The organism is Pseudomonas sp. RA_15y_Pfl2_54 (assembly GCF_963971015.1).
Taxonomy (GTDB): Bacteria; Pseudomonadota; Gammaproteobacteria; order Pseudomonadales; family Pseudomonadaceae; genus Aquipseudomonas; species Aquipseudomonas baetica_A.
In genome coordinates this window covers 1-115,343 of the sequence record NZ_CAXAPN010000006.1, presented here as the reverse complement: position 1 = coordinate 115,343, position 115,343 = coordinate 1, and the positions used below count along the sequence as shown (strand labels likewise).

General features: G+C 59.8%; 91 protein-coding genes, 5 pseudogenes and 1 riboswitch (1 of these 97 running past the window's edge). Of the genes and pseudogenes, 51 read left to right on the top strand and 45 right to left on the bottom strand.

Going from position 1 to position 115,343, the window contains the following annotated elements; genetic code table 11:
• The 15 genes in view from AACY50_RS06390 to AACY50_RS06320 are tightly spaced (at most 9 nt apart) and all read right to left on the bottom strand, a layout consistent with a single transcriptional unit that may run on beyond the window.
• A protein-coding gene (locus AACY50_RS06390) for a hypothetical protein (protein ID WP_339538306.1) crosses the window boundary here: on the bottom strand, window positions 1-216 show its 5' portion. Its footprint begins 375 nt before the window's first position; 216 of the gene's 591 nt are visible here — the first part of the coding sequence; its start codon is at window positions 214-216; its stop codon lies beyond the left edge, outside the window.
• On the bottom strand, window positions 216-941 hold the full coding sequence (locus AACY50_RS06385; protein WP_339432230.1) for a class I SAM-dependent methyltransferase: 726 nt from the start codon (window positions 939-941) through the stop codon (window positions 216-218). The genes AACY50_RS06390 and AACY50_RS06385 overlap by 1 nt, the downstream gene beginning before the upstream one ends.
• A complete protein-coding gene (locus AACY50_RS06380) occupies window positions 938-2,185 on the bottom strand; it encodes an NAD(P)/FAD-dependent oxidoreductase (RefSeq protein ID WP_339495057.1) in 1,248 nt (415 codons plus the stop codon). Before AACY50_RS06380 ends, AACY50_RS06385 begins: the two co-directional genes overlap by 4 nt.
• On the bottom strand, window positions 2,172-4,535 hold the full coding sequence (locus AACY50_RS06375) for an MMPL family transporter (protein ID WP_339432232.1): 2,364 nt from the start codon (window positions 4,533-4,535) through the stop codon (window positions 2,172-2,174). Before AACY50_RS06375 ends, AACY50_RS06380 begins: the two co-directional genes overlap by 14 nt.
• Window positions 4,519-5,121, bottom strand: coding sequence for an outer membrane lipoprotein carrier protein LolA (locus AACY50_RS06370; protein ID WP_221731285.1), 603 nt, complete (start codon window positions 5,119-5,121; stop codon window positions 4,519-4,521). The genes AACY50_RS06375 and AACY50_RS06370 overlap by 17 nt, the downstream gene beginning before the upstream one ends.
• Window positions 5,118-5,543, bottom strand: coding sequence for an acyl-CoA thioesterase (locus AACY50_RS06365; protein WP_339432234.1), 426 nt, complete (start codon window positions 5,541-5,543; stop codon window positions 5,118-5,120). The genes AACY50_RS06370 and AACY50_RS06365 overlap by 4 nt, the downstream gene beginning before the upstream one ends.
• Window positions 5,536-7,080 (bottom strand): HAL/PAL/TAL family ammonia-lyase, encoded by a 1,545-nt coding sequence (locus AACY50_RS06360; protein WP_339432235.1) that lies wholly within the window; start codon window positions 7,078-7,080, stop codon window positions 5,536-5,538. The genes AACY50_RS06365 and AACY50_RS06360 overlap by 8 nt, the downstream gene beginning before the upstream one ends.
• Window positions 7,061-8,008, bottom strand: a complete 948-nt coding sequence (locus AACY50_RS06355; protein WP_339432236.1) for an LpxL/LpxP family acyltransferase — start codon at window positions 8,006-8,008, stop codon at window positions 7,061-7,063. Before AACY50_RS06355 ends, AACY50_RS06360 begins: the two co-directional genes overlap by 20 nt.
• Entirely contained in the window at window positions 8,005-8,739 is a 735-nt protein-coding gene (locus tag AACY50_RS06350; protein ID WP_339432237.1) for a glycosyltransferase family 2 protein, read from the bottom strand. Before AACY50_RS06350 ends, AACY50_RS06355 begins: the two co-directional genes overlap by 4 nt.
• The gene (locus AACY50_RS06345; protein WP_339432238.1) at window positions 8,732-10,411 is read right to left on the bottom strand and encodes an AMP-binding protein; all 1,680 of its coding nucleotides are present in this window, start codon (window positions 10,409-10,411) and stop codon (window positions 8,732-8,734) included. Before AACY50_RS06345 ends, AACY50_RS06350 begins: the two co-directional genes overlap by 8 nt.
• The gene (locus tag AACY50_RS06340; RefSeq protein ID WP_339432239.1) at window positions 10,408-10,953 is read right to left on the bottom strand and encodes a hypothetical protein; all 546 of its coding nucleotides are present in this window, start codon (window positions 10,951-10,953) and stop codon (window positions 10,408-10,410) included. The genes AACY50_RS06345 and AACY50_RS06340 overlap by 4 nt, the downstream gene beginning before the upstream one ends.
• Window positions 10,950-11,204, bottom strand: coding sequence for an acyl carrier protein (locus AACY50_RS06335; protein ID WP_064388843.1), 255 nt, complete (start codon window positions 11,202-11,204; stop codon window positions 10,950-10,952). The genes AACY50_RS06340 and AACY50_RS06335 overlap by 4 nt, the downstream gene beginning before the upstream one ends.
• A 9-nt stretch (window positions 11,205-11,213) precedes the next feature.
• Window positions 11,214-11,474 carry a phosphopantetheine-binding protein gene (locus tag AACY50_RS06330; RefSeq protein WP_339432240.1) on the bottom strand — a complete coding sequence of 87 codons (261 nt, stop codon included), beginning with the start codon at window positions 11,472-11,474 and terminating at the stop codon, window positions 11,214-11,216.
• A complete protein-coding gene (locus tag AACY50_RS06325) occupies window positions 11,449-12,264 on the bottom strand; it encodes a lysophospholipid acyltransferase family protein (protein WP_339432241.1) in 816 nt (271 codons plus the stop codon). Before AACY50_RS06325 ends, AACY50_RS06330 begins: the two co-directional genes overlap by 26 nt.
• Window positions 12,240-12,959, bottom strand: a complete 720-nt coding sequence (locus tag AACY50_RS06320; RefSeq protein WP_339465379.1) for a beta-ketoacyl synthase chain length factor — start codon at window positions 12,957-12,959, stop codon at window positions 12,240-12,242. Before AACY50_RS06320 ends, AACY50_RS06325 begins: the two co-directional genes overlap by 25 nt.
• A gap of 384 nt (window positions 12,960-13,343) precedes the next feature.
• Here AACY50_RS06320 and AACY50_RS06315 point away from each other — a divergent pair, with 384 nt between their 5' ends.
• Window positions 13,344-14,114, top strand: a complete 771-nt coding sequence (locus tag AACY50_RS06315) for a ParA family protein (RefSeq protein ID WP_339432243.1) — start codon at window positions 13,344-13,346, stop codon at window positions 14,112-14,114.
• A gap of 131 nt (window positions 14,115-14,245) precedes the next feature.
• On the opposite strand, the gene trxC is transcribed toward AACY50_RS06315, so the two are convergent.
• The 6 genes and pseudogenes from trxC to AACY50_RS28680 all read right to left on the bottom strand — a co-directional run.
• A complete protein-coding gene (trxC, locus tag AACY50_RS06310) occupies window positions 14,246-14,680 on the bottom strand; it encodes a thioredoxin TrxC (RefSeq protein WP_339538305.1) in 435 nt (144 codons plus the stop codon).
• 80 nt (window positions 14,681-14,760) lie between these two features.
• On the bottom strand, window positions 14,761-16,224 hold the full coding sequence (gene selO, locus AACY50_RS06305; RefSeq protein WP_339465376.1) for a protein adenylyltransferase SelO: 1,464 nt from the start codon (window positions 16,222-16,224) through the stop codon (window positions 14,761-14,763).
• Window positions 16,225-16,272: 48 nt separating this feature from the next.
• Window positions 16,273-19,626, bottom strand: a complete 3,354-nt coding sequence (gene mscK / locus AACY50_RS06300; protein WP_339432246.1) for a mechanosensitive channel MscK — start codon at window positions 19,624-19,626, stop codon at window positions 16,273-16,275.
• Between the two features lie 34 nt (window positions 19,627-19,660).
• Window positions 19,661-21,403 (bottom strand): potassium/proton antiporter, encoded by a 1,743-nt coding sequence (locus AACY50_RS06295; RefSeq protein WP_339432247.1) that lies wholly within the window; start codon window positions 21,401-21,403, stop codon window positions 19,661-19,663.
• Window positions 21,404-21,660: 257 nt separating this feature from the next.
• Window positions 21,661-22,260, bottom strand: a pseudogene (locus tag AACY50_RS28685) (methyl-accepting chemotaxis protein); the annotation flags it as partial.
• A 303-nt stretch (window positions 22,261-22,563) separates the two neighbouring features.
• A pseudogene (locus AACY50_RS28680) lies at window positions 22,564-23,220 on the bottom strand (MCP four helix bundle domain-containing protein); the annotation flags it as partial.
• A 343-nt stretch (window positions 23,221-23,563) separates the two neighbouring features.
• Between AACY50_RS28680 and AACY50_RS06285 the strand changes: the two are divergent.
• The 4 genes and pseudogenes from AACY50_RS06285 (at window position 23,564) to AACY50_RS28670 (ending at window position 26,130) form a co-directional block, all read left to right on the top strand.
• Window positions 23,564-23,794: a hypothetical protein gene (locus tag AACY50_RS06285; protein ID WP_339432249.1), complete on the top strand. Its 231-nt coding sequence runs from the start codon at window positions 23,564-23,566 to the stop codon at window positions 23,792-23,794.
• The gene (locus AACY50_RS06280; protein WP_339432250.1) at window positions 23,791-24,093 is read left to right on the top strand and encodes a cell division protein ZapA; all 303 of its coding nucleotides are present in this window, start codon (window positions 23,791-23,793) and stop codon (window positions 24,091-24,093) included. The genes AACY50_RS06285 and AACY50_RS06280 overlap by 4 nt, the downstream gene beginning before the upstream one ends.
• 54 nt (window positions 24,094-24,147) lie before the next feature.
• Window positions 24,148-25,263: pseudogene (locus AACY50_RS28675) on the top strand (cache domain-containing protein); the annotation flags it as partial.
• Between the two features lie 21 nt (window positions 25,264-25,284).
• Window positions 25,285-26,130: a methyl-accepting chemotaxis protein gene (locus AACY50_RS28670; RefSeq protein ID WP_445261473.1), complete on the top strand. Its 846-nt coding sequence runs from the start codon at window positions 25,285-25,287 to the stop codon at window positions 26,128-26,130.
• A 69-nt stretch (window positions 26,131-26,199) separates the two neighbouring features.
• Here the strand turns inward: AACY50_RS28670 and AACY50_RS06270 are convergent, their stop codons facing one another.
• The 3 genes from AACY50_RS06270 to putA all read right to left on the bottom strand — a co-directional run bounded on the left by AACY50_RS06270 (window position 26,200) and on the right by putA (window position 33,092).
• Window positions 26,200-26,913, bottom strand: a complete 714-nt coding sequence (locus AACY50_RS06270; RefSeq protein ID WP_339432252.1) for a hypothetical protein — start codon at window positions 26,911-26,913, stop codon at window positions 26,200-26,202.
• A gap of 176 nt (window positions 26,914-27,089) precedes the next feature.
• Entirely contained in the window at window positions 27,090-28,892 is a 1,803-nt protein-coding gene (locus AACY50_RS06265; protein WP_339538303.1) for an acyl-CoA dehydrogenase, read from the bottom strand.
• 246 nt (window positions 28,893-29,138) lie between these two features.
• The gene (gene putA, locus AACY50_RS06260; protein ID WP_339432254.1) at window positions 29,139-33,092 is read right to left on the bottom strand and encodes a trifunctional transcriptional regulator/proline dehydrogenase/L-glutamate gamma-semialdehyde dehydrogenase; all 3,954 of its coding nucleotides are present in this window, start codon (window positions 33,090-33,092) and stop codon (window positions 29,139-29,141) included.
• Window positions 33,093-33,547: 455 nt separating this feature from the next.
• Here putA and putP point away from each other — a divergent pair, with 455 nt between their 5' ends.
• The 5 genes and pseudogenes from putP (at window position 33,548) to AACY50_RS06235 (ending at window position 40,194) form a co-directional block, all read left to right on the top strand.
• The gene (gene putP, locus AACY50_RS06255; protein ID WP_339432255.1) at window positions 33,548-35,032 is read left to right on the top strand and encodes a sodium/proline symporter PutP; all 1,485 of its coding nucleotides are present in this window, start codon (window positions 33,548-33,550) and stop codon (window positions 35,030-35,032) included.
• 250 nt (window positions 35,033-35,282) lie between these two features.
• Window positions 35,283-37,286 (top strand): annotated as a pseudogene (locus AACY50_RS06250) (type VI secretion system Vgr family protein); the annotation flags it as partial.
• A gap of 1,082 nt (window positions 37,287-38,368) precedes the next feature.
• Window positions 38,369-38,713, top strand: a complete 345-nt coding sequence (locus AACY50_RS06245) for a hypothetical protein (protein WP_339538302.1) — start codon at window positions 38,369-38,371, stop codon at window positions 38,711-38,713.
• A 126-nt stretch (window positions 38,714-38,839) separates the two neighbouring features.
• The gene (locus AACY50_RS06240; protein ID WP_339432257.1) at window positions 38,840-39,562 is read left to right on the top strand and encodes a DUF4123 domain-containing protein; all 723 of its coding nucleotides are present in this window, start codon (window positions 38,840-38,842) and stop codon (window positions 39,560-39,562) included.
• A gap of 332 nt (window positions 39,563-39,894) precedes the next feature.
• Window positions 39,895-40,194, top strand: coding sequence for a hypothetical protein (locus AACY50_RS06235; RefSeq protein ID WP_339465370.1), 300 nt, complete (start codon window positions 39,895-39,897; stop codon window positions 40,192-40,194).
• Window positions 40,195-40,202: 8 nt separating this feature from the next.
• On the opposite strand, the gene AACY50_RS06230 is transcribed toward AACY50_RS06235, so the two are convergent.
• The 3 genes from AACY50_RS06230 to AACY50_RS06220 are packed head-to-tail and all read right to left on the bottom strand — an operon-like array spanning window position 40,203 to window position 41,772.
• On the bottom strand, window positions 40,203-40,619 hold the full coding sequence (locus tag AACY50_RS06230; RefSeq protein WP_267798225.1) for a hypothetical protein: 417 nt from the start codon (window positions 40,617-40,619) through the stop codon (window positions 40,203-40,205).
• A complete protein-coding gene (locus tag AACY50_RS06225; protein WP_339432259.1) occupies window positions 40,616-41,188 on the bottom strand; it encodes a type VI secretion system amidase effector protein Tae4 in 573 nt (190 codons plus the stop codon). Before AACY50_RS06225 ends, AACY50_RS06230 begins: the two co-directional genes overlap by 4 nt.
• On the bottom strand, window positions 41,188-41,772 hold the full coding sequence (locus tag AACY50_RS06220; protein WP_339432260.1) for a PAAR domain-containing protein: 585 nt from the start codon (window positions 41,770-41,772) through the stop codon (window positions 41,188-41,190). Before AACY50_RS06220 ends, AACY50_RS06225 begins: the two co-directional genes overlap by 1 nt.
• A 128-nt stretch (window positions 41,773-41,900) precedes the next feature.
• On the opposite strand from AACY50_RS06220, the pseudogene AACY50_RS06215 reads away from it, so the two are divergent.
• A pseudogene (locus AACY50_RS06215) lies at window positions 41,901-42,080 on the top strand (hypothetical protein); the annotation flags it as partial.
• A 60-nt stretch (window positions 42,081-42,140) separates the two neighbouring features.
• On the opposite strand, the gene AACY50_RS06210 reads toward AACY50_RS06215, so the two are convergent.
• Window positions 42,141-42,374: a hypothetical protein gene (locus AACY50_RS06210; RefSeq protein ID WP_339432261.1), complete on the bottom strand. Its 234-nt coding sequence runs from the start codon at window positions 42,372-42,374 to the stop codon at window positions 42,141-42,143.
• Window positions 42,375-42,673: 299 nt separating this feature from the next.
• Here AACY50_RS06210 and AACY50_RS06205 point away from each other — a divergent pair, with 299 nt between their 5' ends.
• Window positions 42,674-43,513, top strand: coding sequence for a 23S rRNA (adenine(2030)-N(6))-methyltransferase RlmJ (locus AACY50_RS06205; protein ID WP_339432262.1), 840 nt, complete (start codon window positions 42,674-42,676; stop codon window positions 43,511-43,513).
• Window positions 43,514-43,643: 130 nt separating this feature from the next.
• Here the strand turns inward: AACY50_RS06205 and msrA are convergent, their stop codons facing one another.
• From msrA to aceE, 5 genes are all read right to left on the bottom strand, one after another.
• Entirely contained in the window at window positions 43,644-44,309 is a 666-nt protein-coding gene (gene msrA / locus AACY50_RS06200) for a peptide-methionine (S)-S-oxide reductase MsrA (protein WP_339432263.1), read from the bottom strand.
• 145 nt (window positions 44,310-44,454) lie between these two features.
• Window positions 44,455-47,151 (bottom strand): putative bifunctional diguanylate cyclase/phosphodiesterase, encoded by a 2,697-nt coding sequence (locus AACY50_RS06195; protein WP_339538301.1) that lies wholly within the window; start codon window positions 47,149-47,151, stop codon window positions 44,455-44,457.
• 253 nt (window positions 47,152-47,404) lie between these two features.
• The gene (locus AACY50_RS06190) at window positions 47,405-48,802 is read right to left on the bottom strand and encodes an alkaline phosphatase D family protein (protein WP_339432265.1); all 1,398 of its coding nucleotides are present in this window, start codon (window positions 48,800-48,802) and stop codon (window positions 47,405-47,407) included.
• Between the two features lie 281 nt (window positions 48,803-49,083).
• Window positions 49,084-51,042: a dihydrolipoyllysine-residue acetyltransferase gene (gene aceF, locus AACY50_RS06185; RefSeq protein ID WP_339538300.1), complete on the bottom strand. Its 1,959-nt coding sequence runs from the start codon at window positions 51,040-51,042 to the stop codon at window positions 49,084-49,086.
• Window positions 51,043-51,053: 11 nt separating this feature from the next.
• Complete coding sequence (gene aceE / locus AACY50_RS06180; protein ID WP_339432267.1) at window positions 51,054-53,699, bottom strand: pyruvate dehydrogenase (acetyl-transferring), homodimeric type; 2,646 nt, start codon at window positions 53,697-53,699, stop codon at window positions 51,054-51,056.
• Window positions 53,700-54,083: 384 nt separating this feature from the next.
• Here aceE and glnE point away from each other — a divergent pair, with 384 nt between their 5' ends.
• From glnE to AACY50_RS06100, 16 genes are all read left to right on the top strand, one after another.
• The gene (gene glnE, locus AACY50_RS06175; RefSeq protein WP_339538299.1) at window positions 54,084-57,023 is read left to right on the top strand and encodes a bifunctional [glutamate--ammonia ligase]-adenylyl-L-tyrosine phosphorylase/[glutamate--ammonia-ligase] adenylyltransferase; all 2,940 of its coding nucleotides are present in this window, start codon (window positions 54,084-54,086) and stop codon (window positions 57,021-57,023) included.
• Between the two features lie 243 nt (window positions 57,024-57,266).
• Entirely contained in the window at window positions 57,267-58,301 is a 1,035-nt protein-coding gene (gene waaF, locus AACY50_RS06170) for a lipopolysaccharide heptosyltransferase II (RefSeq protein ID WP_339432269.1), read from the top strand.
• A 1-nt stretch (window position 58,302) separates the two neighbouring features.
• Window positions 58,303-59,364: a lipopolysaccharide heptosyltransferase I gene (gene waaC / locus AACY50_RS06165; RefSeq protein WP_221731249.1), complete on the top strand. Its 1,062-nt coding sequence runs from the start codon at window positions 58,303-58,305 to the stop codon at window positions 59,362-59,364.
• On the top strand, window positions 59,364-60,485 hold the full coding sequence (locus tag AACY50_RS06160) for a glycosyltransferase family 4 protein (RefSeq protein ID WP_339538298.1): 1,122 nt from the start codon (window positions 59,364-59,366) through the stop codon (window positions 60,483-60,485). The genes waaC and AACY50_RS06160 overlap by 1 nt, the downstream gene beginning before the upstream one ends.
• Window positions 60,486-61,292 (top strand): lipopolysaccharide core heptose(I) kinase RfaP, encoded by an 807-nt coding sequence (gene rfaP, locus AACY50_RS06155; RefSeq protein ID WP_339432271.1) that lies wholly within the window; start codon window positions 60,486-60,488, stop codon window positions 61,290-61,292.
• Window positions 61,292-62,026: a lipopolysaccharide kinase InaA family protein gene (locus tag AACY50_RS06150; RefSeq protein ID WP_339432272.1), complete on the top strand. Its 735-nt coding sequence runs from the start codon at window positions 61,292-61,294 to the stop codon at window positions 62,024-62,026. Before rfaP ends, AACY50_RS06150 begins: the two co-directional genes overlap by 1 nt.
• Window positions 62,023-62,775 carry a lipopolysaccharide kinase InaA family protein gene (locus AACY50_RS06145; RefSeq protein ID WP_339465363.1) on the top strand — a complete coding sequence of 251 codons (753 nt, stop codon included), beginning with the start codon at window positions 62,023-62,025 and terminating at the stop codon, window positions 62,773-62,775. Before AACY50_RS06150 ends, AACY50_RS06145 begins: the two co-directional genes overlap by 4 nt.
• The gene (locus tag AACY50_RS06140; RefSeq protein WP_339538297.1) at window positions 62,775-64,226 is read left to right on the top strand and encodes a lipopolysaccharide kinase InaA family protein; all 1,452 of its coding nucleotides are present in this window, start codon (window positions 62,775-62,777) and stop codon (window positions 64,224-64,226) included. Before AACY50_RS06145 ends, AACY50_RS06140 begins: the two co-directional genes overlap by 1 nt.
• A 119-nt stretch (window positions 64,227-64,345) precedes the next feature.
• Window positions 64,346-64,681, top strand: a complete 336-nt coding sequence (locus tag AACY50_RS06135) for a YceK/YidQ family lipoprotein (RefSeq protein ID WP_339538296.1) — start codon at window positions 64,346-64,348, stop codon at window positions 64,679-64,681.
• Window positions 64,682-64,853: 172 nt separating this feature from the next.
• Window positions 64,854-66,611, top strand: coding sequence for a carbamoyltransferase family protein (locus AACY50_RS06130; RefSeq protein WP_339432276.1), 1,758 nt, complete (start codon window positions 64,854-64,856; stop codon window positions 66,609-66,611).
• Entirely contained in the window at window positions 66,595-67,725 is a 1,131-nt protein-coding gene (locus AACY50_RS06125) for a glycosyltransferase (RefSeq protein ID WP_339465360.1), read from the top strand. The genes AACY50_RS06130 and AACY50_RS06125 overlap by 17 nt, the downstream gene beginning before the upstream one ends.
• On the top strand, window positions 67,725-68,621 hold the full coding sequence (locus tag AACY50_RS06120) for an antimicrobial resistance protein Mig-14 (protein ID WP_339432278.1): 897 nt from the start codon (window positions 67,725-67,727) through the stop codon (window positions 68,619-68,621). The genes AACY50_RS06125 and AACY50_RS06120 overlap by 1 nt, the downstream gene beginning before the upstream one ends.
• Window positions 68,622-68,629: 8 nt before the next feature.
• Complete coding sequence (locus AACY50_RS06115; RefSeq protein WP_339432279.1) at window positions 68,630-70,060, top strand: PIG-L deacetylase family protein; 1,431 nt, start codon at window positions 68,630-68,632, stop codon at window positions 70,058-70,060.
• Between the two features lie 50 nt (window positions 70,061-70,110).
• The gene (locus AACY50_RS06110) at window positions 70,111-71,007 is read left to right on the top strand and encodes a DUF6625 family protein (protein ID WP_339538295.1); all 897 of its coding nucleotides are present in this window, start codon (window positions 70,111-70,113) and stop codon (window positions 71,005-71,007) included.
• On the top strand, window positions 70,991-72,148 hold the full coding sequence (locus tag AACY50_RS06105) for a glycosyltransferase family 4 protein (RefSeq protein ID WP_339538294.1): 1,158 nt from the start codon (window positions 70,991-70,993) through the stop codon (window positions 72,146-72,148). Before AACY50_RS06110 ends, AACY50_RS06105 begins: the two co-directional genes overlap by 17 nt.
• 14 nt (window positions 72,149-72,162) lie before the next feature.
• Window positions 72,163-73,065 (top strand): glycosyltransferase, encoded by a 903-nt coding sequence (locus tag AACY50_RS06100; RefSeq protein WP_221731335.1) that lies wholly within the window; start codon window positions 72,163-72,165, stop codon window positions 73,063-73,065.
• A 79-nt stretch (window positions 73,066-73,144) separates the two neighbouring features.
• Here AACY50_RS06100 and AACY50_RS06095 read toward each other — a convergent pair whose 3' ends face one another.
• Window positions 73,145-75,007: an O-antigen ligase family protein gene (locus AACY50_RS06095; RefSeq protein ID WP_339432282.1), complete on the bottom strand. Its 1,863-nt coding sequence runs from the start codon at window positions 75,005-75,007 to the stop codon at window positions 73,145-73,147.
• Window positions 75,008-75,161: 154 nt separating this feature from the next.
• Between AACY50_RS06095 and msbA the strand changes: the two genes are divergently transcribed.
• From msbA to AACY50_RS06065, 5 genes are all read left to right on the top strand, one after another.
• Complete coding sequence (msbA, locus tag AACY50_RS06090; RefSeq protein WP_339432283.1) at window positions 75,162-76,964, top strand: lipid A export permease/ATP-binding protein MsbA; 1,803 nt, start codon at window positions 75,162-75,164, stop codon at window positions 76,962-76,964.
• 432 nt (window positions 76,965-77,396) lie between these two features.
• Window positions 77,397-78,818, top strand: a complete 1,422-nt coding sequence (hldE, locus tag AACY50_RS06080) for a bifunctional D-glycero-beta-D-manno-heptose-7-phosphate kinase/D-glycero-beta-D-manno-heptose 1-phosphate adenylyltransferase HldE (RefSeq protein ID WP_339432284.1) — start codon at window positions 77,397-77,399, stop codon at window positions 78,816-78,818.
• A 130-nt stretch (window positions 78,819-78,948) separates the two neighbouring features.
• Window positions 78,949-79,923, top strand: coding sequence for a glycosyltransferase (locus AACY50_RS06075; RefSeq protein WP_339465357.1), 975 nt, complete (start codon window positions 78,949-78,951; stop codon window positions 79,921-79,923).
• The gene (locus AACY50_RS06070; protein WP_339465356.1) at window positions 79,924-80,610 is read left to right on the top strand and encodes a hypothetical protein; all 687 of its coding nucleotides are present in this window, start codon (window positions 79,924-79,926) and stop codon (window positions 80,608-80,610) included. It abuts the gene before it with no gap.
• 13 nt (window positions 80,611-80,623) lie between these two features.
• Window positions 80,624-81,424 (top strand): hypothetical protein, encoded by an 801-nt coding sequence (locus AACY50_RS06065; protein ID WP_339495028.1) that lies wholly within the window; start codon window positions 80,624-80,626, stop codon window positions 81,422-81,424.
• Window positions 81,425-81,428: 4 nt separating this feature from the next.
• Here AACY50_RS06065 and AACY50_RS06060 read toward each other — a convergent pair whose 3' ends face one another.
• From AACY50_RS06060 to AACY50_RS06045, 4 genes are all read right to left on the bottom strand, one after another.
• Entirely contained in the window at window positions 81,429-82,394 is a 966-nt protein-coding gene (locus tag AACY50_RS06060; protein WP_339538293.1) for a metal ABC transporter ATPase, read from the bottom strand.
• A gap of 31 nt (window positions 82,395-82,425) precedes the next feature.
• The gene (locus tag AACY50_RS06055; RefSeq protein ID WP_339432289.1) at window positions 82,426-83,238 is read right to left on the bottom strand and encodes an aldo/keto reductase; all 813 of its coding nucleotides are present in this window, start codon (window positions 83,236-83,238) and stop codon (window positions 82,426-82,428) included.
• Window positions 83,235-84,410, bottom strand: a complete 1,176-nt coding sequence (locus tag AACY50_RS06050; protein WP_339538292.1) for an NAD(P)/FAD-dependent oxidoreductase — start codon at window positions 84,408-84,410, stop codon at window positions 83,235-83,237. The genes AACY50_RS06055 and AACY50_RS06050 overlap by 4 nt, the downstream gene beginning before the upstream one ends.
• Before the next feature lie 133 nt (window positions 84,411-84,543).
• Window positions 84,544-84,876 (bottom strand): DMT family transporter, encoded by a 333-nt coding sequence (locus AACY50_RS06045; RefSeq protein WP_221731228.1) that lies wholly within the window; start codon window positions 84,874-84,876, stop codon window positions 84,544-84,546.
• A 109-nt stretch (window positions 84,877-84,985) separates the two neighbouring features.
• Here AACY50_RS06045 and AACY50_RS06040 point away from each other — a divergent pair, with 109 nt between their 5' ends.
• A complete protein-coding gene (locus tag AACY50_RS06040; protein ID WP_339495022.1) occupies window positions 84,986-85,882 on the top strand; it encodes a LysR family transcriptional regulator in 897 nt (298 codons plus the stop codon).
• An 11-nt stretch (window positions 85,883-85,893) separates the two neighbouring features.
• Complete coding sequence (waaA, locus tag AACY50_RS06035) at window positions 85,894-87,168, top strand: lipid IV(A) 3-deoxy-D-manno-octulosonic acid transferase (RefSeq protein ID WP_339538291.1); 1,275 nt, start codon at window positions 85,894-85,896, stop codon at window positions 87,166-87,168.
• Window positions 87,169-87,226: 58 nt separating this feature from the next.
• On the opposite strand, the gene AACY50_RS06030 is transcribed toward waaA, so the two are convergent.
• The gene (locus tag AACY50_RS06030; protein ID WP_339538290.1) at window positions 87,227-88,660 is read right to left on the bottom strand and encodes a TolC family outer membrane protein; all 1,434 of its coding nucleotides are present in this window, start codon (window positions 88,658-88,660) and stop codon (window positions 87,227-87,229) included.
• Between the two features lie 204 nt (window positions 88,661-88,864).
• Window positions 88,865-88,970: riboswitch (TPP riboswitch) on the top strand.
• A 146-nt stretch (window positions 88,971-89,116) separates the two neighbouring features.
• Between AACY50_RS06030 and thiC the strand changes: the two genes are divergently transcribed.
• Both thiC and cytX read left to right on the top strand, forming a co-directional pair.
• A complete protein-coding gene (gene thiC / locus AACY50_RS06025; RefSeq protein WP_339432294.1) occupies window positions 89,117-91,006 on the top strand; it encodes a phosphomethylpyrimidine synthase ThiC in 1,890 nt (629 codons plus the stop codon).
• A gap of 187 nt (window positions 91,007-91,193) precedes the next feature.
• Window positions 91,194-92,486, top strand: coding sequence for a putative hydroxymethylpyrimidine transporter CytX (gene cytX, locus AACY50_RS06020; RefSeq protein WP_339432295.1), 1,293 nt, complete (start codon window positions 91,194-91,196; stop codon window positions 92,484-92,486).
• Here the strand turns inward: cytX and AACY50_RS06015 are convergent.
• Window positions 92,455-93,201 carry an RsiV family protein gene (locus AACY50_RS06015; protein ID WP_339538288.1) on the bottom strand — a complete coding sequence of 249 codons (747 nt, stop codon included), beginning with the start codon at window positions 93,199-93,201 and terminating at the stop codon, window positions 92,455-92,457. The genes cytX and AACY50_RS06015 overlap by 32 nt on opposite strands.
• 228 nt (window positions 93,202-93,429) lie before the next feature.
• Here AACY50_RS06015 and AACY50_RS06010 point away from each other — a divergent pair, with 228 nt between their 5' ends.
• From AACY50_RS06010 to AACY50_RS05970, 9 genes are all read left to right on the top strand, one after another.
• A complete protein-coding gene (locus AACY50_RS06010) occupies window positions 93,430-94,047 on the top strand; it encodes an NUDIX domain-containing protein (protein ID WP_339432297.1) in 618 nt (205 codons plus the stop codon).
• Window positions 94,038-94,490, top strand: coding sequence for a DUF1249 domain-containing protein (locus AACY50_RS06005; RefSeq protein ID WP_221731220.1), 453 nt, complete (start codon window positions 94,038-94,040; stop codon window positions 94,488-94,490). The genes AACY50_RS06010 and AACY50_RS06005 overlap by 10 nt, the downstream gene beginning before the upstream one ends.
• A gap of 99 nt (window positions 94,491-94,589) precedes the next feature.
• The gene (cpdA, locus tag AACY50_RS06000; RefSeq protein ID WP_339538287.1) at window positions 94,590-95,405 is read left to right on the top strand and encodes a 3',5'-cyclic-AMP phosphodiesterase; all 816 of its coding nucleotides are present in this window, start codon (window positions 94,590-94,592) and stop codon (window positions 95,403-95,405) included.
• A gap of 90 nt (window positions 95,406-95,495) precedes the next feature.
• On the top strand, window positions 95,496-96,104 hold the full coding sequence (locus AACY50_RS05995; protein WP_339465345.1) for a YqiA/YcfP family alpha/beta fold hydrolase: 609 nt from the start codon (window positions 95,496-95,498) through the stop codon (window positions 96,102-96,104).
• A 41-nt stretch (window positions 96,105-96,145) separates the two neighbouring features.
• Window positions 96,146-98,053, top strand: coding sequence for a DNA topoisomerase IV subunit B (gene parE / locus AACY50_RS05990; protein ID WP_339432300.1), 1,908 nt, complete (start codon window positions 96,146-96,148; stop codon window positions 98,051-98,053).
• A complete protein-coding gene (locus AACY50_RS05985; RefSeq protein ID WP_339538285.1) occupies window positions 98,053-99,042 on the top strand; it encodes an esterase-like activity of phytase family protein in 990 nt (329 codons plus the stop codon). The genes parE and AACY50_RS05985 overlap by 1 nt, the downstream gene beginning before the upstream one ends.
• Window positions 99,039-99,563: a retropepsin-like aspartic protease family protein gene (locus AACY50_RS05980; RefSeq protein WP_339465343.1), complete on the top strand. Its 525-nt coding sequence runs from the start codon at window positions 99,039-99,041 to the stop codon at window positions 99,561-99,563. The genes AACY50_RS05985 and AACY50_RS05980 overlap by 4 nt, the downstream gene beginning before the upstream one ends.
• Window positions 99,564-99,570: 7 nt before the next feature.
• On the top strand, window positions 99,571-101,835 hold the full coding sequence (parC, locus tag AACY50_RS05975; protein ID WP_339432303.1) for a DNA topoisomerase IV subunit A: 2,265 nt from the start codon (window positions 99,571-99,573) through the stop codon (window positions 101,833-101,835).
• Between the two features lie 176 nt (window positions 101,836-102,011).
• The gene (locus AACY50_RS05970) at window positions 102,012-102,719 is read left to right on the top strand and encodes a PqiC family protein (RefSeq protein ID WP_339432304.1); all 708 of its coding nucleotides are present in this window, start codon (window positions 102,012-102,014) and stop codon (window positions 102,717-102,719) included.
• 233 nt (window positions 102,720-102,952) lie between these two features.
• On the opposite strand, the gene AACY50_RS05965 is transcribed toward AACY50_RS05970, so the two are convergent.
• A complete protein-coding gene (locus tag AACY50_RS05965; protein ID WP_339432305.1) occupies window positions 102,953-104,461 on the bottom strand; it encodes an AhpA/YtjB family protein in 1,509 nt (502 codons plus the stop codon).
• A gap of 134 nt (window positions 104,462-104,595) precedes the next feature.
• Here AACY50_RS05965 and serB point away from each other — a divergent pair, with 134 nt between their 5' ends.
• Window positions 104,596-105,810, top strand: a complete 1,215-nt coding sequence (gene serB / locus AACY50_RS05960) for a phosphoserine phosphatase SerB (RefSeq protein WP_339432306.1) — start codon at window positions 104,596-104,598, stop codon at window positions 105,808-105,810.
• Window positions 105,811-105,913: 103 nt separating this feature from the next.
• Here serB and AACY50_RS05955 read toward each other — a convergent pair whose 3' ends face one another.
• Window positions 105,914-107,668 carry a molecular chaperone gene (locus tag AACY50_RS05955; RefSeq protein WP_339507844.1) on the bottom strand — a complete coding sequence of 585 codons (1,755 nt, stop codon included), beginning with the start codon at window positions 107,666-107,668 and terminating at the stop codon, window positions 105,914-105,916.
• A 220-nt stretch (window positions 107,669-107,888) separates the two neighbouring features.
• On the opposite strand from AACY50_RS05955, the gene AACY50_RS05950 reads away from it, so the two are divergent.
• Complete coding sequence (locus tag AACY50_RS05950) at window positions 107,889-108,290, top strand: lectin OAA family protein (protein WP_221731209.1); 402 nt, start codon at window positions 107,889-107,891, stop codon at window positions 108,288-108,290.
• A gap of 68 nt (window positions 108,291-108,358) precedes the next feature.
• Here the strand turns inward: AACY50_RS05950 and asd are convergent, their stop codons facing one another.
• The 3 genes from asd to AACY50_RS05935 are packed head-to-tail and all read right to left on the bottom strand — an operon-like array spanning window position 108,359 to window position 111,634.
• The gene (gene asd, locus AACY50_RS05945) at window positions 108,359-109,219 is read right to left on the bottom strand and encodes an archaetidylserine decarboxylase (protein WP_339432308.1); all 861 of its coding nucleotides are present in this window, start codon (window positions 109,217-109,219) and stop codon (window positions 108,359-108,361) included.
• Between the two features lie 18 nt (window positions 109,220-109,237).
• Window positions 109,238-110,053 carry a thiosulfate sulfurtransferase gene (gene rhdA, locus AACY50_RS05940; protein WP_339432309.1) on the bottom strand — a complete coding sequence of 272 codons (816 nt, stop codon included), beginning with the start codon at window positions 110,051-110,053 and terminating at the stop codon, window positions 109,238-109,240.
• A gap of 42 nt (window positions 110,054-110,095) precedes the next feature.
• Window positions 110,096-111,634, bottom strand: coding sequence for an HDOD domain-containing protein (locus tag AACY50_RS05935; protein ID WP_339495011.1), 1,539 nt, complete (start codon window positions 111,632-111,634; stop codon window positions 110,096-110,098).
• Between the two features lie 166 nt (window positions 111,635-111,800).
• Here AACY50_RS05935 and motA point away from each other — a divergent pair, with 166 nt between their 5' ends.
• The 3 genes from motA to AACY50_RS05920 all read left to right on the top strand — a co-directional run bounded on the left by motA (window position 111,801) and on the right by AACY50_RS05920 (window position 114,956).
• Complete coding sequence (motA, locus tag AACY50_RS05930; RefSeq protein WP_339432311.1) at window positions 111,801-112,652, top strand: flagellar motor stator protein MotA; 852 nt, start codon at window positions 111,801-111,803, stop codon at window positions 112,650-112,652.
• A gap of 3 nt (window positions 112,653-112,655) precedes the next feature.
• On the top strand, window positions 112,656-113,732 hold the full coding sequence (gene motB, locus AACY50_RS05925; protein WP_339432313.1) for a flagellar motor protein MotB: 1,077 nt from the start codon (window positions 112,656-112,658) through the stop codon (window positions 113,730-113,732).
• Window positions 113,733-113,822: 90 nt separating this feature from the next.
• Entirely contained in the window at window positions 113,823-114,956 is a 1,134-nt protein-coding gene (locus tag AACY50_RS05920) for a sterol desaturase family protein (protein WP_339432314.1), read from the top strand.
• The last annotated feature ends 387 nt before the right edge of the window (window positions 114,957-115,343 follow it).

Here is a 115,343-nt window from a genome sequence, read left to right as displayed (position 1 = left end):
GTGCAATTGCAGGGGCAGTGGCAAAGCAGGGTTGCCCGCCGGCAGTGGCGCCTGGCTGGCGCAACCACTCAACAGGGCCGTTACCAACAATACCAGCCACACCACAACCCCTGTGGGAGCGGGCTTGCTCGCGAAGGCGTCGGCACATCCGGCATCAATGCAAGCTGATCCACCGCTTTCGCGAGCAAGCCCGCTCCCACAGGTCAGGTGTTGCATCAGCAAGCCCCTGCTAATGGTTTTCGGGCGACAACGTTCACCAACGTTTCCTCCCGCTGGCCAAACGGCTTGGGCTTGCGCAATCCAAACCGTTCCAGCAAGCCAAAATCTTTCGAGCGGCTCCACCACAAATACGGGTACGAAACATTGCGCTCGCCAAACTCGAAACCTTGTTCACGAATCATCTGCAGATACTGCGCTGCACTCTTCTGCACATGCATCGGATGGCGGAACAGCCAACGAATCACCCACGTATCAATGTAGGCCTCGGTTGACTCGGCGAACAGCAGATAGCCACCCGGTTTGAGCACGCGATAGAACTCGGCCAGGGCTTTTTCCTGTTCGACCAGGTGATGGAACGTCTGGTGACAGAACAGCAGATCAACGCTGGCATCCGGCACGTTGAGGGTTGCGCAATCACTGCCGATCAACTCGACGTCCAAACCCTGCCGCGCCGCTTCTTCACCGCTCAATTGAAGGCTGTGCGGATCGGCATCGATACCGATCAAACGTTGCGGGGCGAAGGTCTGGCTCAGGTGGCGGAACGACTTGCCCTGGCCGCAGCCGGCGTCCAGCAGCACCGGGTTCGCGGGCAGCGTTTCGCTGAACAGGCTGCGTAGATCGTTGATCGCTACACGTAACACATGGTGCTGCCAGGTGTGGCTGCGCAGGAACCAGAAACCGAAGCGGGTTTCTTCGACATAGTTGTCGCTCAGGTAACTCATGGGGCGTCCTTTGCACAAAGTTCGGAAATCATCTTCAACCGGCGGCGCGCTTCGCTGACGAACGGGTTGCGCTCATCCCAGGCGTAGCCGGCGAGGATCGAGCAGATCATCCGGCGAATCTCCGCCTGACTGTCTTCATAGAAAATCACGTCCTGAAAGGTGCCGGCGTACCAGCCCTCGACGTAGCAGCGGAAGGTGTCGACGCCACGTTTGAGCGGCTCGGCGAACTCGCGCTGCCAATCGACGGTTTCGCCTTGCAACTGACGGTGCAGCACGGCGGCGGCCATGCTCGCCGAACGCATGGCGATGGTCACGCCCGAGGAGAACACCGGGTCGAGAAATTCCGCGGCGTTGCCGAGCAACGCGAAGCCCGGCCCGTGCAGGGTTTTGACGTTGGCCGCGTAACCGCCGAGGGTTCGCGCCGGGGTGTCCCACACCGCGTTGTTCAGCACACGGGCGAGGCTTGGGGTTTCGGCGATGAAACCGCGCAGGCAGGCATCGAGATCAGCATCGCGACCCGCGAAATGTTCTGCGGCGGCGACCACGCCCACCGAGCAGCGGCCGTGGCTGAACGGGATCGTCCAGAACCAGATATCGCGATGTTGCGGGTGGGTGGTGACGAGAATTTTTTCGCGGTCGAAGGCCGGGTGGTCGATGTGATCTTCGACGTGGGTGAACACCGCTTGGCGCACCGGAAAATTCGACGGCGCTTCGAGATCGAGCAAACGTGACAGCACGCGCCCGTAACCACTGGCATCGAGCACGAAATCCGCCTCGAGGCGGTACTCACTGCCGTCTTCGCGGCGCACATCGAGCTGCGGTTTCGCCCGGTCGAAATCGACGCCGACGATGGCATCGCCATAGCGGATTTCAGCACCTTGCAGCGCCGCTTGGTCGGCCAGCAGTTTGTCGAAATCGGCGCGTTGCACCTGGAATGTCGTCGGTTTGCCGTCGGTGAAGGTGTCGCTGAAATCGAACGCGCTGTAGCGCTCGCCCCAGGCAAACGCCGCGCCGGTCTTGCGCTGGAAGCCAGCGGCGTTGACGGCGTCGAGCATGCCAGCCTCTTCGACGAAATCCAGGCAATGACTGAGCAGGCTTTCACCGATGGAAAAGCGTGGGAAGTGCTGGCGCTCGATCACCAGCACATCGTGGCCCTTGCGCTTGAGCAGCGCGGCGGCGATGGCGCCGGAGGGGCCAGCGCCGATGATGACGACCTGGCGACGCTGCGTTTCAATGATGGGCATGTGAACTCTCGGGCGCGATGGCGGTGGTATTCAGGGGCGTGTGGACATGACGCCCGGCCCAAGGGGCAAGAATGAAGCTGAAGGCCAGTCCGAGGCTCACTGACAGACCGAAGTTGCTCACCGCCGGTGTACTCGACACCGCCAGCAGACCGAACGACAGCCACGTCGTCACGGCGGCCAGCAACGTGCCGAGCAGGCTGACCGCCGCGCCGCCAACCTGCTCACGCATGAGGATCGCGTAATCGACGCTGATGGCCGTGACCAGCAACAAGCCGAACAGACTGAACAGGGTCAGCGGCTGGCCGAGCCAGCCAAGGCTGGCCAGGCTGCACAGCGCCGCGAGCAATGGCAGGGCCACGATGCGCAATGCGCCGCCTAAACCGAACGGCACGATCAGCACCAGCACGATCAACACGCAGGAGGCGAGTTTCAGTTCGGCGGCGCTGATCTGGGTCGCGGCGAAAACATCATTGAGCTTGCCGAGACGATCCACCAGGACAACGCCCGGCAGGTCTTGCGTCTGCACCCGCAACAGCGCCGGGTTGTTCAGGCCTTGCAGGCTGGTCATTGCCGCAACGCCGTGCTCGGTTGGGCCCAGCCACAGCGTGCGATAGGGTTCGCCAAGCGGGCCGGCCAGCGCGGCGTCGATGTCCTTGGCGGGTAGATTTTGTAGCTGTTGCAGCTCGTTTTGCAGCGCGGCGAGGGGCACGCCGAGGTCGAGCAGTGGTTGCCAGTGCTGCGCCAGTTGGCTCAACGCATCACGCACTGTCTGCTGCTGACCTGGCGGGCTGACCAGTTGATCGAGCGCCAGATAACCTTGCAGCTTGTCGAGGTTGACCAGTTGTTGCAGGCGCCCGCTCAGTGCGGCCTGACGTTCGAGCAATTGCTGCTGATTGGCGGCGCGAATCAGGAAGAACTGGCTGGTCGGTTGATAGCCGGTGATGCGTGCAATGGTCTGCGCTTCATCGGTCAGGCGTTGTGGCGTGCCGACCCATTGGCGGATGTCGTTTTTGCTTTGCAGTTGCACCAGGCCGCCGATGCAGAAGGCGATCAGCAGTGCCAACAGCACCGGTGTGCAGATGTGTTCAAGCAGTCGTTCTCGCAGATTCACCAGACGCTCGGCCAGATGCAGTGGCCATTGTGCCGGGCGCAGTTCGACATTGCGCAACAGCGCCGGCAGCAGGCACACCGCCGAGAGGTAGGCACCGAGCAATCCGGCGGCGGAGAACACGGCAATTTGCGTCAGCGCCGGGAAGGGCGTCCACGCCAGTGCCAGATAACCGATGACGCTGGTGATCAGGCTCAATGTCAGCCCGGGCAGGGTCAGACGCAAGGCCGGCCAACTGCGCCAGGGCTTGAAACTCCAGCTCTTGGACAGGTAGTGCAGCGGGTAATCCACCGCCACGCCAATCAGGCTGGAGCCCAATACCAGGGTCATCACATGCATGTGGCCGAACAGCGCCACACACGTCACCGCACCAAACAACATGCCGACCAGCACCGGCATAAATGCCAGCAACACCTGCCATCGGCGGAAGGCGAGCAATAGCAGCAACAGAATACCGAGGGTGGCACCGCCGCCGACCCAGGTCATCTCGCGAGTGGCTTGCTGTTGACCATTGGCCGCGTACAGCAGACCGCTGGCGGCCAGCAGTTGCACACCTGATTCAGCCGCTTGCTCGCGGCTGTTTTGCAGCAGGGCGGCGACTTGCAGCGGCAGGTTCATGTCGAAGGCGTTGCCGGTGGTGCGCGCGCGCAGCATGACCCAGTTCTTGCCGTCGGCATCAGCGACCAATGCACCGCTGCCGATGTCCAGTTGCACTGCGCCGTGCTTGGGCTGGCTGTTCTGGATGCGCCCGGTCAGGCCCAGCCAGTCATCCTGACTGGGGACCAGACTGAAGCCGGTAAAGGGGTCGTACAGCGCCTGCACCCGTTGCTGGATGAAGGCGTCGGGATGTTCACTCAGCAATTGCCGATCATCCGCCGAGAGCATCGCCAGCCGACCGTCCAGCAGTTGTTTGCGCAGGGCCGGCAGGTCTGCTTGCAGGTTCCACTGCACGGTTTCAAACAGTCCGCTGGCTTGCCACTGCTCGCCCAGGGTCTGGGCCATGGCCAACGCCTTCTGACGATCAGTGTGGCCGACCAGCACCAGCATTTCGCGGTTGAGCGGTTCCTGCATGCGTTGTTCGGCGCGCAATTGGAGGGCGTCCGGGTTTGTGCCCGGCACCAGTTCCATCAGGTTGGCCGACAACGGCGCACCGTCGCGCCACTGCCAACCGGCCAGTGCAATCACCGCCAGCAGCAGGATCAGAAACAGCCACGGCAGCTTGCGTTCACTCGGCAAAGTCATGTTGCTCCGCGTCGCTCAGCGGTTGGTCGGCGGTGCTGTCCTGCATGCGCAGTACGGTGCTGTCGCCCTGGGTTTCCAGCAGTTCGATGGTTTGCACCAGTGCGCCGCCGTTGATGTTGATCTGGTTGAACACTTGCTTGAGCAATAACGAGCGCGGGGTCAGGGTCAGTGTCCACTTCTGCGCATCGCCGCTCAGGGCCAGTTCGAAATCCCGTTGCAGACCACTGCTATCACCTTGCAATACAGCGAGGAACAAACGGTTCTGTTCGGCCCCGGCGCTCTTGTTCGGCAGCCATTGCCAGCCACTGGCGTCACGCCGGGCAATGCCTTTGGCGCTGATGCGGTAGTCCTGCTGCAGCGGGGTCTTCAGTCGCCAGAGCAGGCCAAGGTTTTTGGCGAGGACGAAACGGCCCTTGCTGACCAGCGGCTGAGGCAGGGCGCGCAGATGTTTTTCCTGAATGAACTGGCCGTGGATTACGTCCGGTTTGGCCAGTTGTTCGCTGAGCTGTTGCAGGTCGAAGGCGTTGGCCAACGTCGACACGGCCAGCAGCGCCAGCGCGCCGAGACTTCTAAGAAACAGGTTCATCGCAGCATCCTTTCCACGGCATCGGTGAAGACTTTCGGCGAGGCCAGTTGCATCTCGCGACTGCAGACCTCGACCGCGACCTGCACCGAGCTGGCGCGAGTCAGGCGTTCGCCGGTTTGCAGATCGGTGATCAGGTAGTTGATCTTCAGACGGTTTTCCCACTCGACCAGACTGGCGCGCACGTTCAGCTTCTGGCCGAACACCGCGCCACGCACATAGCGCAGTTGCAGGTCGATGATCGGCCAGGCGTAACCGGACTCGACCATGTGTGTGTAGTTGTGGCCGATCTTGTCCAGCAGCGCGCAACGCGCCACTTCGAGGTATTTGACGTAATGGCCGTGCCAGACCACGTGCAGGGTATCGACGTCAAAGAACGGTACGAGGATTTCCGTATCGGCGTGAAGCACTCCGGCACTACGCATGCAACCTCCAGTGTTGCGCGGCGATGCGTTGCAGGCACAGGCGCAGTTCGCCTTCCAGTGCACGGTCTTCGATGACCGGCGGGAAGTCATGGGCAAGTTCCTCGTGCATCGCGGCCAGTGCGGGTGGCAGTGGCCGAGCGTCTGCGGCCTGACCTCGCAGCCACACGCCTTGGTTCGCGGCCAGCAGCGTGGCGGCGGCAACCTGTTCGGTCAGTTCCAGCACGCGGATCGCGTCGCGGGCAGCGATGGTGCCCATGCTCACCTTGTCCTGGTTGTGGCACTCGGTGGAGCGCGAGAAGACGCTGGCCGGCATGGTGTTTTTCAACGCTTCGGCGGTCCAGGCGCTGGTGCCGATCTGCACAGCCTTGAAGCCATGGTTGAGCATCGCCCGATCAGCCGGAGCGCCGGACAGGTTGCTCGGCAAACCGTGGTTGTAACGCTCGTCCACCAGCAACGCCAGTTGACGGTCGAGCAGGTCGGCCACGTTGGCCACGAGGTTTTTCAGGCTGTCCATGGCGAACGCAATGTGCCCGCCGTAGAAGTGCCCACCGTGCAAGACACGTTCGGCTTCGGCGTCGATGATCGGGTTGTCGTTGGCGCTGTTGAGTTCGGTCTCGATGAACGAACGCAGCCAGTTCAGGCTGTCGGCCAGTACGCCGAGCACGTGCGGGGCGCAGCGCAGCGAATAGCGATCCTGCAAGCGATGCAGCGGCGCAGTCGGCGCGTCGATGGCCAGATCCTTGCGCAGCCACGCGGCGACCTGCATTTGCCCCGGATGCGGCTTGGCGGCGAACAGGCGTTCGTCGAAGTGTTCCGGATTGCCTTGCAGCGCCACCACGTTGAGCGCGGTGATGCGCGTGGCCAGTTGCAGCAGGTAATCGGCGCGGGCGTAGGCCAGGCAGGCGAGGCCTGTCATCACAGCGGTGCCGTTCATCAATGCCAGCGCTTCTTTGGGGCGCAACACCAGCGGCGTCCAGCCGAGTTCGCGATGCACATCGGCAGCCTGACGGCGCTCGCCACGAAACATCACTTCGCGCTCGCCGGACAGCGTTGCCGCGACGTAGGACAGCGGCGTCAGGTCGCCGCTGGCGCCGACGGAACCCTCTTCGGGGATCAGCGGCAGGATGTCGTATTCGAGGAAGGCGTGCAGACGCTCCAGCAGTTCAATCCGCACCCCGGAAACACCGTGGCACAGCGACTGCAAACGCGCCGCCAGCACTGCGCGGGTGGCCTGGGCGTCGAGCAGTTTGCCGAGGCCGCAACCGTGGAAGGTGTAGAGATGACGCGGCAACGCTTCGACGTGATGCAGCGGCACCGCGACCACGCAGGAATCGCCGTAACCGGTGGTTACGCCGTAGATCACGCCTTCCTTGTCCAGCAGCGAATCGAGGAACCGTGCGCCTTTGGCGATGCGTTCACGGTAAACCGCGTCGCTCTGCAACTGCACGGGCGCCTGACGGTTGGCCAGGGCCAGCACGTCTTCGATGCGCAAAGGGCGTTCGCCGAAGGTTACCGGCTCATGGGTTGGCGTCGTCATCGGTCTTCCAGAAAGGGTAAAAGTTGAACCATTGTTGCGGCGCTTCGAGGCAATAGTGACTCAGGCGCTGCGCATAGCGGGTCGCCCATTGATGAATGACCTGCTCGCGCTCGCTGCGCTTCCACACTACGGCGTCGGCGAACGGTTCGAGGGTCAGGCGGTAGTGGCCGTCGGGTTGCTTGAGGCACATCAGCAGGTTGACCGGGCATTTGAGCAGACCGGCCAGCAGCCATGGCCCCTGCGGGAACGGCGCCGGGTGGCCAAGGAAATCGACGGTCACGCTGCGCCCACCGTGCAAAGGCACGCGGTCGCCGGCAATCGCCAGCCACTCGCCACGCTCCAGGCGTTCGTGCAGTTGCAGCATGATCACCGGGTCGAGTTCGCTGACCTGAATCAGGCGCAGATTGGTCGCCCCGGCCTCGCCGAGCAAACGGTTGAACTGCTCGGCGTGCTTGGTGTGTACCAGCACATTCATGGTGACTTTTTCGCCGATCTCCGCCAGTGCGCGGCACACTTCGAGATTGCCCAGGTGCGCGCCGACCAGCAGTTGCCCGCGACTGCCGCGCAACTGATTGCGCAGCAGCGCCGGGTCGATGATTTCGATCTGCTCGATTTTGAGTTTGCCGTTCCACACGTCGAGCTTGTCGAGCATCGAATCGGCGAAGGCCATGAACTGGCCGAACACCCGCCAATGGTTCGGCTGCAAGTCTTCGCGCTGGCTCCAGTCGGCCAGGCGTTGCTGGTATTGCCAGGCACTGCGCCGCGCGACTCGCCCAAACAGGAAAAAGTACAGGACGATGCCGTACAGCAATGGGCTCAGCAGCCGACGTCCAAGGACTTTGGCGGCGAGCGCGGTGAATTTCATCAACAGGAAACTGCCGCGTTCCTCGCGGTCGGCCCAGTGTTTTTTGTCGGTCTCGGTATTCATGCGCGCCACCGCCGCCAGAGGATCAGCGGAAAGCGCAGCAACATGCCGAAGAACAACCGGGTGTGCATGCTGGAAATCAGTGCGTTGTCGTGGAACAGACGGAAGTGCGAGACGCCATCCAACGGGTAATGCACGCTGGTTTGCAGCCAGCGCATCGGCTGATTGCGCCACGACAGGCGCACCAGAATGTCCGAGTCGAAATCCATGCGTTTGCCGACTTTCGCCGAGTTGATCAACGCCAGCGTCGAGGCCAGCGGGTACACCCGAAAACCGCACATCGAATCGCGGATCTGCAGCGACAGCGTGTTGATCCACACCATCACGTGGGTCAGGTAACGGGCATACAAACGGCCCTTGGGCACGCTCTCATCGAACAGCGGATAGCCGCAGATCATCGCGTGTGGATGCGCTCGGGATTCTTCGACGAAACGAGCGACGTCGTGCAAGTCATGCTGACCGTCGGCATCGACCTGCAGTGCATGGCTGAAACCCAGTCTTGCGGCTTCGCGCAGGCCGGTCATCACCGCGCCGCCCTTGCCCTGATTGGCGGTCAGGCGCACCAGAAAAACGTTGTCGCGTTCGGCCAGCCCCTCAAGTACGCGCGCGCAGGATTGCGTGCTGGCGTCGTCCACCAGAATGCACGGCAGGCCTTGGGCGAGCAGGGCGTCGACCACGGTGGTGATCGCGGTTTCGTGGTTGTAGACCGGGATCACAGCGCAAGGGTTATGCATGAGCGGTCTCCAGCAAGATCCGGCCGCTGGAGCAGGTGGCGGTGTCGTTGCGATAGGCGAAATACAGCTTGTTGCGTTCGGGATCGAAGCGCAGGTGCAGTTGAATTTCATCGCCAGGGCGCACCAGTTGCTGAAACTTCAACACTTCCATGCCGGCAAACGTACCGCGCAGGTTCAGCCGTTGGCGGCCGAGGTTCAGCGCCCATTCCACTTGCACCACGCCCGGCAACACCGGGGCTTTGGGGAAGTGGCCGCTGAAATAGGCCAGGTCCGGTGGAACACTGAGTTGCAGGCTCCATTCACCGTCGGTTTCAAGCTGATCCAGCACATCGGGGGCTTTCGGCCGGGGCGCCAGCAGTAGCGCTTCGACATCGGCCTGCGGCAGCTTGCCTTGGCTGTTCAGCGGTAATTGACGCAGCAGACGCCAGCGACGCGGCAGCGCGAGGGCTTCGCAATGCTCGCTGAGGTGCTTGCGCAGGGCTTCGGTGAGGCTGCGGCGGCCATGTTCACGCAGGGCAAACAGGCCCGACTCGCTGAGCACCAGCAAGGCGCCCAACGACGCACGGTTTTCCTGCACCACACCCAGACGCGCTTCCGCGACCCAATCATGGGCGATCAGGGCGTGCTCGAGCATTGGCAGCGAGATGCGTTTTTCTTCCAGTTTGACGATCCGGTCCAGTCGCCCGAGCAGTTCGAAACGACCATCGGCGCCGATGCGCGCAGCGTCGGCGGTGTGTTCGACATGCCCGGCGGGCAGATAGGGTGAGGCAATCAGCAGTGCGCCGTCGTTGTCCTGAGTCAGTTCGACGTCGGCGAAGGGTTGCCACAGCGTTGCGCCCTGACGCCAGGCGATGCCACCGGTTTCGGAGCTGCCGAGGATTTCCGTCGGCCACTGTTGCAGGCGTTGATGCAGGCTCTGTGCAGCTTCTGCCGGCAGCGCGCCACCGGAGGAAAATACCCGGCGCACTGCGCTCAGGGCCGGCCAGTCGAGGTTGTCACCCATGCGCTTGAGCAGCGCCGGGCTGGCGACCCAGGCAAAGGTCGAGTGCTCGCGGCTGGCGCGTTGCAAATCTTCGGAGAAGGCCAGTTGCTTGCGCACGAACGTTCGACCGGCGCACAGCGGCCAGAGCACACGGAACAGCAAACCGTAGATGTGCTGAGTCGCGACACTGCCGATGATGCAGGCTTCACCGAGATCCGCCCCCCAGAGCTGCTCCAGCGCGTGGACTTCATTGGCCAGTTGGCGCAGGGATTTGTCGATGCGCTTGGGCTCGCCGCTGGAACCGGAAGTACACAGGCTCAAGCGGCACTCATCCAGATCCAGTTCCGCGCCGGGCAATGGCGGCTGATCGAAGTCCCCTAAATGGCTGTCACCGCTTTGATCGGTCAGCCACAGGTCGACTTCATCTGACCAGCGCTGACGGGTCTGCGCTTGCAGATCCGAGGGCAGCAACACTTGGACACCTGCGCGCCAGGCGCCTAACAGGGCGATGGCCAGATCGGCGGCGTCTTCCAGATGCACGGCCAAGCGCCGTACACCCTGAGCTTGCAGGCCGGCGGCAACGCGTAGCGCTTGCTCGCGCAGTTGCGCGTGATCGAGTGCAGGTGCGTGGCTGATCGCCCGCGTCGGCAGCGCCTTGAGCAATAACTGCTCAAGTTTTATCCAGTTCATGTACGGCCTCTTACCCGTTGTCGTATCAGCCATTCAATGGCAAACATCAGGCCGATCAATCCGTAGGAAATCAGGCCGGTGTACAACATCCACCAATTCAGCGGCGCCCACAGGGTGAGGAGGGCGGCGCACAAACCGTTGCAGAAGAAAAAGATGCTCCACGCTACGGTGACCTTGCGGGTGTAGCGAATCGCGTTGGCGGGCAACTGCGGTTCACGCAGCCGCGCCAGCCGTTCGACCATCGGTGGGCCGAATTTCAGGCTCAGGCTGAACAGCACCAGCATGAAACCGCTGATCAGCACGGGGTACCAGCGCAGCAGCATTGGGCTGTCGAACACCGCCAGCAGCAGGCAGAACACGATGGCCACGCTGGCCATCCACAGGCTGCCTGGCTTGCGCTCGCCGGTCAGAGCCCGCGCCAGCCACAGGCTGCCCAGCAGCAGTCCGAACTGCCACGGGGCGAAGTGCTCCATGCCGAAATACACCGCAAAGGGGTACAGCAGGCCGGCCAGTAACAGGCCGAGGCCGATCAATCGGCTCATGCGGCCGGTTGAACCAGACGGTAGACCGCCTCGACCACGTCACCCACGGTACGCACCGATTTGAACTCTTCAGCGGCGATTTTCTTGCCGGTCTGGCGTTTGATGTGATCGATCAGATCGACCGCATCGATGCTGTCGATTTCCAGATCCTGATACAGGTTGGAGTCCAGGCTCACACGGGCCGGGTCCAGTTCGAACAGCTCGACCAGGGCATCGCGCAGGGTGTTGAAAATGTCATCACGAGTTTGCATGGTCCGGTCTCAAGCTGCCTGTTTTGCCGTGACGAATGCCGCAAGGCTCGCCACGTTGGAGAAATGGTTACGGGTGTCTTTGGCATCAGCATCGATCTTGATGCCGTATTTTTTCTGGATCGCCAGGCCCAGTTCCAGTGCGTCGACGGAGTCCAGGCCCAGGCCTTCGCCGAACAGTGTCTGATCGTCGTCAATGTCTTCAACGCTGATGTCTTCGAGGCCGAGGGCGTCGATGATCAGCTCTTTAATGTCCCGATGCAGATCGCTCATCTTGGGCGAGCTCCTTAATAAAGTAAGAGTGCAAATAATCGTTGAGCTTGCGTGAGGCCTGCGGTGCAGGCCCTTGCGCTGCGAATGTCTGTGGGTCTATATCGGCGCCGACACGAAAACTGAAGTGCACACGGCGACTGGGGATCCGATACCAGGGTTCGGCTTTGGTCAAAGTGGTCGGGCTGACGGTGATGATCACCGGCGTTAGGATCTTCGCACCCCGCAGGGCAATGGCTGCGGCGCCCCGATGAAAGGCGGGTGCCTGTCCCGGTTGAGTGCGCGTGCCTTCGGGGAAAATGATCAGGGTCTGGCCGTTTTGCAGAGACTCGGCGGCGGCATCGAGCATGTCCATGCTGCCGTCGTTGCTGATGTATTCGGTGCTGCGCAGCGGACCCCGGGTGAAGGGGTTTTCCCACAGGCTTTTCTTCACCACGCAATTGGCTTGACGCACGAGGCCGATGAGAAACACCACATCGATCAGCGACGGGTGGTTGGCGATGATCATTTGCCCCGGTCGGCCCAAACGTTCGGCACCTTGAATGTCGTAGGTCAGCACGCCGGAGCGGGTCATGAACCGTACGAAAAACCAGAACAGCCGACTGACGGTCTGCCTCGCACGCTGGCGGTGGGCCAAGGCATCGCCGGGCAGGCAGGCGAGCAGCGGAAACACCAGTACGCGCAGGCACAGTCCACCGAGACCGAACAGCGCGAAACTGGCGGCGGTGGCGAGCAGGCGCCAGTAATAGGCGTCACGTTTTTTCTCGGTCATGGGTTGCGTTGCCAGGTCCATAGACGATTTTTCCAGGCATGCTGGCAAAGGGGTTGCTGGCCGAGCAGGGTGCGCAACAGACTCAGTGCGTGGGGCCATTGTGCTTTGGACAGTGCTTGCGAGGTGCTGTTCAGGCTCAGCCGCCAGTCGGTACCGGGGGTCAGCAACAGACCGAGTGCGTACGGAAACGGCACATCGTCGATCCACTGCCAATAGGCTTCGGGCGGCTGTTCTTCGGTGATCACCAGCAACACCGCCGGGGCGCCTTCGTTCAGCAGAGCGGCGGCTTCAAGCATGCCGTGTTCGAGGCCGTCGCCCGCAGCGGCGAGGGCCGTCATTTCGCTGGTTTCGCCACGCATGATCGACCACAGGCCGATGATCGCGTTGTGCACCGACAGGCTGAACTGGGTCGGTGACAGCGGTTCGTCTTTGGCAAGATCACTGAGAATTTCGTAGGTGCGCGGGGTTTCGCCGTGGCGGGAGACGAACACCAGTGGCAGGTGTTCCCGTCCGTCGGCCAGCGGCCAGCCAACACTGAAGGCCATTCGGGCGAGGCGACTGAGTCGGCGCCGCTGCATGGCCGGCAAGAACGATACATCGGGCGCGGCATCACTGCTCTGGAGCTCGACCGGTTGTCGGCTCCAGGCCTGCCAGGCGTCCACGCTGTCGAGCCCCGGGGCCCACGCGCGCCATTGGGCGATGTTGAAGTTGATCACGGACGCTCATCCCGCCCCTGCGGGCTTCTGTTGACGCATTTTGAGTCGCCAAAGCCGCGGCGCAGATGAACCGACTGCGCTGGAGGTGGCGTGGCGCTTGGCGCCGGGTGGCGCGCATTATCCCGGTGCAAGGAGTGTGTAGCAAATGTTGGTTACATTTTGTGCAATGAAATGTACCGAGTGGTTCGCGACAAAACTGTCACTTGGCCATTATTCACATTGAATGCAGTCTGTCTGTCGGACATGTTGGTGTTTGATGGCGGTTTTTACGCTGCCTGTCGCCGGATATTGATGTATGACCTTGTAGTCCGTGTCGGTGAAGGTAGCGAAGCACGGTCGCCCGCATCTACACTCGGTCATTCTTTGATACACGGAGGTTTTGTCATGCGGCGCGTGGTGTTCAATCAGAAAGGTGGTGTAGGCAAATCCAGCATTGCCTGCAATCTGGCGGCGGTCAGCGCCAGCGAGGGTTATCGCACGCTGTTGGTGGATCTCGATGCCCAGGCCAACTCCACTCAGTATCTGACGGGGCTCACTGGCAACGACATCCCGATGGGTATTGCCGATTTCTTCAAGCAGACCCTGTCCTCGGGGCCCTTCTCGAAAAAGAATCAGGCGGATATCTACGAAACGCCGTTCGACAACCTGCACATCATCACCGCGACCGCCGAACTCGCGGACTTGCAGCCCAAGCTCGAAGCCAAACACAAGATCAACAAACTGCGTAAGTTGCTCGATGAGCTGTCGGAAGATTACGACCGGATCTACCTCGATACGCCGCCGGCGCTGAATTTTTATGCGGTATCGGCGCTGATTGCCGCAGATCGCGTACTGATTCCCTTCGATTGCGACAGCTTCTCGCGTCAGGCCCTGTACGGCTTGCTCGCGGAAATCCAGGAGTTGAAGGAAGACCACAACGAAGGGCTGGAAGTCGAGGGCATCGTGGTCAATCAGTTCCAGGCCCGGGCGAGTCTGCCGCAGCAGATGCTTGATGAACTGATCGCAGAAGGATTGCCGGTGCTGCCGGTGTATCTGAGCAGTTCGGTGCGCATGCGCGAGTCGCATCAGGCCAGCACACCGCTGATCCACCTCGATCCGCGACACAAGCTGACCCAGCAATTTGTTGAACTGCACAACCTGCTCGAAGACGCCTGAGGTTCTGAGACACACTTAGTCCCTGGTGCGGGCGAGCTTGCTCGCGAAAGGGCCGTCACATTCAATACTTTAGTTGACGGATCCGACGCCTTCGCGAGCAAACCCGCTCCCACATGGGGTGTTGGGGTGTGTCAGATCCCTTGGCTGCGCAGCCAGCTCATCAACTGCGGCAGCGCAAACGCGCCACTCTGACGCGCCACTTCCCGGCCGTTCCTGAACAGAATCAGACTCGGAATCGAGCGAATCCCCAACTGCGCCGACAACTGCTGATTCGCCTCGCTATCAAGCTTGGCCAACCGGCACTTGCCCGCCAACTGCGCCGCCGCCTGCTCGAACACCGGCGCAAACGACTTGCACGGCCCGCACCAGTCGGCCCACACATCCACCAACAACGGCAGATCGCCCTTGATCTGGCTGGCGTAGTCGCCTTGCTTGAGTTCGAACGGTTTGCTCAACAGCACTGCGGATTTGCAGCGGCCGCACTTCGGCTGGTCGGTGAGGCGCTCGGCGGGGATGCGGTTAAGGCCGTTGCAGGAGGGGCAGGGGATCAGGAGTGGGTTGGTCATGTTCGGCTCGGAGAAGGTTTACGATGCGTACGCCTTATCTGGAGACGCACGAATCGCTTATCAAGATGGAGTCCAGCCCTTTAAGAAGAACAACTGATCTCCAAATGCTTGCCCCACTCCGGCGGCCGCTCTGCATAACTCTCCATCCCCGGCTGCTCCTCGAACGGCTTGCTCAGCACCGCATGCAAACGGCGCACCTCTGAGTAATCCCCTTGCTCAGCCGCATCGATGGCTTTCTGCGCCAGATAATTGCGCAGGATGTACAGCGGATTCACCGCGTGCATCCGCGCCCGGCGCTGTTCCTGATCACGCGTGCCTTCGCGGGCAACCCGCGCCACGTAACGCTCGCCCCAGGCATCGAAACCCTTGATATCGACGAAGTCGTCACGCAAGCGGGCGAGGGCCTGTTCCGGTGAGGTTTCACCCAAATGGCGGAAGAACAGCGTGTAATCGACGCCGCTGTTCTGCATCAGTTGCAGCAGGTTTTCCAGCAGCAATTGATCGTCATCTTCAGCGGTGGTGAAACCGAGTCGACGGCGCATCAGGTCCAGGTAATGCGCTTGAAACAGCGGCAGGTACAGGCCCAGGGTTTCGCGCAGGGCTTCGACGCTGATGAACGGCGTCAGCGCCTGAGCCAGTGCGCTGAGGTTCCACTGGCCGACGGGCACTTGATTGCTGAACGAGTAGCGGCCCTGATCGTCGGAGTGGTTGCAGATGAAGTTGGCGTCGAAATCATCAAGGAAGGCGAACGGGCCGAAGTCGAAGGTGATGCCAAGGATCGACATGTTGTCGGTGTTCATCACGCCGTGGCAGAAGCCGTAGGCCTGCCATTGGGCGATCAGTTCGGCGTTGCGCTCGACGATTTCGCGGAACATCGCCAGATACGGTTCCGGTTGTTCCAGGCATTCGGGGAAATGCATCGCCAGTACGTGCTCGCCGAGTTGCTTCTGCTGCTCGGGGCGCTTGGTGTAGTAGAAATATTCGAAGTGGCCAAAGCGGATGTGGCTCGGCGCCAGACGCAGCACCATCGCCGCGCGCTCCTGCTTTTCGCGCCAGACCGGTGTGTCGGAACCGATCACGCAGGCTGCCCGCGACGAAGGAATGTTCAATGCGTACAGCGCTTCGGAAGCGAGGAACTCACGGATCGACGAACGCAGTACCGCACGGCCATCGCCCATGCGCGAAAACGGCGTCTGCCCGGCGCCCTTGAGGTGCAGGTCCCAGTGTTCGCCCGCCGCGTTGCAGACCTCGCCCAACAGCAAACCGCGCCCATCGCCCAGTTGCGGCGTATAGCCGCCGAACTGATGCCCGGAATAGATCATCGCCCGAGGTTCAGCGTCGGCCCACAGTTTGTGGCCGCCAAACAATTGGGCGAATTCCTCGGTTTCAGCCGTTGCCGGGTCGAGGTCCAGCAATGCCATGGCCGCGGCACTGGCGACGACCAGACGCGGATTGTCGATCGGCTCAGGCAGCACGTGGGCTGAGAACGCATCGCCCAGGCGGGCGAAGCGATTGTCGAAGGTCAGTTCGTCGAGGGCTTTCAAGGGCCGGCTCCAGCAGAATGTCCGAGCATTCTGCTGGGATTAGACCGGTTAGTCGAGTTTGGCCGGCGGCGGCTCTTGCAGTGGTTTTTCCCCGCCGACACCCGGCAAGGCGGTTTTGGTTTCCGGCTCGGCCGGCACCAGCTTGTATTCCTGGCCCTGGAGATTCTTCAGGTAAATCTCCATCTGGCGGAACGAGATGTTGATGTGATGCGTCTTGAACTCGCGGTTGATGAAGCGGTTGACCTCATCGATCACCGGGTTGCGGTCACCGAGATCGCGCACATGCATGCGCAGTTCATGGTCGAGGGTGCTTTCACCGAAGTTGAGGAAGTACACGTGCGGTTCGGGTTCTTTGAGCACTCGCGGGTTTTCCCGGGCGGCCTTGAGGAGCAGTTCCTTGACCAGGTCCAGGTCCGAACCGTAATCCACCCCCAGCTTGAGTGTGACCCGGGTAATGGTGTCGGTCAGCGACCAGTTGATCAGTTGCCCGGTGATGAACGTCTTGTTCGGGACAATGATGTCCTTGCGGTCGAAGTCGGTGATGGTCGTGGCGCGGATGCGGATTTTGCTCACCGTGCCCGACAGGTTGCCGATGGTGATGGTGTCGCCGATCCGGACCGGTCGTTCGAACAGGATCATGATGCCGGAGATGAAGTTGGCGAAGATCTCCTGCATGCCGAAACCGAGGCCGACCGACAGCGCCGCCACCAGCCACTGCAACTTGTCCCAGCTCACGCCGAGGGTCGACAGGGTCGAGACGAAGCCGACACCCGCGATCACATACGACAGCAGCGTCGTCGTCGCGTAGGCGCTGCCCTGGGCCAGATTGAGTTTCGACAGCACGAACACTTCAAGCAGGCCCGGCAGGTTGCGCGCCAGCGCGAAAGTGATGCCGATGATGATCAGTGCGCCGAGCATGTCGCCGATGCTGATCGGCACCATGCTCATGTTCGAGCCGGTGCCGCTGGTGTATTCGTAGAGGGTGATGTTGTCCAGGTACGAGAACACCGAGATCAGGTCCGACCAGACCCAGTACAGCGCGGCGATGAAACCGCCCAGCAGCGCCAGACGGATCAGGCGCAGCGACTGTTCGTTGACCTTTTCGATGTCCAGGGTCGGTTCTTCGATCACCGCTTCGCCTTCGCCGGCTTCTTTTGCGGCCTGGCGTTTGGCCAAGGCGCGCTGGTAAGCCAGACGCCTTGCTGCAACCGCCAGGCCACGGACGAAGGTGGCTTCGATCACCAGCCAGAACATCAGCAGATAGAGGGTGTTGATCAAGCGATCGCTGAGTTTCAGGGCGGTGTAGTAGTAGCCGAAGCACACGGCGGTGAACAGGGCGATCGGCAGCAGGGTGAACATCACGCCGAGGGCTTTGCGAAACAGCGAGGTGTTTTCGTGGGCCGGGCTGCTGATCAGCAGACGACTGAGTAGCCATGCCATCAGGGCGTAGCAAATCAACACCACCGGCATGCCGAGTACGTCGTCGGCCAATGCTGCCGGTTGCAATTCGGCCACGGCGACCACCGCCACCAGCGCCAGGACCACCAGCCCCAGTCGCCGTACCCAGCCTTGAAGGAATTCGACCTGCGGTTTTTCCCAGCGAAAGTGCAGCTCCGCCACGCCGCCCGGCGCAAGAATCCGGTAAGCGGTGTAGAACACCAGCCACGCCTGCCCCATTTGTATCAACGCCGCGCCCATGTTGGTGTTCTGTCCGCGTGCATCGATCTGCAAGGCCAGACCGCACAGTGCCAGACCGAGCGCCACCGGCATCGCCAGCAGAATATTGATCAGAATCGCCTGCGGGGTATGCCATTGGCTGTCGCGTTTGAAGTGACCGATGTCCTGGTGAACCTTGTTCAGGCGCGCATACAGGTTTTTGCGGCGCAACAGCAGCGCGCCGATCAGCAGCGCCAGCGGCAGGAACAGCAACGGTCGCTGGGTCAGGCCGTCGGCCAGTTCGCTCAGGCTGGAAGCCCACGGCAGGGTGTCGACCTGACGCTTGAGGCGCTCCGGCACGCCGCGCATCCATTCCAGATCCAGCGGTTTGTTGCTCGGGATCCAGAACATCTGCTCGTCGAGGGTCGCGCGCAGGCTTTGCGCGGTGCTCAGCAGTTGCTTCTGATTGAGTTGCAGGGTGATCGATTCGTTGAGCACCGCGCTCAGTTCACGGTTCAGGCGCTCCAGCAAGTCGGCGCGGGTGTTGGCCAGATCCAGCAGGCTTTTGCGCAGTTGCGGGGTGACTTGTTCCGGCGGCTGGGTGGACAGCAGATTATCGACGTAGGTCGACGGATTGCTCAGCAGCTCACGCTGTTGGCTGACTTCGAACTGATACAGGCGAATGTCGGCAATCTGGTCCGCCAGATCGCGGTCGACCTTCAAACGCGGCAGCGCCTGTTTCTGCTTGTAGAGAATCTTCGACAGCAACAGGCTGCCCTTGAGCACGTTGATCTGCTCGTCCAGAGCCGAATCGCTTTGGGTAAGGGTGTCGAGTTGCTGTTTGGTTTGCAGGTTCTGCTGGGTGACTTCGTTGAGGCGGTCGGTGCTTTTGAGCAAGTAGTCCGAGAGCTTCAGGTTGGCCGTGCTTTCGCTGGCGAGCAGGCTGCTGCCACCGGCCTTCTGCGCTTCGATCGACTGCTGGGTGACGGTTTCCTGAGACTGCGCCAGACGTTTCTGGTTGATCAGGGTTTGCAGTTCCTGAATCTCGTGGTCGAGGCGGTCGGATTTCTCCGAGAGCAGGTCGTGCCGGGAATTGCCCAGATCCTGCAACTGGCTGTTGCCGGCCAGTTCCTGACGGCGCAGCGGGATCAGCGCGTTCAGCGCCGCCAACTCAGCGTTCAATTGGTCGCGTTGCTCGCCGCTGATGGTTTTACCGCTGTCCTTGCCGGACTTGAGGATGTTGTTGATCTGCTGAATGCGCGTCTGGCTGGCGGAGATTTCCGCCTGGGCGCGCTCGGGACGAGTCTGCGCAGTGATGATCAGGCTGTTGGCGTCGGCCAGGGCTTTTTGCAGATCGCTCTGCTGGGTGGAGCGATCGGTGAGGATCTGTTCCAGTTGCTGAATCGACTCCTTGGGGAAACGCTGCGCCACCGGCACCACGCTACTGGCCTTGAGGCGCGTCAGTTCACGGGCGTTTTCGATGGTCTGTTTTGGCGCGGTCGCGAGTTGTTGCTTGAGGTCGATCAGTTTCTGTTCGTAATCACTTTTGTTGTTGAGCTGGTTGAGCGTGTTCTGCAGAACGGTTTGCAGGGTCTTTTTATCGGCATCCGGCAGTTTGCTGTCGGCGAGTTTATCCAGGCTGGCCTGCACGGCGTCGCTGGACGGCGGTTCGGCGGCGTAAAGCGGGCCGACAGTAAGACTCAGGCCCAGCAGGGCCGCGATAAACAAGGAGCGCAGGGTAGGCATAGAGACCGGTCAAGCAAGTGATAGTGGACGCAGTTTAGAGGAAGAGTCCGGGGCCCGGGCGACTTCCTTCGGGGAATCTGACGCCCACTTTGCCAATCTTGTTCCCGTCCATGACCGCGACGGTCCAGTGAGTGTTGTTCCACTCCACCTGGTCGCCCACGATGGGCGCGCCGCCGACCTTGTGGGCAATGAAGGCACCCAGGGTCATGTCGGGATCGATGCCCTCGGCCGGCAAGCCGTAGAGGGCTGCAACCGCTTTAAGCTGGGCGTCTCCTTCGAGCACGAAGTCGCCGAAGAAACGCAGGTCGAGGCCGCGTTGCGGTGCCTGACTGAAGAGTTTTCCGAGGGCCGGCAAGTTGTGTTCATGGCCGATAACACAGAGCAAATCATCGACCTCCAGCACCGTACTACCCGACGGATGGAGCAGTTGCTGACCACGGAAAAGGGCGGCAATACGCGTGCCTTCGGGCATTTTCAGTTCACGCAGGGGCGAACCGATGCACCATTTCTCCGCACCGAGCTTATAAACGAACAGCTCCCACTCACTGGTGATATGCACTTCCAGCGCGGACCGAGAGATCGGCGCGGGCTCGGGCGGCACCGTGACCTTGAGCCATTTGGCGACCCACGGCAGGCTCGTGCCCTGCACCAGCAGCGACACCAGCACGATGAAAAACGCGAGGTTGAAGTACAACTGCGCATGGGGCAGCCCGGCCATCAGCGGGAACACCGCCAGAATGATCGGCACCGCACCGCGCAGACCAACCCAGGAAATGAACGCTTTTTCGCGGCCATGGAACGCCTTGAACGGCAGCAGACCCACGATCACTGACAGCGGCCGCGCGAACAGAATCATCCACAGCGCCAGGCCCAGCGCGGGCAGGGCAATCGGCAGCAAATCGTGCGGCGTCACCAGCAAACCCAGTACCAGGAACATACCGATCTGTGCCAGCCACGCCATGCCGTCGAGCATGTGCAGGATGCCGTGGCGACTGCGCACCGGACGGTTACCGAGCACCAGGCCGCACAGGTAAACCGCGAGGAAGCCACTGCCGTGCAGCGCGTTGGTCAGGGCGAACACCGCCAGACCACCGGCGATCACCAGAATCGGATACAAGCCGGCGGCGAGGTTGATCCGGTTGACCAGTTGCAGCATCAGCCAGCCACCGCCCAGACCGATCACGCCACCGATGCCGAATTCGCGGATCAGGTGGGTCAGCAGGCTCCAGTGCAAGCCCGTCTGGCCGCTGGCGAGCATGTCGATCAGGGTCACGGTGAGAAACACCGCCATCGGGTCGTTGCTGCCGGATTCGATTTCCAGGCTGGCCGACACCCGTTCGTTCAGGCCTTTGCCGCCGAGCAGCGAGAACACGGCGGCGGCGTCGGTTGAGCCGACGATGGCGCCGATCAGCAAGCCCTGGATCAGGTTCAGATCGAACAGCCATGCGGCCGCCATGCCGGTCAGCCCGGTGGTGATCAGCACCCCGACCGTGGCCAGTGACAGCGCCGGCCATAACGCCACGCGGAAACTTGAAACCCGCGTGCGCAAGCCACCGTCGAGCAGGATCACCGCCAGTGCGAGGTTGCCGACCAGATAGGCCGTCGGGTAGTTATCGAAAATGATCCCGGCGCCATCCACCCCGGCGGTCATGCCGACCGCGAGAATAATGACCAGAATCGGGATGCCGAGACGGGATGAAAGTGAGCTGACGAGAATGCTCGCACCTACCAGCAACGCGCCGATCAAGAACAGGCTGTTGATGGTCGTCGCATTCAAAGGCAGTACTCCAGAAGCGTGAAGACGGGCACAAACTGACCATGCAGTCTGCGTGCCAGCGATTCTAACCTGTTGAAATGTGATGCTGTCAAAAAGGTTTTTACACCGAGGATGCCAGATCGTTCCCACGCTCCGCGTGGGGATGCCTCAATGGCCGCTCTGCGTGCGCGTTGGGGCGCGGAGCGTCCCGGGCTGCGTTCCCGCGCAGAGCGTGGGAACGATCAGTGCAGTGACGGCCATTGGCGCCGATCTTGCCGTTAGAGGCTGAAGCGCCCAACCATGTTGTTCAGATCCAGCGCCAATCGCGACAGCTCGTTGCTCGCCGCACTGGTCTGATTCGCCCCGGTGGCCGATTGCACCGACAGATCGCGGATGTTCACCAGGTTGCGATCCACTTCCCGTGCCACTTGCGCCTGTTCTTCGGCGGCGCTGGCGATCACCAGGTTGCGCTCGTTGATCTCGACGATGGCGGTGTTGATGGTGTCCAGCGACATTCCGGCACCACGGGCAATGTTCAGGGTCGATTCGGCGCGTTCAGTGCTGTTACGCATCGAGTCCACGGCGTGTTCGGTACCGCTTTGAATGCTGGCGATCATGCGTTCGATTTCGCTGGTCGACTGCTGAGTGCGATGGGCCAGGGCGCGAACTTCATCAGCCACTACCGCAAAACCACGCCCCGCCTCACCGGCACGCGCCGCTTCAATCGCCGCGTTCAGGGCCAGCAGGTTGGTCTGGTCAGCCAGACCACGGATCACGTCCAGCACTTTGCCGATGTCGCGGGATTCGTTGGCCAGGTCGCCGATCAACGTCGCGGTGCTCTGCACGTCGGCGCTCATGCGTTCGATGGCGCTGACGGTTTCCTGCACCAGGTCACGACCGTCGCCGGCCGAGGTAGTGGCGTTCTTCGAGGCTTCCGAGGTGCTGACCGCGTTGCGGGCAACTTCTTCAACCGCGCTGGTCATCTCGTTGACCGCGGTGGCGGCCTGTTCGATTTCATTGTTCTGCTGAGTCAGGCCACGGGCGCTTTCGTCGGTGACACTGTTGAGCTCTTCAGCGGCGGAGGCCAACTGCGTGGCCGAACCGGAAATCCGCTGCAGGGTGTCGCGCAGCTTGGACTGCATCTTGGCCATGGCCGCCAGCAGGCGCCCGGCTTCGTCGGAGCCGTCAACGTGGATCGGCTGGGTCAGGTTGCCTTCGGCGATGGTTTGCGCCGCTTCCAGAACCTTGGCAATGGGCTTGGTGATGCTGGTGGTCAGCAACCAGGCGAACAGCAAGGTCAGACCGGTAGCGATTACCAGCAGGGCGACCACCAGGTCGAACGCTGTAGCGTACTGCTCGGCCGCTTGCTCGTTGGTGTCGCGCACCTGTTTGTCGTTGATCTGCATCAACGTGTTAAGGGCGGTGTTCATCGCTTCGGAGTTGTTCAGCAACTCGGTGTTGAGCAAGTTGCGCAACTCATCCACCTGATTGTTGCGCGACAGGTTTTTCATCCGCTCTTCGATCTGGCGGTATTGCCCCTGCAACTGCACGTATTGATCATAGGTCGCACGCTCCTGAGCGCTGCCGATCAACGGCTCGTAAGCTGCCTGGGCCTTGCGGATCTGCGCGTTGCGCGTTTCCAGCAACTCCATGGTCTTCTGCTGAACGTCCGGTTCGCGGTTCACCAGCAAACGGTACGAGAGCACGCGCAGACGCAGCGTCAGTTGCGTGAACTCATCGAGGTTCTTGATGCTTGGCACGCTGTTGGAGGTGATGTCCTCGGCGGCGCCGCGGATTTTGCTCATCTGGTTCAGGGCGAACACGCCCAGGATCAGCATCAGGCCGCCGATCAAGGCAAAACCGGTGAAGGCCCGAGGGGCGATATTCATATTGCGAAGGGACATGTGCGGATACCGAAAAGGGCCGCATCCATGCGGGCTGAAACTGCTGTATGGATGACTTATCGGTCATGCGACTAAAGTCTTGAACCGGTGTGCGTATTTGTCGCACAGCCCCTCTGGCGACGAAGTGCAGGAACCAGATCGGCAGATCACAGTCTTTTAAACTCGCAGGAACGGTCGCCCACCAGGAAAATCAAGGCTTTGCGCCGGTTTAACCCTGGCATCTGTGGTGACTTTTCTTTATCGTACGCGCCCTTTGAAAAACGCTTGGAAGATCAAAATGTTGGAAGCATCCCTCAGCCAATTGGAACAGCTCGTCAGCGAACTGGTGCAACAGAACCAGACCCTTGCGCAAACCAACCAGACCCTGGCTACGGAACTGGCCCAGGCCAAGGATGAAAACGAGAGCCTGCAACTGAACCTGATGGAGCAGGAAGAGAAGCACGGCGCCACCGCAGCGCGCATCCAGGCACTGGTTGATCGCGTCAACGCAGGTCCCGTCAGCGCATGAACCACCAGACAGCAGGGGTAAAAGTCATCTCCATTCTTGGGGAGGACTATTCGATCAAGGCACCGGCCGGGGAAGAACAGACCCTGCTGGACGCGGCCATGATGCTCAAGGCTGCGCTGGAAGACACCAAACGCAAATACCCGACCCTGATCGGTGATCGTTTGCTGGTGCTGGCGGCAATGAATCTGTGCTCGCAGCAGATTGAAATGAAGAAGCAGCACCAGGAAGAACTCGACCGTTACCAAGAGCAAGTCAGCGCCACGGTCGACACCATCGCCAAGACCATCAATCAGGGCTGATGGCGTTGCGCACAACCAAAGAATAGATTGTCGGTTTAGTTGTATACAATCGGCATGGCTGTTGCATTGTTTCGGCCACTTATTCTTTGGGGGTGCTCCATGCAGTTGTGGCGACGCAGTATTCAATGGCAGCTGATTCTCAGCATGGGCACCGCCCTGCTGGTCAGTATCCTGATCGTGGTTGGCATTTATACCCTGGTGGTCAACCGCCTCGCCCAGAGCTATCTGGTCGAACAAGCGTTGCCGTCGAGCATCGAAGCGACGCGCAACGACATCGAACGTATCCTCGTTCAGCCCCTCACCGCCGCTAAAGACATCGCCAGCAATTCCATGGTCCGCGACTGGCTGGCCAATGGCGAAGACAGCAGCAAAACAGCGGCCTTCGCGCAGTATCTGGAGGGCATCCGCGCCGAACACAAGGCATTTACCGCTTTGATCATCGGCACCGACTCCAATCATTACATCACCGAAAAAGGCCTGGATCGCACCCTCAGTCGCGCCAAACCGGCCGATGCCTGGTTCTATTCCTTCCTCGACAGCACTCAGCCGCGCACCCTGAATATCGACAACGATGGCGCCACCGGAGAGCTGGCACTGTTCATCGATTTGAAGGTCGAGCAGGCTGGCAAAGTGGTCGGCGTCGCCGGACTTGGACTGAGCATGAAAGAGCTGTCGGAGCTGATCCACAACTTCAGCTTTGGCGAGCACGGCAAGGTCTATCTCGTGCGTTCCGACGGTTTGATCCAGGTCCATCCCGAGGCGCAGTTCAGTGGCAAACGCACCCTCGCGGAGCAGATCGGTGCGGCGGCGGCGCAATCAGTCCTCGGTCAAAAAAATGCGGTCAGCAGCAGCTTCCAGCGTGATGGCGAGGACTTCCTTGCGTTCAGCCTGCCTTTGCGCGATCTGGGCTGGACGTTGGTGGCCGAAGTGCCGCAGTCGCAGATCTACGCTGAAGCCCGGCGGGCGATGTGGCTCAGTGGCGGCATCGGGCTGGCGGTAGCGCTGGTGTGCCTGGCGCTGGTGGTGTGGTTGGCCCAAGGCTTGGTGCGACCGATTCGTCAGGTAACAGCCGCGCTGGTAGCCATCGGTAGCGGTGGTGGAGATTTGACCCACCGGTTAGATTCCAGTCGCGCCGATGAGCTGGGCGATCTCGCTCGCGGCTTCAACCGCTTCCTCGACAGCCAGCGCGGGATGATTGGCGAAGTGCTGACCACCAGTGAGCGTTTGCGCACCGCCGTCGGCCAAGTGGCCAAGGTTGTGGATAACACCGCCGAGCGCTCTGGTCGTCAGCAGGAGATGACCGACATGGTCGCCACTGCCGTCCATGAAATGGGCCTGACCGTACAGGAAATCGCGCAAAACGCTGGCAACGCAGCGCTCGCCTCGCAAACGGCGCGCGATGAAGCCATGCAAGCGCGAGAAGTGGTCGGCGGCTCCATCCGGCATATAGAAAGCATGTCTGACGAAATCGGCGTGGCAGCGGGCGCGGTGGGAGAACTGGCGCATCAAGTGGCGTCGATCGACTCGGTGCTGGCGGTGATTCGCGGGGTCTCCGAACAGACCAACCTGCTGGCGCTCAACGCCGCCATTGAAGCGGCGCGCGCCGGGGACATGGGGCGTGGTTTTGCGGTGGTGGCGGACGAAGTGCGTACCTTGGCACGCCGCACGCAGGCATCCACCGACGAGATCCAGCAGATGATCGGCAACCTCAAGCAAGGCGCGGAAAACGCCGTGTCCTCGATGCGCACCGGGCAGGCAGCGACCGGCACCGGGGTTGAGTCGAGCCAGCGTACCGGGGCCTCGCTGACCGCGATTACCGGGCAGGTCGAGCGCATCAGCGACATGAACCATCAGGTGGCGACAGCGACGGAAGAGCAATCGGCGGTGACCGAAGAGATCAACCGAAACGTACAGGGCATTTCCGATCTGGCCCGGGCCACGGCGGGGGAGGTTCGGGCGTGTCGTGAGGATTGTCAGATGCTGCAGAAGCTGGCGGATGATCTGGCGCGGCAGATGGGTGGGTTCAAGTTGAGCTGAGTTCAGCCTTTTTTCAAAAGGACCGGCGCGCCTGGTATGGCGCGTCGGCGTGACCTTGGATCAGTTGTTTCACGCCAGAAGAATTTCCCGTCCGTAAAAGTCGATGCCACCAATAGTCTCCATGTAGAAAACGCGTTTCTCTTTGACTGTCCGCATGGCTTGATTGACGACATAGCTATCACCCACCGCCAGGGTCCTGAACATGTCGTCCTTGCTGAAGTCCGTCACGCTGACATAGCTGTTGTTCGGAGCGATGACGGTAACTTGATACCGCTCGCCTCTGAGGGTGTAACGTTTTCCGGTGATTCGCACTGCCTGGGGATCTTTCACAACATCATTGATTCTGGCGGAAAGTAGAAACTGGTCTTCAGTGAGATTCACATAAGGATCGATTTCGGTGACGGCCGTTTCATCGTTCAGCCCCGCACCGCCATAGACCACCGACCGCCATTGGTTGGCACTGAGCCGGGTGTAGTCTTTGTAAGAAACCCGGTTGGTGGTTTCGTACCGGTCTTCAGCACAAATGATCTCAAACATTCCTGCCGCCGTCGTTTCAACGCTCGGCGCGCCATTGTCGGGCGAGGTCGTGAGACTGATCTGCGACTTTTCATCCGAGAGGCGGTGATGGTTTTTGCTGATGACAATGGACTCGCTAGAATCCTTGTTCGTCCACACCGTACCGCTGCGCGCAGGCGCTTGGGAGATAGCGGCAAGGACGCAATAGTCCAGTGTCACAAGACCTGAGAGTTTGACGGTTTGGTCTACGAGAACATGTTCGCTCATGGTGTTTACTCGGATGAGGTAAGGGAAGCGGACGTTGGTGTCCGTACCTGCCGGGCAACTGCAAACTACATGTCGGGCGAAAACAGCCTATCTCCAGTTCCCGGTCTTCACACCTGTAAAACCTGACAGGTGTGAAGACCGTTGAAGTGTGTTTGGGACATCGCATGGGCGATGATTCAGAACCAGGCGTCCTGCATGCCCAGACACGTTTCATCCCGCGCCTCGAGCAGCGTCAACTCATGGTGGCAGCCGGGCACTTCCCACGTCAGGAAATACCGCGCCGCCTGTAACTTGCCCTTATAAAAATCAGCATCCGCCGCCTTACCTTTGGCCAGGCCTTCCTCGGCGCGAATCGCCTGCTCCAGCCAGCGCCAGCCAATCACCGTGTGCCCGAACACTTTCAGGTACAGCGCCGAATTCGCCAAGCTGCTGTTGACCTTGCCTTGCGCCAGATCGGTCAGCAAGCCAATGGTCACCACTTGCAGGCGCGCGACCAGTTTCTCCAGCGGCTCACGCAATGCGGTTAACGATTCGTACGCGGTGGCGCGTTCGGCGGTGTCGGCGATCAACCGGATCAATTGCTTGAGCCCTGCGCCACCGTTCTGCGCCAGTTTGCGCCCGAGCAAGTCCAGCGACTGAATGCCGTGGGTGCCTTCGTGGATCGGGTTCAAACGGTTGTCGCGGTAGTACTGCTCCACCGGATATTCGCGGGTGTAACCGTGACCGCCGAGGATCTGGATCGCCAGTTCATTGGCCTTCAGGCAGAACTCCGACGGCCAGGATTTGACGATCGGCGTCAGCAAATCCAGTAGCTCATGGGCCTGTTTGCGCTCGGTTTCGGTTTCCAGTGTTGTGGTGTCATCGAACAACCGCGCGGCGTACAGGCCGAGGTCAAAAGCCCCCTCAACGTAGGATTTTTGCGTCAACAGCATGCGTCTGACATCGGCGTGCTGAATGATCGCCACCGGCGCCGTGGTCGGGTCTTTGCTGTCCGGGACGCGACCTTGCGGGCGTTCGCGCGCGTACTCCAGCGAGTAGAGATAGCCGGCGTATCCGAGCATCACTGCGCCCATGCCGACGCCGATCCGCGCTTCGTTCATCATCTGGAACATGTAACTCAAACCGTGATGCGGTTTGCCCACCAGATAGCCGACACACTCCCCGTTATCGCCGAAGTTCAGCGCGGTGGACGTCGTGCCGCGCCAGCCCATCTTGTGAAACAGCCCGGCCAGCAATACGTCGTTGCGTTTACCCAGGCTGCCATCATCGTTGACCAGAAACTTGGGCACGATAAACAGCGAGATGCCTTTCACGCCCGCCGGTGCGTCCGGCAGTTTGGCCAGCACCATGTGCACGATGTTTTCCGACAGCGGGTGGTCGCCGCCAGAAATGAAGATCTTGTTGCCCTTGAGGCGATAAGTGCCGTCGGACGAAGGTTCGGCACGGGTACGAATATCCGACAGCGATGAGCCCGCATGCGGCTCGGTGAGGGCCATGGTGCCGAAGAAACGGCCGTCGATCATTGGCTGCAGGAAGCGCTGTTTCTGTTCTTCGGTGCCGAAGCTCTCGATCAGATTCGCCGCGCCCATGGTCAGGAACGGGTACGAAGTCGAAGCCGCGTTGGCCGACTGGAAGTGCGCAAAGCAGGCTTGGGAAAGCAGGGTCGGCAGTTGCATGCCACCGGCATCGAAACTGCGCGCGGCGTTGAGGAAACCCGCTTCAAGGAAGGCATCCACCGCCGGTTTCACCTCGGGAATCAGAATCGCCTGGCCGTTCTCGTAGCGCGGTTCGTTCTCGTCGCCCTTGCGGTTGTGCGGCGCGAAGTATTTCTCGGCGATGTTGCGCGCCGTACCGATGGCGGCATCGAAGGTCTCGCGGTTGTGCTCGGCAAAACGCTCGCGCCGGGTCAGGCCCTCGGCATCGAGGACTTCGTACAGCTCGAAAGCCAGATTGCGGGAACTGAGCAGCGACTCGGACATGGCGGCCTACCTGAAATTGGGGTTGGGCCGAGTCTAGGCTGGGGAATAAAGGCTGAACAGGATGATTGATGGCAGTGATGCAGGAATGAGGGCAACACTAATCAAATGTGGGAGCGGGCTTGCTCACGAATGCGGTGGGTCAGGCAACATTGATGTCGACTGATCCTCCGCATCCGCGAGCAAGCCCGCTCCCACAGGGGAATGACATTCCAGGCAAGCATTGCGGTTGCCTGGAGTGACAGCGTGTTAACCGATCGTCATCAGGCTGGCGTTACCACCCGCCGCCGCCGTGTTGACGCTCAACGCCCGTTCAATCACCAGACGCTCCAGCGCAATGTTGGTCTCGCCCTGGGACAAGCCCTGAACCCCGACAATCGCGCCGGCGCGCTTGGCGATTTGCTGGCAAACGCCGCGCAACTGATCGGAATGGCCGTGATGCAGAACCGCATCAAACACCACCTCGTCCTTGTTCCAGTCAGCAACCCGGTTGATTCGCGCCTGAATCTCCTTGGGCAGACGTGCGTACAACGCCTTGCTGATGTCGGATTCCGGCCAAACCGCCGAACCGCCCACCGCCAATACCGCCGCCAGTTGCGTCAGCAGATCGCCTTCGACGTCCGCCAGGCACAGCACGTGCTCGCGTGGCAGGATCGCGTAGCTGTTCTTCTCGCCGGTCGGGCCCGCGAGAACGCGGGTGATGCCGCTCTGCGATTGCGCGGCGTACTGCGCGCACAGCGTGCTCAGTTGCGCGTACTTGTTGCTTTCAGCCCAGGTTTTAAGGGCGGCCAGCGGCTTGCTCATGGCGTCGCGCAAACGAACGTCCGGCGCGACGACCGCATCACCGCGAGCGAAGGATTGCTCGATGGCGTCGGTAGGACGCGTCGACAGCAAGCGGTACAGATACAGCGGGCCACCAGCCTTTGGACCTGTACCCGACAAGCCTTCGCCGCCGAACGGCTGCACGCCGACCACGGCACCGACAATGTTGCGGTTGACGTAGACGTTACCGGCGTTGACGTTGTCGATCACCTTGGCGATGGTCTCGTCGATGCGGGTGTGCACGCCGAGGGTCAGGCCGTAGCCGGAAGCGTTGATCTGACCGATCAACTGGTCGATCTCTTTACGCTTGTAGCGAACCACGTGCAGCACCGGACCGAAGATCTCGCGCTGCAGTTCGTCGAAGCTTTCCAGTTCGATCAAGGTCGGCATGACGAAGGTGCCGCGTTTGACTTCTTCGGTGTCGGCGATCGCCACCTGGTAAACGTTACGACCTTTGTCGCGCATGCCCTGGATGTGCTTGTCGATGCCAGCCTTGGCTTCGGCGTCGATCACCGGGCCGATGTCCACGGACAGGCGCTCAGGGTTGCCGAGTCGAGCCTCGGCCATCGCGCCTTTGAGCATTTCGATGACGCGATCGGCGGAATCTTCCTGCAAGCACAGCACGCGCAGTGCCGAGCAACGCTGACCGGCGCTGTCGAAGGCCGAGGACACCACATCAATGACGACTTGTTCGGTCAGTGCCGAGGAGTCGACGATCATCGCGTTCTGGCCGCCGGTTTCAGCGATCAGCGGAATCGGGCGGCCCTGGCTGTCGAGACGGCCAGCGATGTTGCGTTGCAGCAGGCGCGCCACTTCGGTGGAGCCGGTGAACATCACGCCTTTGACGCGCTCGTCACCGACCAGACCGGCACCGACGGTTTCACCGCGGCCCGGCAGCAGTTGCAGCACGCCTTCCGGAATACCGGCTTCGAGCAGCAAACGCACGGCTTGCGCGGCGACCAGCGGGGTTTGCTCCGCAGGTTTGGCCAAGACCGGGTTACCCGCAGCCAGTGCCGCAGCGACCTGACCGCTGAAGATCGCCAGCGGGAAGTTCCAAGGGCTGATGCACACCACCGGGCCCAGTGGACGGTGGGCGTCGTTGCTGAAATCGTTGCGCGCCTGCACCGCGTAATAACGCAGGAAGTCGACCGCTTCACGGACTTCGGCGATGGCGTTGGCGAAGGTCTTGCCGGCTTCACGGGCCAGCAGGCCCATCAGCGGCTGAATCTCGCCTTCCATCAGGTCAGCGGCACGTTCCAGAATCGCGGCGCGTTCGGCGGGCGGGGTAGCCTGCCAGATCGGCGCAGCGTTCAGGGCGCATTGAATCGCGTTGTCGACGTCTTCGACGGTGGCTTCCTGCACATGACCGACCACATCGCGGTGATCCGACGGGTTCAGCACCGCTGCCGGCGTTTCGTTGCTGGAAGCGCAGCCGAGCATCGGCGCCGCTTTCCAGTCGTTGTGCGCGGTCGCGAGCAGGGCGCAGGACAGCGACGCCAGACGATGTTCGTTGGCCATGTCGATGCCGCTGGAGTTGGCGCGCTCGGCGCCATACAAGTCACGCGGCAGTGGAATGCGCGGATGCGGCAGGCCGAAACCACCTTCCACGGTTGCCATTTGCTCGATCTGAGCCACTGGATCGGCCACCAGCTCCTGAATCGAGATCGACTGGTCGGCGATGCGGTTGACGAACGAAGTGTTCGCGCCGTTTTCCAGCAGACGACGGACCAGATAAGCGAGCAGCGTTTCGTGGGTACCGACCGGCGCGTACACGCGGCACGGACGGTTCAGCTTGCCGTCGGAAACTTTGCCGACAACCTGCTCGTAGAGCGGTTCGCCCATGCCGTGCAGGCACTGGAACTCGTACTGCCCCGGGTAATAGTTCTGACCGGCAATGTGGTAAATGGCCGACAGGGTGTGGGCGTTGTGCGTGGCGAACTGCGGGTAGATGACTTCCGGCACCGACAGCAGTTTGCGTGCGCAGGCGATGTAGGAAACGTCGGTGTACACCTTGCGGGTGTAGACCGGATAGCCTTCCAGACCTTCGACCTGGGCACGCTTGATTTCGCTGTCCCAGTACGCGCCTTTCACCAGGCGGATCATCAGGCGGTGACGGCTGCGGCGCGCCAGATCGATCACGTAATCAATCACGTACGGGCAACGCTTCTGATACGCCTGGATGACGAAACCGATACCGTTCCAGCCCGTCAGTTGCGGTTCGAAGCACAGGCGCTCGAGCAGATCCAGCGACAGTTCCAGACGGTCGGCTTCTTCGGCGTCGATGTTCAGGCCGATGTCGTATTGCTTGGCCAGCAGGGTCAGCGACAGCAGGCGTGGGTACAACTCTTCCATCACGCGCTCGTACTGCGCACGGCTGTAACGCGGGTGCAGTGCCGACAGCTTGATGGAAATGCCCGGGCCTTCATAAATCCCACGACCGTGGGAGGCTTTGCCGATCGAGTGAATGGCTTGTTCGTACGACGCAAGGTACTTCTGCGCGTCGTGTTCGGTGAGTGCGGCTTCACCGAGCATGTCGTAGGAATAACGGAAGCCCTTGGCTTCGAACTTGCTCGCGTTGGCCAAGGCTTCGGCGATGGTTTCGCCGGTCACGAACTGCTCGCCCATCAGGCGCATGGCCATGTCGACGCCCTTGCGGATCATCGGCTCGCCGCTCTTGCCGATGATGCGGCTCAGGGACGACGTCAGGCCGGCTTCGTTGTGCGTGGACACCAGCTTGCCGGTCAGCAGCAGGCCCCAAGTGGCCGCGTTGACGAACAGCGAAGGGCTGTTGCCCAGATGCGGATGCCAGTTGCCGGTGCTGATCTTGTCGCGGATCAACGCGTCGCGAGTGCCTTTGTCCGGGATGCGCAGCAGCGCTTCGGCCAGGCACATCAGCGCCACGCCTTCCTGGGAGGACAGGGAGAATTCCTGCAGCAGGCCCTGAACAATGCCTGCACGACCGCCGGCACTCTTCTGGTTACGCAGTTTTTCCGCGATGGTCGCGGCGAGCTTATTGGTGGCCTCGGCCATCGTTGCCGGCAGGCGTGCCTGCTCGATCAGCATCGGCACCACTTCCGGCTCAGGGCGACGGTAAGCGGCGGTGATCGAAGCACGCAGTACCGATTGCGGCAGGATGCTTTCAGCGAATTCGAGGAAGCACTGGTGGGCGTGATCGGTGTGGACTTCGCCCGCGTCATCGGCGTCCTTGGCGCTCAGGCCGTTCAGCTCGGTCAGGGTTGCACCACCCTCGAGTTTTTCCAGGTAATTGAAAATTGCCTGCTTGATCAGCCAGTGCGGCGTGCGATCAATCGAGGTTGCGGCCGCCTTCAGGCGCTCGCGGGTTGGGTCATCGAGTTTGACCCCAAGGGTGGTGGTAGCCATATTTTTATCCTCATGGTTGCCACAGTTGCGTGGCATCAGCTGGCGGCAAGATTAGCCGCGCGTTGAAAGAGGTGCAACCGGGTGCAACCCTTTTTTGTCGGAAAAACAGGCAGTTCGTCAGGAATTGCTTTCTGGCACGAAAGGGCTGCCCCTGCTTGGTGCTTTTGCTTCTAGCCAAGCGCCATGACTGCCACAAAAGGGAGCAAAAACGGGGCGATTGTCGATAAATCCGACTAGGTGCAACTTATTCGGTCGAAACTGGTTGCACCTTATTTGATTTGTTGCATAGCATTCGCGCCCAAGGTGCAACCGGGATACCCGGTGTACCGGCTGGTGGCTTTCCTGGGGAAACATCAGTCCTAAATGCGCGGGATACGGAATCGTCTGCCAAACTTAGTCGTTTGCGCACGATTCACCACCGCTGCTACATAAAAACAAAGCCAGGGCGTAACTCAATGAGCGTAAGCAATCCAACCCTGATCACGTTCGTGATCTACATCGCAGCAATGGTGCTGATCGGCTTGATGGCCTATCGTTCCACCAACAACCTTTCTGACTATATTCTTGGCGGCCGCAGCCTGGGCAGTGTCGTAACGGCTCTGTCTGCCGGTGCTTCCGACATGAGTGGCTGGTTGCTGATGGGCCTGCCGGGCGCCATCTACATGTCCGGTCTGTCTGAAGGCTGGATCGCCATCGGTCTGGTGATCGGTGCCTACCTGAACTGGCTGTTCGTCGCCGGCCGTCTGCGTGTGCAGACCGAGCACAACGGCGATGCCTTGACCCTGCCGGACTACTTCGCCAGCCGTTTCGAAGACAAAAGCGGCCTGCTGCGGATCATCTCGGCGATCGTGATTCTGGTGTTCTTCACCATCTACTGCGCTTCCGGCATCGTGGCCGGCGCCCGTCTGTTTGAAAGCACCTTCGGCATGTCCTACGAGACGGCGCTGTGGGCCGGTGCTGCGGCGACGATTGCCTACACCTTTATTGGCGGTTTCCTCGCGGTGAGCTGGACTGACACCGTGCAAGCCACGCTGATGATCTTCGCTCTGATCCTCACGCCGATCATCGTGCTGCTGGCGACCGGTGGCGTCGACACCACGTTCCTGGCCATCGAAGCCAAGGACCCAAGCAACTTCGACATGCTCAAGGGCACCACTTTCATCGGCATCATCTCGTTGATGGGCTGGGGTCTGGGCTACTTCGGTCAGCCTCACATCCTCGCGCGTTTCATGGCCGCTGATTCGGTGAAATCGATTGCCAAGGCTCGCCGCATCTCCATGACCTGGATGATCCTGTGCCTGGCCGGCACCGTGGCGGTTGGCTTCTTCGGTATCGCTTACTTCTCGGCGCACCCGGAAGTGGCGGGCGCCGTCACCGAGAACCCTGAGCGTGTGTTCATCGAACTGACCAAAATCCTGTTCAACCCATGGGTTGCCGGTGTCCTGTTGTCGGCGATCCTGGCGGCAGTGATGAGTACCCTGAGCTGCCAGTTGCTGGTGTGCTCCAGTTCTTTGACTGAAGACTTCTACAAAACCTTCTTGCGCAAATCCGCTTCGCAGAAGGAACTGGTCTGGGTCGGTCGCACCATGGTGCTGCTGGTCGCACTGATCGCTATCGGTCTGGCGTCCAATCCGGATAACCGTGTACTGGGTCTGGTGTCCTACGCCTGGGCCGGTTTCGGTGCCGCGTTTGGTCCGGTTGTACTGATCTCGGTGATCTGGAAAGGCATGACCCGTGACGGCGCACTGGCCGGTATCCTGGTCGGCGCGATCACCGTGGTGGTCTGGAAGCATTTCGAGCTGATGGGTCTGTACGAAATCATCCCGGGCTTCATCTTCGCCAGCCTGGCGATCTACATCGTCAGCAAACTGGGCGAGCCAACCAAAGGCATGGTGCAGCGCTTCGAAGCGGCGGAAAAAGATTTCCACCTGAACAAGTGATTGCACTGAGCTGAGGCTCACAGAAAACGGCCCGACTCCTACAAGAGGCGGGCCGTTTTTTTGTGCCTGCAATTTCTCAAGACCATTGGATAACCCAGTGTTTGAGGGATGAGTCTGTAGTCGGATGCGCCGATATTCGAAGGCTTTTTCGACAAAAAAGGTAGGGTAAATCTGATTTTTCCGTCACCCAGTCCACACCCCTAGCCCCTCATGCAGAATCGCCCGCCCTCATTCTGCAGAGAGACATTGGATGTTCGCGCCTGCCAATCAACCGCGTTTCACGTTGACCCTCGAAGGCGCCCAGCATGACCTCAAGGTTCTTGAGTTCACGGGCAAGGAGGCCATCAGCCAACCCTTTCGTTTTGAGCTGGAACTGGTCAGCGAGCGGCCGGATCTGGACCTGGAAAGCCTGCTGCACTGTCAGGCGTTTCTGAGCTTTGATGCAGACGGTTCCGGCGTCCATGGTCAGATTTATCAGGTCGGGCAGGGCGACTCCGGGAAACGTCTGACGCGCTATCACGTAAGCCTTGTCCCGCGTCTGACATACCTTGGGCAGCGGATCAATCAGCGGATATTCCAGCATCAGAGCGTGCCGCAGATCGTGGCGCAGATCCTCAAGGATCACGCGATCCTGCGCGATGCCTTTGAGTTTCACCTCGGCAGCGACTACCCGCAGCGTGAATATTGCGTGCAATACGCCGAGAGCGATCTGGCGTTCATCCAGCGTCTGTGTGCTGAAGTCGGTATTCATTACCACTTTCAGCACAGTCCCGAAGGCCACTTGCTGGTGTTCGGCGATGATCAAACCGTGTTCCCGCGATTGGCCCGACCGAATCTGTATTTGCCGGGCAGTGGCATGGCGGGCGGAGCGCCAGCGATCAAGCGTTTCAACGTTCGCGTGCAAACCCGCACCAGCGTAGTCACTCGGCGCGACTACAACTTTGAAAAGCCGCGCCTGCAACTGGAAAGCCGCATCGACGGTGAGCAGCGCCCGGTGCTGGAGGACTATCACTTTCCCGGACAATTCGATAATCGTGAAACCGGTAAACACCTGGTTCAGCGGACACTTGAGCGCCATGCCGCCGATTACCGTCAGGCCGAAGGCATCAGCGATGAGTCGGCACTGGTTAGCGGACATTTCCTGCAACTCACCGAGCATCCGCGTCAGGACTGGAACGATCTCTGGTTGCTGACAGCCATTGAACACCGTGGCCGACAGCCGCAAGTGCTGGAGGAATCGGTGACCGGTGATGGGGAAGAGTTCCAGGGGTACCGTAATACCTTTCTCGCCACACCGTGGGACGCGTTCTTTCGCCCAGCCTTGGGGGCGAAGCCGCAGGTGCGCGGGTATCAACCCGCCGTCGTCACCGGGCCTCAGGACAGCGAAATACATTGCGACGAATACGGTCGGGTCAAGGTGCAACTGGCCTGGGACCGTGACGGCGAGTTCAACGAACATTCCAGTTGCTGGCTGCGGGTCGCCACGGGGTGGGCGCATGACGGCTACGGCAGCGTGCTGATCCCAAGAGTCGGCATGGAAGTGCTGGTCGGTTTCATCGACGCCGATGCCGATAAACCGTTGGTCATGGGCTGCCTGCCCAACGCTGCAACCCCAGTGCCGCTGGAACTGCCGGCCGAGAAAACCCGCAGCCTCTTCCGCAGCCAGAGCAGCCCCGGTGGCGGGGGCTACAACGAACTGCGCATCGAGGATAAAAAAGGCGCCGAGGAGATCTACCTGCGCGCCCAGCGCAACTGGACGCAGCATGTGCTGCACGATCAACAAGTGCAGGTCGACAACCAGCGCAGCATCGTCGTCACCGGCACCGCCAAACATGAATTGAAGGCCGACGAACAACGCATCACCCACGGCCAGCGCAAGGCCGAAGTGAAGCAGGACGATCATCTGACGGTTGTCGGCGATCGGCATATCCGCGTGAGCAATCAGGCGACCAGCGCCAGCGCGCAATTCCACGTCAGCGCCGGCCAGCAAGTGGTGATCGACGGCGGCGCGAGCGCGACGATTCAGGCGGGCGGGCAGTGGATCAACATCGGCCCCGGCGGGATCTTCAGCAGCGTGCCGATTGTTGTGGGTGGGGCGCCAATGGCGGCGATGAGCGCGGCGCCGAGTGTGCCGGGGTTGCCGGATACATTGGCGGCGGCGCCGGCGGCAATGCTGACTCCGGCGCAAATCATGAGTCTGAAGGGTGATGCGCCATTCTGCGAGGAATGTGAGCGTTGCAAGGACGGTGTCTGCCCGACGCCAAATGCATTGACCCAATCCCCAAAGTCCTCAGCCCGGCCGGCGCCTTCGGGCGCTGAGCCGGGCTTTCATATTGTTGAACAGGGAATGTCTCGGTCTGCACTGGAATCTACACTGTTCCCGCAGCCGGACCCGGCCGTGCTGGAGAAATTTCGTAGCCTCAATCCGCAACTCACCCAATACGCCAAACCCGGCCAACTGATCGTGCTGAGCGATCCGCGTAATACGCAATGCACTCGGGAAGAGGCGTTGCTGATGGAGGCGGCGCAGAAAGTTGATACGGCGTTGGCGCCAATGAGTGACTCGGAGGCCGAGTTTATGGCTCGACATCATGGGGAGATTGAGTCGTTTTTATCGCAGGGCTCTACGAGTGTCGGGATTGGAGCCGCGATGTTCAGTAATCACCTTAAAAATCTCGCCGGCACGTTGGATGAATTGGAGTCACTGCATAAGAAAACCTTCGATAAGCACGGCAAGCTTAAAGGTGCTGATTTCTTTGAAAAGCGAAAACAGTTGATGACGCAACTGGATAACAGCCTCAGCACCTTAATGCGAAAAATGGTCGGTTTGCCCGATCACCCCAACCTTAGGAAAGCGCTGGGCATTTCCAGTCGCAGCCTTGTCCATCACTGGAGCAAGGTGGGTTCTTCAGCCGGAATTCCGGGGTATGCGACGCATATTGAGGGGGTAAGTAAGGCGAGCAAGGTAATAAAGGTGGGGGGCTGGATCGGAGTTGGGCTACAGGCCACAGCATCGGGAATCAAGGTCAAGGAGACTTGTCGAGAGGGTACTGAAGAGGCTTGCAGGAGAGTGCGGTTCACCGAAAGTGGGAAATTTGGTGGAATTGTCATGGGCGGAGCCGCAGGAGCTGCAATAGCTGGCCCGGTGTGCGCCGCCATCGGACTCAGCACTTTGGGGGCAGGTGGAATCGCCTGCGGTCTTGTGTTGACTGGTTTGGGTACCGCTGTGCTGGGCAATACTTTCGGGGAGTGGGGCGAGCAAGGGGCAGATGTTGTCTATGAAGTACAGAATTGAGATCTGATATTGAAATACTCTTCCTGTTAAGTGGACTGGTATTGATTGCACTTATTTTTCTGTCGTCCTTGATTTTGCTGTTTGTCGCTTATTTTTTTGCGCGGGATATCTTTGAGTGTTTGAGCAATTCACCGGCTGTTATTTCTAGAAAACGCACCTTGGGGTGGGAGCCGATTGGCCGATTTCTATTTATTAGTAGTGTGGGCACGCTCATGATCTTTTCGCGTAAATCCATACGTAATGGAGAGCTGGACGCCAAAGATTACGAAGCCTTGCCAGTAGGCTTGCGGCGGATAATTTTGTTTTCCAATTGGATGATGTTGGTGTTAACCGCCATTGCAATAATCGGTGTGGTGTTGGGGAAGGTTAATGGTTGGTTGAGTTAACCACTTTTCGATAATCAATCTGTTTTTGTTATTCAGGTTGTCTCTTTACGCTGGTTTTTAACTCAGCCATTTGTTTTTGTAGATAACAGCATTCTCGATATTGTCGAGAGCTGCATAGGCCCTTGAATGAATAAACTAATTCCCCACCATTGGTTACAGCGTCAGCCGCTAATGGCCGATGAACAATTGTTTGCAGTTCTCAGCAGCGCCAGCGATGGCGAGCCATTCAAGATCTGGAGCGATTCAACTACCGCACAAGCGCCAAGTCCGATTTGGGCGGACACTATTTACGCTGAGTGGGATGCGGTGATGCCCTTCGTGGGAATTGTCGCTGTGGACAGTGAGTTTCTCGATTGGGTGGCGACTACTGAGTCTCTTGATTGGGGCTGGTTGGCGGTGTCTTCGGCGAGCCTGGAAGTGGTGGTCGAGCATTTTCGCAGCCTGACTCAGGTGCTGATGCCGAGTGGTAAAACGGTGTTTTTTCGGTTTTGGGATGGGCGGTTTTTGTTGCCGATCTTGAAGTCCGATGCAGTGGATGCGGCGCAGCTTTTGCCGATGATTTCACGCGGACTGATCAATGGTCAGGCCTTGGAAATCGGGGGGCGGGCGCAGGTTTCGGGGCGTGTGTTTCCTTGGTGGACGGTGCCTGACTCGGTGTTGGCTTCGGCGGGGGATGAAGTCCGCGTAGGCAACGCGGTGCAATGGCTGAGCGAGGAGCATCCCGCATTGTTCGAGGCGTTTCCCGAGGCGGTTTTGCGTTGCAAGGTCAGGCGGTTTTTTCAGGTTTCAATGTCGGAAGAATCGTCGCAATCGGCGTTGTTGGCGTATTTGCTGGCAGAGCTGGAGTGACATTTCCGGGCGAAGGCTTCGGACGTTTCCTTCGAGTTGCGGCGTTTTTCATGAACTGGTGGGCGGCGGGTTGCAGGGATAGTCTTTTCGTTGTCACTGCGAGAGTGGTGACAGGGTGTAGGAACCCTCGCTTTCATGACGTTACAGCTCGTTGGATTTTTGCGGCACTTGATTCAAGTCCATAAGATCGTTCACGGCGGCTGTGCGTGGGACACGCTTCGGCGTGACCGAGGTCCATGATTGCTCGGTTCCTACTCTTGCGCACAGCTGCCACCCAAACCTGTAGGAAGGTGCGTTGGCGGCTAACGTTTATCAATCATGGAGATAACAAAATGACGAACATGCACCCCGATCCACCCTACGAAAAAATCATCCCCCATCCCGACAACCGCTTCATGGCCCTCACCGGCAACTGCAGCGACATGCCCACCCTGTTCATCGACACCCACGTCCCCTCCGACATCCTGATGGACGCTGCCAACCACCGCATCCGAACCGTCGTCCAGGTGCTGGAAAACCTGTGCATGCGCGGCTCGATCGAGTGCGACTCGATGATCCTCAGCGACTTCGCCCAGCTCTGCGTGATCCCGTTGCGCGAAGGCTGCGATCTTTTGACGTTGAGGCAACGCTGAGCGCGTAATCAGTCTGAGATATACGCATCCTGCGACTTGATAAATGCTTCGAAGGCAGGTGAGTTGTAAATTTCGAGGCAAGAATAAAACACAACATTTTTGCCCGATTGCTTGCTGGTAGAAGAAGCCTTCGCATATGCGTCAGTCATGAATTTTTCGGTTTCCGCATAAGGGTCATGGATGACTTCAAGCGTATCTTCATTCTGCGATATTGCGTGTTGCCCTTTACCCATTGCGGAGTAGGCGCCAATAGCTAGTCCGATATCCGACTTGATGTCGGACTGATTTTTGAACTGATTCGATATGCAGTTGGCGAGACCGTAATTTTTCAGTGATGTCCTCGCACTGTTCACGTCTACTTCGCTTGCCAGGGCATTGCCAGATGCACCCAAAATGCTGAATGCGATGATTAGCTGGAACTTCATCCCTTTAACTCCCAAAAGTTGATCTTTTCCAGCGTTACGCCTGCCCGGTCGTAAGTGTGGCTATCTGGACGATGGTAGTCACTGTTGTCTCCGGTTGTGCTGCCATTCCACAAAGTCGCATGACCTGTAGCATCGAGCCATCCGGTGATCTCCATGATAATCACGCCTTTCTTGCCATTGATGAAATCCGCCTCACTCATTTTTAGCTCGCGATCCGGAGCGCCCCAGTTGTGTTTCAGGAACGTCAAAAAATCTGCGACTTTCATGATGTAGGGGAGTTGGTCTGCGCCGGCCAGACGATAAATGGACTTGCTCGGAATGATCGTTCCTTTCGGAATTTTGTATCCACCATAATTAAATCCCCTGCTTATCCTCAGTGCGCAAGCGTTCGCGTAAGCGTCAGGCTTTTCTGCTCGGGCTGCCTCAACGTTACCCCCAACAAGCGCATAAACATCAATCGAGCTTTTCAGGCCAACTTCTGCGTAAGCAGTCCACAGAGTGCTGAATTTTGGACGCTTTACGACGATGTTAGTGTTTACGCCACCTGAGCTGATATTGAGCTGAGCCATTAGACCTCACCTTCCATGTCGAAGACTTCACCTTGAAAAGCGTTTGGAATAATCGCTATACCTTTCGCCCCCACGGTGCCGGACAGAGTTTTTTCTGCTGCACCCGTGATCGTCACACTAACGATCTCGCCGGGTGAGTAACCCGAAGTTTTTACATGAATATTCAGGTCGGTGTAGAAGCGAGAAACCGAGTCGACCGGAATCTGGCTCTCCCCATATGAAAGCGTAATGCGTTGAATACTCTTTGGTTTGGGTATCAAAGGGATGATGGCTGAGAAGCTCGCAGCGCTGTGTTCGCCGCCGCCAAAGACGGATGATTGACCAGAGAGAACAGTGTTGGATTTCGGTGGACAACCACACGCTACATAATCGCCCTCTAGCGCAACCGGCCCTGCAGGTAGAGTGACTGTTCTTGGTCCGACAGCGACGATGGGGCCTTTGCCAGGAGGGCATACAGGGCAACTGGCTATGTGGCCGATGGACGAAGTGCTCACGGCGTAATCAATGTTAATTCCGACGTTTCCTTCCAGTACCGAGCCTCCTGTTGAAGTTGGAGCACCGATTCCGATCACCTTTCTACCCATGTAAATTTCCCTCTTTACAGGTTTTAAGTGAGACGGATCTTCGCATTCCCTCTGCGATTGGAACGACGTGAATTCAGTAGGAAGATGTTTCTTTATGTTGCTTTTGTCGCGATGTGGCGTGGACGGTCGCCGCCAACTACCGCATACGCACGGTCGTCCAGGTGCTGGAAAACCTGTGCATGCGCGGCTCGATCGAATGCGATTCCCTCATCCTTAGCGACTTCGCCAAACTCTGCGCCATTCCCTTGCGCGACGGCTGTGATTTGCTCGGCGTCATCGGTCGACGCTTGGGCGCCACGCCTTCCTGATACCGCGAGATCAAAAGATCGCATTTGCAAGCATGTTTGTTGGCATGGTTATTTTTGCTGTTAGATCTTTTCCACATTCCCCAGGAGTCTTCCCGCCGGGCCGTCAGATACGGTAAAGCTGACCTTATCGCCCTTTTTCAGATTCGGGTTGGCTGGAGTTGTTACGCTAAGCTCTCCGCTGTTGTCATCGGGCTGAACAGACACAGAATACGTTGGATAAACTCCGTTCGGATCTACGGTATAGGTTCCGCTGACGGTGCCCTTGCCCGGTGTAACTACAATATCCTTTGCCATTTCCAGCCTCCTTCCATCAATAAAAAATACTCGGCAATCGATTCATTCGTGCCTTGGGAACTATCAGTCAGCATTGCTGGCGGCGCTACTGTCAGACCTGACAGGTAGTTGACGGAATAATGACCGTTTGTCTGAGTCGGTCGTACTCTCCACGAAAAATCGCAGCCTTGATACAGACTGCTCGGGATCATCTGTAGTGTCGAAGGCTGCGATCTTTTGACGTTGAGGCCCTCTCGGCTGCCAACCCCTGACTTGCCGCCCGGTAAAAGGTAAACTTTGCGCCCTTCGCAGGAGCAGCCATGAATTATCGTCACGCCTTCCATGCCGGCAATCACGCCGATGTGTTCAAACACCTGACCTTGACCCGTCTCATCGCCTTGATGTCGCGCAAGGAGCAGCCGTTTGCCTATCTCGACACGCACGCCGGCATCGGTCTGTATGACTTGCAGGGCGATCAGGCCAACCGTACCGGTGAGTACCTGGAAGGCATCGCGCGCTTATGGGATCAGCCGGATCTGCCGGCGCTGACCGCCGACTATATGAAGGTGCTGCACGAGATGAACCCGGATGGCCAACTGCGCTACTACCCGGGTTCGCCGGAGCTGGCGCGGCGCCTGACCCGGCCGCAGGACCGGGTGATGCTCAACGAGAAACACCCGGAAGACGGCGTGCTGCTCAAGGACAACATGGCCGGTGATCGCCGGGTAAAAGTGCATCTGGGCGAGGGCTGGCATGTGGCGCGGGCGATGTTGCCGGTGCAGGAAAAGCGCGCGGTGATGTTGATTGACCCGCCGTTCGAACAGCTCGACGAGATGCAGCGTTGCGCAGCGTCGTTGAAAGAGGCGATTGGCCGGATGCGCCAAACCGTGGCGGCGATCTGGTATCCGGTGAAGGATCAGCGTGCATTGCGCCGTTTCTATCAGGACTTGGCTGGCACCGGTGCGCCGAAGTTGTTGCGCGTAGAACTGCTGGTGCATCCGCTGGACACGCCGAACAGCCTGAACGGTTCGGGCATGGCGATCGCCAATCCGCCGTGGGGGCTGGAGGAAGAATTACGTGAGCTGCTGCCGTGGTTGTCGAAGAAGCTGGGGCAGACCCGGGGCGGGTGGCAGATGGACTGGTTGATTGCCGAGAGTTGATCAACGGCAAGATTAAAAGATCGCAGCCTTCGGCAACTCCTACCCAGTTCGGCGTCGTCCACGCAATGTGCGTACGACCTTTGATCTCCTGTAGGGGCTGCCGAAGGCTGCGATCTTTTGCTTTAAAGGGTCAGTTACCCGCCAGGCTCGGTGGCATGCACACGCCGGTGCCGCCAATCCCGCAATAACCCTCAGGGTTCTTCGCCAGATACTGCTGGTGATACGCCTCGGCGAAGTACACGGTTGGTGCCTGCTCGATCTCGGTGCTGATCTCACCCAGGCCCGCCTTCGACAACTCGGCCTGGTAGGTCGCTTTGCTCTTCAGCGCCGCGTCCAGTTGTTCAGGTGTGGTCGCGTAGATCACCGAGCGGTACTGGGTGCCGATATCGTTACCCTGGCGCATGCCTTGTGTCGGGTTATGCAGTTCCCAGAACATCGCGAGCAGTGCTTCGTAGCTGACTTGCGCTTTGTCATACACCACCAGCACCACTTCAGCATGGCCGGTCAGGCCTGAGCAGACTTCTTCGTAAGTCGGGTTCGGTGTGAAACCGCCGGCGTAACCGACCACGGTGCTGACCACGCCTTCACGCTGCCAGAAGCGGCGTTCGGCGCCCCAAAAACAGCCCAGACCGAAAATCGCAAAATCGACGTCCTGGAAAAACGGGCCAAGCAGCGGGGTTTCTTCGAAGACGAAGTGTTTTTCCGGCAGGGTCATCGCAGTTTCGCGGCCGGGCAGAGCTTGATCTTTAGTGGGGAGCACGTTTTTGTTCACCAGAATTTCCGAGCGCAGAACCATGATCGTTCCTCTCAGTCAGGATGGGATGTAAAAAATCAGACCGCCAGTGTGCCCAATGATGCCCGATTTCGCACTATTCAAATGTGGGAGCGACGGTGCGACGATTCCACAGGGGAAATTCATCGACAGGGGAGATCTGTGGTGCTCAGAGGCAGAGCGGGCCGCGTGGGTAGCGTTTGAGGGCCTGGATCAGCTCGGCGCCCGGGATTGGCCGATCGAACAGGTAGCCTTGGCCGACATCGCAGCGATGACGACGCAGGAACGCCAGTTGCTCGGCAGTCTCGATACCTTCGGCCACGACTTTGAGTTTCAGGTTGTGGGCCATGGCGATCACCGCGGAGGTGATTTCCATGTCGTCCTGGTTGTCGGGGATTTCGTGGATGAAACTGCGATCGATCTTGATGACGTCGATCGGGAATTTTTTCAGGTAGCTGAGCGATGAATAACCGGTGCCGAAGTCGTCCATGGCCAGGGTCAGGCCCAGGCGCTTGAGCTGATCGAGCTGCAGGTGCGTGTCTTCGGTGGCTTCGAGCAGCAGGCCTTCGGTCAGTTCCAGTTCGAGCAGATTGGCCGGCAACGCTTCTTCCTTGAGGATGTTGGCGATGGAGGAGACCAGGTCCGGATCGGAGAATTGCTTGGGCGACAGGTTGATCGCCACTTGCAGATTGTCCATCCCGGCGGCGGTCAGGGCTTTGCTCATGCGGCAGGCCTGACGGGCGATCCACTTACCGATCGGAATGATCAGACCGGTTTCTTCGGCGACGCTGATGAACTGGTCCGGGCGAATCATCCCGCGTTCCGGATGATTCCAGCGCAACAGTGCTTCCATGCCCAGCAGGCGACCGCTGCGCAGGCATAGTTTTGGCTGGTAGAACACGTCCAGTTCATTCTGGGTCAGGGCGCGGCGCAGGTTGTTCTCAACGAACAGTTTGTAACTGGCCTCGGCATTCAGCGCTTCGGTAAAGACTTGCACCTGATGTTTGCCGTTGGCCTTGGCCTTGTGCAGGGCCAAACCGGCGTTACGCATCAGGGTTTGTGGATCACGGCCGTGCAGCGGCGCGCAGGCCAGGCCTACGGAGCCGGTGACGCTGATCAGTTGGTTGTCGACGAACATCGGTTTGTCGAGGGTCATCAGCAACTGGCTGGCGATCTGTTGGCCGGCCTCAAGGTCGGTGTTGTCGAGCAACACAGCGAATTCGTTACTGGCGAAACGGGCGAGGCTGCCGCTCGGGCTCAGGCTGTTGCGCAGACGGCGGGCGAGGCTGATCAACAGTTTGTCGCCGGTCTGATGGCCGAGGCTGTCGTTGATCCGTTTGAAATTGTCGATGTCCACCAGCAGCAGGCTGATCGGGGTATCGCTATCCCGGGCGAAGCGTTCGTCCAGATTACGGATAAATGCAGGCCGGTTGCCGAGGTTGGTCAGGTTGTCGGTGTACGCCAAACGCTCGATGCGTTGTTGCGCCAGTTTGGTCTGGGTGATGTCTTCGTAGATGCCGATGTAATGCGTCAGCTCACGGTTGTCGCCGTACACCTTGGAGATCGACAACTGGCCCCAGTACGGTTCGAGGTTTTTGCGGCGGCTCTTGAATTCGCCCTGCCAACTGTTGCTCTTGGCCAGCGCCGAGGGCGCGTCGAACAGCAGTTCGCTGAGGTTTTCCAGGGCCGGCAGTTCCGACAGGCGCTGGCCGTGGACTTCCTCGGTGGTGTACTGGGTGATGGCGGTGAAGCTGGGGTTGACGTACTCGACCACGCCGTCGCAGTTGACCAGCAAAAACGCGTTGGCACTTTGCTCGACCGCACGCTGGAACAGATGCAGGGCGCTGGTGGCGGTGCGGCGATTGTGGTTGTTGATCACTTGTGCGAACTGGTCGGCCAGTTCGCCGGCAAAGGCGATTTCATCGGACTGCCAGGCGCGGGTGACGCCGGTCTGTTCCAGGCACAACACGCCGACTACGTGGCCGTCGACGCGGATGCTGGCGTCGAGCATGGCATTGACGTCACGCGGGCGCAGGGCCTCGGCCATTTCGCGGGTACGCGGGTCACGCATCGCGTTGTGGGCGTCAATGGCGCGGCTACTGTGCAGCGCCTCCATATAGTCGGGGAAGCTGCTCACGTCGATCACGTCGGGCAGGATGTACTCCTGCGTTGCGCGGTGGTAAGCCGAGATCGGCACCAGTTGCTGGCCGTCGAGGTTCCACAGGCTGGCGCAGTCGATTTCGTAGATGTCGCAGGCACTGCGAGTGATCAGTTCGGCGGCTTCTTGCAGCGAGTTGTGCGTGCTGTAGCGCTGACGGGCGAGCAGCAGAATCAAATCTTGCTGGGCACGCACGCGTTCGAGGTGTTGCAGTTGTTCCTGCTGGGCGCGCTGGTTCAGTTCAAGGGCGATTTGCAGTCGGGAATTCTGGGTTTCGAGGTCAACGGAGGGCAGTGCTTGCGCATCGTCAAAGACCTTGTCAACCGCCAGCAGATAGCCGCGCAGCAGATGGCGGTTGTGCTGTTTATACGCCTCGCCGAGTTCGAGGATACTCAACATGCCTGCCATGGTGTGCAACGTATAGCGCACCAGATAGTACGGGCCCACGCTGAGCTGCTGCTGGATCGCGTCGTGCAGTTGATAACGCGCTTCGGGTTCCATCAGGCTGGCGTAAGGCGAGCCGACCAGCGCGCAGAGCTCGACGGCCGGTTGACCGAACTGGCGTTCGCAGTTGGGATCAAGAAACAGCATCGCCCAGCTGGCTTCATTCAAGCGCTCGAAACGCAGCATGCCGAGCCGCGAGGGCACAGGCAACTGCGTCACTACCTCGGCCGCCGTACGGCTGGCGGCATCGGGTTGGCTCTTCATGAAGGAAACTCGCTTGGAAATATGCTGAACGCGCCGGGCTCTCGCCCTCTTTACTGTTGCCTGCGGCAAGGTTGCATCATTGCGGCACTGACTGACAAGAGTGATGAAGGCCAAGTGCTATAAGAATGTGTCGGCTGCTCGGAGCATTTCTGCAGTGGGGGCGATAAAAGAGCCAAAGATCGCAGCTTGCGGCAGTGCCTGCGGGGGGTTGCAACCTATGCAGGCGCCGCCGAAGACTGCGATTTTTTGCGTTTCAGCGCAATTTCAGGCTGATGGTTTGCAGCTTTTTCCCGTTCTGATCGTGGTAATTGACCAAGATTTGATCAGTCTCGACCACCAGGTGGGCGAAGTTGTCCTCGCCGACCACCTCGCTGGTCAATTCATGCACATAGTCGCCCGCCGCCGTGCGCACCAACGGCTGATCAAGGATGAAGGTGGACGCCTTGGCGTACGGCAAGAGTTTGCTGTTGCACAGCGGCGAGGAAACGATGGTGTGGACTTCAAAGTCCGGATCCTGGCTGTGTGTCAGGCGCGACGTCAGCGAGCCGTGTACGTCGCCAGAAACGAACACGACATTTTTGATCTGTCGGGTGCGGATGGTTTCGAGCAGGCGCAGACGCTGTTCCGGAAAGGCTTTCCAGGCGTCATCGCCGTGAAACTTGCGATCCGGGTAAAACATGACACTGGTGACCACGAACTTGACCCGTGCCGGGCTGTTGATCAGCCATTTAAGCAATGCTTGCTCTTGCGCCTCATCGAGAATGCGTCGGTCACTGGCTGACAAGTTGCGGCGAGTGCGACTGTCGGTCACAAACCACTCGATATCGCCGTCACTGAATTGGTACCAATAGTGCTTAAGCGTTGAACGATCAACTTGACCACTCGTTGTCAGTGCGTGTGCCGGGCTGTGACTGACTTGATACAACTCATACGCGGCCATGGCATTGCGATACAACTCATGATCGGATTTACCGGCGTTTGCCGGCCAGTTGTCTTCGATTTCATGATCATCAAGAATCATGTAGGTCGACGTCGTTGACATCAGTCGTTGTATGTTGGGTTGTGAAAACGCTGCGCGGTACTTTGCAAGAATATCTTTATATTCCCGATCCGGTGCAATCAGGTTCAGGTCATCGACATAGATTTGATCTCCGGTCATGAGTGTTGCACTGATCGGCGGCTGTGCGCCTTCGATCAACTGGTTGATAGATGCAAAGATCCGGTCGCCTAAATGGGGCAGCGACGCGATACCTGCCGTCATGCGCAGGTAGCGGCATGAGCCGACGATGTATGCACGAGGTTGCAAGGCTTTGCTGGAGCGGGTGCGAAACCGGTAAATCTCCCTCGGCCACTGCAGCGGCAACTCCGCCACACTGTGAACGGTATGCACGGGATTCATCGGGCTGAACCATACTGCCTGGTACTCATACTCGGTATCAGTGCTCAAGTTGTTGAGTGTCAGTACTTCCGTCATGTCGCGTAGCGCGCTTAACTTGGCGAACGTACCTTTTGACCAGTGTTGTGATCCGGAACTGCGGTAACGGATTGCAGCAAATACTGCTGCATTGCTTTGATAATCGCCGCGAATAAGAATTCGCGCATGGTTAGTTGTGATGTGACCTATGAGTGGGCCAATAGTCGGTTTGAACATGTTCGAATCCATTCGAATTAACGTTTGATTGGGAATAACTAAGGCAAGAATTTTTAGTTAACTTTGCTGTGTCAAGACTAGTTATGTAGGGAATAAAAATATCGTCGCGAAGTGGACGGTGGTCGTAGCTGATGTCAGTACAACCTGTGGGAAAAAACCGCAGCTTGGTTTTCGCGAGACAAAAAAAAGCCCCGTCAAACTGACGGGGTTGAGGTACGAGCGTGTGGCGCTCGAAAACGTGAAACGCAAGCGGCCCTCCATTGCCGGAGGGCCGCTTGGGATTACAGCAGGATGGTGCGGATGTCCGCCAGCAGGCTGCCCAGACGCTGGGTGAAGCGTGCAGCGGCGGCGCCGTTGATCACTCGGTGATCGTAGGACAGCGACAGTGGCAGCATCAGTTTCGGCTGGAAGGCTTTGCCGTCCCAGACTGGCTGGATGGTTGCCTTGGAAACACCGAGAATCGCCACTTCCGGCGCGTTGACGATCGGCGTGAAGCCGGTGCCGCCAATGTGGCCGAGGCTGGAAATGGTGAAGCAGGCGCCTTGCATGTCGTCAGCGGTGAGCTTCTTGTCGCGGGCTTTGGCGGCCAGCGCAGCGGCTTCGGCTGCCAGTTGCAACAGGCTCTTCTGGTCGACGTTCTTGATGACCGGTACCAGCAGGCCATCCGGGGTGTCGACGGCGAAGCCGATGTTCACGTATTTCTTGCGGATGATCGCTTTGCCGCTTGGCGCCAGCGAACTGTTGAAGTCCGGCAGTTCCTTGAGCATGTGCGCGCACGACTTGAGCAGCAGCGGCAGGATGGTCAGCTTGACGCCAGCCTTCTCTGCAACGGCTTTCTGGGCAACGCGGAACGCTTCCAGCTCGGTGATATCAGCCGAATCGAACTGGGTCACGTGCGGGATGTTCAGCCAGCTGCGGTGCAGGCTCGACGCGCCGATCTGCATCAGGCGAGTCATCGGCACTTCTTCGATTTCGCCGAAACGGCTGAAGTCGACGACCGGAATCGGCGGGATGCCCGCGCCACCGGTTGCGCCAGCAGCAGCGGCCGGTGCTTCCTTGGCCTTCTGCATCATCGCTTTGACGTAAACCTGAACGTCTTCCTTGAGGATGCGACCGTGTGGGCCGCTGGCGCCGACCGCATTAAGTTCAACACCGAACTCACGGGCCAGTTGACGCACGGCAGGGCCGGCGTGCACTTTGGCGCCCGGTTTGGCCGGCGCCGCAACCGGCGCGGCGGCAGCAGGTGCAGCGACTGCCGGAGCAGCAGCGGCAGGCGCTGGAGCACTTGGCGCAGCAGCGGCTGGAGCCGGGGCAGCCGCAGGGGCCGCGCCTTTGACTTTCAGCTTGAGGATCAGGTCGCCGGTGCCGACTTCGTCGTCCAGCTTGATGGAAACGCTTTCCACCACGCCAGCGGCAGGCGATGGAATTTCCATGCTCGCCTTGTCGGATTCCAGGGTGATCAGCGATTGGTCAGCCTCGACGGTGTCACCAGCCTTGACCAACACTTCGATGATCTTGGCCTTGCCGGCCGAACCGATGTCCGGGACATGGATGTCCTGAACGCTGTCGGCCACTGGGGCTGCCGGGGCTGCCGCAGGAGCAGGTGCAGCAGCGGCTGGCGCAGCAGCCTGAGCCGGAGCGGCTGCAGCCGGCGCCGCAGCACCTGCCACTTCCAGGTCCAGAATCAGGTCGCCCGTGCCGACTTCGTCGTTGAGCTTGACGCTGATGGCCTTGACCACGCCCGCAGCAGGCGACGGGATTTCCATGCTCGCCTTGTCGGACTCCAGAGTGATCAGCGATTGATCAGCCTCGACGGTGTCGCCGACCTTGACCTGAATCTCAATGATCTGGGCCTTGCCCGACGAGCCGATGTCCGGCACGTGCACTTGCTGAACCGAAGCGGCAGCCGGGGCCGCGGCTGGTGCGGCAGCAGCAGGTGCGGCGGCCGGTTTTTCTTCGGCTTTGGCGGCAGGCGCGGCGGCAGGCGCAGGGGCCGCTTGCGCAGCGCCCTCGACTTCCAGCTCAAGCAGTTCGTCGCCTTCTTTCAGGCGGTCGCCCAGCTTCACTTTCAGGCTTTTGATGACGCCGGCCTTCGGGGCCGGCACTTCCATGCTGGCCTTGTCCGATTCCAGAGTCAGGATGCTCTGGTCGGCTTCGATGCGGTCGCCGACCTTCACAAACAGTTCAATTACTTCACCTTCACCGCTGCCGATGTCAGGTACGCGAATGAGTTCGCTCACAGGGTTTCTCCTCAGCAGTCCAGTGGGTTGCGTTTTTCCGGGTCGATGCCGAACTTGGTGATGGCTTCAGCCACGACCTTAGGTTCGATATCGCCACGGTCAGCCAGTGCTTCCAGGGCTGCCAGCACCACGAAATGACGGTCGACTTCGAAGAAATGACGCAGTTTCTTGCGGCTGTCGCTGCGGCCGAAACCGTCGGTGCCCAGGACTTTGAATTCCTTGGACGGTACCCACTGACGGATCTGCTCGGCGAACAGCTTCATGTAGTCGGTGGATGCAATGACCGGACCTTTACGGCCGCTCAGGCATTCTTCGACGTAGCTCTGCTTAGGCTTCTGGCCAGGTTTCAGACGGTTGCTGCGCTCTACGGCCAGGCCGTCGCGACGCAGTTCGTTGAAGCTGGTGACGCTCCATACGTCAGCGCCGATGTTGAACTCTTCACGCAGGATCTTCGCCGCTTCACGCACTTCACGCAGGATGGTGCCGGAGCCCATCAGCTGTACGTGGTGGGCTGCTTCGCGGGTGTCTTCTTCAAGCAGGTACATGCCTTTCTTGATGCCTTCTTCGGCACCGGCCGGCATGGCTGGCTGCTGGTACGACTCGTTCATCACGGTGATGTAGTAGAAGATGTCCTGTTGCTCTTCGGTCATCTTCTTCATGCCGTCCTGAATGATCACCGCCAGCTCGTAGCCGTAGGTCGGATCGTAGGTGCGGCAGTTCGGGATGGTGGCAGCCAGCAGGTGGCTGTGACCGTCTTCGTGCTGCAGACCTTCACCGTTCAGGGTGGTACGGCCGGCGGTGCCGCCGATCAGGAAGCCACGGGTACGGCTGTCGCCAGCGGCCCAGGCCAGATCGCCAATACGCTGGAAGCCGAACATCGAGTAGAAGATGTAGAACGGCAGCATCGGCTGGTTGTGGCTGGAGTACGAAGTACCGGCGGCGATGAAGGAACTCATGGCGCCCGCTTCGTTGATGCCTTCCTCAAGGATCTGACCTTTCTGGTCTTCCTTGTAGAACATCACCTGGTCTTTATCGACTGGCTCGTAGAGCTGGCCAACGGACGAGTAGATGCCCAGTTGACGGAACATGCCTTCCATACCGAAGGTACGGGCTTCGTCCGGGATGATCGGTACGATGCGCGGGCCGATTTCCTTGTCCTTGACCAGTTGCGCGAGGATCCGCACGAACGCCATGGTGGTGGAAATTTCGCGGTCGCCGGAACCGTCGAGGATGGCCTTGAGGGTGTCCAGGTCCGGCGTCGGTACGCTGAAGCTCTTTGCGCGGCGCTGAGGCACGAAACCGCCCAGTGCAGTGCGACGCTCGCTCAGGTAACGGGCTTCGGCGCTGTTTGGCTCTGGCTTGAAGAACGGCAGGTTCTCCAGCTCTTCGTCCTTGACCGGAATGTCGAAGCGGTCGCGGAACAGCTTCAGGCTTTCAACATCGACTTTCTTGGTGTTGTGCGCGGTGTTTTTCGCTTCGCCGGCACCGGTGCCATAACCCTTGATGGTCTTGGCCAGGATGACGGTCGGTTGTTCTTTGTGGTTGACCGCTTCGTGGTACGCCGCGTAGACCTTGTACGGGTCGTGGCCGCCACGGTTGAGTTTCCAGATCTCGTCGTCGGACAGGTCTGCAACCATCGCCTTGAGTTCTGGCGTGTTGAAGAAGTGTTCACGGACGAACGCGCCGTCTTTGGCTTTGTAGTTCTGGTACTCGCCGTCAATGACTTCGTCCATGCGACGTTGCAGGATGCCGTCGACGTCTTTGGCCAGCAGTGGGTCCCAGAAACGGCCCCAGATGACTTTGGTCACGTTCCACTGAGCACCGCGGAACACGCCTTCGAGTTCCTGGATGATCTTGCCGTTGCCGCGAACCGGGCCGTCCAGGCGCTGCAGGTTGCAGTTGATGACGAAGATCAGGTTGTCCAGTTTCTCGCGGCCGGCCAGGGAGATCGCGCCCAGGGATTCGGGCTCGTCGCACTCGCCGTCGCCCAGGAAGCACCAGACTTTCTGTTTGCCCGGCTGGATGAAACCGCGATGTTCCAGGTACTTCATGAAGCGTGCCTGGTAAATCGCCTGGATCGGGCCCAGACCCATCGATACGGTCGGGAACTGCCAGAAGTCAGGCATCAGCCAAGGGTGCGGGTAGGACGACAGGCCCTGACCGTCGACTTCCTGGCGGAAGTTGTTCATCTGGTCTTCGGTGATGCGGCCTTCCATGAACGCACGGGCATATACGCCTGGCGAGGTGTGGCCCTGGAAGTAGATCAGGTCGCCGCCGTGTTCGTCGGTCGGGGCCTGGAAGAAATAGTTGAAGCCGATGTCATACAGGGTCGCGCTGGAAGCGAAGCTGGAGATGTGACCACCCAGGTCAGAATCTTTCAGGTTCGTACGCATTACCATGGCCATCGCGTTCCAGCGTACCAACGAGCGAATGCGGCGTTCCATGAACAGGTCGCCAGGCATGCGTGCTTCGTGGGTTACCGGGATGGTGTTGCGGTAAGGCGTGGTGATGGCGTAAGGGAGCTGCGAGCCGCTGCGGGTCGCGAGTTCACCCATACGGGTCATCAGATAGTGAGCACGGTCTTCGCCTTCTTTGTCGAGAACCGATTCCAGGGCGTCCAGCCATTCCTGGGTTTCGACGGGATCGAGGTCTTGCATGGCTTGCTCCAGGGCGGAAAGGCTTCCAGAATCGGTTGCCTGAGTTTGCGACTGGCCTTGTGGGCAGACGATTTAAAATTCTTGGATTGCCGACAGGTTGTTCCGGCGGCGTGTAGTTTTACTACAAATCTTCCGGCATTTCAGCCTTTCGGATGTATAGACGAGTAGTAAAACTACAGATGAAAGGCTTGTGGCCTCTGACTGCGTTGTGAGAATAATCGTTAAGGTTGGTCGATTACCATCCAGAAAAGGTGAAAGTTTGATGTTGGCTGCCAAAGAAAAAGAAATATCAGCTATTTCTAACTTTTGTTCGACAGTCCTTCGCGTAGCGGGTTTTCATCATTCACTACAAGCGGCCATTTCCACGCCGATCAAGGATAGACCATGACCCTGCCCGTGCTTGCCGAACTGCCCGCCATTCTCCTGCCGTTGGTCAGCCGATCCGAGCAGTCGTTCCGTACGGCCGTCGCTTCGCTGGAAGACGATCACGGCTTCTCGACCTGGACGCCGGAGCGCTGGGCGCAATTCGCCCGCGTCACCGCGGCCAGCGAGTTCGTCATTGAACAGAGCGTTCGTGACCCTTTGATGTTGCTGTCGCTGGTGCAATCCGGCGAACTCGAGCGCTCCTATGCCCCCGGTGAACTGTGTGCGCAGATTGCCACTGCCGTAAATGCTGCGCAGACCGAAGATGAACTCGGGCGCGTATTGCGCCGTCAGCGTGCGCGCCATCAGGTGCGGATCATCTGGCGTGACCTGACCCGGCAGGCCAGCCTGGTGCAGACCTGTCGCGACCTCTCGGACATGGCCGACGCCAGCATCGACCAAGCTTATCAATGGCTGTACAGCCGCCATTGCCAGCAATTTGGCACGCCGACCGGGCGTCGCAGCGGCGAGCCGCAGCAAATGGTCATCCTCGGCATGGGCAAGCTCGGCGCGGTCGAGCTTAACCTGTCCTCGGACATCGACCTGATCTTCGCCTACCCCGAGGGCGGCGAAACCGTCGGCGTGAAGCGCGCGCTGGATAACCAGGAATTTTTCATCCGCCTCGGTCAGCGTCTGATCAAGGCCCTCGATCCGATGACCGTCGATGGCTTCGTGTTCCGTGTCGACATGCGCCTGCGCCCTTACGGTTCGTCCGGCGCGCTGGTGCTGAGCTTCAATGCACTGGAGCAGTATTACCAGGATCAGGGCCGCGACTGGGAACGCTACGCGATGATCAAGGCGCGGGTGGTGGCCGGTGATCAAGTGGCCGGTGAGCAGTTGCTCGACATGCTGCGGCCGTTCGTTTACCGGCGTTATCTGGACTTCTCGGCGATCGAAGCACTGCGCACCATGAAGCAGTTGATTCAGCAGGAAGTGCGGCGCAAAGGCATGGCCGACAACATCAAACTGGGCTCGGGTGGCATCCGCGAGGTCGAGTTCATCGCCCAGGCCTTTCAACTGATTCACGGTGGCCGCGATCTGAGTCTGCAACAGCGTCCTCTATTAAAGGTGCTGAGCACGCTGGAAGGGCAGGGGTACTTGCCGCCAGCGGTGATCAGCGAGTTGCGCGAAGGTTACGAATTCTTGCGTTACACCGAACACGCGATTCAGGCGATTGCCGACCGCCAGACCCAGATGCTGCCGGACGGCGCTCAGGATCAGGCGCGAATTGCTTTCATGCTCGGGTTTGCTGACTGGGCGTCTTTCCACGAAAAACTGATGTTCTGGCGCGGCCGCGTGGCCTGGCACTTTGCGCAGGTGATCGCCGATCCCGATGAGGAAGAGGGCGCCGAAAGCGAAGTGGTGGTGGGCGGTGAATGGCTGCCGCTGTGGGAAGAGGCGCAGGACGAAGAGGCGGCGTGCCGTCAGTTGCAAGAGGGTGGGTTTGGCGATGCGAGCAAAGCGCTGAAGGCACTGGCGAGTCTGCGCGGCAGTCCGCAATTGCGTGCGATGCAGCGATTGGGGCGTGAGCGTCTCGATGCGTTTATCCCGCGTTTGCTCGCCCAAGCGGTCGAGCATGACAACCCGGATCTGGTACTTGAACGTGTGCTGCCACTGGTGGAGGCCGTTGCCCGGCGCTCGGCTTATTTAGTGTTGCTGACCGAAAACCCCGGTGCGCTGCGCCGTTTGCTGACGCTGTGTGCGGCGAGCCCGTGGATTGCCGAGCAGATCACCCGCTTCCCGCTGCTGCTCGACGAGTTGCTCAACGAAGGTCGACTGTTCAAGCCGCCGCTGGCACCGGAATTGGCCGCTGAGTTGCGCGAGCGTCTGACGCGCATTCCCGAAGACGACCTAGAGCAACAAATGGAAGCCCTGCGCCACTTCAAACTGGCGCACCGCTTGCGCGTCGCGGCTTCGGAAATCGCCGGCAGTTTGCCGCTGATGAAAGTCAGCGATTACCTGACCTGGTTGGCCGAGGCCATTCTCGAACAAGTGCTGGCCCTGGCCTGGCGTCAAACGATCGCCAAATACGGCACGCCGCTGCGCACCGACGGCACCTTGTGTGATCCCGGCTTCATCATTGTCGGTTATGGCAAAGTCGGCGGTCTGGAGTTGGGGCATGGTTCCGATCTGGATCTGGTGTTCATCCATGACGGCGATCCGCAGGCGGAAACCGATGGCCCGAAACCGATCGATGGGGCGCAGTTCTTCACCCGGCTCGGCCAGCGGATCATTCACTTGCTGACGGCGCAGACCAACTCCGGCCAGCTCTATGAAGTGGATATGCGTCTGCGTCCGTCCGGTGCGTCCGGGCTGTTGGTCAGTTCGCTCGGCGCGTTTGCCCGCTATCAGGAAAATGAAGCATGGACGTGGGAGCATCAGGCTTTGGTGCGCGCTCGGGTGTTGGTCGGCAGCCAGGATGTCGGTCAGGCCTTCGAGAAAGTCCGCGCTCAAGTGTTGGGCAAAGCGCGGGATCTGGCGAAGCTGCAACAGGAAGTCAGCGAAATGCGTGCGAAGATGCGCGACAACCTCGGCAGCAAGAGCACTGCGGCCGGTACAGCGGCAAATGCCTTCGAGGCCACGGCGCCGTTCGACCTCAAGCAGGACGCCGGAGGTATCGTCGATATTGAATTTATGGTGCAATACGCGGCCCTGGCGTGGTCGCAAAGCCATCCGCCATTGCTGCGCTGGACCGATAACATCCGCATTCTGGAAGAGCTGGAGCACGAAGGGCTGATGCCTGCCGAAGAGGCCAGCCTGTTGCGTGAGGCGTATAAAGCCTACCGCTCCGCCGCCCACCGGCAGGCGTTGCAGAAGGATGCCGGGGTGATCCCGGGTGACCAGTTTGCCGATGAGCGTCGGCAGGTAGTGCGGATCTGGCGCGAGTTGGGGCTAAGCTGAAGTGCGCCAATGAAGGTAATGAGATTCAGAAGTGGGAGCGAGCCCGCTCCCACAGTGATCTGCGGTGAGTCGCAGATATGTGAACAGATGCAAAACCCTGTAGGAGCGAGCCTGCTCGCGATCGTGGAGTGACACTCGACAGTCATGTTGAAGGTAATGACCCATCGCAAGCAGCCTGTGTTCCCACCGTGATTATCGAGGCGGGGAGGCGTAATGCCTCCCCGGTTCGTTTTTGGAAACCACATGAATATTCTGATCGTTGGGCCCAGTTGGGTCGGTGACATGGTGATGGCGCAGACCCTGTTTCAGTGTCTCAAGCAACGCCACCCGCAATGCGAAATCGACGTACTGGCCCCAGAGTGGAGCCGGCCGATCCTTGAGCGCATGCCGCAAGTGCGCAAGGCCTTGAGCTTTCCGCTCGGCCACGGCGCGCTGGAGTTGGCGACGCGTCGGCGCATCGGCAAATCCCTGGCCGGTCAGTACGATCAGGCGATCCTGTTGCCCAACTCGCTGAAGTCGGCGCTGGTGCCGTTTTTTGCCGGCATCAAGACACGCACCGGTTGGCGCGGCGAGTTCCGCTACGGCCTGCTCAACGACGTGCGCACTCTCGACAAAGAGCGTTATCCGCTGATGATCGAGCGCTTCATGGCTCTGGCCTATGACGCGAACGCCGAGCTGCCAAAACCTTATCCGCGTCCGAGCCTGCAAATCGATCCGGTGAGCCGCGAAGCGGCACTGGCCAAATTTGGCCTGACCCTCGATCGCCCGGTGTTGGCCTTGTGCCCCGGTGCCGAGTTCGGCGAGTCCAAACGCTGGCCGTCGGAGCATTACGCCAAGGTCGCCGAAGCGCGTATTCGTGAGGGCTGGCAGGTGTGGCTGTTCGGTTCGAAGAACGATCATGCGGTGGGCGAAGACATTCGCGCGCGGCTGATTCCCGGTTTGCGTGAAGAGTCGGTGAACCTCAGTGGCGACACGTCCTTGGCCGAGGCTATCGATTTGATGTCCTGCGCCGATTCGGTGGTGTCCAACGACTCCGGCCTGATGCACGTCGCCGCCGCGCTGAACCGGCCATTGGTGGCGGTCTACGGTTCGACTTCGCCAGGCTTTACCCCGCCGCTGGCCGAGCATGTCGAAATCGTCCGTCTGGGCCTTGAATGCAGTCCGTGCTTCGACCGTACTTGCCGGTTTGGCCATTACAACTGCCTGCGCCAATTAATGCCGGACGCGGTCAACGATGCCTTGCAGAAGCTGCACGGCTCTGTGGTCGAGGTTCATTAAGTTGCGGGTATTGCTGATCAAGACTTCTTCGCTGGGCGACGTGATTCACGCGTTGCCAGCGCTGACCGACGCGGCTCGGGCCATTCCCGGGATCAAGTTCGACTGGGTGGTGGAAGAAGGCTTCGCCGAGATTCCGACCTGGCACCCGGCCGTCGGCAAGGTGATTCCGGTGGCGATCCGCCGCTGGCGCAAAAACCTCTGGCAGACCCTCAAGAGCGGCGAGTGGAAACGCTTCAAGCAAAGCGTGCGCGCGAGCAAGTACGACTTGGTGATCGACGCCCAGGGCCTGCTGAAAAGCGCCTGGCTGACCCGCTACGTCAAGGCCCCTGTGGCCGGTCTCGATAAAGGTTCAGCGCGTGAGCCGATCGCGGCGCGTTTTTATGATCGAAAGCTCGCCGTGGCGCGGGGGCAGCACGCCGTTGAGCGGGTGCGGCAGTTGTTTGCCATCGCCCTCGGTTATGACCTGCCCAAGGGGCTGGGCGATTACGGCCTGAGTGTCGAGCGACTGGTGGAGTTGCCGCGCAAGAGTGCTTTCGTGGTGTTCCTCCATGGCACGACGTGGGATACCAAACACTGGCCGGAAGCCTATTGGCGTGAGCTGACCGAACGTGTCGGTTACCTCGGCGTCGGCGTGAAGCTGCCGTGGGGCAATCCGCTGGAGAAGGCCCGTGCCGAGCGCATCGCGGCGGGCTTCAAACACGCCGAAGTCTTGCCGAAGCTGAACCTGGCCGGTGTCGGCAAAGTGTTGGCCGGCGCCCAAGCCTGCGTGGCAGTGGACACCGGTCTCGGCCATTTGGCCGCGGCGCTGGATGTCCCAACGATTTCGCTGTTCGGCCCGACCAATCCGGGCCTGACTGGCGCCTACGGCAAAGTGCAGATTCACTTGGCCAGCGACTTTTCGTGCGCGCCGTGCCTGCAAAAGAAATGTACCTACCAACCGACTGCGCAGGATGCCCGTCAGTTTGACCTGAAACGCGAGCAGCCTCTGTGCTTCACGCGTGTGAATCCCGAGCGTGTCGCCAGCCGACTGAGCACGTTGTTAATGGCTGAGGAGCTGCGCTGATGCAATTGGCATTTGTCCTGTACAAATATTTTCCGTTCGGTGGCTTGCAGCGCGACTTCATGCGCATCGCCCTCGAATGCCAGCAGCGCGGCCACCAGATTCGCGTCTACACCCTGATCTGGGAAGGCGATGTACCGCCCGGTTTCGAAGTGCTGGTGGCGCCGGTCAAGGCGTTCTTCAACCATCGGCGCAACGAAAAGCTCACCGCGTGGATGGAGGCCGATCTGGCCAGGCGGCCGGTGGATCGCTTGATCGGCTTCAACAAAATGCCGGGTCTGGACGTTTACTACGCCGCTGACGGCTGTTTCGAAGACAAGGCGCAGAACCTGCGCAACTCGTTGTATCGCCGCTGGGGCCGCTATCGCCACTTCGCCGAGTACGAGCGTGCGGTGTTCGCCAAAGACGCGAAGACGCAAGTGCTGATGATTTCCGAAGTCCAGCAACCGCTGTTCATCAAGCATTACGACACGCCGATCGAACGCTTCCATCTGCTGCCGCCGGGTATTGCCCAGGATCGTCGGCGCCCGGCGGATGCCGGTGAGATTCGCGCCGGGTTCCGCGCTGAATTCAACCTCAAGGACGACGATCTGCTGCTGGTGCAGATCGGCTCCGGGTTCAAGACCAAGGGCGTGGATCGCAGCCTCAAGGCGCTGGCCGCGTTGCCCGCTGAGCTGAAGAAACGCACCCGGCTGTTTGTAATCGGCCAGGATGACCCCAAATTGTTCCAGGTGCAGAGTGCAACTTTGGGCCTGGGCGACAACGTGACGTTTCTCAAGGGCCGCAGCGATATCCCGCGGTTTCTGCTTGGCGCCGATCTGTTGATCCATCCGGCGTACAACGAGAATACCGGCACAGTGCTGCTTGAAGCGCTCGTCGCCGGTTTGCCGGTGCTGGTCAGCGCGGTCTGCGGTTACGCCCATTACATCGCTGAGGCGGATGCCGGGCGGGTGCTGGACGAGCCGTTCGATCAGGCGCAACTGACCCGGTATTTGACAGACATGTTGACCGATGACTCTGCGCGCGCGGCCTGGAGCCGCAACGGTGTGGCCTTCGCCGAGACGGCCGACCTCTACAGCATGCCGCAGCACGCGGCCGATGTGATTCTGGCGGAGCACGCTTAAATGAAGTTGATGCTGGCTGAACCGTTCAAGAGCCTCTGGGCTGGACGCGACCCGTTCACTGAAGTCGAAGGCTTGCAGGGCGAGGTTTACCGCGAGCTCGAAGCGCGCCGGACATTACGCACGGAAGTCGACGGCAACGGATTTTTCGTCAAGATCCACCGCGGCATCGGCTGGGGCGAGATCTTCAAGAACCTGCTGACTGCCAAGCTGCCGGTGCTCGGCGCGGGTCAGGAGTGGAAGGCCATCCAGCGTTTGCAGGAAGTCGGTGTGCCGACCATGACCGCCGTTGCCTACGGCGAGAAGGGCAGCAACCCGGCCGATCAGCATTCGTTTATCGTCACCGAAGAGCTGGCGCCGACTATCAGTCTGGAAGACTTCAGCATCGACTGGGTCAAGCAGCCACCGCAGCCTAAACTCAAGCAGGCGCTGATCGCCGAGGTGGCGCGGATGACCGGCATGATGCACCGCGCCGGCGTCAATCACCGCGACTGCTACATCTGCCACTTCCTGTTGCACACCGACAAACCGGTGACGGCCGAGGACTTCAAGCTCTCGGTGATCGACCTGCACCGGGCCCAGACCCGCGCGGTCATCACCCAGCGCTGGCGCAACAAGGACCTGGCGGCGCTGTACTTTTCCGCGCTGGACATCGGCCTGACTCGCCGCGACAAACTGCGCTTCCTCAAAGGCTACTTCCAGCAACCGCTGCGCCAGATTCTGGCTGAAGAAGCGCCGTTGCTGAGCTGGCTGGAAGGCAAGGCCAACAAACTCTACGAGCGTAAGCAGCGTTACGGGGATGCGCTCTGATGGCGGGTTGGACTCTTGAACCGCAATACAGTGATCTCGCCGAAGATTTCGGCAGCCTCCAAGCTGTCTTTGCCCTGCAAGGCGAGCGTCTGACCCGCGACCCGCTGTCCGAGGTCATTCGCGTACAGCGCAATGGCGTCAACTATTACGTCAAGCGCTACGTCGGCGCCGGTAAAGGCTTGCGCCGTTATCTTGGCAAGCCGCGGGTGAAGATGGAGTGGCAGAATCTCAAGCGTTTCGCCAAGTGGGACATTCCCACTGCCGAAGTGGTGGCTTGGGGGCTGGAGCGCCGTGGCGCGGCGTACGATCGAGGGGCGATGATCACTCGCGAGCTGCCCAACACTGAAGACCTCTCGGCACTCGCCGAGCGCAAGGACCCGAAACTCAAGGATCGTGCCTGGGTCGATGGTGTCAGCCGGCAGTTGGCCGCTTATACCCGCACGATGCACGATCACCGCTTTACCCATAACGATCTGAAATGGCGCAACCTGTTGATTGATGACCAGGCGCGGATATTTCTGATCGATTGCCCCAATGGCGAGTTCTGGCGCGGCTTCTGGCTCAAATATCGGATCACCAAGGATCTGGCCTGTCTCGACAAACTCGCCAAATATCACCTGTCCAATACCCAACGCCTGCGCTTCTATAAGCAATATCGCCAGTGCGACCGGCTGAATGCGGCCGATAAGAAACGGATTCGGCACGTGGTGAGATTTTTCGAGGGACGTGAATGACTGATTTTCTGGCCGAAGAAGACCGCGCGCTGCTTGAACGCCATGGTCTGGGCACTTTTGACGCTCTGTGGGCCAAGCAACTGGAAGCGGTGGATGAGCCGAATACGGCCCGTGGCGGCTGGAGCAGCGTCTTCCGTATGGACCTGGAAGGGCAGGGTTACTACCTCAAGCGCCAGAGCAATTATCTGACGCGCACCCTGCATGCGCCCTTCGGCGAGCCAAGCTTTGCCCGCGAGTTCCGTAATATCAGCCGATATCGCAAGCTGGGCATTCCCGCGTTGCAGGCGGCTTTTTTCGGTGAGCGCAAAGTCGATGGCGAAGTCCGGGCGATCCTGTTGACGCGCGCGCTGGACGGCTGGAACGATCTGGAATCGCTGCTCGCGAGCTGGGCAGATCTTAGCGCCGCTCAGCACTCGGCCATCCTCAAGGCCTGTGGGCTGCTGGCTCGGCATCTGCACGGCGTACGACAGGTGCATGGCTGCTTCTACCCCAAACACATTTTTCTGCGGGCCACCGGTGACGGGTATCAGGCGCAACTGATCGACCTGGAGAAAACCCGGCCGTTGTTGTTCGGCATGCGTGACCGGATCAAGGATCTGGAGCCCCTGCAACGTCGCGCTACGGCGTGGGGCGAGCCGCAACTGCGTGAATTGCTGGCGGCATATCTCGATCAACCGACCACCAGTGCGCTGCTCGATCATTGGCTCGTTCGCCTGACCGCGCGCCGCAGCCACAAGGAGACTCGCTGATGCAATTGTCCGAGCTGGCCGCTGCCGGGCGAACCCCGCAACTGCCACTGACGGTGACCCTGGCCGATGCTGCCGGTGTTGCGGATTTGCAGTTGCTGAGTCTGCTGCGGGTCTTGCCGGGGCAGCGCTACGTCGGCGCGGGTGTCTGGCGCGGCCGGCCAGTGCTGGCCAAATTGCTGGTCGGCAGCAAGGCATCCCGGCATTTTCAGCGTGAGCTGGACGGCGTGCGCTTGCTGGCCGCGCAAGGCATGACCACGCCGTTGCTGTTGGCCGATGGCCTGAAGGACGGTGAGGGGGGCTGGCTGCTGTTCGAATTCCTTGAAGGCGCCGAAAGCCTCGGCGATGCCTGGGCGAAAGTCGAGTCGCTGCCGGTGCTGGCGGATGAACAGTCTGCGGTGTTGGCCGAGGCGCTTGGCACCATTGGCGAGCTGCACGGCAAGGGGCTCTGGCAGGAAGATTTGCATCTGGACAATCTGCTGCGTCACGGCGGTCAGTTGTACTTGATCGACGGTGCCGGGATTTGTGTGGAAACCGCCGGTCAGCCGTTGTCGCGACAAAAGGTTCTGGAAAATCTCGGAGTGTTTTTCGCCCAGTTGCCCAAGGCGCTGGAACCGTTTACCGAAGAACTGTTGGTGTATTACTTGCTGAGCAACAGCGAGCACGCGCTGCCGCTGGAAGCCTTGCAGAAACAGATCGACAAGGTGCGCCGCTGGCGTCTGAAGGATTACCTGATCAAGGTCGGTCGCGAATGCACGCTGTTCAGCGTCCGGCGTGGCGCGTTCGGCTTGCGCGCCATTCGTCGCGAGGAAGAGGCGGCGATGGTGCCGGTGCTTGAGAGCGCCGATGCGTTGCTTGATAAGGGCCATCTCTACAAGACTGGCGGCGCCGCGAGCGTCGGCAAGGTCGAAGTTGGCGCCCGCACGCTGGTGATCAAACGCTACAACATCAAGGGATTTGCCCATTGGCTCAAGCGGTTCTGGCGCCCGAGTCGTGCCTGGCATTCGTGGCGTGAAGGCAATCGCCTGGCGTTTCTCGGTATTGCCACGCCCAAACCGCTGGCGGTGCTGGAGAAGCGCTTTTTGTGGTTACGCAGTCGCGCCTATCTGGTGACCGAGTTCCTGCCCGGGCCGGACATCATCGAGCGCTTTGCGCCTTACGTTGAAAGCGGTGAAGCGCCGGAAGCGGAGTTGCAGGCGCTGGATCAGTTGTTCGCCAGATTGATTGACGAGCGGATCAGCCATGGCGACTTCAAGGGACACAATCTGTTCTGGCAGGATGATCGCTGGGCGCTGATCGATCTGGACTCGATGTGCCAGCATGGATCTGTCGGCAGTTTCGCGCCGGCCTATGCTCGTGACCGTGCGCGATTCATGCGCAACTGGCCCGAAAGCAGCGCGCTGTATCAGATTATTGATCTGCGGTTGCCGAAAGATATTTCCAGCGTGCCCTGAGACAAACCAGCAGTAGAGGACAAGATTCAGCGACTTGTCCTACAGCTTCTCCAGAAGCCATGAACTGTGCCCTGTTCAGTCCAGATGCTAATTTGCCCAACGACCTTGGAGGGCGAATTTTGACCATTAAACAGGCTGCAACGCTGGGTGTGTTTTCATTGATTCTGGCTGGCTGTGGCAGCGCCATGACTGTCCTGCAGGATGATGCCGACGTCGCGCGGGACATGCGCAAGCAAAAAACCTACTGCCAGTCCATTCCACGCATTTACAGTGGGTTGGCCTATGATTTTTGCGTGTTGAACGCACCGCCTGATCCAGGCGGCTATCTTGTCCCGTTCGTGTTGCTGGACTTGCCCTTGTCCGGGGTGTTCGACACCGTTGCGCTGCCTTATACGATTTATCGTCAGGCCACTGAAGGCAATATCGGTATCTACTGGCGCAAGGGCGGTTATTGAGTCTTCAGGCAAGGTTTATCCAAACCATTCGCTGCGGGTCAATTCGCACAGGGTAATTCCCGTCATGTTTACGCTATAATCCCGCCCTTTAGCTGTCTCTCGCCCGGAGTGAGGACACATACATCTTCAAGGCGCATCGCGCCTGAACGCAGACTAAAGAGGCTAGACCCCTGTGGCATTGACGATTCTTGGCCTGTCCGGCGCCCTTAGCCATGACCCTTCAGCAGCCTTGTACATCGACGGCAAGCTGGTGGCGGCGGCTGAAGAAGAGCGCTTCGTACGCGATAAGCATGCAAAGAACCGCATGCCCTACGAATCGGCGAAGTTCTGTCTTGAGCAGGCCGGTATCAAGCCGTCCGACGTTGACGTAGTTGCGATCCCGTTCGCTCCGATCAGCCTGTTCGGCAAGGCGCGCTGGCACTACGCCAAGCGTTACTGGTACGCGCCGGATCGCGCCCTGGATGCGATTCTGATGGGCAACCGCCGCTACAAGCGCTACCGCAACAAGATTGTCTGGTGCCTGGAGCAATTGGGTTTTGATCCGAAAAAGATCAAGATCGAACCAGTCGAGCACCACTTGGCTCACGCCTCCAGCGCCTACCACTGCTCCGGTTTCAAAGAAAAAACCGCGATCCTCGGTATCGACGGCAAGGGCGAGTACGCCACGACTTTCTTCGGTTATGGCGAAAACGGCAAGATCCACAAGATCAAGGAATTCTTCGACCCTGACTCCCTCGGCGGCTTGTATGGCGCGATCACCGAGTTCCTCGGTTTCGAGATGCTCGACGGCGAGTTCAAGGTCATGGGCATGGCACCGTACGGTGACGCCAGCAAATACGATTTCTCGCGCTTGGCTTCGTTCGAAAATGGCGAATTGGTGATCAACACCGACTACGCCAACGTCATCGGCCTGCGTCGCTACAAAGAGAAGGGCAAAGGCTTCTACTTCTCGCCGAAGCTGATCGAATGGCTCGGGCCGAAACGTGAAGGTGACATCGCTGACGAACCTTACATCCACTACGCCGCGAGCATGCAAGCGCTGTTCGAGAAACTGGCGCTGCAAATGATCGACCATTACCTGGGCGATGTGCTCAAGGAAACCGGCAAACTGGCTTTTGCCGGTGGCTGTGCGTTGAACGTCAAGCTGAACCAGAAAATCATTGCTCGTGACGACATCAAGGAGTTGTTCGTACAACCGGCGTCCGGCGATGCCGGCACGGCGGTCGGCGCAGCAGCCTATGTGTCCCATGCCCGTGGCGTTCCGGTCGAGAAGATGGAGCACGTCTACCTCGGCCCGTCTTACAGCAACGAAGACGTGATCGCCGCCTGCGCCCGTCACGAGAGCAAGCCGGTCTGGCGCAAGCTCGACAACATGCCCGAGCAGATCGCCAAAATCATGGTTGACGGCAATCCGGTGGCCTGGTTCCAGGGCCGCATGGAATTCGGTCCGCGTGCGCTGGGTGGCCGTTCGATCATTGGCTGCCCGAGCGTCCCCGGTGTCGCCGACCGCATCAATCATCAGATCAAGTTCCGCGAGCGCTGGAGGCCTTTCTGCCCGTCGATGCTCGACACCGTCGCCCCGCAGATGATCAAGATCGATCACCCGGCGCCGTTCATGACCTTCACCTTTGAAGTGGCTGAAGAGTGGAAGACCCGCGTGCCGGAAGTCGTCCACGAAGATGGCACTTCCCGGGCCCAGGTACTCAAGCGCGAATACAACCCGCGCTACTACGACATGATGAAGGCGCTGGAAAGCCTCACTGGAAATGGCGTATCGCTGAACACCTCGCTCAACCGCCGTGGTGAGCCGATGATCTGCTCGCCGACCGACGCGCTGAACATGTTTTTTGGCTCCGATCTGGAATACCTGATCATGGAAGATATTCTGGTAGTCAAAGAAGGCACAAACGCTTATGACACGCTCGGCTGAACGCCATGTGCTGCAGTTCTGTCACGGCTATGACGGGCCGTTCCTCGACTGCGCGCGGCAGTACGCCAGCCTGTTCGCGGGCACAGGCTATCGGGTGACCACGGTCTTTCTGACCGGCGTCGCCGATAGCGAAGTCGCCGCGGCGTGTGCTTCAGATGAAGTGTTGTTCATGGAATACAGTTCCAAGGCTATTCGTGGCCTGAAGCTGGGCGCTATCGGCGATCTGCGAAAGATCGCCGCTTCACGCAACTTCAGTTTCTGTATTGCCCATCGTTTCAAGCCGATTTACATCGCCTTACTGGGTACTTCGCTGCCGGTGATCGGCGTACACCACGCGTTCGACGATTACAAACGCGGCACGCGCAAGCTGTTCGCGCACATTTTTCGTAAGCGCCTGAGTCTGCTCGGGGTGTCTGATGCGGTGCGTGACGATATGCGCCGATATCTGCCGAAGTGGCCAGCGACGCGGATTCAGACGTTGTACAACCGCATCGACGTGGCTGCATTGCAAGCCTCTCAGATGTCAGTCGGCGAGGCTCGGGAGACACTGGGGCTGTCGGCGGACGCGTTTATCGTCGGCAACGTCGGACGGCTTCACCCGGACAAGGATCAGGCCACGCTGTTGCACGGTTTTGCCGCGGCTTTGCCCGGTCTGCCGGACAACAGCCAGTTGGTGATCCTCGGCGAGGGCCGTCTGGAGCAAGATCTCAAGGCACTGGCTCGCGAGCTGGGTGTTGGCGACCGCGTGATGTTTCTCGGTCAAGTGTCGCAAGCGCGCAATTACTTCCGCGCGTTTGACGTATTTGCCCTGAGTTCTGATCACGAACCGTTTGGTATGGTGCTGCTGGAGGCGATGGCCGCCGGTGTGCCATTGCTGAGCACAGCGTGTGGTGGGGCAAAGGAAGTGGTTGAAGGCGTGGGCATTCTGTTCCCTATGGGCGACGCCCAACACCTTGCGCAAGGCCTGCAACATCTGGCGGGAATGAATGATCAACAGCGTCTTCAGTGCGCCGAGCTGATGCTCGACCGTTTACGTGAGCGCTTCTCCGACAGCGCGGTGTACGACACCTTCTGGCGTTTGCCGCAAGTTACCGATCTGGCACCGAGGGGCTGATGCTCAACCGATTTCAAGGCTGGCGCGAACGTGGCTGGTCGCCCGTTGACGCCTCCACCTATGCAACAGCCTGGCAGCGTTTTGGCGGCAGCGTCGCGACTCACCCGCTGGTGGTTGAGCGTCTGGCCGATCTGGCCGGCATCCCGGTGCGCTATCTGGCGTGGGAGCAGGACGGTGACGTCAAAGCCGCGATCCCGACCTGGGGCCGTGATCTGGCCTTATCCAAGGACGTACTTAAACGCAGCGGGAAAAAAGGCTTGTTCGACCTCGGCAACGCTGAGTTGATCTTGCCGGCTGCCGCTGATGCTCAGGCTCCGCTGCGTCATCGCGCACGCTATCTGTCGGCGCTCAACGAAAACCGTTTCAGCGGTATGAAGTTGCAGACCGAACAACTGGCCATGGCCCGTACGCCCGAAGAACTGTCGAAGAAATTTCGCTACAACCAGCGCCGCGAATTGCGTCTGCTGGAAGAGGCGGGCGGGGTGGTGCGTCCGGTCGGCGAGTTTTCCAGTGCCGAGTTGGCGGCGATCTACTGCGATCTGTTTCAGCGTCGCTGGGGCTTTCCGGCCACCGGTGCGGCGCGCATGGCGCAGGTCATCGAGCTGTTGCGCGATCTGTTGATCGGCTCGGTGATCTTCCTCAACGACGCGCCGATTGCGATTCAACTGGTCTATCGCGTTGAAGCGCCGCAATGGATCAGTGTTGAGTACGTCAATGGTGGCGTTGATCCAGAGACCCGTGAATTCAGTCCCGGCAGCGTACTGAGCTTCCTCAATACGCAAAGCGCCTGGGAGCATGCGCGGGCGCTGGACAAGCCGATGCGTTTTTCCTTCGGTCGTGCCGACCGTGAGTATAAGGATCGGTGGTGCAATCCTGTGCCGGTGTTCACCGTATGAGCCAGCTCATGAGCCGTAAACAGCAATTGCTCAAACGCCACCGGCGCAACAAGCGTATCGCTCTGCTGGTGGCGCTGATCGTAATGATCTCAGTCGGCGTGCTGGTTGCTTGGTGGCTGCCATTGTTGCTCGCGGTGCTCGGCTGGATCGCCCATGAGGCCTGGTTTGCCGATCATCTGTTCTATTCGCCGAAAGACGATTACCAGTACAGCTTTCCACCATTCACACCACAACCCAAGGTTCACTTGAACGGCGAACAGTTGCGTTTGGATGACGGCGTGATGCTGGTGGATGATGCCACGTTGATTCTGCAGGTGCGGGTCAAAAGCACTTGGCTGGGACGTTTCCTTGACCCTCGGATCGAGTTGGTTGGTGGCCCTCACCCTGATTCGCAAACCTTCGAGCGTGGCGTCAGCGGCCAGCGTTATCTGAACCTCAGTGGTCATGCACACACCCTTTCGCAGGGGCGGCTGCGCTTGCGGGGGCGTTTCTGCCGGGTGGCCGGCAAGGCGGTCCTGTGGGTGCTGGAGCAACCGGATTATCGTCGTCAGCGCGTGATGGTGATCGCGCCGCATGCGGACGACGCTGAATTGGCGGCCTACGGTTTGTATAGTCAGGCCGACGAAGCCTGGATTGTCACCCTGACGGCTGGTGAGATCGAAGCCGAACATTATCAGCAGATGGGCATGAACAAGGTCGAGGCTGCCAGGCTCAAGGGCCGTCTGCGCGCCTGGGACAGTCTGGCCGTGCCGCGTTGGGCCGGTGTGCCGCAGGAGCACTGCGTGCAGCTCGGCTATTTCTGTCTGCAACTGGCAGCGATGCAAGCCGCGCCGAATCAGTCCGTGGGCTCGCGTGAAGCCGATCTGAATGACACGCGACTGTTTCGTCAGTTGAACCCGTTCACCTTGCCCGGTGATGCCGACGGTGCGCCGACCTGGAACAATCTGCTGGCGGACCTGCGTGAGGTACTGTTGCGCGCACGCCCGGATGTGATCGTGCTGCCGCACCCGACGCTGGATCCGCATCCCGACCACATCTGCGCCCAGCAAGCCGTGGTTGAAGCCTTGAGCCATCTTGACTGGCAACCGACGCTGCTCGGTTACGCCAACCATCTGCACGACAACGACCGTTGGCCGATGGGCGACACAGGGCAGGGAATTGCGCTGCCGCCGGCCTTCGATCCGGCCGTTCCGATGCAGCCACTGTGTCTGCCTCTGTCCATAGAGCAACAACGCGACAAGGCGATGGCGCTCGGCATGATGCATGACTTGCAACCGCCGGCATCACTCAAGCGTCGCCTGCGACGATTGATTCAGTGGCAGTTGGCCAGTAGAGTGCCGTCGGTCTACGGCGAGAATGAATTTTTCAGGAAAGCGGTCAGGCGTCAGGAGTTGTTCTGGCTTCTCAGGCGTGGTGACACTCCTGTTAAGCCGCGTTAATGACATTCGCAGACTGGACTTGCCATGTTCGAAATTGTTGGTGATTTATCGTGATTGATCCATGCCCGCGGATTCTTTTTCTGATTCCGTATTTCGGTCAGTGGCCTTTCTGGATGCCGTTTTTCCTTGAGAGTTGCCGGCGTAATGCCGATATCGACTGGCTGCTTTTCAGTGACTGCGGTACGCCACAGGATCTGCCGCCCAATGTCACAATCAAGTCCATGACGTTCCATGAATATTGTGCCCTTGTGTCCCAACGACTGGGGCTCGACTTTGCTCCGAAGGCCGCATACAAGCTCTGCGATATCAAACCTGCGCTGGGGTACATTCATGCTGATTGCCTCGACGGATATGATTTTTGGGCGTTTGGCGATATAGACCTGGTCTATGGTGACCTGCGCAGTTATTTCACTGCGGATCGGCTGGCTAGCTATGACTTGTTTTCGACTCATGAGCGCCGGGTAGCTGGGCATTTGTGTCTGATGCGCAACACTGCGCGCAAGCGCGAACTGTTCATGAAAATCAAGGACTGGCGGCAACGGTTTACTGATCAGACACATCATGCGTTGGACGAAGGCGCATTCAGCCGCATCTTTCTCTGGCGCAAAAATTTTCCTGAACCGTTGTTCACGCTAGTGGGCAAGTTCAATCCATGGCGGCGGCGCAGCGAATTCACTGAGGCGTTTAGCACGCCGGGTGGTTGCATCAAGTGGCACGATCGCACGGACGATTTTCCGCAGCAGTGGTTTTGGCGCGATGGCAAATTGATCAATGATCGTGATGGCGATCGTCCGTTTCCGTATTTCCATTTCGTTTGTTGGAAACGCAACGAATGGTCTCGATTGTCTCAGCCGAATCAGGCCGAAATCAGGCGCATTGCCGCCGGTCATGCTTGGATTATCAATGCAACGGGTTTCCACGAGGGGTCTTATGAGTCAACGATCTAAGGTCCTGCAACTGCAGCCTGATTACAACATCAAGGCACATGATTTTGCCGATCTCTCCGAGCAGATCGTCAAAGCCCTGCCGACGGATCGCTATGAAGTGACCGCAGCGTTTCTGCGCGGTAAACCCGCACCCGGCGAACCGGTGAGCCGTTCTGATCATTCGGTGTATTTCGAGTTTTCCGACAAGTCGCTTAAAGGTATGCGTCTGCGGGCGATGTGGCAGTTGTACAAGTTCTGCCGCCGTGAAAAGTTCGATGTGGTGATCTGCAATCGCTTCAAACCGGTGAACATGATGCTGACGCTCAATCGTTGGCTGAAGGTGCCGTTGTGCATTGGCATTTCCCACGGTTTCGGCGAATACGACCGCTTTTATCGACGCCGCCAGACCCAGCGCCTGATCGATCGGCACTGGCGGTTCGTCGGTGTCTCACCGGCAGTCAAACAGTACCTGCTCGATTGCGACTGCGGTTTCACCGACCAGAACACTTACGCCATCACCAATGCAATCGACATCGAACAGGCCGAAGGCTTGCAGCATAGCCGCGAGCGAGCGCGCGAACTATTGGGGATCGACCCGAATGTGCGGCTGATCGGCGCGCTGGGGCGGTTGGTATCGGTCAAGGGCCACACTTATCTGTTGCAGGCTTTCGCGGCGTTGAAGGACAAGTATCCGAATACTCAGTTGGCGATCATTGGTGCCGGCCGCCTGCAGGAGCCGTTGACTGCCGAGATCGAGCAACTGGGTCTGGGTGGTCGTGCGCACTTGCTGGGTTTCAAGGAAAACGCCCTGCAATATGTGCGCGCCTTCGATATCTGGACCATGCCATCGTTAGCCGAAGGTCTGGGCCTGGCACTACTCGAAGGCATGAGCGGTCACTTGCCGGTGATTGCTTCGAACGTACCGGCCATGTTGCCGTTGATCGAAGGTGCCGGTGGCCTGGCGACCATGCCCAAGGACGTACCGAGCCTGGTCGCGGCGCTCGATACCTACCTCGCACTGTCGGATGACGAACTCAAGGCCAAGGGCGAGCAGGCCTACCGTTATCTGCAGGAGCAACACGACATTGAGGTGTTCCGTCAGGCGTACCTGGACCTGATCGACTCCGCCCTGGAACAGGCCCGCAAGGAGCAGCAGCCGTGAGCGAAGGACAAACCATGCGCGAAGAACAAACTGCAAGCGACCGGCAAACACTCGTCACCGTCATCATTGCCTCTTATAACCACGGTCCATACATTGAGGAGAGCATCCTCAGCGTCCTTGACCAGACCTACAAAAACATCGAATTGCTGGTAATCGATGACGGCTCGAAGGACGACAGCGTCGAGCGCATCACTGCGTTACAGGCGCAGCACGGATTCGATTTTCGCGTGCAGCAGAATCAGGGGCTGACCAATACGCTCAATGGTGCCATCGCGCGTGCCAAGGGTAGCCTGATCGTGCCGTTCGGTTCAGACGACATCATGTACCCTGATCGTATTGCCATCCAGGTGGCCTACATGGACGGTAAGCCGGAAGTGGGAATTTGCGCCGGTAACATCGAGTTGATCGATGCCGACGGCAACCTCTATCCAGAGAAGCGCCAGCGCCGGGATGTGCCATTCCGGCGCCTGGACTTCGATGACATGTTCCTTGAGCGCAAGCCGTACCCACCGGCCCCGACCCTGATGATCCGTCGCGAGGCGCTGGAAGCGGTCGGTGGTTTTGATCCGACGATTCGTCTGGAGGACTTGTTGATCGAGTTGAAGGTGACCCGGGCCGGCTACTTTATCGATGGCCTGAGCGTCGTCATGGCGCGCTACCGCAAGCACGCCACCAATTCGTACAAGAACCATCGCTTCATGATCGAAAACATCCTGCGCACTTACGCGTTGTTCAGTGATCACCCGCTGTACGACGAAGTGCGCTACAGATTTCTCAGTTCCATGTTCCTCAAAGCGTCCAACCGCGATCGCAAGCTGGCCAGGGAACTGCTGGCGCAGATTCCATTCAAGGCATGGAACAAGAAGACCTGGCGCGGATTGGCGCGGATGTATCTTTCCCCGCTGGAAAAAGACTGAGTCACAAGCCGCTCGCGATCAGTGAGCGGCTTCGTTGGCATGGCAAGTTGATCGTGAATCCGGCGAACCGGCTTCGTCCTCAATGCTCGCCTGTTGGCCCATTGCTTGCCAGCACTTGCTTTTGCAATTTATCCACTGCGGATGGCGACGCCATCGTGGCATATCCCTGTAGCAGCGCATCGAGGTGATCCTCGAACAGCCAGCGTTTGTCTACGGTGTAGCGCTGCATATGGCGCAAATTGCGCTGGCGCAGCGAGTTGCTCAATGCTGAAGGGTAGATGCACAGATCCGCCAGGTCGATCAGCCCGAACTCGCCATCCTCCAGCACAAGTACGTTGCCCAAGTGCAATGAGCGGAAATACACACCTTTTTCATGCAATTGCGCCATGAACTTGCCGAAGCGTTCCACCAGGGCCTGGCGGACAGCGGGAGCGGTGATGCTCTGCAATACCTGGCGCAGCGTGTGCCCTGGCAATGGCGCATAGTGCACGGCACTGCTGCCGTCGTCGAGGCGATACAGGTTCAGGATTTGTGGTGTGGGAATGCCCATCAGGCGCAGTTGTTCGCTGTTGACGGCGAAGCGTTCGGAGTACGGGTTGAAACTGCCAGAGGTGTACCAGCGACGACGGCGGAACAGCTTGAGGAAGCTGCCGTCGCTCAGGCACAGGACTTTGGGGCCAAGACCGTCTTCTTCAACTATTTGAGCGTCGCTGCTCAGTTGCTGAAAGTTGGCCGGTGCCAGTTTTTGAACCGGTATTGTCAGTAGACGACGTGCGCGCTGATTGATACTCAGCGCAGCGATCAGTGCCAATGGTATCCACAGCAGAAACCAGTGTTCCTTGGGGCGTGAGATGATCCCTCCACCCTCTGTCAGCCCGGCCCCGATGCCGAACACCAGCCAGGTCGAAGCGATGATAAACAACGGTTGCACACGCAAGCGCCAACTGCTCAGCAGTCCCCACGCCTGGAAGAACAGCCATGGCAGCAAACCGAATATCCCTACGTAATAGAGAACACCCAGCACAAAACTGTGCGGTTCCTCGAAGTTCACCCCAAGGCCGGGGTCGACGCTGAGGCTTGCGCTGTAGCCATGGCCGATCCATGGATGCTCGGCCACCTTAAGCAGGACCTGCCGCCAGATTTCCAGCCGGTATGAATCGCCACGCTCGATGATCATTTGCGAAAACACTGTCAGCACGGCAGCGCCACTGAGAAACAGTGCCGCTAACAGGCCCAGTGAGCGCCGATTCCAGCAGATCAAGCACAGCCACAAAGCGGCCAGCGTCAGAGCGACCAGTGGGGTTCTGGAGCCGGTGCCGATTACGGCGATAAACATGATCGCCATCGCCGGCACGCTGAGCCACATCATCTGGCGGCGCTTGCAGATCATGGTCACACTCAGCCAGTAGGCGCTGAAAAAACCGAAGAGATGCGAACTGAGCAGTGGATTGTCGAACGCCCCACCCCCGATCAGGCGCATGCCCGGTTCATACACTCGTGCAAACGTGAACAGAAAGAAAGTCGTGGCAATCAGTGCGACCAATGCGGCGGTGAACAGCAAGGGTTGCAGGATGTCGCTGCGATAGCGCACCAACAGATAGCAACCGACAAACAGCAGCAGTGTATGCAATGGCGGTTTGAGCTTCCCGTCGAAGGGTTCACCCGACGGTCCCCAGGCAAGACTGAGCAAGGCCCAGGCAACGAACACGATGGCTGCGATGAAAATCGGTTCGCCCAGCAGCGCCCTGAGTTCACGGGGGCGCAGGCACAGCGCAATCAGCGCCGGAATGCTGAACAGCCCGTAATACAGTTTGTGAAGCTGACTTCGGCCCGGCAAAAAGAAAAATGCACAGAGGAGCAAGAAATAGCCGGTTGGAAGAATCCACCGGCTAATGAAATCGAAAACTCGATTGGACGTACTGCTGAAGCCGCGAAGTTGCATGCTGTGAGATTCAATCCTGAAGTTGATCGGCCATTCGGGTGATGGCTATTTGATGCTGAAAAAGATGCCTAACAATAACAGCCTTTCACCGATTGCCAGAACCCTTGAGAAGCTGTGCTAAAGTCTGCGTCCTTTTTATCGACTTTCGCGTGATATGACCGACTCCAGTCTCGCCGCAAGCCCTTCGAGCTTGAAAATCTACTTCCGCCTGCTCGGCTACGTCAGGCCGTACATCAGTTTGTTCCTGATCAGCATTGTCGGTTTTTTGATTTTCGCTTCGACGCAGCCGATGCTTGGCTACATCCTCAAGTATTTTGTTGACGGCCTGTCGAACCCTGAAGCGGTGCTGTTCCCCTCCGTGCCCTACCTGCGTGACCTGCAACTGCTGCAGGCCGTGCCGCTGCTGATCATCCTGATTGCTGCGTGGCAGGGGCTGGGTTCTTATCTGGGTAACTATTTTCTGGCCAAGGTATCCCTCGGCCTGGTGCATGACTTGCGGGTGCAACTGTTCAATAACCTGCTGGTCCTGCCCAACCGCTATTTCGACAAGCATAACTCCGGTCATCTGATTTCGCGCATTACCTTCAACGTGACCATGGTCACAGGGGCGGCGACAGATGCGATCAAGGTCGTAATCCGTGAAGGCATGACAGTGATCTTCCTGTTTGTCTCCTTGATGTTCATGAACTGGAAGCTGACGTTGGTCATGGTCGCGATCCTGCCGCTCATCGCTCTGATGGTGCGCACCGCGAGCAAAAAATTCCGCAAGCAGAGCAAGAAGATCCAACTGGCCATGGGCGACGTTACCCACGTGGCCTCGGAAACCATTCAGGGCTATCGTGTCGTGCGCAGCTTCGGCGGCGAGGTCTACGAACAGAAACGCTTCTTCAATGCCAGCCAGGGCAACACCGACAAACAACTGCGCATGACCCGCACCGGTGCGATCTACACGCCGTTGCTGCAACTGGTGATCTACAGCGCCATGGCTGTGTTGATGTTCCTGGTGCTGTTCCTGCGCGGTGACGCGTCGGCCGGTGACATGGTCGCCTATATCACTCTGGCCGGCCTGTTGCCCAAGCCCATCCGTCAGTTGTCTGAAGTCAGTTCAACAATTCAGAAAGGTGTGGCCGGTGCCGAAAGCATTTTCGAGCAACTGGACGTCAAGCCTGAAACCGACACCGGTACGGTCGAGCGCGATTCGGTGACCGGTCGTCTTGATGTACGTAACCTGAGCTTTACCTACCCGGACACTGAACGTCAGGTGCTCGATGACATCAGCTTTTCGGTCGAGCCCGGGCAGATGGTGGCGCTTGTCGGCCGTTCGGGCAGCGGCAAGTCAACGCTGGCCAATCTGATTCCGCGCTTCTATCACCACGACAAGGGCGAAATCCTTATCGACGGTGTGGAAGTCGAGCAGTACAAACTGCTTAACCTGCGCCGTCATATCGCCCAAGTGACCCAACACGTGACCTTGTTCAGCGACACCGTGGCCAACAACATCGCTTATGGCGATCTGGTTGGCGCACCGCGTGAAGACATCGAGAAGGCTGCGTGTGACGCCTACGCGATGGACTTCATTTCGCAACTGCCTGAAGGCCTGGACACCCAGGTCGGCGAGAACGGGGTATTGCTTTCCGGTGGCCAGCGCCAGCGCCTGGCGATTGCCCGTGCATTGCTCAAGAACGCACCGTTGCTGATTCTCGATGAGGCAACCTCGGCTCTCGACACGGAATCCGAACGGCACATTCAAGCGGCGCTGGATCAGGTCATGAAGGGCCGCACCACGCTAGTGATTGCTCACCGTTTATCGACCATCGAGAAAGCCGATCTGATTCTGGTCATGGACCAGGGGCGGATCGTCGAGCGCGGTACTCACGATGAACTATTGGCGCAAAACGGTTACTACGCGCGTCTGAACGCCATGGGGCTCGACGCCCCGGCCGAAGACATCGCCTGACTCAGCGTTCCTGTTCGTTCATTGATGTGCCCAAATGCGCGGGCAGCCACGTAGGCGTCGCGGTGTTCAATGGCTGGCGCCCGTCATACGGGTACGAAGATCAATTCCCGGCGCAGTTTGCCGTGGCGTTCAGGTTTTCCTCGTCGGCCCAAGAGTTCTGTCCCTGCGGAACAAGCGGGGGGGCGGCGGGCTTATCAGCGTGATTACGAACTGCTCGCTTATGGGTGAACAATTGTATGTACCGCTGCTGTCGAGTGTCGGATCGATACCGAAACTCTCGAGTTGTCCGAGGCAGGCCAGCAATTCGCCGCCCATTTGCTCAAAAAACAAGCAAAGACAATAGCTGTTTCATCCTGTTGCAGCCCGTACACAAGCCTGCGCCAACCCTGTGTTAATATCGCGCCCCTGTTCATTTTGTATGTGGGTTGCTCCATGAAGTTGTCCATGCCGCGATTCGATCAAGCCCCAGTCTTGGTGGTCGGTGATGTCATGCTCGACCGTTACTGGCATGGCGGAACCTCACGGATTTCCCCTGAGGCCCCGGTGCCGGTCGTTAAAGTCGAGCAAATCGAAGATCGTCCGGGCGGTGCCGCCAACGTTGCCTTGAACATTGCCGCGCTGGGTGCGCCGGCGTCCCTGGTCGGTGTGACCGGTGACGACGAAGCCGCCGACAGCCTGAGCAACAGTCTCAAGGGCGTGGGCGTACGTGCCTTGTTCCAGCGCATTGCGCACCAGCCAACCATCGTCAAGCTGCGGGTCATGAGCCGGCACCAGCAACTGCTGCGTATCGACTTCGAAGAACCGTTCGCCACTGACGCACTTGCCCTTGGCTCGCAGGTCGATGACTTGCTTGAAGGCGTCAAAGTACTGGTGTTGTCCGACTACGGTAAAGGTGCATTGAGAAACCATCAGGCCCTGATCCAGGCGGCACGCGCCAAAAACATCCCGGTGCTGGCCGACCCGAAAGGCAAGGACTTCTCGGTCTATCGTGGCGCCAGCCTGATTACCCCGAACCTCAGTGAATTCGAAGCCATCGTCGGCGGTTGTGTCGATGAGCACGAACTCGTCAGCAAGGGGGCGACGCTGATGCACGACCTGGAACTCGGCGCTTTGCTGGTAACACGGGGCGAGCACGGCATGACGTTGCTACGCCCTGATCAGCCAGCGCTGCACCTGCCTGCCCGGGCCCGTGAGGTATTCGATGTGACCGGTGCCGGTGATACTGTGATTTCCACCCTCGCGGCAGCCATCGCAGCCGGCGAAGATCTGCCCCACGCGGTGGCGCTGGCCAACCTGGCAGCGGGCATTGTCGTTGGCAAACTTGGTACGGCGGCCATCAGCGCCCCGGAATTGCGTCGTGCGATTCAGCGTGAAGAGGGTTCCGAGCGCGGCGTGCTGGGTCTTGAACAGTTGTTGCTCGCAGTGGCCGATGCACGGGCGCATAACGAAAAGATCGTGTTCACCAATGGCTGCTTCGACATTCTGCATGCCGGTCACGTGACCTATCTGGAACAGGCACGGGCCCAAGGCGATCGACTGATCGTCGCAGTCAACGACGATGCTTCGGTCAGTCGCCTGAAGGGGCCGGGTCGCCCGATCAACAGTGTCGACCGGCGCATGGCCGTGCTGGCTGGGCTTGGGGCGGTGGACTGGGTGATCAGCTTCCCTGAAGGCACGCCGGAAAACCTGCTACGCGAAGTCAAACCGGATGTGCTGGTCAAGGGGGGCGATTACGGGATCGACCAAGTGGTCGGCGCGGACATCGTGACGGCTTATGGCGGCACCGTGAAAGTGCTGGGGCTCGTGGAAAACAGCTCGACAACGGCGATTGTCGAAAAAATCCGCAGTCGCTGATCAGATGAATTTTTGCCGTTGTGTACTGCGTGTGAACGGATTTTGCCTTGGGGATCGAGCCGTTTCCGATGATGTTGGCAAGGTTGAGTCCGCTGCGCTTGCCCGCTTACGTCGCGTGGTCAATTAACTTATGAAAGTCATGCTCCTGGTGATGGACGAGCAGCGGGTCATTCTCGACCGGCTCTACGACATCGTTCAGCAGAATTGTGATGAGTGTTTCATCTATCGTTTGAGCAAGCGGCAACAAATGAACCTGGGGCCGTTTCTGGCCTCGGTTGATTATCAAACCTTCGATCGTGTGGTGATCTTCTCCCGGGTCAAGCGCCTGACCAGACAATTGCGGGTGCTCAAGTGCATTCCCGGGTTGATCTTTCTCGAACACGACGCGTACCAGAACTACATGCCTGCCAGTAAATACCGTGGGGTGTATTCGCGTCTCTATCGTCGTCTTCCGAGTTGTCGGGCGTTGGTGTCCGGTGCCGTGGTTGCCCGCAAAATGCTGGCTGAAGGCATTGATACAGCGTTCGTTTCAAAGGGTTACGACGAACAGATGCTGCACAACACCGGTGTCGAGCGGGACATTCCCATCGGCTTTCTCGGTAGCCTGAAAAGTACCGAGTATGCCCAGCGCAAATCGCTGCTCGAGTCTTTGGCGCAGCGCACCGGCATGCTGGTGACCCGGACCGAATCGGGCTCGGAGTATCTGGAAATGCTCAATCGCATCAAGATTTTCGTCAGCGCCGACATCGGCATGAACGAATTCATGATCAAGAACTTTGAAGCCATGGCTTGCGGTTGCGTATTGCTGGCCTGGAGTCAGGGCGAAGAAGACCAGTTGCTCGGCTTCGAAGATATGCACAACACGGTGTTTTATCGCAGCGAAGCGCAAGCACTGGAAAAGATCAAACTGCTGCAGGACGACCCGGAGTTGGCGCAGCGTATCGCCAGCAATGGACAGGTGTTCGCACAAAGTCGCTATTCCTTTGCCCGTGTGGGTCAGACGTTGGCTACTGAAATCCAGCGCGAGATGCGCCCATGGCAATCGCCTTCGGCGCTCACGAGGTTCTGGGTGAAGCTACGTTACGGGATGAAGGTGCCGTTCTGAATGATGGACGAACACATGGCGCTGGATGCGCTACCCGGCGGTGACCAGTCTGTTCTGGACGCGTTGCCTGAGCCTTTGCGCGAGTGCCTGAGCCGTGCGGCTCGTGTCGTACTGATCGCCAACAATCCGGCTATTACTGTGGCGGATTTTCAGGCGCTTAACCTTGGCGTCGACGATGTCGTGGTCAGCTTCAATACCTGCATCAAGGCAACGCTGCTCGACTCGCGGAGCGTGAATGTCTTCGTGCACGGGTACAACGCACCGGATGCGTATTTTTTCGGCCTTCCCTACGGGCCGGATGTGCAGCGGCTGTTCGAGCAGGCAAGTGAGCGCTGTTTCACCTTGCTGGTGGGCTGCGCCGCGCCGATGTGTCCGTTGCCGAGGGTAGCCATGTACTGGGATCGCATCCCCTTGCCGCCGCTATGGCACTATCCGGTCGATCGTCCGGGAGGCAAGCGTTACGTCGGGCCCTCCACGGGTTTCAACACGCTGGTGCTGTTCGATTGGTTGCGCGGCCATACCGGTTATACCTATCAGCTCATGACCCTGGGTTTTTCCAACGAGGCCGGAAAATTGTGGGGTGGCCATGCCTGGGATTATGAGCGGGACTGGCTAAGGGCGTCGGACGTCTTCGTGGTCCCTCTGCAGCCACGTCGCTGGTGGCAAAAGCTGTTTCGCCAAAAATAAAAGGTGCTGTTGAGTGTTGAAAATTGCCGTGGCTTTTTTCGGGATCCCGAGAAACTCGCAAATTTGCTTTCCTTCCATCGAGCAGAACGTATTGGCGCAGTTGCCTGTTGGCAGCGACGTGAAGTGCTTTTATCACCTGTACAAAATCGATGAAGTGCAGAACACGCGATCTGGCGAGAAAGGCGAACTGGCGGCTGACAACTATCAGCCGTTCGAGGCGATGACGGGAGCGCTGACTTCCACTGAAGACGTGTTGGAGCGTTGGGATTTCGAGCAGGTCAAAGCACAGGGTGATACCTGGGCTGATGACTATGCATCGCTGCGCAACCTGATCTTTCAGCTCAACTCACTGCATACCGTCACTACGATGATCGAAACCTTCAGTCCGGATTTTGTTGTCTTCGTGCGACCGGACATTTTTTTCCACGACCCGCTTCCCGCCTATGTGTTCAGTCACCAACAAGCCCGGCGGCACAATGCCTACATTCCTGACTGGCAGTGGTGGGGCGGGCTGAATGATCGATTTGCCATTTGTGGGCGCGATACCTACGTCGCGTATGGCAAACGGATCGAGCGCATCTTCGACTTCTGCCGCGCGACGGGAAGAAAGCTGCACTCCGAGCGCCTGCTCAAATATGCATTGCAGCAGGCGGGCACCAGGATTTGTACGCTACCGACCCAGGCCTCCCGAGTTCGAATCACCGGCGCCTTTGCCGAAGAATCGTTCTCGCCCAAGCGCGGCATGGGCAAACGCGAAAATCGTTACTTCCATTTCTTCGCAACACTGCGCACATGGATGGATCGTCGTCGCTAGTTGGCTATTTGCTCACGCGTTTCTTGCCGATGCCCACCAGGCTCAGGGCCTTGAGGCTCAATTGCTTGAGCCCTGGGCGAGGGGGTTCTGCCGGTTGCAGTCCCTGCTGCACGAGCCAGTCTTTCCAGCGAATCCGCTCTTCGCGCACGACCCACCCTTCCTGGCTCGCAAAGCTCTCGGCCAGGTAGAGTCCGCGGGTACTGGCCGGCAGGAGTTTGTCGCGCTTGAGGGTGTACAACTCGGCCACTGGCGCGCCGTCCTTGAGTGGCATCAGGTACAGGTCCGGGCGTTTGCGGTCTAGCCGCGCCACCAGTTGATCGCCCTCCAAACGCTCATCGACGTGGAACAGGCTCAGGGATTTGGCTTCCTTGGGCACCTCCAGCCGCAGGTCATAGATCAATTGCAGCGACGCGGTGGGCAAATGCACGTACGCCCGTGGACGTTCCAGCAATTGCAGATTGGCGCAACGAATGGGCCGCGCCGAGCCGGACAGCGGCGTCAGGCGAAACGGCAGGGCCTCGCGATAATGCAGCGCGGCTGAGTAGGGCGCCGGCAGCCACGTATCGTTGAAGCGCCCGCCGAGCCAGCCTTCCGGGGTTTCCAGCAGACACTCTTCGGCGATCTCTTGAATGGCGGTGTGCAGCGGGATGTTCAGTTCGTGGGCCGGCACGTAACCGGAAATCAACTTGAGCACCACGTCGCCGCGATCCTGGCGCCGCTGACGCACCAATACCCAATAATCGCGGTTCTGCCAATGGAGAGTCAGTCGTACCGACACCCCGAGGTTCGCCAGTTCCAGTGAGAAGCGCTCGGTGTCGGCCACGCTGACCGGTTTGCGCCGCTGCAGGGTCTGGGTGAAATTCAATGGCATGCCGACACTCTGATACGTCAGGCCTTCGGGCGTTGCTTCGACGAACAGTGGCAGCGTCTTGAAGTTGCTCGGGTTCTTTCTGATGAGCGTGCGCGCCATATCGGCTCCTGCTTAAGGCCGCGAAGCGGCGTCAATGACCACGAAGGACTTGGGCAACGGTCGCAACGTTATGGGCGAGGTGCAGCGGATTGATCGTCCCGACAATAGCACTGGCTACGCCAGGCTGGGCAAACAGCAACTCGAAGCTGGCCTGCACCGGATCCACGCCCGGGCTCAGGCAAACGTGACCGCTGGCCAAGGCTTTTTTCACCAGGATGGCCTTGCCGTGAACAGCAGCATAGTCAATGACAGCCTTCTCGTTTTGTTCGTTCAGATTGTAGGTGACCATCGCACAGTCGCCTTGCTCCAGCGCCTTCAACCCGCCTTCGACGGTTTTGCCGGAGAAACCGAAGCCGCGGATCTTGCCTTCAGCCTTGAGCGCCGCGAGCGTCGCGTACACCGCTTCGTGCTCAAGGATGGCGATGTCGTTGCCATCGGAATGCACCAGCACCAGATCGATGAAGTCCGTTTCCAGACGTTGCAGACTGCGTTCCACCGACATCCGGGTGTGCGCTGCGCTGAAGTCGTGGCGAGACTCGCCGTTGGCGAACTCTTCACCGACCTTGCTGACAATCACCCAGTCCTGACGCTGACCCCGCAACAGCGGGCCGAGGCGTTCTTCGCTGCGGCCATAGGCCGGGGCGGTGTCGATCAGATTGATGCCCAAGTCCCGAGAAAGTTTGAGCAGCCTGCGCGCGTCGTCGTCGTCGGGAATCTGGAAGCCGTTGGGGTATTTAACGCCTTGATCACGGCCGAGTTTGACGGTACCCAGGCCCAACGGCGAAACCCTCAGGCCCGTGCTGCCCAATGGGCGGAGCAAGTCGTGCAGGGTCGCAATCGTCATGGCAGCAGTTGCTCCCAGGCCGGAACGCCCATGAGTGGTTTCGGCAGCGGCGGTAATGGCTCGGCGGCTTGCGGCTGGATACCGTCGCGTTGCAGCGAAGCGAACACGCGATCAGCGAAGTCCGGTGCCAGCGCCAGTTTGGTTGGCCAGCCGACCAACAGGCGCCCCTCTTCGGCGAGGAAGGCGTTGTCCGGGCGCGTCAGGCCGGTTTGCAGCGGTTCGGCACGGTCGACGCGCAAGGTCGCCCACTGCGTGGTGCTGAGGTCGATCCACGGCAACAACTGAGCGATTTCTTTTTGCGCCGTGGCGATCTGCTCGGCAGGCTCGCGAGCCACGCCTTCGCTTTCGGCGATGTCGCCACCCATGTACCAGACCCACTGGCCGTCAGCGGCCGGATGGGTTGTCACGGTGATGCGCGGTTTGGTGCCGCCGCCCAGGCAGTGGGCGTACAGCGGTTTCAGACCCGGACCTTTGGCGATGATCATGTGCAGCGGACGGCGTTGCATGGCCGGTTGGCTCAAGCCCAGGGCGGTGAGCAGTTCAGCGGTACCGGCGCCGGCACTGAGGACGATGCGCTGGGCGCGGATTTCGCGACCGTCGACTTTCAGGCCGACCAGCACACCCGCTTCGAGCAGAGGCTCGATGGTGTGTCCGGCCAACAGGCCATCGCCGGCCAGATCGGCCAGACGCTGGATCAGGCCCGGCACATCCACCACCAGTTCGGCGAGACGATAGACCTTGCCCTTGAAACGCTTGTCTTGCAGGGCGGGTGGCAGTTGTTCACCTTTGACCTGATCGACACGGCCACGCACGGCTTTGCTGGCAAAGAAACTGGTGAGGTTGCCGGCGAGGGTGCCGGGCGACCATAGGTAATGAGCGTCGGACAGCAAGCGCACGCCGGACAGGTCCAGTTCGCCGTTACCGGCCAGCGCTTCACGCCAGCGCCGTGGCATATCGGCGATGGCTTCCGAGGCGCCGGTCAGCGCACCGTGCAGCGCGTACTTGGCGCCGCCGTGGATGATGCCTTGGGATTTCAGGCTCTGCCCGCCACCGAGGCTGGCACTTTCCACCAGCACGGTCGAAAAACCCTGACGACGCAGGCGTGCATTCAGCCAGAGGCCGGCGACACCAGCGCCGACAATCAGAACGTCGGTGGAAATAACAGATGGCATGCAGCGACCTCAGAGTTCAAGACGAGGGCGCAGTATACAGACTCGGGAAAGAGGCGGATTTGTCGGTGATCAACAAGGCTGAGGCAAGACCAATGTGGGAGCCTGCTCGCTCCCACAGGGATTGGAGTTGGCGTTAATGGCCGGCGGTTTTCGAGAAGAGCTGGATGACGACGACACCCAGGACAATCAACGCCATCCCCAGCATCGCCGGCAGATCCAGCTTCTGCCCGTAAACGAACAGCGCCGCGACACTGACCATGACGATGCCCATTCCGGCCCAAACGGCGTAAGCGACACCCACCGGCACCGTTCGCACCACCAGCGTCAGCATCCAGAAAGCGATGCTGTAGCCGACAATCACCAGAATCAGTGGCAGGGGTGTGCTGATGCCTTTGACCGCCTTCATCGAAACGGTGGCTATCACTTCGGCGCAAATGGCAATGGCCAGATAGACGTAGGCGTTCATGGTTCAAATCCTCATGGAAAATGTTGCTTGCTGAGGCGGCATTCTAGTGATTCCTCAGATGGGGTAAAGTCATTACCTATCTGTTATTGAGATAGGTTGGTGGATCAGCATGCAGTGGAATCTCGATCAGTTGCGGGTGTTTGTCGACGTCGCTGAGCAGCGCTCGTTCTCCGCCGTGGCGCGGCAGCAACGCAAGGCGCAGTCAGCCATCAGCAGTGCGATTGCCATGCTGGAGGACGATTTGGGTGTCAGCCTGTTCCAGCGTAGCAGCGGGCGTCAACCCAGCCTCACCGAAGCGGGTGAGGCACTGCTTGAAGAGGCGCGGGAAGTGTTGCGCCAATGCGAGCGTCTCAATGGTCGGGCCATGGCGATGATGCGCGGCCAGGAGGCGCAATTACGGGTGGCTCAGGATGAGGCGATGCCGTACCAGGCGCTGGTGGAGAGTTTCGGCGCGTTGGCCGAGCATTTCCCCAGCCTGGAAGTGCAACTGACCAGCGCCGCCCAAGGCGAAGTGGCGCGCAAACTGGTGGAACACCGCGCCGATCTCGGGCTGCTGTTCTATCACGATGAAATCCCCGAGGCACTTGAACGTCGGGTACTGGGGCGCGTGGAGATGGTCACCGTCTGCGGGATCAACCATCCCTTGGCGACGCAGTCCTACGTCACCTGCCAGCAAATGGCGCAACATCGGCAACTGTTGATGTCGACGCAAACCAGTGTTTACCCCGGCAACGACCCGGCCAGCCCGCAAGTGTGGCGTGCCGACAGCTTCTATGTCATGGCCGAGTGGCTGGTGCGCGACCTGGGCTGGGCGTGGTTGCCACGGCATGTCGTGCAGTATTCGGCCTATCAGGGCTTGATGGTCGAGCTCGACAGCGAATGGACGCCGCCGGCGCTGGTGGTCGAACTGGTCTGGCGCCGCGACGAGCCGCTCGGCCCGGCCGCGCGCTGGCTGGCAGAGCGTTTTGCCGTGCACTTGCGGGCCATCGGCGACAAAAGTCGATAAACTCCGCCGCCATGAATAGAACTCTCTACACCGCGCTGTTTTACCTGGGGCTGCCATTGGTGGCGATTCGGCTATGGCTACGGGCGCGAAAAGCGCCGGCGTATGCCAAGCGGATTGGCGAACGTTTCTCTTATGGCATGCCGACGTTGCAACCGGGTGGCATCTGGGTGCACGCGGTGTCGGTGGGCGAAAGTATTGCGGCGGCGCCGATGATTCGCGCCTTGCTGCAACGTTATCCACAGTTGCCAATCACTGTGACCTGCATGACGCCGACCGGATCGGAGCGAATTCAGGTCCTGTTCGCCAACGAGCCGCGCATCCAGCATTGCTACCTGCCGTATGACTTGCCGTGTGCCGCCGCGCGTTTTCTGGAGCGTGCGCAGCCGAAGCTGGCGGTGATCATGGAAACCGAGCTCTGGCCCAATCACATTCATCAGTGCGCCAAACGCGGCATTCCAGTGGCGTTGGCCAACGGGCGATTGTCTGAACGTTCGGCCCGGGGTTATGGCCGCTTCAGCAAGCTGACCGCGCCAATGCTCGCCGAGATGAGTTTTTTTGCCGTGCAGACCGAAGCGGAAGCCCAGCGCTTCCGTGATCTGGGCGCGCGTCCTGAAACGGTCGAAGTGACGGGGTCGATCAAGTTCGACCTGACCATCGACCCGCAACTGCTGCAGCGCGCCGCCCAATTGCGCGGCCAGTGGCAAGCGCTGGAACGTCCGGTGTGGATCGCCGCCAGCACTCACGAAGGCGAAGACGAAGTGGTGCTCAACGCCCATCGTCAGTTACTGGCCAGCTATCCGAATGCACTGTTGATTCTGGTGCCGCGTCATCCGGAGCGTTTCAGCACGGTGTTCGAACTGTGCCAGCGCGAAGGCTTCGCCACGGTGCGCCGCTCCACCGACGCTAACGTCGCGGCTGAAACATCGGTGCTGCTCGGCGACACCATGGGCGAGTTGCTGTTTCTCTATGCCTTGGCCGACAGTGCGTTTGTCGGCGGCAGCCTGGTGCCGAACGGTGGGCACAACCTGCTGGAACCGGCCGCCTTGGCGAAACCTGTGATCAGCGGCCCGCACCTGTTCAACTTCCTCGACATCGCCGCGCAGATGCGTGAAGCCGGCGCGTTGGTTGAGGTGGATGATGCCGAAGGGCTGGCAGTGGAAGTGCGGCGCTTGTTCGAACTGCCGCGCGATGCGCAGCGCATGGCTGAGGCGGGGCTGAATGTGATGCGCCGCAATCAGGGGGCGTTGCAGCGTTTGTTGGATGGGTTGGGGCGCTTGATCAAGTAACCCTACACAAAAAAAGATCGCCGCCTGCTCCAGCTCACACCGCAGGCGGCGATTTTTTTTAAGGCCGCGCCTTGAGCTGCGTCTCAGCAGCCTTGGCCAGGTCCGGCGGCAGGAAGTCCTTGTCCGGGTTGTAGTCGGCTTTCAGATAGCGCGTCAGGTCCTGCAAGTCACCCGGGTTCAACGTGCCTGCTGCCTGCTTCAAGCGCAGGTTGTCGAGGATGTAGTCGTAGCGGGTGTTGTTGTAGTTGCGCACCGAGGTGTACAGCTGTCGCTGGGCATCGAGCACATCGACGATGTTGCGCGTACCGACTTGATAACCGATTTCCGTGGCTTCCACTGCGCTCTGGTTGGAGATGATCGACTGGCGGCGCGCCTGCACCTGCTCGACATCGGTGTTCACCGCACGGTGCAGGTTGCGAGTGTTCTCGACGACTTGCCGGCGCAGGGATTCGCGCTGTTGTTCGCTCTGATTCAGTTGCTCGTAAGACTGACGCACTTGCGAACTGGTCAGCCCGCCGCTGTAGATCGGGATGTTCAGTTGCAGCCCCAGCGTGCTCTGTTCGACGTTGCCACGGTACGGCGTGCCGAAGGCGTTCGGATTGGAGAAGCCGAGGGCGTCGTTGTCACCCTTTTCGTATTTGGCCACGGCGTCGAGGGTCGGCAAGTGACCGGCCTTGCGTTGCTTCAACGTTTCCTCAGCCGAACTGACAGCAAAGTTGCTCGCCAGCAGATTGAGGTTCTGTTTCGCCGCCGTGTCGACCCAGGCCTTGGCGTCGTTCGGCGCTGGCGGCAGGATCGGCAGCGTGTGGACGATGCCTTGAATCGAGTTGTACTGACGGTTGGTCAGGGTGATCAGCGCTTCGAACGCATCATCGACCTGACGCTGGGCGACGATCCGGTTGGCCCGTGCGGTGTCGTAGCTGGCCTGCGATTGCAGCACGTCGGTCTTGTCCGACAGGCCGACATCGAAGCGCTCGTTGGACTGGTCGAGTTGGCGCTTGAACGCTGCTTCTTCCGCTTTGGTCGAGGCCAGGTTGTCCTGACTGCGCAGCACATTGAAGTAGCTTTCGGCCGATTGAAGGATCAGGTTTTGCTCAGTGGCAGACAGTTGCAGCGCCGCCTGTTCGTTGACGTCTTTGGCGGCCTGGTACTGGAACCAGCGATCAGCGCGGAACAATGGCTGGGCCAGGGTCGCCTGATAGGAATGGGCGCTGCGGCTGGCGGTGGCCGAAGGCTGGTCGATCGAGGTGCGCACGTTGGCGACTTCGGCGCCACCGGACAGGTTCGGCAGCAGCCCGGCGCGGGCCTGCGGTACGACTTCTTTCTGTGCACCGTACTGGGCGCGAGCGGCGGCGAGGTCGGCATTGTTGTCGACCGCTTCCTGATAGACGCTGACCAGATCGGTTTTGGTCGACAAGGGCGCTTCTGCTGCCCAGGCCATTGCGTTGGACGCACAAGACACGGCAAGAGCCAGTGAAAGTTTGCGCAGCATGAGGCGATCCCTAGCAAATATTATGGAAATAATCCGGGTGTCAAAGGTAAGGCGCGGTCCACGCAGCGTCAAGGCGCAGCATGGCGTAGCGAGTGTAGTTGGGCATTGGGGCTGCAACAATCCTGCAAGCACCGGCAATTGCGCCATTCATCATGGTGTTTGCCGCGGTGTTGGCGTTCTTTGCCGCTTGTGTCTAGACTGGCCGGGTTCTTGTCGGGGTGCCTTGCTATGAGGCTGAGATCGAATAATTTCGGATCCCGTTGAACCTGATCAGGTTAGCGCCTGCGTAGGGAACAAGATTTCTCGTCACCCGGCGAGTCCTCTTGTGCTTCGTCCGGGATATTGTTCGACAATCGAACGCTCGACGACGATGCACAGCACCGGTCCTGGTGCGTCCGTGCCTTTCAGGTTCTGCTCCGACAATCCACTGCCTGGATGCTGTCTGGAGAGCCCGTGATGACGACAAAAGCAAAAAACGCGATCAACCTGAGTGACTCGGCCAAGGTCGACGAGCAATCGGTCAAGCCGTTCACCCGTTCGCAAAAAGTCTACGTTCAGGGCTCGCGCCCGGACATCCGCGTGCCCATGCGCGAAATCACCCTGGACGTGACCCCCACCGACTTCGGCGGCGAAATCAACGCGCCGGTCACTGTGTACGACACCTCCGGTCCGTACACCGATCCGAACGTGGTGATCGACGTGCGTAAAGGTTTGGCCGATGTGCGTTCGGCCTGGATCGACGACCGTGGTGACACCGAGCGCCTGGCCGGCCTGAGCTCCAGCTTCGGTCAGGAGCGCCTCGCCGACCCGGAACTGACCAAGCTGCGTTTCGCTCACGTCAACAACCCGCGCCGCGCCAAGGCCGGGGCCAACGTCAGCCAGATGCACTACGCGCGCAAAGGCATCATCACCGCCGAGATGGAATACGTCGCCATCCGCGAAAACATGAAGCTGCAAGAGGCCCGCGCCGCCGGCCTGTTGAACCAGCAACACGCCGGGCACAGCTTCGGCGCGAGCATCCCGAAAGAAATCACCCCTGAGTTCGTCCGCGAAGAAATCGCCCGTGGTCGCGCAATCATTCCGGCCAACATCAACCACGTCGAACTGGAACCGATGATCATCGGCCGTAACTTCCTGGTGAAGATCAACGGCAACATCGGCAACAGCGCCCTGGGATCGTCCATCGAAGAAGAAGTGGCGAAACTGACCTGGGGCATTCGCTGGGGCTCGGACACCGTGATGGACCTGTCCACTGGCAAACACATTCACGAAACCCGCGAATGGATCATCCGCAACTCGCCGGTGCCGATCGGCACTGTGCCGATCTATCAGGCGCTGGAGAAGGTCAACGGCGTCGCTGAAGACCTGACCTGGGAGTTGTTCCGCGACACACTGATCGAGCAGGCCGAGCAGGGCGTCGACTACTTCACCATCCACGCCGGTGTGCTGTTGCGCTATGTGCCGCTGACCGCCAAGCGGGTGACCGGCATCGTTTCCCGTGGCGGTTCGATCATGGCCAAGTGGTGCCTGGCGCACCACAAAGAGAACTTCCTCTACACCCACTTCGACGAAATCTGCGAAATCATGAAGGCCTACGACGTCAGCTTCTCGCTGGGCGACGGCCTGCGTCCGGGCTCGATTGCCGACGCCAACGACGAAGCGCAATTCGGCGAACTGGAAACCCTCGGCGAGCTGACCAAGATCGCCTGGAAGCACGATGTGCAATGCATGATCGAAGGCCCCGGTCATGTGCCGATGCAACTGATCAAAGAGAACATGGACAAGCAGCTCGAGTGCTGCGACGAGGCGCCGTTCTACACCCTCGGCCCGCTGACCACCGACATCGCGCCAGGTTACGACCACATCACCTCGGGCATCGGTGCGGCGATGATCGGCTGGTTCGGTTGCGCGATGCTGTGCTACGTGACGCCCAAAGAGCACTTGGGCTTGCCGAACAAGGATGACGTGAAGACCGGGATCATCACCTACAAGATCGCCGCGCATGCCGCCGACCTTGCCAAGGGCCATCCGGGCGCGCAGATCCGCGACAACGCTCTGAGCAAGGCGCGATTCGAATTCCGTTGGGAAGACCAGTTCAACCTCGGTCTGGACCCGGACACCGCCCGTTCGTATCACGATGAAACGCTGCCGAAGGACTCGGCGAAGGTCGCGCACTTCTGCTCGATGTGCGGGCCGAAATTCTGCTCGATGAAGATCACTCAGGAAGTCCGTGAGTACGCGGCCAACCAGCGTATCGAAGCGGTCGACGTGGATGTCGCCCGAGGCCTGGCGGAACAGGCCGAGCGGTTCAAGAAGGAAGGCAGTCAGCTGTACAAGAAGGTTTGATCTGACCTGAGATTTTCGGTGCCTGTACTGGCCTCTTCGCGAGCAAGCCCGCTCCCACATTTGAATCCAGTTGTTCACAGAGCTTGTGTTCACAGGAGATCCGGTGTGGGAGCGGGCTTGCTCGCGAAGGCGTCAGAACAGGCGCCAGGGGTCTCAATGACAAAAATATTCCTCCGAGATACCACCCTTGAGCATTCAACCCAGCACTTACTCCCCTGACCTTGCCGTACCCGCCGAAAAGCGTGTATTCGGCGGTCGCGATCTGTTTTCCCTGTGGTTTTCCTTAGGCATCGGCCTGATGGTGTTGCAGACCGGCGCATTGCTCGCGCCGGGTCTGGGCCTGTCGGGTTCGCTGCTGGCCATTTTCCTTGGCACGCTGGTCGGCGTTCTGCTGCTGGCCGCTGTTGGCGTGATCGGCAGCGACACCGGCCTGTCGTCGATGGCCGCGCTGAAACTCAGCCTCGGCAACAAAGGCGCCAGCCTGCCGGCGCTGCTCAATTTGCTGCAACTGATCGGTTGGGGCTCATTCGAAATCATCGTCATGCGCGACGCCGCCAGCCTGCTCGGCACCCGTGCGTTCAGCGAAGGTTCGCTGGGGTCGAATCCGGTGTTGTGGACGCTGGTTTTCGGCGCTCTGGCGACATTGCTTGCGGTCAGCGGGCCGCTGACGTTCGTGCGCAAGGTTCTGCGTAAGTGGGGCATTTGGCTGCTGTTGGCCGCATGCCTCTGGCTGACCTGGAACCTGTTCGCCAAGGCCGATCTGGCTGCTCTCTGGGCGCGTGCCGGCGATGGTTCGATGCCGTTCGCCGTGGGCTTCGACATTGCCATCGCCATGCCGCTGTCGTGGTTGCCGCTGATTGCCGACTACTCGCGTTTCGGCAAACGGGCCAAGAGCGTTTTCGGCGGCACCGCCATCGGTTTCTTCGTCGGCAATTTCTGGCTGATGAGCCTGGGCGTCGCTTACACATTGGCGTTCGCGCCGAGTGGAGAAGTCAACGCGCTGTTGCTGGCCTTGGCTGGCGCCGGTCTGGGGATTCCGTTGTTGCTGATTTTGCTGGACGAGTCGGAAAACGCGTTCGCCGACATTCACTCGGCCGCGGTGTCCAGCGGGATTCTGTTGCGCTTGAAAGTCGAGCATCTGGCCTTGGCCATCGGCGCGATCTGCACGCTGATCGCACTGCTGGCGCCATTGGCGCAATACCAGAATTTCCTGCTGCTGATCGGCTCGGTGTTTGCGCCGCTGTTCGGCGTGGTGCTGGTGGATCACTTCATCTTGCGCAAGCGCAGCACTCGGGTTGCGTCAGCCGCATTGCGCTGGCCGGCGCTGTTGGCCTGGCTCGGTGGTGTGAGCACCTATCACTTGCTGGCGAATCTGTACCCGGATGTCGGCGCAACCCTGCCAGCGCTGGTGCTGGCAGGGCTGCTGCAACTCGTGCTCGGCCGGGCTTTCAGTTACGGCCGGGGAACAGCTCAGGCTTGAGAATGCCGTTCAGGCGCGGATAAGGGATCTTCAGCTCGACGTGACCCAGCGCGTAAGGCGCGATGGTGCTCACGTCGTACTTGAGGATTACGCCACCGTAGGTCAGCGCCACGTTCGGGGTTTTCTTGAACGGCCAGCTCGAAACGAATTCCGCTTCCTGATCGAGCTTGGTGCTGATCAGCCAACTGTTGTGTGCCACCTGCGCAGCCTTCCAGAACGCGTCTTCCTGACCTGGCATCAGCATGTCCGACAGGTTCAGCACTTTGTGCTGCTGGCGCGAATAGTTGATGAAACCGCGACCCGGTGTGCCATGGGCGCCGCCGGTGTCGAGGTAGCTCGACAATTCGATGATCACCAAGCCGTCATGCTGCTCGCGTACTTTGGCTTGCAGATAACTGCTGTTGCGTGGGCCGGCAGTATTCAAGAACTGCTCGCGGTAGGCCGCCAGGGTTGGCGCCACCGATGGGTTCTGTTCGGTGCGGGTCATTTGCAGCAGGCGTTTTTCGATGATGCCGTCCAGGGCAGGCTCTGCCGCGAAATGTACGGTATCGATATTCACCAGCGGGCAGTCGGGGCTGGAACACCCAGGCTTGAGCTGTTCCGACGCATCGCGGGTGGTTTCCAGGGGCGTGCGGTAGTTGGGCTGGAACAGGCTCGCGCACGCGCCCAGGGTCAGGGCGATGGCGGCCACGGAGGCAATTTTGAAAAGCGACATGGGCGTCCTTTCTGAAACAGGGGAAGGCAAAAAGATATCCGCTTCGACTCTCACCGAAGCAGTCAGTTCGCCACTAAGCTAATTAGAGTGGGTTTCGCCTTCACCGTCCATCCCGCTGACGGTAAAGGGGCTGCATCAAACGATGCGGGCGCGTTAGGATGGCGCGAAGTCGAGGTTGCAAGTCACAAAAAGGAACCTCGTAATGGATTTGCAGTAAAGAGGATGCTCATGACTGACTTTGCCAACGCCATTCCAACCGCCGTCGATATCGTGCGGCGCGAAAAATGCTACGAGGGCTTTTACAAGCTCGACCGTTTGCACCTGCGCCATGAATTGTTCGCGGGTGGCATGAGCCGCGAAATCAACCGCGAAGTGTTCGTGCGTCACGATGCCGTCTGCATGCTGCCTTACGATCCGCAGCGCGACGAAGTGGTGCTGATCGAGCAATTTCGCGTCGGCGCCATGGGCAAGGCCAGCAACCCTTGGCTGGTTGAGTTGGTCGCTGGTCTGATCGACAAGGACGAGCAACCGGAAGAAGTTGCTCACCGCGAGGCGCAGGAGGAAGCTGGGCTGGACATCAAGGCCCTGTGGCCGATGACCAAGTATTTCCCGTCGCCGGGCGGCAGCAACGAGTTTGTGCATTTGTATCTGGGGCGTTGCGAAACCGCAGGTGTGGGCGGCCTGCATGGGCTGGAGGAAGAGGCCGAAGATATCCGCGTCACGGTCTGGGCGTTTGAAGATGCCTTGCAGGCTGTACGCGATGGACGTATTGCCAATGCGGCGAGCATCATCGCTCTGCAATGGCTGGCGCTGAACCGTGCCGAAGTGAGGGGGTTATGGTTGTAAACAAGCTGCGCGATCGTTATCGAGTCGACCTCGTGGGGCTGCAAGCCGCCTGCGAGGCCAACTACGCGCGCCTGATGCGACTGGTGCCGGACATGCGTAACGACCCGGAGGCGCGACGCATCGCCGTGACTCAGGGCGAGCAGATGCTCGGCGTGCTGGCCCTTGAAGTGCTGCAAACCTGTCCTTACACCACTACGTTGCAGGTGCGTCAGGAACACAGCCTGCCGTGGCTGCCGGTGCCGCAACTGGAAGTGCAGGTCTATCACGACGCGCGCATGGCCGAGGTCATCAGCGCCGAACATGCACGACGCTTTCGCGGCATCTATCCTTACCCGAACGCCGCGATGCATCAGCCGGATGAAAAGGCTCAACTCAATCTGTTTCTGGGGGAGTGGTTGAGTCATTGCCTGGCCTTGGGGCATGAGTACGAAGTCGTACGCTAGTTGTGAACTGCGTCCGGTTCACAGGTTTCCCCTTTCAGTGATCCCCCAGCATAATTGCGGCACTCAACCGATTCCGTGCTTTTGCCCTGGGAGAACGCCTTGCCGAGCGTATCCGCATTGACCACCGCCGATCCGGCGCTGCTGGTGCAGTTATCCGACAGTCATCTGTTCGCCGAGGCGGATGGCACGCTGGTGGGTATGAACACCCGCGAGAGCCTGCAGAAGGTCATCGAACAGGTGCTCAGGCAGCAACCGCGGATCGACCTGATTCTGGCCACCGGGGATATTTCCCAGGACGGCACGCTGGAGTCGTATCAACAGTTTCGCCAGATGACCGCGCAGATCGATGCGCCAGCGCGCTGGATTCCCGGCAATCACGATGAGCCGCAGATCATGGCGCAGGCCGCGGTACAAAGTGCCCTGCTGGAGTCAGTGGTCGATGTCGGCAACTGGCGCGTGACCTTGCTCGACTCGGCGGTGCCGGGTTCTGTGCCCGGTTACCTGCAGGACGATCAATTGCAGTTGCTCGCCCGCTCGTTGAGTGAGGCACCGGAACGCCATCATCTGGTGTGTTTCCACCATCATCCGGTGCCAGTGGGGTGTGCCTGGGCGGAGCCGATCGGTTTGCGCAATCCCGAGGCGTTTTTCGAGGTGCTGGATCGTTTTCCGCAGGCGCGTGCGGTGCTGTGGGGGCATGTGCATCAGGAAGTCGACCGAGAGCGCAACGACGTGCGGCTGATGGCTTCCCCGTCGACCTGCATTCAGTTCGAGCCAAACAGTGAAGACTTCAAGGTCGGGGACCAGGCGCCGGGGTATCGCTGGTTGCGGTTGTTGCCAGACGGGCGGCTGGAGACTGGCGTCGAGCGGGTCACGGATTTCGCCTTCACTGTCGATTACGGTTCAAACGGTTACTGAGGCCGCACCGAAGGCATCCTTACAAACACCCACGATCCCCTCGACTCCCTGTAAACTCCGCTATCTTTCGCCGACACTCAGGGAGCTCAAATGTCCGGTTCGATCCTCTATATCCACGGTTTCAACAGCGCGCCGGCCTCGAAAAAGGCCTGTGAGCTGGTCGCGGTGATGGAGCGGCTGGGTTTGAGCGGGCAACTGCAGGTTCCGGCCTTGCATCACCATCCGCGCCAAGCCATCGGTCAGTTGGAGCAAGCGATTGCCGAGCTGGGCCGGCCGCTGCTGGTGGGAAGCTCACTCGGCGGCTACTATGCGACTCACCTGGCCGAGCACCATGGCCTGAAAGCGTTGCTGGTCAACCCGGCCGTCAGTCCGCATCGGATGTTCGACGGCTATCTGGGAACGCAGAAAAACCTGTATACCGATGAAACCTGGGAATTGACCCACGACCATGTGACGGCCCTGGCCGAGCTGGAAGTGCCGGCGCCCCAGGATGCGCAGCGGTATCAGGTGTGGTTGCAGACCGGCGACGAAACACTGGATTATCGCCTCGCCCAGCACTATTACCGGGCCTGCGCCTTGCGCATTCAGGCCGGCGGCGACCATGGTTTCCAGTGTTTTGCCGGGCAATTGCCAGCCTTGTTGAGTTTTGCCGGCATTGGCGCCGATGTGTATCAGGCAATCGATTTCACCGCACTGTGAAGTCTTGCCCCTCTTTCATGAATGACTGACGACGAGACCCTATGGCCACTCCCAGCGCTAGTTCTTATAACGCCGACGCCATCGAAGTCCTCTCGGGCCTCGACCCGGTGCGCAAACGCCCCGGCATGTACACCGACACCAGTCGGCCGAACCACCTCGCCCAGGAAGTCATCGACAACAGTGTCGACGAAGCCCTCGCCGGCCACGCCAAATCGGTGCAGGTGATCCTGCACGCCGATCACTCGCTGGAAGTCAGCGACGACGGTCGTGGCATGCCGGTCGACGTCCACCCGGAAGAGGGTGTGTCAGGCGTCGAGCTGATCCTCACCAAGCTCCATGCGGGCGGCAAGTTTTCCAACAAGAACTACCAGTTCTCCGGCGGTCTGCACGGGGTGGGTATTTCCGTGGTCAACGCCTTGTCGACCGAAGTCCGGGTTCGCGTCAAGCGTGACGGCAACGAATACCAGATGACCTTCAACGACGGCTTCAAGGCCTCGGAACTGGAAATCGTCGGTACCGTCGGCAAGCGCAATACCGGCACCAGCGTGTACTTCGCGCCGGACCCGAAATACTTCGATTCACCGAAATTTTCCATCAGCCGCCTCAAGCACGTCCTCAAGGCCAAGGCCGTTCTGTGCCCGGGGCTGCTGGTCAGTTTTGAAGACAAAGGCACCGGCGAGAAAGTCGAGTGGCATTACGAGGACGGCCTGCGCTCCTATCTGGTCGACGCGGTCAGCGAATTTGAACGCCTGCCGGACGAACCGTTCTGCGGCGCTTTCGCCGGTAATAAAGAAGCGGTCGACTGGGCCCTGCTGTGGTTGCCCGAAGGTGGCGACGCGGTGCAGGAAAGCTACGTCAACCTGATCCCGACGGCGCAGGGCGGTACCCACGTCAATGGTTTGCGTCAGGGCTTGCTTGATGCGATGCGCGAGTTCTGCGAATTCCGCAGCCTGCTGCCGCGCGGTGTGAAACTGGCGCCGGAAGACGTCTGGGAGCGCATCGCCTTCGTGCTGTCGATGAAGATGCAGGAGCCGCAATTCTCCGGCCAGACCAAAGAGCGTCTGTCATCGCGTGAAGCGGCGGCGTTCGTTTCCGGTGTGGTCAAGGATGCTTTCAGCCTGTGGCTTAACGCCAACCCGGAAACCGGTCTGGCGTTGGCCGAACTGGCGATCAACAACGCCGGCCGTCGTCTCAAGGCCAGCAAGAAAGTCGAGCGCAAGCGCGTCACTCAGGGGCCGGCACTGCCGGGCAAACTCGCTGACTGCGCCGGGCAGGACCCGATGCGTTCCGAACTGTTCCTGGTCGAAGGTGATTCCGCCGGCGGTTCCGCCAAGCAAGCCCGGGACAAAGAGTTTCAGGCGATCCTGCCGTTGCGCGGCAAGATCCTCAACACCTGGGAAGTCGACGGCAGCGAAGTGCTCGCCAGCCAGGAAGTGCACAACATCGCCGTGGCCATCGGTGTCGATCCGGGCGCGGCGGACATGAGCCAGTTGCGCTACGGCAAGATCTGCATCCTCGCCGACGCCGACTCTGACGGCCTGCACATCGCAACCTTGCTCTGCGCGTTGTTCGTCCAGCATTTCCGCCCGTTGGTGGATGCCGGTCACGTCTACGTCGCGATGCCGCCGCTGTACCGTATCGACCTCGGCAAAGAGATCTACTACGCCCTCGACGAAGCCGAACGTGATGGGATTCTAGACCGTCTGGTGGCCGAGAAAAAACGCGGCAAACCACAGGTCACCCGATTCAAAGGTCTGGGTGAAATGAACCCGCCGCAGTTGCGTGAAACCACCATGGACCCCAACACCCGGCGTCTGGTGCAACTGACGCTGGGCGAAGATTTCGCCCAGACCTCGGAAATGATGGACATGCTGCTGGCGAAGAAACGCGCCGGTGATCGCAAGGCTTGGCTCGAATCCAAAGGCAACCTCGCCGAGGTGCTGGCCTGATGCGGTTTGGCTGGGCCTTGGCGGGTGCGTTGCTGCTGAGTGCGATGGGCGTGTCGGCCGAGCCGTTGCAGGAGTTGCGCGTGCTTTCCGAGCACCCGGTCGACGGCATGCGCGGCGGTAACCTGTCGGGGCTGGCGATGTGTGGCAGCGAGTTGTGGACGGTGTCGGACCGCGATGACGACCAGATTTATCGGCTCAATACCGCCGATCAGGTCTGGCAGGCCGAAGCCTTGCACATCGACGTGCCCGAAGTGCCGGAGACCGGTTTACCGTGGGGGTTGCGCTCGCGCAATTGGGCCGCGTCGTTCGTGCGCGGTGGCGATCTGGATTTCGAAGGCATCACCTGCGACAGCGCTGGCAATCGCTACATCGTCAGCGAAGGCCATGCAGCGGTATTGCAGGTGCCCCTCAATGGCCCGGCCAACTGGCTGAAAATCTCGCCGATGATGGTTCGCGAAGCGCGGGCCAGCGGCATGCTCCTGCATTTCAATGCGATATTCGAAGGCCTGGCGATCAACCCGGCAGGCGATCAGATGTGGCTGGCGGCCGAACGGCAAAGCCGTGGCTTGCTCAAGATCAAGCGCCAGCAGACGGTGTGGGATTGCGACGGTCGTTGCGTGCTGCTCAGCGAGAGTGGCAAGGAGATGCAGCCGCCGCAGTTCCCGGATGCCAAAGCGGTCGATCGGGACTTTTCCGACCTTTCGTTGTTCAACGGCAAACTGTTTACCCTTGAACGCAACGCCTTCCAGATATGTCGTCGCGATGCGCAAACAGCCAAGGTCGAGCGTTGCTGGTCGTATGCGGCCGAACTGTTGCAGGCCAACCGCCAATACTCACAGAGCTACGGGCTGGAAGAGGCACTGATCGTTGATGCTGAGGGTGCGTGGATCGGCGTCGACAATAATTTTGGCCCGCGTGCCGACGGTGAGGTTCGGCCGGTCGTCTGGCGGTTCGCCGCACCTGACGGTGGCTGGAGCGCCAAGCCTTGAGCCAGCAACCACCGGGCAAGCGCGCCGGGCGGGTGCTGATGATCCTGGCCTGGTGCGCTGCGCTTTTTCTGGCCACGCGGTTTTTCGGCCAGTGGGAACAACGCCAGCAGAATCCGAACGTGGTGGTGAGTTCGCAGCAGGGCGAAGGTTATATCGAAGTGAAGCTGGCCGGTAACGCCCAGGGGCATTTTGTCGCCAGCGGCCAGATCAACGGCGAGCCGGTTGAATTCCTGCTCGACACCGGCGCAACCGATGTGGCGATCCCGGCGGATCTGGCCGAGCGTTTGAAGCTGCAAGAGGGTTTTGGTGTGACCCTGAGCACGGCCAATGGCCTGAGCCAGGGCTATCGTACAAAAATTGACCGCCTGCAACTGGGCGACATCGTGCTGCGGGACGTCCGCGCACTGGTGGCGCCAGGCTTGCAGGGTGATCAGGTGCTGCTCGGGATGAGCGCCCTGAACAAACTTGAATTTACTCAGCGCGGTGGCACCATGCTGCTGCGCCAGACAACGAACCGATGAGGCCCGCATGAGCGACATCCTTGCAGACAGCTTAGACGGCGTAGAGCGCCGCTCGCTGGCTGACTTCACCGAAAGTGCCTACCTCAACTACTCCATGTACGTGATCATGGACCGTGCCTTGCCGCATATCGGCGATGGCCTGAAACCGGTGCAGCGTCGCATCATTTATGCGATGAGCGAACTGGGGCTGGACGCTGACTCTAAACACAAGAAGTCGGCGCGTACCGTCGGTGACGTACTCGGTAAGTTCCACCCCCACGGCGACTCGGCGTGCTACGAAGCGATGGTGCTGATGGCTCAGCCGTTCAGCTATCGCTACACGCTGGTCGACGGCCAGGGTAACTGGGGTGCGCCGGATGATCCCAAGTCCTTCGCGGCCATGCGTTACACCGAGGCTCGCCTGTCGCGTTATTCCGAAGTGCTGCTCAGCGAACTGGGCCAGGGCACCGCGGACTGGGGGCCGAACTTCGACGGCACCCTGCAGGAACCGCTGGTATTGCCAGCGCGTCTGCCGAACATTCTGCTCAACGGTACCACCGGCATCGCCGTGGGCATGGCCACCGACGTACCGCCGCACAACCTGCGCGAAGTCGCCACGGCGTGCGTGCGCTTGCTTGATGAGCCCAAAGCCACGGTCGAGCAACTCTGTGAACACATCCAGGGCCCGGACTATCCGACCGAAGCGGAAATCATCACGCCGCGCGCCGACCTGCTGAAAATGTACGAAACCGGCAAGGGCTCGGTGCGCATGCGCGCCGTGTACCACGTCGAGGACGGCGACATCATCGTCACCGCGCTGCCGCATCAGGTCTCCGGGGCCAAAGTGCTGGAGCAGATCGCCGCGCTGATGCAGGCCAAACCGTCGAAAGCGCCGCAGATCGCCGACCTGCGCGACGAATCCGACCACGAAAATCCGTGCCGCATCGTGATTATCCCGGTCAACAGCCGCGTCGATCACGAAGCGCTGATGCAGCACCTGTTCGCCAGCACCGAGCTGGAGTCGACCTACCGGGTCAACGTCAACATCATCGGCCTGGACGGCAAGCCACAGCTCAAAAACCTGCGCGCCTTGCTGGTCGAATGGCTGGAGTTCCGCGTGCAGACCGTGCGTCGCCGCTTGCAATTTCGCCTCGACAAGGTCGAGCGTCGTCTGCACCTGTTGGACGGTTTGCTGATTGCCTACCTCAATCTGGATGAAGTGATCCACATCATCCGTACCGAGGAACACCCCAAAGCCAAGCTGATCGAGCGCTTCGCCCTCAGCGAGATTCAAGCCGACTACATCCTCGACACCCGTCTGCGTCAATTGGCGCGACTGGAAGAAATGAAGTTGCGCGACGAGCAGGACGAACTGCTCAAGGAACAAGCCAAGCTGCAAGCGCTGCTGGGCAGCGAAGCCAAGTTGAAGAAACTGGTGCGCACCGAGCTGATCAAGGACGCCGAAACCTATGGCGACGACCGCCGCTCGCCAATCGTGGAGCGCGCCGAAGCCAAGGCGTTGACCGAGCACGATCTGCTGCCGAACGAGAAAGTAACAGTCGTGTTGTCGGAAAAAGGCTGGATCCGTTCGGCCAAAGGTCATGACATCGATGCCACCGGCCTTTCGTACAAGGCAGGCGACGGCTTCAAGACCTCGGCAGCGGGACGCTCCAACCAGTTTGCGGTGTTTATCGACTCCACCGGCCGCAGCTATTCGGTCGCCGCGCACACGTTGCCGTCGGCGCGTGGCCAGGGCGAGCCGTTGACCGGCCGTCTGACGCCGCCACCGGGCGCATCGTTCGAATGCGTGATGATGCCGGAAGACGACGCGCTGTACGTGATCGCTTCCGACGCCGGTTACGGATTCGTGGTCAAAGGCGAAGACCTGCAAGCCAAGAACAAGGCCGGTAAAGCCCTGTTGAGCCTGCCGAACAACGCCAAAGTGATCGCACCGCGTCCGGTGACCGATCGTGAACAGAACTGGCTGGCCTCGGTCACGACCGAAGGTCGCCTGCTGATTTTCAAAATCAGCGATCTGCCACAATTAGGTAAGGGCAAGGGCAACAAGATCATCGGTATTTCCGGTGAGCGCGTGGCCAGTCGCGAAGAATATGTCACGGACATCGCCGTGCTTGCGGAAGGCGCAACGCTGGTGTTGCAGGCCGGAAAACGGACTCTGTCGCTCAAAGCCGACGACCTCGAACACTACAAAGGCGAGCGTGGTCGCCGTGGCAATAAACTGCCGCGTGGCTTCCAGCGAGTCGATGCACTGCTCGTCGAAAACCTCAATTAGGCGTCCCAGAGCGCTCGATCTACGATTTAACGCGTAGATCGACGCTTTGGCGCTGGAGTCGGAACGCATATTCACGGATGATATGGCCTTTCAAGCGCCGGCGTGGCCGAGCGTTCTTCATATTTATTGAGTATTTTCACTGTGGTCAGCCGAGTGGCGGCCACCTGGACGGGATGATGACTGCTCTGCGCCCCCTTATTTTCCTGCTCGCCGGCGTTCTTGGCCTGGCGGGTTGCAGCGTACACCAGCCGGTGTCGCTGTATCAGCTGGACAGCGGAAGTCCGGTTCAGCCTGCGCAAAGCGCAGGCATGGCGGTTTTGTTGGGCCCTGTAGTCGTCGCCGACTACCTGCAACGTGAAACCCTGCTGCAACGTCAACCGGACGGCAGTCTGCAAGCGGCGACCGATGGTCGTTGGGCCGGCAGCCTTTCGTCGGATATCGACCAGTTGCTGCTGCGTCAGGTTGCCGGTCATCTGGACAGCCAGCGCGTGGTATTGGCGCCGGCCACTCAGGGCTTCACCCCGGATGTGCAGGTATTGCTGACCATCACGCGTCTGGACTCCGGCGAGAAACAACCGGCGATTCTCGATGCGCAATGGCGATTGATCGACCGTCGTGGAAAGGTGCGCGATAACCGTATCGTCCACCTGCAAGAACTGCACGCCGGTAGCACGGCTTCGCAGGTTCAGGCACAGGGGATTCTGTTGCAGCGGTTGGCCGATCAACTGTCGGTGGCGCTCAAACCGCTGGCCAATCAGCCGCCGGTGGTCGAGGCGCAGCGTAAACCGGCACCGAAACCGGCAGCGCCTTCGGAAGCCGACAAGCAGCCGAAGATCCCGATGGCTTCGCCGATTCGCACCGATATGGAAGTGTTCCGCTTCTAAGTCTGGTTTGAGTCAAGACAAAGCCCGCCCTGTGCGGGCTTTGTTGTGTCTGCTGTCTGGCGATTTGTGGTCAGGCGTCTAGCCCCTTCGCGAGCAAGCCCGCCCCCACAAGGGTTCTGGTGTTTGCGGTTCCCCTGTGGGAGCGGGCTTGCTCGCGAAGGGGTCGGATCAGGCTACGAAAAAGCCCGCAGACAATCACTCATCTGCGGGCTCCTTTACAGCGGGGTCAGACCTCAGGCCCGGCGCTCATGCATCCGCGCCAGTTGCCGCTCCAGCATCGATGGATAAGGCTCCATCAACCGCTCGACACAGCACGCCCCCTCGGGACTGGCGATCGGGCGAATCCGTGCACGCTGACGGATTAGCGCGTCATCACTGATCTTGCGTTCAACCAGCAGCAAATTGCGGCTGTGCTGTGACAAGGCCAGCGCGTCCTGGGCCGAATCGGTGAGCAGCAGATCAATCTGGCTCAGGCCGAACAACTCATCACCCAGGGTCAGGCCCAGTTGCAATTGCAGGGTAATGCCACTGTCCGCGACTTCAATCTGCAACTGATGGCCCAGCGCTCGCAGTAACTCGCCGCAACAGATCGCGTTGGTCAGGTAGTCGTCGCCACTGTCCTCGGTGTGGAACAGCATCAGCGTGCTGCCATCGTTCAGGGTTTCGATCTCGCCTTGATACAGCGAAGCGGCTTGATCGAGGCAATCGCGGTAGCGCTTTTGCAACTCTTCCAGACGGGTCCGAGGCAAACGGCGCAGTTGCTCCTGCGAGCCCAGTTGCACGGCCAGTACTGCCGTGTGCTGAGGCACGCTTGGCGTGGCCTGGCGAATCGGCGGTTGCGCGGTTTCATTCAAGGACTCGTCGCGCAGGTCGGCGAAGGCGTCGTCGTCCTCATCGTCTTCGACGGTGCTGACCACCCGGCGTGCCGCAGGCTTTTGCGCGGCCATCGGCCGGCTCTCGTCGAAGCTCGGGTCGCGCAGGTTACGCACTTCGAACTCGGTCTCGTCGTCTTCGAACTCGGGCTCCGGTTCTGGCTCGGGTTCAACAGGCTCGGGGGCATAGTTGGCGTGTAACTGACGGGCCAGATCGCCGATCTCGTCCTGACGCTCGATGCCCGGGGTGTACTCATCGATCCGGCGCAGCCATACGCGCAGTTGCAGGAGCGGCGTGGAGATGTGCCGACCCAGCCGCAGGCTCAGGGCCAACGACAGCGCCAACAGAATCGCACTCAAGATGCCCATGCTCTGCAGGCTGATGGTCATCGGCTGCTGGAACTGATCCATGTCCAGGCTGATGCGCAGTTGCCCGGCGGTCACGTCCTGAAAAGTGATCTTGCTTTCGTACATGCCTTCGGCTTCGCCCAGCAGGCTGTGCTTGGGGCGCTGACCGGACTCGGCGAGGATGCGGTTATCCACGCTGTAAATGGCGGCGTGGGCCACCAGTTTGTTTTTGGTCAGATTATTGAGCAGTACGTTGAGGCTGAGGATGTCGTTGGACACCAGCAGCTCCGTGGCGGAGGTGGCGGTCTGCGTGGTCAGGCTTTCGCCCAGCGCATCGGCCTGCTCGTGCATGGCCTGCTTGAATTGCAAACCCATCACGCCGGCATAGATCACCAGGGCCAGAGCGACCAGGATCACGTTATGGCTGGCAATGCGCAATGCAATCGGTACACGGCGGTGGCGCAGTGCACGGAAGATCAGCAGGAAGAAGTTATCGGTTTTAACTGGCGTGGGCCGGTTCACTGAGCTCGGCTCTTTTGTCCGTGAAGTTGACGCGCAGTATAGCGACAGGCCCTAGACCGGCAAAGCGCTCGCGGTGCCCGATGGTCACTGAAAGTGGGTAGAATGCAGTTTTTTTCCAGTTGCGGGGGTGCGCGTTGCGCGAAATCGTCCTGATTAACATCACGGGAGTCGACCGTCCGGGTCTGACGGCGGCCATTACCGGTGTTCTGGCCCAGGGTGGTGTGAACATTCTCGACATCGGTCAGGCGGTGATCCACGACACCCTGTCGTTTGGCATCCTGGTTGAAATTCCCGATTCCTTGCAAGGCAAGTCGGTGCTCAAGGACATCCTGTTCAAGGGCTACGAGCTTGATCAGCAAGTGCGCTTCACCCCAGTGTCCGAAGAGGATTACCAGCAATGGGTGGGCAATCAGGGCAAGAAACGCCACATCGTCACCCTGTTGACGCGCAAAGTGACGGCTGGCCAATTGCAGGCCGTCAGTTCGATCACTGCCAAATACGGCCTGAACATCGATCACATCGACCGTCTGTCGGGTCGTATGCCGCTCGACACCCCGGCCGACCAGGGCAAGGGCTGCATCGAGTTCTCCGTGCGTGGCGAAGCGGCTGATCCGCAGGCGCTGCGTGCCGAGTTCCTCAGCGTCGCGCAGGAACTGAACGTCGACATCGCCTTCCAGGAAGATTCGCTGTTCCGTCGCAACCGTCGTCTGGCGGTGTTCGACATGGACTCGACGCTGATCGAAGCCGAAGTCATCGATGAACTGGCCAAGGCGGCCGGAGTTGGCGAGCAGGTTTCGCACATCACCGAGCGTGCCATGGCGGGCGAACTGGATTTTCGCGCCAGCTTCAAAGAGCGTCTGGCGCTGCTCAAAGGCCTCGACGTCAGCGTGCTGGACTCGATCGGTGCTTCGCTGCGCCTGACCGAGGGAGCCGAAACCCTGTTCGCCGAACTCAAGCGTCTGGGTTACAAGACCGCAATCCTGTCGGGCGGCTTCACCTATTTCGCCAAGCAATTGCAGGCCAAACTCGGTATCGACTATGTGTTCGCCAACGAACTGGAAGTGGTCGACGGTAAGTGCACAGGCGTGGCGATCGAGCCGATTGTCGATGCGCAACGCAAGGCTGACCTGTTGAAAGAACTGGCGCACAAGGAAGGTTTGCGTCTGGAGCAGACGATTGCGGTCGGCGACGGCGCCAATGACCTGCCGATGCTGGCCATTGCCGGGTTGGGCGTGGCGTTTCGCGCCAAGCCGTTGGTCAAGCAGTCGGCGAAGCAGGCGATCTCCACCCTTGGGCTCGATGGCGTGCTGTATCTGCTGGGCTTCCGGGATCGCGACGGGCAGCTCTGACTCTCCAGGGCCAGCGTCGGACTCTTCGCAAACAAACCCGCTCCCACTTTGGAATGCATTTCAAGTGTGGGAGCCGGCTTGCTCGCGAAGGGCGCAACCCGGTCTAAAGCGACTTCCACAACGAATCGAAATCCTCTTCGCTCCCGCTCTGCGACGCCGCCTCCAGCGAGCGATAGGCAAACTGATTGAAACTGTGCGTACTCGCCACCCGTCGATCCAGCCCGGCGGGGTGCTCCTCGCCCAGCGTGTTGATCAGCACCTTGCTGCCTTCCTGAAAGGGTAAACGCGGCGCCAGCAAGGTGGCCGGCAAGTCGATCGAGCTGATCTGCGGCAGTAGCAATCCCCGTAAATAGTGGCTGTGATCGTCCCGCGAGCGCACCAGTTGCAAACCGCACGGTTGTGCATGGGGCGCCACCAGTTCAATGCCCATCTGCGTGCCGCTGCCGCGCACCTGCCGGATCCAGCGAATGACCGCGATGCTCCAGCCCTGATTCGTGCTGTCCTGAATCCCGAGCATTTCCCCGGTCTGTAGCTCGACGGGGACTTCTTTCGGCCAGCCCAGGCAATAACCACCGGGACTGTGATTGATCACAGGCAGAGCATACGTCGGATAGTGTGGCGTGCTGTCGGTGCTGCTGTCGTCCTCCACCAACTGGTCGTACTGAATTTCTTCGTAGGGCAGAAACTCATCGGCCTTGCTTTGCGGCGCGGCGTCGAACGCCTGGCTCCAACTGTCCTTTTCACCTTGAGTCACGGCGCTGCTGAAGTTTGCCGCGCGTGCGCCGGGGAGCTTGAGCAGTTCGCTGAACGTGCGTTCACCACCCAAATAGAAGTGCAGGGCGCTCATGCCCACGCACACGGTCAGGCTGCCTTGGCCCACGGTGCGCTGAAAACTGCGCTCGGCCGCCTGGCCCCAGGTCGCATGCAAGTGTTGCAGGGTGTCGAAGCTCAGCCCGGCAGGGACGGGCAGCGGCGTCGACGTGTCCTGGCGCTGCAAAAATGCCTCGATGACATTCACCAGCGGCTGCGGATCGAAGCCGAGCAGTGCATTTTTCTGCTCACTGCGGAACATGTTGCGATAGCGCGGCCCGGCATCGAGTTCGGCGCTGATCGCAAACAAACCCTCGTCCGGGCTACCGGGATGCAGTTTGAGCAAAGCACTCCACGGCTCGATCACTTCTGCCAGTCGGGCAATCTGGTTCTGTCGCAGTTGATTGCAGCGGGCGCAGCCCAATAGCAGGGCGGCGATGTAAGTCTGTTCCAGGCTCAACTCGGTGCTCAGGCTGGCGAGATCGTCATGCACCTGACGCTGTTGCAACTGCAATTGACAGGCTATTCGATAGAGCTGATGCAGCTCGAACCACAGATGCTCCGGCGGCGAGCTGTACAACTGCGCGGCGCGCACCCCTTGAGCTTTAAGTGCATGGGCTGCCCGTTGCAGGGTCTGGCTGACAAGTGCTGCGCGATCCTTGCTGTACTTCGGCGCAATGCGCAACACGATCTGTTTGTAGCCGATGGCCAGATGACCTTGCAGCGCCTGACACAGGTTGCTGATCTTGCGCGAGCGCTCGTCGAGCATGATCGCCTGATGCAGGAAGTGCCGCTCCAGATGCTGGCAGACGAAGTACACCTCAGGGCGCAGCAGCTCCAGCAGTTGCAGGCGATTGTCACTGGGGGTGAGCAACAGATTGAGTTCGCCCAGGCCTTGATACAACAGGCGGGCGGTTTCGCCGATGTTGGCTTTGGGCAGGTCGGCGATCCAGCGTTTGAGATCGCGCGGGGTGTGTTCACAGAACGACAGGCGCGTTTGCGTTGGCGTCGGGGCGCGTAATGTCGGTTGGAATTGAGGCTCACTCATGCCATGACCAGCTCCGGAAACGAATGGGGCAATGCACAAAACTCTAGCAGCTGTGGCCGGGTTCGCGGGTTCCTGTGGGGTTTTTTACCGTTTGTCTGCTTGCTCGTTGCCATGCCGTAGGCGCAACTAGGCTCTTAGGCGTGCGATCGGATACGCACGGTCGTACGGCCTGTTGCCAATAGCGGGCAGGTCTCTTCATAACTTCAAGGAGATGAGGTTCATGTCTAAATATGTAGTGGCAAATCAGTGGGGCGGCAGTTCGGCCCCTTGGCATCCAGGTGGAGATTGGGTGCTGGGCGCGCGGGACAACCAGAACGTCGTGGCCATCGAGATCAAGTCCGGTGACGACGGCAAAACGTTCACCGGCACCATGACCTACGCCGGTGAAGGGCCCATTGGCTTCAAGGCGCAACGCACAGGCCAGAACCAGTACAACGTCGAGAATCAGTGGGGTGGCAACGATGCCCCGTGGCATCCGGGCGGCAAGTGGGTCATTGGCGGACGGGACAATCAGAACGTTGTCGCGTTGAGCGTCACTTCCAATGATGGAGGGAAAAACCTCAGTGGCACCAATACCTATGCCAACGAAGGGCCAATCGGCTTTCGTGGGCAAATAGAGTAACGGTCCCCGCGAGTCGTATCCGCCCATTCGCAGACGTGCGAACGGGCGGATCAGTGGCTACATCAGACTCAGGCTTTTGGCAGCGCCAAACCCTGGCCCATCTGCACTGGCGAGCCAGCCGCCAGTTCTTCAGCCCACTTCACTTGATCCGGCCCGAACAGCACGATCGCGGTCGAACCCAGCTTGAAACGGCCCAGTTCGGCGCCTTTTTCCAGATGAATCGGCGCGCGGGCGGCTTCGTCGTAGCGGAAGGTTTTCAGCTCGCGTTTCGGCGGCGTGACCAGGCCGGCCCACACGGTTTCGATCGAAGCCACAATCATCGCGCCCACCAGAACAACCGCCATCGGGCCGCGTTCGGTGTCGAAAATGCACGCTACGCGCTCGTTGCGGGCGAACAGCTCCGGGACGTTTTCGGCGGTGGTCTGGTTGACCGAGAAAATCCGGCCCGGGATGTAGACCATTTCACGCAGGGTGCCGGCCAGCGGCATGTGTACGCGGTGGTAGTCCTTCGGCGACAGGTAAATGGTGGCGAAGTCGCCGCCCATGAAAGGCGCTGCGTTTGCCGCGTCGCCCCCCAACAATTCCAGCACGCTGAAACTGTGGCCCTTGGCCTGGAACACCCGACCGTGTTCGATCGGGCCGAGCTGGCTGACGGCACCGTCGGCCGGGCTGAGGACTGCGCCCGGGGTTTCGTCCAGCGGACGCGCGCCGTCTTTCAGGGCGCGGGTGAAGAACGCGTTGAAGTGCTCGTAGGCAGTCAGGTCTTCAACCAGTGCCTGCGACATGTCCACTTGATAGCGCTTGGCGAACCACTGGGTGAACGCATTCTTGAACCAGCGCACGCGGCACTCGGCAATGCAGCCGGCCAGGCGCGACAGCAAATGATGAGGCAGCAGGTACTGGCTGAGGATAAACAGACGCTCTTTCATTAGTTGTCCTTAAAAACCTTAAATCTCGACAGGCGTGTCGGGGTGGTTGCCCCATTCGCCCCAGGAACCGGCGTAGCCTTTGACTCGCGGATAACCGAGGGACTTGGCCACCAGATAAGTGAAGCCCGACCGGTGATGGGTCTGGCAGTGGGTAATGATTTCTTTGTCCTTGGTGATCCCCAGGTCTTCGAGGATCTGCGGCATGTCAGTGCGAATGCGTAACTGACGCGCCTTGTCCATGCCCGCCGTCCATTCGAAATTGACGGCGCCGGGAATATGGCCGGCTTTGGCGGCCAGGACCTTCTCGCCGGAGTATTCCAGCGGCCCGCGTGCATCCCAGATCGCCAGGTCGGCGGCGCCGAGACGGCTTTGCAGGTATTCGCGCGTGGCGGTCGGTTCTTCGTGCAGCGTCAATGCCACCGGACCACCGGCGGCAGGAGGTACCTGGATCGACATCGGCATGCCATCGGCCAGCCACGCCGGCAGACCGCCATCGACATAGTGGTACTTGTCGTGACCGATCACGTCGAGCAGCCAGATGAAGCGTCCGGCCCAGCCGCCGCCCTCGTCGTCATAGACCACGTAGACCGCGTCCTGGCGATGGCCCAGTTCACCGAACAACGCTTCCAGATCGGCTTTGGCCGGCAACAGTCCCGGCGCCGGTGGCTGGCCGAACTGGGTTCGTTTCGGATCGACAAACCGCGCCCCGGGAATGTGTCCTTCGGTGTAGCGGGCGGCACTGGTCAAGTCCACCAGAATCAGATCGCTTGCCTCGAGCCTGGGGAGCAGGTCGCTCGGTTCGATCACGAGCGGCAAGCCAGAGAAGTCAGACATGTGAGGTCTCCAGAGCACAAAGTGGGGGATTGTAGCGCAGCCTCATCGGCCACGGCTGCTAAAGCTGTGCAGGGCTTTTTCGATGCATTGCGCGGTTTTGCCAAAGGCTTGCACGGTGATATCGGCGAAGGGGCCACCGCCCTGATCGGCGACGACGATCATGATCACCCGGCCATTGTTGACCAGTGAGCGCAGGAACAGGTGCTCGCCACGAAACAGAGAGCGCAGGTTCGGCGGCAGCAGGGCAGAGAATTGTCCGTCGTTTTGCGGGTTGATCCGTACCTGCGCCTGTTGCGCGAGCAGCCGTTGCAGGACTTTGCTCTGACTGACCACAAAGTTCAGCGCCCCCGCTTCTTTTGGCAGGCCGAAGGTCTGGTGCACGCGCAGATTGGACTGGGTGCGATCGGCCATCAGGATCATCACCCGATGCATGCCGCTGGCGACCAGGGCGTCACGGGCGGCAACGGTCAGGCTCATGGCATTGGTGAAGCGACTCGGCTCGGCCAGCAGTTCGGCGCATTGCCGGCGCCACTGCGTCAGATCTTCGGCGCTGGGGGCGGCGGCCGGGAGCATTCCGGCCGGCAAGCGATGAGTGCCCCACGGCCATAGCAGCGAAATGGCCGGGTGCCACAGATCCGGCAGCGCATGGTGACGCGCGCTGTTGGCCGCCTGTTGGTGCAATTGCTGCTGCACCTCGTCCATCGAAATTTGCAGATAAAGGCTGGTCAGGTACTGCCAGCGCTTACTGTGCGGACTGTCCCACGCCTGTTGCGCCGACAGCGCCAGCCCGTTGGCCAGCAGCACGGTGTTGGCCGGCTGATTGAGCCAGCGGCGCAACGTCGGATCATCGTCCAGACGATTTTGCTGACGTAACGGGTGCTCGCTGTCGCGGGCGATTCTAAGGACCTTGACCAATTCGCGGCGCTCGCCGAGCAGCAATTTGTAGCCTTGTTGCACCCAGACCGGCAGGTGCCATACGTGCACCAGCGCCTCGGCGATTTTCAGCAGGCGCACGCCGAACAACTGTTTCTCGACAGTGCGCGCCGACTCGCCCTTGTGGATAACCCGCAGTTCCCACTCTTCAAGCAACTGTGGATACGTCAGCGCCAGCGGCCACAACGGCGAGAGAAACAGCAGACTGCCCCAATGAATGTCCTGCCACAGCCGCGCCAGGCGACTGGCAAAAAAACCGTTGGCCTGTTGCGTGGCGTGTTGGCTGATCATTTGCAGTTGCCGCAGGGCCTTGGGAATCTGCATCTGCGGTTCGGCAGGCAGGCGTGCCAGCAGTTCTTCGGTGCGGGCGAGGCCGAGACGGTTGATCGCCACTTCGAGATTTTCCGCCGGTGTGCTCATCGTGCCGTGGGTGTGACGATTTGCCTCACGGATGATGCTCAAGGCCAGCGCCGGGCTGTCCTGCATCAGGTCAGCGATGTCGCGCAGAGAACTGCGGTTGTCACGAATGGCCCGGCAGACTTTGTCGTGAGCGTCTTGCGGCACGGGCAGGCGCACGCTATCGAGCCATGTCACCCAGCCTTCAAGGGTGGTCGGTTTTACGTGTGGGACGTTCGTTTCATTAGCCATGTCTGGACGAGATCTTCACTGACTGTAGACGCGCCCGGCATGGGCTAAATTGGCTTTTCGCCTGAACTGGCTATAGTCTGGCGCAGTTTTGCCGATAAGTAGAAGAAGAGATTTTTTAACTTCCGAATATGACCTTGAACCCGACTTAAATAAGTACTTTCTACCTATGGCTAAAATTATCGGCATCATCGTCGTATTCGCGAGCGTGCTCGGCGGATACGTGCTCTCCCACGGCAAGATTGCCGCCCTGGTCCAGCCCTTCGAGGTGATGATCATCGGTGGTGCGGCACTGGGTGCATTCCTCCAGGCCAACCCCGGTTACATGACGATGCACGTGCTCAAGAAATCCCTGAGCATGTTCAGTTCGCGTTTCAGCCACACCTTCTACCTGGAAGTGCTCGGCCTGATCTACGAGATCCTCAACAAGAGCCGTCGCGAAGGCATGATGGCCATTGAAGGCGACATCGAAGACGCCGCCGCGAGCCCGATTTTCGCCAAGTACCCGGCAGTCCTTAAAGATGAACGCATGACCGCGTTCATCTGTGATTACCTGCGCATCATGTCCTCCGGCAACATGGCTCCCCACGAGCTCGAAGGCCTGTTCGACATGGAGCTGTACAGCCTCAAAGAAGACCTTGAGCACCCGTCCCACGCGGTAAACGGCATTGCCGACGCCATGCCGGGTTTCGGTATTGTCGCGGCGGTACTGGGTATCGTGGTGACCATGGCATCCTTGGGTGAGGGCGATCAGAAGTCCATCGGTCTGCACGTCGGTGCGGCGCTCGTGGGTACCTTCTTCGGTATTCTCGCCGCGTACGGTTTCTTCGGCCCGTTGGCGCATTCCCTGGCCCACGATGCCAAGGAAGAACTGAACGTCTACGAAGCCATCAAGGCCTCGCTGGTGGCTTCGGCTTCCGGCATGCCGCCATCGTTGGCGGTGGAGTTCGGTCGCAAGGTGCTGTACCCGGCGCACCGTCCAAGCTTTGCCGAGCTGGAACAAGCCGTTCGCGGTCGTTAAGCCATGGAAAATAATCAGCCGATAATCATCAAGCGCGTCAAGCGCATAGCCGGTGGGCACCACGGCGGGGCATGGAAAATCGCCTTCGCCGACTTCGCCACGGCAATGATGGCGTTCTTCCTGGTGTTGTGGCTGCTGTCCACCGCAACGCCGGAGCAGAAGATCGCCATCGCCGGCTATTTCAAAGACCCGGTCGGCTTCTCTGAAAGTGGCACGCCTTACATCATCGATCTGGGCGGTACACCGACCCTGGCCCCGGAAAATACCCTCAACCCCGAGGTGAAATCCCAGCCACAACCGGACAAGGTCACCGTCGACACCGATCAGGTCGAAGGCATGGCCGAGCAGGTCGAGAAGGAGCGTCTGGAACTGCTCCTGCAAGAGTTGCAGAACAAGGTCGACGAAAACCCGCAACTGCAGAAGTTCAAGGATCAGATCCTCTTCGAGATCACGCCGAACGGCTTGCGCATCCAGATCATGGACGCCGAGAACCGGCCGATGTTCGACTCCGGTTCCGCACGTCTGAAGCCGTACTTCGAAGACATCCTGCTGGCCATGGCCGACACCATCAAAGCGGTGCCGAACAAGATCAGTATCAGCGGCCACACTGACGCCCAGCCATACATTGGCCGTGGTGATTACGGCAACTGGGAACTCTCGGCCAACCGTGCCAATGCCGCTCGCCGCGCATTGGTCGCTGGTAGCTATCCGGAGGAGCAGGTGGCGCGAGTGGTGGGTTATGCCTCGTCGGCGTTGTTCGACAAGGAGAACCCGTTCAATCCGGTCAACCGCCGCATCGACATTGTCGTGCTGACCAAGAAGGCTCAGGCAGCCATCGAAGGTGCGCAAGGTGCCGAACCGGCGAAACCGGCAGAGCAAGGGCAAAATGGTGCCGTTGCAACGCCACCGGTCGATCCGAACGCACTGCCGGCCGATCAGCAACCGGTGCCTGCCCACGAGTTGCGTGAACGGTTGAACCTGTTCGACGACGCGGCACCGAAACCGGCCGAGCCGGGAAGTGCGGCGCCGGCGCCGACAACGCCCCCGGCGACTGCACCGGCCCCCGCGCCGAAGCAGTGACCCCTAAAAAGCCACGGTAACCGTGGCTTTTTTGTGCCTGCCTGCGTCGCATTGACCAATCGCAGTTTTCGCATTCACGGAAGATCAGTTATGGAAAGAGTCAAAGCCTATTTTCAGCGGCACGGCCACGCCCCCTTCAAGTTTGGTGAGGGGCGGGTCAGTGGTTATATCTCGGCCACGCTCGGGCTGTTGAGCCTGCTCGCGGTGTTGTGCTTCCTGTTTCCCGAGTGGCTCACCACTGCTGAACTGCGCAAGGTCTACGACGAACAGTTTGCGCGTACCACGCTGTTGCTGGGGCTGGTGCTGTCGTTCAGCCTCGGTACCCTGAATATCCTGCTCAACAAACGCAAGCGTCTGGGGATCACCGGGCTGGTCGCGTCGGGGCTGGCGGTATTTCTCGGCGGCACCAACGTGCAGGTCAGTGCAATCGGGCAGACCCCGTACTCGCTGGGTCTGGACTGGTTTGTCCTGGCGCTGCTGGTCTCGGCCATCGTGTTTATTCCTCTGGAAAAACTGTATGCCAAGGACCCCGAGCAAAACATTCTGCGACCGCACTGGCGCACTGACCTGACCTACTTTTTTGTCAGTCACATGCTGGTGCAATTCATCCTGATTTTCATCACCGCTTCGTCGAGCTACATCGCCGGTTGGGCCGTGTCGCCGGGCTTTCAGGCCAGCGTGCAAAGCCTGCCGCTGGTGGTGCAGTTCCTGCTCGCGGTGCTGGTGGCGGACCTCGGTCAGTACTGGCTGCATCGGCTGTACCACGTTGTACCTTTTCTGTGGCGCCTTCACGCCGTGCATCACTCCAGCACGCACATGGACTGGCTGGCCGGCTCGCGCGTGCATTTCATCGAAATCCTGCTGACCCGCACCGGCGTACTGGTGCCGCTGATGCTGCTGGGCTTTGCGCCGCAGGCGTTGAATGCCTATGTGATTCTGGTCGGCGTGCAAGCCGTACTGGCCCACGCCAACGTGCGGATCAAGGGTGGCTGGCTGAATTACCTGATCGTGCTGCCGCGCTACCACCACTGGCACCACGCCCGGCACAAGGACTACATCTACAAGAACTACGCGATCCACACGCCACTGGTGGACATGCTGTTCGGCACCTTCAAGCTCCCGCCGAAAGAATGGCCGGTGCGTTATGGCGTATTTGGCAAAGAGCTGCCGGGCGGGATTGTGCAGCAGCATCTTTATGCGTTTAAGAAGCCTGAGCCGAAGTAGGGCAGGTGGATGTGGAGGAGCCGCGTTGATCGCGGCTTTTTTACGTCTGTTGAACGGCAGGCTGTTGTAAAGGAAATGTCCTTCCGATTTTGAAGAATCCCCCTACAGCTATCTTTTTTTCGCCTCGTTACCGTGCCCGCCAGTTCTCGCGAGCACAAACCAGGGACGGTTTCGACATCGCGCTCTTTTCCTCTTTGCTTAAGGATAAGCGTATGTTCCGGCCGGCCAATGCGGCGCATTTCTCGTTGCAGATTCCTGCTATCCGTCACGACTTCAAGGTGCTGGCCTTCAGCGGCACCGAAGCAATCAGCAACCTTTACAACATCCACATTGAACTGGTCAGCGAGCACCCGGATTTCGATCTGGAGAGCTTGCTCAGCCAACCGG

Bases quoted from the DNA above. Each gene is read 5' to 3' on its own strand.
- AACY50_RS28670 (WP_445261473.1), top strand. From the start codon at position 25,285: ATGATTGGCGAAGTGCTGACCACCAGTGAGCGTTTGCGCACCGCCGTC.
- glnE (WP_339538299.1), top strand. From the start codon at position 54,084: ATGACCCTGCCCGTGCTTGCCGAACTGCCCGCCATTCTCCTGCCGTTG.
- AACY50_RS06055 (WP_339432289.1), bottom strand. From the start codon at position 83,238: ATGACGATTGCGACCCTGCACGACTTGCTCCGCCCATTGGGCAGCACG.
- asd (WP_339432308.1), bottom strand. From the start codon at position 109,219: ATGAAAGAGCGTCTGTTTATCCTCAGCCAGTACCTGCTGCCTCATCAT.
- AACY50_RS06315 (WP_339432243.1), top strand. From the start codon at position 13,344: ATGCGGCGCGTGGTGTTCAATCAGAAAGGTGGTGTAGGCAAATCCAGC.
- AACY50_RS06330 (WP_339432240.1), bottom strand. From the start codon at position 11,474: ATGAGCGATCTGCATCGGGACATTAAAGAGCTGATCATCGACGCCCTC.
- AACY50_RS06225 (WP_339432259.1), bottom strand. From the start codon at position 41,188: ATGGCTCAGCTCAATATCAGCTCAGGTGGCGTAAACACTAACATCGTC.
- AACY50_RS06140 (WP_339538297.1), top strand. From the start codon at position 62,775: ATGCAATTGTCCGAGCTGGCCGCTGCCGGGCGAACCCCGCAACTGCCA.
- AACY50_RS06240 (WP_339432257.1), top strand. From the start codon at position 38,840: ATGAATAAACTAATTCCCCACCATTGGTTACAGCGTCAGCCGCTAATG.
- msrA (WP_339432263.1), bottom strand. From the start codon at position 44,309: ATGGTTCTGCGCTCGGAAATTCTGGTGAACAAAAACGTGCTCCCCACT.
- parC (WP_339432303.1), top strand. From the start codon at position 99,571: ATGAGCGACATCCTTGCAGACAGCTTAGACGGCGTAGAGCGCCGCTCG.
- AACY50_RS06365 (WP_339432234.1), bottom strand. From the start codon at position 5,543: ATGCGTAGTGCCGGAGTGCTTCACGCCGATACGGAAATCCTCGTACCG.
- AACY50_RS05955 (WP_339507844.1), bottom strand. From the start codon at position 107,668: ATGAGTGAGCCTCAATTCCAACCGACATTACGCGCCCCGACGCCAACG.
- AACY50_RS06095 (WP_339432282.1), bottom strand. From the start codon at position 75,007: ATGCAACTTCGCGGCTTCAGCAGTACGTCCAATCGAGTTTTCGATTTC.
- putP (WP_339432255.1), top strand. From the start codon at position 33,548: ATGAGCGTAAGCAATCCAACCCTGATCACGTTCGTGATCTACATCGCA.
- AACY50_RS06265 (WP_339538303.1), bottom strand. From the start codon at position 28,892: ATGTCCGAGTCGCTGCTCAGTTCCCGCAATCTGGCTTTCGAGCTGTAC.
- trxC (WP_339538305.1), bottom strand. From the start codon at position 14,680: ATGACCAACCCACTCCTGATCCCCTGCCCCTCCTGCAACGGCCTTAAC.
- AACY50_RS06160 (WP_339538298.1), top strand. From the start codon at position 59,364: ATGCAATTGGCATTTGTCCTGTACAAATATTTTCCGTTCGGTGGCTTG.
- putA (WP_339432254.1), bottom strand. From the start codon at position 33,092: ATGGCTACCACCACCCTTGGGGTCAAACTCGATGACCCAACCCGCGAG.
- AACY50_RS06270 (WP_339432252.1), bottom strand. From the start codon at position 26,913: ATGAGCGAACATGTTCTCGTAGACCAAACCGTCAAACTCTCAGGTCTT.
- AACY50_RS05950 (WP_221731209.1), top strand. From the start codon at position 107,889: ATGTCTAAATATGTAGTGGCAAATCAGTGGGGCGGCAGTTCGGCCCCT.
- AACY50_RS06375 (WP_339432232.1), bottom strand. From the start codon at position 4,535: ATGACTTTGCCGAGTGAACGCAAGCTGCCGTGGCTGTTTCTGATCCTG.
- AACY50_RS06015 (WP_339538288.1), bottom strand. From the start codon at position 93,201: ATGTCGCTTTTCAAAATTGCCTCCGTGGCCGCCATCGCCCTGACCCTG.
- AACY50_RS06145 (WP_339465363.1), top strand. From the start codon at position 62,023: ATGACTGATTTTCTGGCCGAAGAAGACCGCGCGCTGCTTGAACGCCAT.
- AACY50_RS06210 (WP_339432261.1), bottom strand. From the start codon at position 42,374: ATGGCAAAGGATATTGTAGTTACACCGGGCAAGGGCACCGTCAGCGGA.
- aceE (WP_339432267.1), bottom strand. From the start codon at position 53,699: ATGCAAGACCTCGATCCCGTCGAAACCCAGGAATGGCTGGACGCCCTG.
- AACY50_RS06195 (WP_339538301.1), bottom strand. From the start codon at position 47,151: ATGAAGAGCCAACCCGATGCCGCCAGCCGTACGGCGGCCGAGGTAGTG.
- AACY50_RS06040 (WP_339495022.1), top strand. From the start codon at position 84,986: ATGCAGTGGAATCTCGATCAGTTGCGGGTGTTTGTCGACGTCGCTGAG.
- AACY50_RS06325 (WP_339432241.1), bottom strand. From the start codon at position 12,264: ATGGACCTGGCAACGCAACCCATGACCGAGAAAAAACGTGACGCCTAT.
- hldE (WP_339432284.1), top strand. From the start codon at position 77,397: ATGAAGTTGTCCATGCCGCGATTCGATCAAGCCCCAGTCTTGGTGGTC.
- AACY50_RS06380 (WP_339495057.1), bottom strand. From the start codon at position 2,185: ATGCCCATCATTGAAACGCAGCGTCGCCAGGTCGTCATCATCGGCGCT.
- AACY50_RS06070 (WP_339465356.1), top strand. From the start codon at position 79,924: ATGATGGACGAACACATGGCGCTGGATGCGCTACCCGGCGGTGACCAG.
- AACY50_RS06010 (WP_339432297.1), top strand. From the start codon at position 93,430: ATGACTGACTTTGCCAACGCCATTCCAACCGCCGTCGATATCGTGCGG.
- AACY50_RS06060 (WP_339538293.1), bottom strand. From the start codon at position 82,394: ATGGCGCGCACGCTCATCAGAAAGAACCCGAGCAACTTCAAGACGCTG.
- thiC (WP_339432294.1), top strand. From the start codon at position 89,117: ATGACGACAAAAGCAAAAAACGCGATCAACCTGAGTGACTCGGCCAAG.
- AACY50_RS05920 (WP_339432314.1), top strand. From the start codon at position 113,823: ATGGAAAGAGTCAAAGCCTATTTTCAGCGGCACGGCCACGCCCCCTTC.
- AACY50_RS06280 (WP_339432250.1), top strand. From the start codon at position 23,791: ATGAACCACCAGACAGCAGGGGTAAAAGTCATCTCCATTCTTGGGGAG.
- AACY50_RS06205 (WP_339432262.1), top strand. From the start codon at position 42,674: ATGAATTATCGTCACGCCTTCCATGCCGGCAATCACGCCGATGTGTTC.
- AACY50_RS06355 (WP_339432236.1), bottom strand. From the start codon at position 8,008: ATGAATACCGAGACCGACAAAAAACACTGGGCCGACCGCGAGGAACGC.
- AACY50_RS06340 (WP_339432239.1), bottom strand. From the start codon at position 10,953: ATGAGCCGATTGATCGGCCTCGGCCTGTTACTGGCCGGCCTGCTGTAC.
- AACY50_RS06125 (WP_339465360.1), top strand. From the start codon at position 66,595: ATGACACGCTCGGCTGAACGCCATGTGCTGCAGTTCTGTCACGGCTAT.
- AACY50_RS06100 (WP_221731335.1), top strand. From the start codon at position 72,163: ATGCGCGAAGAACAAACTGCAAGCGACCGGCAAACACTCGTCACCGTC.
- AACY50_RS05985 (WP_339538285.1), top strand. From the start codon at position 98,053: ATGCGGTTTGGCTGGGCCTTGGCGGGTGCGTTGCTGCTGAGTGCGATG.
- AACY50_RS05970 (WP_339432304.1), top strand. From the start codon at position 102,012: ATGACTGCTCTGCGCCCCCTTATTTTCCTGCTCGCCGGCGTTCTTGGC.
- AACY50_RS06360 (WP_339432235.1), bottom strand. From the start codon at position 7,080: ATGACGACGCCAACCCATGAGCCGGTAACCTTCGGCGAACGCCCTTTG.
- motB (WP_339432313.1), top strand. From the start codon at position 112,656: ATGGAAAATAATCAGCCGATAATCATCAAGCGCGTCAAGCGCATAGCC.
- AACY50_RS05935 (WP_339495011.1), bottom strand. From the start codon at position 111,634: ATGGCTAATGAAACGAACGTCCCACACGTAAAACCGACCACCCTTGAA.
- AACY50_RS06335 (WP_064388843.1), bottom strand. From the start codon at position 11,204: ATGCAAACTCGTGATGACATTTTCAACACCCTGCGCGATGCCCTGGTC.
- AACY50_RS06370 (WP_221731285.1), bottom strand. From the start codon at position 5,121: ATGAACCTGTTTCTTAGAAGTCTCGGCGCGCTGGCGCTGCTGGCCGTG.
- AACY50_RS06045 (WP_221731228.1), bottom strand. From the start codon at position 84,876: ATGAACGCCTACGTCTATCTGGCCATTGCCATTTGCGCCGAAGTGATA.
- motA (WP_339432311.1), top strand. From the start codon at position 111,801: ATGGCTAAAATTATCGGCATCATCGTCGTATTCGCGAGCGTGCTCGGC.
- parE (WP_339432300.1), top strand. From the start codon at position 96,146: ATGGCCACTCCCAGCGCTAGTTCTTATAACGCCGACGCCATCGAAGTC.
- msbA (WP_339432283.1), top strand. From the start codon at position 75,162: ATGACCGACTCCAGTCTCGCCGCAAGCCCTTCGAGCTTGAAAATCTAC.
- AACY50_RS06190 (WP_339432265.1), bottom strand. From the start codon at position 48,802: ATGTTCAAACCGACTATTGGCCCACTCATAGGTCACATCACAACTAAC.
- mscK (WP_339432246.1), bottom strand. From the start codon at position 19,626: ATGCCTACCCTGCGCTCCTTGTTTATCGCGGCCCTGCTGGGCCTGAGT.
- rfaP (WP_339432271.1), top strand. From the start codon at position 60,486: ATGAAGTTGATGCTGGCTGAACCGTTCAAGAGCCTCTGGGCTGGACGC.
- AACY50_RS06220 (WP_339432260.1), bottom strand. From the start codon at position 41,772: ATGGGTAGAAAGGTGATCGGAATCGGTGCTCCAACTTCAACAGGAGGC.
- AACY50_RS06350 (WP_339432237.1), bottom strand. From the start codon at position 8,739: ATGCATAACCCTTGCGCTGTGATCCCGGTCTACAACCACGAAACCGCG.
- AACY50_RS06105 (WP_339538294.1), top strand. From the start codon at position 70,991: ATGAGTCAACGATCTAAGGTCCTGCAACTGCAGCCTGATTACAACATC.
- AACY50_RS06050 (WP_339538292.1), bottom strand. From the start codon at position 84,410: ATGCCATCTGTTATTTCCACCGACGTTCTGATTGTCGGCGCTGGTGTC.
- waaA (WP_339538291.1), top strand. From the start codon at position 85,894: ATGAATAGAACTCTCTACACCGCGCTGTTTTACCTGGGGCTGCCATTG.
- AACY50_RS06005 (WP_221731220.1), top strand. From the start codon at position 94,038: ATGGTTGTAAACAAGCTGCGCGATCGTTATCGAGTCGACCTCGTGGGG.
- waaF (WP_339432269.1), top strand. From the start codon at position 57,267: ATGAATATTCTGATCGTTGGGCCCAGTTGGGTCGGTGACATGGTGATG.
- AACY50_RS06150 (WP_339432272.1), top strand. From the start codon at position 61,292: ATGGCGGGTTGGACTCTTGAACCGCAATACAGTGATCTCGCCGAAGAT.
- AACY50_RS06075 (WP_339465357.1), top strand. From the start codon at position 78,949: ATGAAAGTCATGCTCCTGGTGATGGACGAGCAGCGGGTCATTCTCGAC.
- AACY50_RS06120 (WP_339432278.1), top strand. From the start codon at position 67,725: ATGCTCAACCGATTTCAAGGCTGGCGCGAACGTGGCTGGTCGCCCGTT.
- rhdA (WP_339432309.1), bottom strand. From the start codon at position 110,053: ATGTCTGACTTCTCTGGCTTGCCGCTCGTGATCGAACCGAGCGACCTG.
- AACY50_RS06030 (WP_339538290.1), bottom strand. From the start codon at position 88,660: ATGCTGCGCAAACTTTCACTGGCTCTTGCCGTGTCTTGTGCGTCCAAC.
- AACY50_RS06345 (WP_339432238.1), bottom strand. From the start codon at position 10,411: ATGAACTGGATAAAACTTGAGCAGTTATTGCTCAAGGCGCTGCCGACG.
- AACY50_RS06285 (WP_339432249.1), top strand. From the start codon at position 23,564: ATGTTGGAAGCATCCCTCAGCCAATTGGAACAGCTCGTCAGCGAACTG.
- AACY50_RS06235 (WP_339465370.1), top strand. From the start codon at position 39,895: ATGACGAACATGCACCCCGATCCACCCTACGAAAAAATCATCCCCCAT.
- AACY50_RS06230 (WP_267798225.1), bottom strand. From the start codon at position 40,619: ATGAAGTTCCAGCTAATCATCGCATTCAGCATTTTGGGTGCATCTGGC.
- AACY50_RS06115 (WP_339432279.1), top strand. From the start codon at position 68,630: ATGAGCCGTAAACAGCAATTGCTCAAACGCCACCGGCGCAACAAGCGT.
- AACY50_RS05995 (WP_339465345.1), top strand. From the start codon at position 95,496: ATGTCCGGTTCGATCCTCTATATCCACGGTTTCAACAGCGCGCCGGCC.
- AACY50_RS06385 (WP_339432230.1), bottom strand. From the start codon at position 941: ATGAGTTACCTGAGCGACAACTATGTCGAAGAAACCCGCTTCGGTTTC.